The organism is Opitutia bacterium, from assembly GCA_016217545.1.
Lineage (GTDB): Bacteria > Verrucomicrobiota > Verrucomicrobiia > Opitutales > Opitutaceae > Didemnitutus.
The window spans coordinates 1-115343 of sequence record JACRHT010000004.1 but is presented as its reverse complement, the minus strand read 5'-3'; the positions used below and the strand labels follow the sequence as shown (position 1 = coordinate 115343).

The 115343-nt window shown below is 65.9% G+C and carries 93 protein-coding genes and 2 tRNA genes (1 of these 95 running past the window's edge); 61 read left to right on the top strand and 34 right to left on the bottom strand.

Going from position 1 to position 115343, the window contains the following annotated elements:
* Positions 1-1216 carry the 5' portion of a cysteine--tRNA ligase gene (locus HZA32_04255; protein MBI5423272.1) on the bottom strand. 200 nt of this gene lie to the left of the window's left edge, so the window shows 1216 of its 1416 coding nt (coding positions 1-1216); the start codon lies at positions 1214-1216; its stop codon lies off the left edge, out of view.
* A gap of 425 nt (positions 1217-1641) precedes the next feature.
* Here HZA32_04255 and hemB point away from each other — a divergent pair, with 425 nt between their 5' ends.
* Entirely contained in the window at positions 1642-2655 is a 1014-nt protein-coding gene (gene hemB, locus HZA32_04250; protein MBI5423271.1) for a porphobilinogen synthase, read from the top strand.
* Between the two features lie 140 nt (positions 2656-2795).
* On the opposite strand, the gene HZA32_04245 is transcribed toward hemB, so the two are convergent.
* The 6 genes from HZA32_04245 to HZA32_04220 all read right to left on the bottom strand — a co-directional run bounded on the left by HZA32_04245 (position 2796) and on the right by HZA32_04220 (position 8729).
* Positions 2796-3386, bottom strand: coding sequence for an ankyrin repeat domain-containing protein (locus HZA32_04245; protein ID MBI5423270.1), 591 nt, complete (start codon positions 3384-3386; stop codon positions 2796-2798).
* A gap of 110 nt (positions 3387-3496) precedes the next feature.
* Complete coding sequence (locus HZA32_04240) at positions 3497-4996, bottom strand: amino acid permease (GenBank protein MBI5423269.1); 1500 nt, start codon at positions 4994-4996, stop codon at positions 3497-3499.
* Between the two features lie 22 nt (positions 4997-5018).
* Entirely contained in the window at positions 5019-6482 is a 1464-nt protein-coding gene (locus HZA32_04235; GenBank protein MBI5423268.1) for an amino acid permease, read from the bottom strand.
* Between the two features lie 48 nt (positions 6483-6530).
* Complete coding sequence (locus HZA32_04230) at positions 6531-7070, bottom strand: DUF2062 domain-containing protein (GenBank protein ID MBI5423267.1); 540 nt, start codon at positions 7068-7070, stop codon at positions 6531-6533.
* A gap of 29 nt (positions 7071-7099) precedes the next feature.
* A complete protein-coding gene (locus tag HZA32_04225; protein ID MBI5423266.1) occupies positions 7100-7705 on the bottom strand; it encodes a polysaccharide export protein in 606 nt (201 codons plus the stop codon).
* Between the two features lie 166 nt (positions 7706-7871).
* Positions 7872-8729, bottom strand: a complete 858-nt coding sequence (locus tag HZA32_04220) for a hypothetical protein (GenBank protein ID MBI5423265.1) — start codon at positions 8727-8729, stop codon at positions 7872-7874.
* A gap of 163 nt (positions 8730-8892) precedes the next feature.
* Between HZA32_04220 and HZA32_04215 the strand changes: the two genes are divergently transcribed.
* Together HZA32_04215 and HZA32_04210 are read left to right on the top strand one after the other, a co-directional pair.
* Positions 8893-9954, top strand: a complete 1062-nt coding sequence (locus HZA32_04215) for a quinone-dependent dihydroorotate dehydrogenase (GenBank protein MBI5423264.1) — start codon at positions 8893-8895, stop codon at positions 9952-9954.
* Positions 9955-9960: 6 nt separating this feature from the next.
* A complete protein-coding gene (locus tag HZA32_04210; GenBank protein ID MBI5423263.1) occupies positions 9961-10785 on the top strand; it encodes a cobalamin biosynthesis protein CbiX in 825 nt (274 codons plus the stop codon).
* 107 nt (positions 10786-10892) lie between these two features.
* Here HZA32_04210 and cobA read toward each other — a convergent pair whose 3' ends face one another.
* Positions 10893-11690, bottom strand: coding sequence for a uroporphyrinogen-III C-methyltransferase (cobA, locus tag HZA32_04205; GenBank protein ID MBI5423262.1), 798 nt, complete (start codon positions 11688-11690; stop codon positions 10893-10895).
* Positions 11691-11749: 59 nt separating this feature from the next.
* Between cobA and HZA32_04200 the strand changes: the two genes are divergently transcribed.
* The 6 genes from HZA32_04200 to cysK all read left to right on the top strand — a co-directional run bounded on the left by HZA32_04200 (position 11750) and on the right by cysK (position 18140).
* The gene (locus HZA32_04200) at positions 11750-13498 is read left to right on the top strand and encodes an NADPH-dependent assimilatory sulfite reductase hemoprotein subunit (protein ID MBI5423261.1); all 1749 of its coding nucleotides are present in this window, start codon (positions 11750-11752) and stop codon (positions 13496-13498) included.
* A 77-nt stretch (positions 13499-13575) separates the two neighbouring features.
* Positions 13576-14262 carry a phosphoadenosine phosphosulfate reductase family protein gene (locus tag HZA32_04195; protein ID MBI5423260.1) on the top strand — a complete coding sequence of 229 codons (687 nt, stop codon included), beginning with the start codon at positions 13576-13578 and terminating at the stop codon, positions 14260-14262.
* Positions 14259-15215: a sulfate adenylyltransferase subunit CysD gene (gene cysD, locus HZA32_04190; GenBank protein ID MBI5423259.1), complete on the top strand. Its 957-nt coding sequence runs from the start codon at positions 14259-14261 to the stop codon at positions 15213-15215. Before HZA32_04195 ends, cysD begins: the two co-directional genes overlap by 4 nt.
* A gap of 36 nt (positions 15216-15251) precedes the next feature.
* Positions 15252-16613: a sulfate adenylyltransferase gene (locus tag HZA32_04185; GenBank protein MBI5423258.1), complete on the top strand. Its 1362-nt coding sequence runs from the start codon at positions 15252-15254 to the stop codon at positions 16611-16613.
* A 55-nt stretch (positions 16614-16668) separates the two neighbouring features.
* Positions 16669-17082, top strand: coding sequence for an Rrf2 family transcriptional regulator (locus HZA32_04180; protein MBI5423257.1), 414 nt, complete (start codon positions 16669-16671; stop codon positions 17080-17082).
* A gap of 107 nt (positions 17083-17189) precedes the next feature.
* Positions 17190-18140 carry a cysteine synthase A gene (gene cysK, locus HZA32_04175; GenBank protein MBI5423256.1) on the top strand — a complete coding sequence of 317 codons (951 nt, stop codon included), beginning with the start codon at positions 17190-17192 and terminating at the stop codon, positions 18138-18140.
* A 128-nt stretch (positions 18141-18268) separates the two neighbouring features.
* On the opposite strand, the gene HZA32_04170 is transcribed toward cysK, so the two are convergent.
* Together HZA32_04170 and HZA32_04165 are read right to left on the bottom strand one after the other, a co-directional pair.
* Positions 18269-19192, bottom strand: coding sequence for a serine acetyltransferase (locus HZA32_04170; protein ID MBI5423255.1), 924 nt, complete (start codon positions 19190-19192; stop codon positions 18269-18271).
* Between the two features lie 134 nt (positions 19193-19326).
* Positions 19327-19411: transfer RNA gene (locus HZA32_04165), tRNA-Leu, on the bottom strand.
* 185 nt (positions 19412-19596) lie between these two features.
* Here HZA32_04165 and HZA32_04160 point away from each other — a divergent pair.
* Positions 19597-21618 (top strand): hypothetical protein, encoded by a 2022-nt coding sequence (locus tag HZA32_04160; GenBank protein ID MBI5423254.1) that lies wholly within the window; start codon positions 19597-19599, stop codon positions 21616-21618.
* Between the two features lie 8 nt (positions 21619-21626).
* A complete protein-coding gene (locus HZA32_04155) occupies positions 21627-22115 on the top strand; it encodes a dephospho-CoA kinase (protein ID MBI5423253.1) in 489 nt (162 codons plus the stop codon).
* 155 nt (positions 22116-22270) lie between these two features.
* On the opposite strand, the gene tsaE is transcribed toward HZA32_04155, so the two are convergent.
* The 10 genes from tsaE to HZA32_04105 form a co-directional block, all read right to left on the bottom strand.
* On the bottom strand, positions 22271-22705 hold the full coding sequence (tsaE, locus tag HZA32_04150; protein ID MBI5423252.1) for a tRNA (adenosine(37)-N6)-threonylcarbamoyltransferase complex ATPase subunit type 1 TsaE: 435 nt from the start codon (positions 22703-22705) through the stop codon (positions 22271-22273).
* Positions 22689-23648 carry a thiamine-phosphate kinase gene (thiL, locus tag HZA32_04145; GenBank protein MBI5423251.1) on the bottom strand — a complete coding sequence of 320 codons (960 nt, stop codon included), beginning with the start codon at positions 23646-23648 and terminating at the stop codon, positions 22689-22691. Before thiL ends, tsaE begins: the two co-directional genes overlap by 17 nt.
* A complete protein-coding gene (locus HZA32_04140; GenBank protein ID MBI5423250.1) occupies positions 23645-24508 on the bottom strand; it encodes a CPBP family intramembrane metalloprotease in 864 nt (287 codons plus the stop codon). Before HZA32_04140 ends, thiL begins: the two co-directional genes overlap by 4 nt.
* A 57-nt stretch (positions 24509-24565) precedes the next feature.
* Positions 24566-25138 (bottom strand): DUF1669 domain-containing protein, encoded by a 573-nt coding sequence (locus HZA32_04135; protein MBI5423249.1) that lies wholly within the window; start codon positions 25136-25138, stop codon positions 24566-24568.
* Positions 25139-25444: 306 nt separating this feature from the next.
* Positions 25445-26734 carry a dihydroorotase gene (locus HZA32_04130; protein ID MBI5423248.1) on the bottom strand — a complete coding sequence of 430 codons (1290 nt, stop codon included), beginning with the start codon at positions 26732-26734 and terminating at the stop codon, positions 25445-25447.
* A 113-nt stretch (positions 26735-26847) separates the two neighbouring features.
* Positions 26848-27870, bottom strand: coding sequence for an aspartate carbamoyltransferase catalytic subunit (locus HZA32_04125; protein ID MBI5423247.1), 1023 nt, complete (start codon positions 27868-27870; stop codon positions 26848-26850).
* Positions 27812-28378, bottom strand: coding sequence for a bifunctional pyr operon transcriptional regulator/uracil phosphoribosyltransferase PyrR (pyrR, locus tag HZA32_04120; protein MBI5423246.1), 567 nt, complete (start codon positions 28376-28378; stop codon positions 27812-27814). The genes HZA32_04125 and pyrR overlap by 59 nt, the downstream gene beginning before the upstream one ends.
* 263 nt (positions 28379-28641) lie before the next feature.
* The gene (locus HZA32_04115) at positions 28642-29334 is read right to left on the bottom strand and encodes an SOS response-associated peptidase (GenBank protein MBI5423245.1); all 693 of its coding nucleotides are present in this window, start codon (positions 29332-29334) and stop codon (positions 28642-28644) included.
* A 48-nt stretch (positions 29335-29382) separates the two neighbouring features.
* Entirely contained in the window at positions 29383-32874 is a 3492-nt protein-coding gene (locus HZA32_04110; GenBank protein ID MBI5423244.1) for a DUF4450 domain-containing protein, read from the bottom strand.
* Between the two features lie 73 nt (positions 32875-32947).
* Positions 32948-33024: transfer RNA gene (locus HZA32_04105), tRNA-Val, on the bottom strand.
* A gap of 125 nt (positions 33025-33149) precedes the next feature.
* Between HZA32_04105 and HZA32_04100 the strand changes: the two genes are divergently transcribed.
* The 12 genes from HZA32_04100 (at position 33150) to HZA32_04045 (ending at position 49995) form a co-directional block, all read left to right on the top strand.
* The gene (locus HZA32_04100) at positions 33150-34814 is read left to right on the top strand and encodes a DNA repair protein RecN (GenBank protein ID MBI5423243.1); all 1665 of its coding nucleotides are present in this window, start codon (positions 33150-33152) and stop codon (positions 34812-34814) included.
* 245 nt (positions 34815-35059) lie between these two features.
* Positions 35060-36307: a PLP-dependent aminotransferase family protein gene (locus tag HZA32_04095; protein MBI5423242.1), complete on the top strand. Its 1248-nt coding sequence runs from the start codon at positions 35060-35062 to the stop codon at positions 36305-36307.
* A gap of 15 nt (positions 36308-36322) precedes the next feature.
* Positions 36323-37261, top strand: coding sequence for a ThuA domain-containing protein (locus tag HZA32_04090; GenBank protein MBI5423241.1), 939 nt, complete (start codon positions 36323-36325; stop codon positions 37259-37261).
* 302 nt (positions 37262-37563) lie between these two features.
* The gene (gene hypE / locus HZA32_04085; GenBank protein ID MBI5423240.1) at positions 37564-38637 is read left to right on the top strand and encodes a hydrogenase expression/formation protein HypE; all 1074 of its coding nucleotides are present in this window, start codon (positions 37564-37566) and stop codon (positions 38635-38637) included.
* Between the two features lie 397 nt (positions 38638-39034).
* The gene (locus HZA32_04080) at positions 39035-39580 is read left to right on the top strand and encodes a hypothetical protein (GenBank protein MBI5423239.1); all 546 of its coding nucleotides are present in this window, start codon (positions 39035-39037) and stop codon (positions 39578-39580) included.
* A 225-nt stretch (positions 39581-39805) separates the two neighbouring features.
* A complete protein-coding gene (locus HZA32_04075) occupies positions 39806-40330 on the top strand; it encodes a hypothetical protein (GenBank protein MBI5423238.1) in 525 nt (174 codons plus the stop codon).
* A 109-nt stretch (positions 40331-40439) separates the two neighbouring features.
* Positions 40440-42908, top strand: coding sequence for an N-6 DNA methylase (locus tag HZA32_04070; protein ID MBI5423237.1), 2469 nt, complete (start codon positions 40440-40442; stop codon positions 42906-42908).
* A complete protein-coding gene (locus HZA32_04065) occupies positions 42901-44130 on the top strand; it encodes a restriction endonuclease subunit S (GenBank protein ID MBI5423236.1) in 1230 nt (409 codons plus the stop codon). Before HZA32_04070 ends, HZA32_04065 begins: the two co-directional genes overlap by 8 nt.
* Positions 44131-44222: 92 nt before the next feature.
* Positions 44223-45692 (top strand): hypothetical protein, encoded by a 1470-nt coding sequence (locus HZA32_04060; protein ID MBI5423235.1) that lies wholly within the window; start codon positions 44223-44225, stop codon positions 45690-45692.
* 6 nt (positions 45693-45698) lie between these two features.
* Positions 45699-45881 (top strand): hypothetical protein, encoded by a 183-nt coding sequence (locus tag HZA32_04055; protein MBI5423234.1) that lies wholly within the window; start codon positions 45699-45701, stop codon positions 45879-45881.
* 158 nt (positions 45882-46039) lie between these two features.
* Positions 46040-49294, top strand: a complete 3255-nt coding sequence (locus HZA32_04050) for a type I restriction endonuclease subunit R (protein MBI5423233.1) — start codon at positions 46040-46042, stop codon at positions 49292-49294.
* Entirely contained in the window at positions 49291-49995 is a 705-nt protein-coding gene (locus HZA32_04045; protein MBI5423232.1) for a M48 family metallopeptidase, read from the top strand. Before HZA32_04050 ends, HZA32_04045 begins: the two co-directional genes overlap by 4 nt.
* Positions 49996-50028: 33 nt before the next feature.
* Here HZA32_04045 and hypD read toward each other — a convergent pair whose 3' ends face one another.
* The 5 genes from hypD to hypA all read right to left on the bottom strand — a co-directional run bounded on the left by hypD (position 50029) and on the right by hypA (position 55283).
* The gene (hypD, locus tag HZA32_04040) at positions 50029-51135 is read right to left on the bottom strand and encodes a hydrogenase formation protein HypD (GenBank protein MBI5423231.1); all 1107 of its coding nucleotides are present in this window, start codon (positions 51133-51135) and stop codon (positions 50029-50031) included.
* Positions 51132-51443: a HypC/HybG/HupF family hydrogenase formation chaperone gene (locus HZA32_04035; protein ID MBI5423230.1), complete on the bottom strand. Its 312-nt coding sequence runs from the start codon at positions 51441-51443 to the stop codon at positions 51132-51134. The genes hypD and HZA32_04035 overlap by 4 nt, the downstream gene beginning before the upstream one ends.
* A gap of 161 nt (positions 51444-51604) precedes the next feature.
* Positions 51605-53914: a carbamoyltransferase HypF gene (gene hypF, locus HZA32_04030; GenBank protein ID MBI5423229.1), complete on the bottom strand. Its 2310-nt coding sequence runs from the start codon at positions 53912-53914 to the stop codon at positions 51605-51607.
* Positions 53915-54115: 201 nt separating this feature from the next.
* Positions 54116-54919 carry a hydrogenase nickel incorporation protein HypB gene (hypB, locus tag HZA32_04025; GenBank protein ID MBI5423228.1) on the bottom strand — a complete coding sequence of 268 codons (804 nt, stop codon included), beginning with the start codon at positions 54917-54919 and terminating at the stop codon, positions 54116-54118.
* Positions 54909-55283 (bottom strand): hydrogenase maturation nickel metallochaperone HypA, encoded by a 375-nt coding sequence (gene hypA, locus HZA32_04020; GenBank protein ID MBI5423227.1) that lies wholly within the window; start codon positions 55281-55283, stop codon positions 54909-54911. The genes hypB and hypA overlap by 11 nt, the downstream gene beginning before the upstream one ends.
* Before the next feature lie 214 nt (positions 55284-55497).
* On the opposite strand from hypA, the gene HZA32_04015 reads away from it, so the two are divergent.
* The 13 genes from HZA32_04015 to HZA32_03955 all read left to right on the top strand — a co-directional run bounded on the left by HZA32_04015 (position 55498) and on the right by HZA32_03955 (position 72573).
* Positions 55498-56649, top strand: coding sequence for a hydrogenase small subunit (locus tag HZA32_04015; GenBank protein MBI5423226.1), 1152 nt, complete (start codon positions 55498-55500; stop codon positions 56647-56649).
* Positions 56650-56667: 18 nt separating this feature from the next.
* Complete coding sequence (locus HZA32_04010) at positions 56668-58386, top strand: nickel-dependent hydrogenase large subunit (protein ID MBI5423225.1); 1719 nt, start codon at positions 56668-56670, stop codon at positions 58384-58386.
* A 13-nt stretch (positions 58387-58399) separates the two neighbouring features.
* Entirely contained in the window at positions 58400-59128 is a 729-nt protein-coding gene (gene cybH / locus HZA32_04005) for a Ni/Fe-hydrogenase, b-type cytochrome subunit (GenBank protein ID MBI5423224.1), read from the top strand.
* Between the two features lie 6 nt (positions 59129-59134).
* Positions 59135-59674 carry a hydrogenase maturation protease gene (locus HZA32_04000; protein MBI5423223.1) on the top strand — a complete coding sequence of 180 codons (540 nt, stop codon included), beginning with the start codon at positions 59135-59137 and terminating at the stop codon, positions 59672-59674.
* 20 nt (positions 59675-59694) lie between these two features.
* Positions 59695-60411 (top strand): hypothetical protein, encoded by a 717-nt coding sequence (locus tag HZA32_03995; GenBank protein ID MBI5423222.1) that lies wholly within the window; start codon positions 59695-59697, stop codon positions 60409-60411.
* Between the two features lie 288 nt (positions 60412-60699).
* On the top strand, positions 60700-61473 hold the full coding sequence (locus HZA32_03990; GenBank protein MBI5423221.1) for a hypothetical protein: 774 nt from the start codon (positions 60700-60702) through the stop codon (positions 61471-61473).
* 25 nt (positions 61474-61498) lie between these two features.
* Positions 61499-63613, top strand: coding sequence for a hypothetical protein (locus tag HZA32_03985; GenBank protein ID MBI5423220.1), 2115 nt, complete (start codon positions 61499-61501; stop codon positions 63611-63613).
* 33 nt (positions 63614-63646) lie between these two features.
* On the top strand, positions 63647-63985 hold the full coding sequence (locus tag HZA32_03980; protein MBI5423219.1) for a c-type cytochrome: 339 nt from the start codon (positions 63647-63649) through the stop codon (positions 63983-63985).
* A gap of 94 nt (positions 63986-64079) precedes the next feature.
* On the top strand, positions 64080-65579 hold the full coding sequence (locus HZA32_03975; protein MBI5423218.1) for a NapC/NirT family cytochrome c: 1500 nt from the start codon (positions 64080-64082) through the stop codon (positions 65577-65579).
* Positions 65580-65899: 320 nt separating this feature from the next.
* Positions 65900-66235 (top strand): cytochrome c, encoded by a 336-nt coding sequence (locus HZA32_03970; protein MBI5423217.1) that lies wholly within the window; start codon positions 65900-65902, stop codon positions 66233-66235.
* A 236-nt stretch (positions 66236-66471) separates the two neighbouring features.
* Positions 66472-68700 carry a cytochrome c3 family protein gene (locus HZA32_03965; GenBank protein MBI5423216.1) on the top strand — a complete coding sequence of 743 codons (2229 nt, stop codon included), beginning with the start codon at positions 66472-66474 and terminating at the stop codon, positions 68698-68700.
* Positions 68701-69044: 344 nt separating this feature from the next.
* Positions 69045-71222 (top strand): cytochrome c3 family protein, encoded by a 2178-nt coding sequence (locus HZA32_03960; GenBank protein MBI5423215.1) that lies wholly within the window; start codon positions 69045-69047, stop codon positions 71220-71222.
* A gap of 25 nt (positions 71223-71247) precedes the next feature.
* Positions 71248-72573: a coproporphyrinogen III oxidase family protein gene (locus HZA32_03955; GenBank protein MBI5423214.1), complete on the top strand. Its 1326-nt coding sequence runs from the start codon at positions 71248-71250 to the stop codon at positions 72571-72573.
* Positions 72574-72855: 282 nt separating this feature from the next.
* Here HZA32_03955 and ccsA read toward each other — a convergent pair whose 3' ends face one another.
* Genes ccsA through HZA32_03940 form a run of 3 tightly spaced genes read right to left on the bottom strand, consistent with a single transcriptional unit; the run spans position 72856 to position 76602 of the window.
* The gene (ccsA, locus tag HZA32_03950) at positions 72856-74715 is read right to left on the bottom strand and encodes a cytochrome c biogenesis protein CcsA (protein MBI5423213.1); all 1860 of its coding nucleotides are present in this window, start codon (positions 74713-74715) and stop codon (positions 72856-72858) included.
* A gap of 16 nt (positions 74716-74731) precedes the next feature.
* The gene (locus HZA32_03945) at positions 74732-75907 is read right to left on the bottom strand and encodes a cytochrome c biogenesis protein ResB (protein ID MBI5423212.1); all 1176 of its coding nucleotides are present in this window, start codon (positions 75905-75907) and stop codon (positions 74732-74734) included.
* Between the two features lie 2 nt (positions 75908-75909).
* Positions 75910-76602 carry a hypothetical protein gene (locus HZA32_03940; GenBank protein ID MBI5423211.1) on the bottom strand — a complete coding sequence of 231 codons (693 nt, stop codon included), beginning with the start codon at positions 76600-76602 and terminating at the stop codon, positions 75910-75912.
* A 139-nt stretch (positions 76603-76741) separates the two neighbouring features.
* Here HZA32_03940 and pxpB point away from each other — a divergent pair, with 139 nt between their 5' ends.
* The 6 genes from pxpB to pcp are packed head-to-tail and all read left to right on the top strand — an operon-like array spanning position 76742 to position 81495.
* Positions 76742-77446, top strand: a complete 705-nt coding sequence (gene pxpB, locus HZA32_03935; protein MBI5423210.1) for a 5-oxoprolinase subunit PxpB — start codon at positions 76742-76744, stop codon at positions 77444-77446.
* Complete coding sequence (locus tag HZA32_03930) at positions 77443-78420, top strand: biotin-dependent carboxyltransferase family protein (GenBank protein MBI5423209.1); 978 nt, start codon at positions 77443-77445, stop codon at positions 78418-78420. The genes pxpB and HZA32_03930 overlap by 4 nt, the downstream gene beginning before the upstream one ends.
* A gap of 7 nt (positions 78421-78427) precedes the next feature.
* Entirely contained in the window at positions 78428-79171 is a 744-nt protein-coding gene (locus tag HZA32_03925) for a LamB/YcsF family protein (GenBank protein ID MBI5423208.1), read from the top strand.
* Entirely contained in the window at positions 79168-79875 is a 708-nt protein-coding gene (locus tag HZA32_03920; GenBank protein ID MBI5423207.1) for a DUF969 domain-containing protein, read from the top strand. Before HZA32_03925 ends, HZA32_03920 begins: the two co-directional genes overlap by 4 nt.
* On the top strand, positions 79872-80837 hold the full coding sequence (locus HZA32_03915) for a DUF979 domain-containing protein (protein ID MBI5423206.1): 966 nt from the start codon (positions 79872-79874) through the stop codon (positions 80835-80837). Before HZA32_03920 ends, HZA32_03915 begins: the two co-directional genes overlap by 4 nt.
* 19 nt (positions 80838-80856) lie before the next feature.
* Complete coding sequence (gene pcp, locus HZA32_03910) at positions 80857-81495, top strand: pyroglutamyl-peptidase I (GenBank protein MBI5423205.1); 639 nt, start codon at positions 80857-80859, stop codon at positions 81493-81495.
* A gap of 142 nt (positions 81496-81637) precedes the next feature.
* Here the strand turns inward: pcp and HZA32_03905 are convergent, their stop codons facing one another.
* Together HZA32_03905 and ychF are read right to left on the bottom strand one after the other, a co-directional pair.
* Positions 81638-83236, bottom strand: coding sequence for a SpoIIE family protein phosphatase (locus tag HZA32_03905; GenBank protein MBI5423204.1), 1599 nt, complete (start codon positions 83234-83236; stop codon positions 81638-81640).
* A 99-nt stretch (positions 83237-83335) separates the two neighbouring features.
* Positions 83336-84439 (bottom strand): redox-regulated ATPase YchF, encoded by a 1104-nt coding sequence (ychF, locus tag HZA32_03900; GenBank protein ID MBI5423203.1) that lies wholly within the window; start codon positions 84437-84439, stop codon positions 83336-83338.
* A gap of 129 nt (positions 84440-84568) precedes the next feature.
* On the opposite strand from ychF, the gene rpsP reads away from it, so the two are divergent.
* The 9 genes from rpsP (at position 84569) to HZA32_03855 (ending at position 98380) form a co-directional block, all read left to right on the top strand.
* Positions 84569-84826 (top strand): 30S ribosomal protein S16, encoded by a 258-nt coding sequence (gene rpsP, locus HZA32_03895; protein MBI5423202.1) that lies wholly within the window; start codon positions 84569-84571, stop codon positions 84824-84826.
* Between the two features lie 234 nt (positions 84827-85060).
* Complete coding sequence (gene trmD, locus HZA32_03890; GenBank protein MBI5423201.1) at positions 85061-85708, top strand: tRNA (guanosine(37)-N1)-methyltransferase TrmD; 648 nt, start codon at positions 85061-85063, stop codon at positions 85706-85708.
* Positions 85705-86076, top strand: coding sequence for a 50S ribosomal protein L19 (gene rplS / locus HZA32_03885; GenBank protein MBI5423200.1), 372 nt, complete (start codon positions 85705-85707; stop codon positions 86074-86076). Before trmD ends, rplS begins: the two co-directional genes overlap by 4 nt.
* Before the next feature lie 127 nt (positions 86077-86203).
* A complete protein-coding gene (gene tkt, locus HZA32_03880; protein MBI5423199.1) occupies positions 86204-88195 on the top strand; it encodes a transketolase in 1992 nt (663 codons plus the stop codon).
* Positions 88196-88390: 195 nt separating this feature from the next.
* Positions 88391-88963 carry a MarR family transcriptional regulator gene (locus HZA32_03875; GenBank protein ID MBI5423198.1) on the top strand — a complete coding sequence of 191 codons (573 nt, stop codon included), beginning with the start codon at positions 88391-88393 and terminating at the stop codon, positions 88961-88963.
* Between the two features lie 37 nt (positions 88964-89000).
* A complete protein-coding gene (locus HZA32_03870; protein MBI5423197.1) occupies positions 89001-90116 on the top strand; it encodes an efflux RND transporter periplasmic adaptor subunit in 1116 nt (371 codons plus the stop codon).
* Positions 90117-90180: 64 nt separating this feature from the next.
* On the top strand, positions 90181-93291 hold the full coding sequence (locus tag HZA32_03865) for an efflux RND transporter permease subunit (GenBank protein ID MBI5423196.1): 3111 nt from the start codon (positions 90181-90183) through the stop codon (positions 93289-93291).
* 14 nt (positions 93292-93305) lie between these two features.
* On the top strand, positions 93306-94670 hold the full coding sequence (locus HZA32_03860; protein MBI5423195.1) for a TolC family protein: 1365 nt from the start codon (positions 93306-93308) through the stop codon (positions 94668-94670).
* A gap of 155 nt (positions 94671-94825) precedes the next feature.
* Positions 94826-98380 (top strand): hypothetical protein, encoded by a 3555-nt coding sequence (locus HZA32_03855; GenBank protein MBI5423194.1) that lies wholly within the window; start codon positions 94826-94828, stop codon positions 98378-98380.
* Here HZA32_03855 and HZA32_03850 read toward each other — a convergent pair.
* Entirely contained in the window at positions 98377-98823 is a 447-nt protein-coding gene (locus HZA32_03850; GenBank protein ID MBI5423193.1) for a hypothetical protein, read from the bottom strand. The two genes, HZA32_03855 and HZA32_03850, sit on opposite strands and share 4 nt — an antisense overlap.
* 157 nt (positions 98824-98980) lie before the next feature.
* On the opposite strand from HZA32_03850, the gene HZA32_03845 reads away from it, so the two are divergent.
* The 7 genes from HZA32_03845 (at position 98981) to HZA32_03815 (ending at position 107116) form a co-directional block, all read left to right on the top strand.
* Entirely contained in the window at positions 98981-101086 is a 2106-nt protein-coding gene (locus HZA32_03845) for an elongation factor G (GenBank protein ID MBI5423192.1), read from the top strand.
* Between the two features lie 184 nt (positions 101087-101270).
* Complete coding sequence (locus HZA32_03840) at positions 101271-102113, top strand: ABC transporter permease (protein MBI5423191.1); 843 nt, start codon at positions 101271-101273, stop codon at positions 102111-102113.
* Entirely contained in the window at positions 102110-103132 is a 1023-nt protein-coding gene (locus tag HZA32_03835; GenBank protein ID MBI5423190.1) for a spermidine/putrescine ABC transporter substrate-binding protein, read from the top strand. The genes HZA32_03840 and HZA32_03835 overlap by 4 nt, the downstream gene beginning before the upstream one ends.
* Before the next feature lie 91 nt (positions 103133-103223).
* Entirely contained in the window at positions 103224-104027 is an 804-nt protein-coding gene (locus HZA32_03830) for an ABC transporter permease (GenBank protein MBI5423189.1), read from the top strand.
* Positions 104024-105112, top strand: a complete 1089-nt coding sequence (locus HZA32_03825) for an ABC transporter ATP-binding protein (protein ID MBI5423188.1) — start codon at positions 104024-104026, stop codon at positions 105110-105112. Before HZA32_03830 ends, HZA32_03825 begins: the two co-directional genes overlap by 4 nt.
* 189 nt (positions 105113-105301) lie before the next feature.
* Positions 105302-106306, top strand: coding sequence for an AAA family ATPase (locus HZA32_03820; GenBank protein ID MBI5423187.1), 1005 nt, complete (start codon positions 105302-105304; stop codon positions 106304-106306).
* A 165-nt stretch (positions 106307-106471) separates the two neighbouring features.
* Complete coding sequence (locus tag HZA32_03815) at positions 106472-107116, top strand: hypothetical protein (protein MBI5423186.1); 645 nt, start codon at positions 106472-106474, stop codon at positions 107114-107116.
* Here HZA32_03815 and HZA32_03810 read toward each other — a convergent pair.
* Positions 107113-107574, bottom strand: a complete 462-nt coding sequence (locus tag HZA32_03810; GenBank protein MBI5423185.1) for a hypothetical protein — start codon at positions 107572-107574, stop codon at positions 107113-107115. The two genes, HZA32_03815 and HZA32_03810, sit on opposite strands and share 4 nt — an antisense overlap.
* Before the next feature lie 150 nt (positions 107575-107724).
* On the opposite strand from HZA32_03810, the gene HZA32_03805 reads away from it, so the two are divergent.
* The 3 genes from HZA32_03805 (at position 107725) to HZA32_03795 (ending at position 113545) form a co-directional block, all read left to right on the top strand.
* Positions 107725-111201 (top strand): MFS transporter, encoded by a 3477-nt coding sequence (locus tag HZA32_03805; GenBank protein ID MBI5423184.1) that lies wholly within the window; start codon positions 107725-107727, stop codon positions 111199-111201.
* A gap of 72 nt (positions 111202-111273) precedes the next feature.
* Positions 111274-112710, top strand: a complete 1437-nt coding sequence (locus HZA32_03800; protein ID MBI5423183.1) for an FAD-binding protein — start codon at positions 111274-111276, stop codon at positions 112708-112710.
* Positions 112711-112915: 205 nt separating this feature from the next.
* Positions 112916-113545 (top strand): LysE family transporter, encoded by a 630-nt coding sequence (locus HZA32_03795; protein ID MBI5423182.1) that lies wholly within the window; start codon positions 112916-112918, stop codon positions 113543-113545.
* Between the two features lie 524 nt (positions 113546-114069).
* Here HZA32_03795 and HZA32_03790 read toward each other — a convergent pair.
* Together HZA32_03790 and HZA32_03785 are read right to left on the bottom strand one after the other, a co-directional pair.
* Positions 114070-114624: a hypothetical protein gene (locus HZA32_03790; GenBank protein ID MBI5423181.1), complete on the bottom strand. Its 555-nt coding sequence runs from the start codon at positions 114622-114624 to the stop codon at positions 114070-114072.
* Between the two features lie 54 nt (positions 114625-114678).
* The gene (locus HZA32_03785; protein ID MBI5423180.1) at positions 114679-115164 is read right to left on the bottom strand and encodes a hypothetical protein; all 486 of its coding nucleotides are present in this window, start codon (positions 115162-115164) and stop codon (positions 114679-114681) included.
* Positions 115165-115343: the final 179 nt, after the last annotated feature.

The following is a 115343-nucleotide window of genomic DNA, read 5'->3' as shown; positions in this document are numbered from 1 at the left end:
CTTCGAAGCCGAGCACGCCGAGGATCTGGTCGAGCGTGGCGACGTCGGCGTCGGTCGGGCCGCCGCCGATGCCGGTCATGATCTCGTGGCCGAGCTTGAAGAGCGCACCGAGGGCGCCGGGCGTGTTGAGGTCGTCGCGGAGGAGGTCGAGGACTTCGACGAGGCGGCTGGGCGCGCCGTTGCCGGCGACGCGATACTTCGGGTCGTGGAGGACGGTGCAGATGACGAGGAGCTTCTTCAGCGCGCTCTCGGCGGCGTGGAGCGACTCGAGGGTGAAGTTGAGTTGCTTGCGCGGGTGGCCGGCGAGCAGGGCGTAGCGGATGGCGAGCGGCGAGTGGCCGAGCGCGATGAGGTCGCGGACGGTGTAGTAGTTGCCCTTGGACTTCGACATCGTGGTGCCGTTCACGAGCAGGTGCTCGCTGTGATACCAGTGACGCGAGAAGTGCGTGCCGTTGCAGCACTCGCTCTGGGCGATCTCGTTTTCGTGGTGCGGGAAGAGCAGGTCGACGCCGCCGGTGTGGAGGTCGATCGTGTCGCCGAGGATGGATTTGCTCATGGCGCTGCACTCGATGTGCCAGCCGGGGCGGCCGGGGACGGCGCCGCGCGGGCCGGCCCAGGAGACGAGGCCGTCTTCCTCGGGCTTGTAGGCTTTCCAGAGGGCGAAGTCGGAGACGGAGTCCTTGTGGTCGGCGTCGGCGACGGTGTTGGTGGCTTTGAGTTCGCGCTCCTTGATGCGCGAGAGGCCGCCGTAGCCGGGGAAGGACTCGATCTTGAAATACACGGAGCCGTCGGCGGCGCGGTAGGCGTGGCCCTTCTCCATGAGCACTTCGATCATGTTCACCTGCTCCTTGATGTAGCCGGTGGCGGTGGGCTCGGCGTGGGGCGGGAGGAGGTTGAGCGCGGCGCAGTCTTCGTGGAAGAGTTTGGTCCAGTGCTTGGTGATGTCGCCGAGCGGGCGCTGCTCTTTCTTGGCCTGGGTGATCGTGCGGTCGTCGACGTCGGTGAGGTTGCGGACGTGTTTCACCTTGGCGGCGCCGAACTCGAGTTCGAGCAGGCGGCGGAGGACGTCGTTGACGGAGAAGGTGCGGAAATTGCCGATGTGCGCCGGCGCGTAGACCGTGGGGCCGCAGTTGTAGAAGCGGAAGACGCCGTCTTTTTCGCCGGGCGTGAGCTCGCGGAGGCTGCGGGTGAGGGAATCGTAGAGGCGGATGGGCATGGGGGGCGATTTCTAGCGCGGGTCCCGCCTACGCCAAGGCTACGGCGCGGCTCGTCCCCAGCGAAGCTGAGGCGAGGAGGGAATCGTAGAGGCGGATGGGCATGACGCGGAGGGGAAGTTGGAAACGGAAAACGGGCGGGTTGGCAAATGCGGACGTGCTGGCGCGCGAGGTGAGGGGAGAATTGAAGGAGGCGCGTTGCTTGGAGCGATATCGCGCGAGCTTCATTCCTGCAGGAGCTCGTTTGCCAGCGACCTTCCGGACGCTCAGAGGAAGCATGCGACGAGCGTTTTGGTCGCCTGCAAGCAGGCTCCTACATTGGCGGAATGCGCAACGCACAGGCTCCTACAGCGGCAAAATCCGCGGTGCGAAGGGCAAGATTTCCATAGCCGGAGGGCGGGGGAGCGGCTACCGTTTGCGTTCATCCATGCAAAACGAATCGAAGTTCGTGCTCACGCATCGTCCGCGCCGCCTGCGCCGTTTCGCCAGCCGCCGCGCGATGGTCGAGGAAACCGTGTTGCGTCCCGCTGACCTGATCGCGCCGCTGTTCGTGGTCGACGGCTCGCCCGCACCGGAGGAGATCGGATCCATGCCGGGCGTGTTTCGACTGAACATCGCCGACCTCGTGAAGGAGTGCGCGGAAATCCACGCGCTCGGCGTGCCGGCGGTGGCGCTGTTTCCCAAGCTCGATTCGAAGCTGAAGGACGAGAATGGCACCGAAGCGCTCAATCCGCAGACGCTCATCCTCCGCGCCGTGCGCGAGGTGAAGAAGGCCGTGCCGGAGCTTTCGATCATCACGGATGTCGCACTCGATCCTTACACGACGCACGGCCACGACGGCGTGCTTAATGCCGAGAAGGACAACGTCGATAACGATCGCACCGTCGCGATCCTCGCCAAGATGGCGGTGATGCAGGCGGAGGCGGGCGTGGATTTCGTGGCGCCGTCGGACATGATGGATGGTCGCGTGGGCGCGATCCGCCAGGCGCTCGAGGCCGCGGGTTACTCCGACACGGCGATCATGGCCTATTCGGTGAAATACAATTCGGCCTACTACGGGCCGTTCCGCGACGCCGTGGGCAGCGCGCAGGCCGCGGGCACGCGGTTGCTCAGCAAGGCGACTTACCAGATGAACCCGGCGAACCGGCGCGAAGCGATTCGCGAGATGCAGCTCGATGTGGCCGAGGGCGCAGATGTCGTGATGGTGAAGCCGGCCGGCGCCTACCTCGATGTGATTCGCGACGTGCGCAACGCCACCGAGACGCCGGTCGCGGCTTATCAGGTGTCGGGCGAATACGCGCAGATCCATGCGGCGGCGCGGCTCGGCTGGCTCGATCTCGTGCGCACGCGCAACGAGTCGCTGCTCGCGATCAAGCGCGCCGGGGCGGACATGATCCTGACGTATTTCGCGAAGGAGTTTGCCAAGGCCTACAAGGGTTGAGCGTCGAGCGCCGAGGGCTGAAAGACCTCGGCAATCCGCTCCATGAGCGCCGGCTTTCGTCCGGCGCTTTTTTGTGCCCGGGCTCGGGCTGCGCGGCACCCTCGGCGCTGGGGCGGCGGATGGCGCGCGCCAACGGCGCGTCAGCGCGTGGCGTCGGGCTTGAACTTGCGGCGGTATTCCTCGCGCGTGAGCAGTTCGTGGAGTTCGGTGTGTTCCTGGCGTTGCGCGTTGAAGATGGGCGTCACGCCGGTGTTGTTGCCGGCGTAGGGATTCGCGCCGTAGTCGAGCAGGAGCTTCGCGGCTTCGAGGCTGCCGGTCCAGCCGGCCCAATGCAGCGGGGTCTCCTGGATCTTGTCGGTGGCGTGGACGTCGGCGCCTTTCTCGAGGAGGAGTTTCACGATGCGGACGTTGTTGTATTCGACGCCCCAGTGAAGCGGCGTGATGCGGTCGTGATTGGCGACGTTCACCTCGGCGCCTTGTTCGACGAGGAAGCGCACGACGTTGTAGTAGCTGAGTTTGGCGACGAGGCTCAGCGCGGTGTCGCCGTTGGCGTTGCGGGCGTTGATCTCCGCGCCGTCCTGCACCGCGCGGCGGATTTCCTGCAGGTTGCCGTGAAGGGCGGCCTCGAGCAGGCGCGCGGTCGGCGTGGCGGAGGTCGCACCGGCGACGCTGGAGCAGATGACGGACGCGAGCGCGAGCCGGAGGCCGAGCCGGAAAAGCGGAGCGATCATGGCGGCGATTGCGCGGAAAAGCCCGCGCGGCCGCAATGCGCGGAGGCGGGAGTTTTCCTAGGTCCGCCGAAAAAATCCGAGACCGGGAAATGCGGCCGCGGCGCCCGCGCTCAGCGTCTGACGAGCAGGCTGTGCCGGCGGCTGTAGCCGAAATAGACCGCGAATCCGATGGCCATCCAGACGGTGAGATTCAGCCACGTGATGGCGGGCAGGGAGAACATCTGCACGACGCACGTGATCACGCCGAGGATGGGCACGAGCGGGACCAGCGGGGTCTTGAACGGACGCGGAAGATTCGGCTGCGTGCGGCGCAGCGCGAGCACGCCGGCGCAGACGAGCGCGAAGGCGAGCAGCGTGCCGATCGAGATGAGTTCGCCGAGGAGGTTGAGCGGGAAGAGCCCGGCGATGACGGCGCAGGAGATGCCGGTGATCCACGTGGTGACGTGCGGCGTGCCGTATTTCGGGTGGATCTTGGCGAAGTAGGACGGCAGCAGGCCGTCGCGCGCCATCGAGTAGAAGATGCGCGGCTGGCCGAGCAACGAAACGAGGATGACGGAAGTGAGGCCGGCGAGCGCGGCGATTTCGACGAGGTAGCGGAAGAGCGCCGGGGCCTGAGCCTGCTGGAGCGCGTAGATGATGGGCGCGCCGACGTTGAGCTTGGAGTAGTGGACCATGCCGGTGAGCACGAGCGACACGGCGATGAAGAGCACCGAGACGATGAGCAGCGTGCCGAGCAGGCCGATGGGCAGGTCGCGTTGCGGATTCTTCGTTTCCTGCGCGGCGGAGGAAACGCAGTCGAAGCCGACGTAGGCGAAGAAGATCGCGCCTGCGCCGCGGAAGATGCCGCTCCAGCCGAACTCGCCGAACGTGCCGGTGTTGTCCGGGATGAAGGGCGTCCAGTTGGCCTTGGGCACGGCCGGATGGCCGAAGAAATAGTAGGCGCCGTAGCCGACAAGCGCGAGGAGCACGCCGACTTTGATCACGACCATCAGGTTGTTGAAGCTGGCCGATTCCTTGATGCCGATGTAGAGCACGTAGGTCAGGACGAGCGAAATGAAGACGGCGGGAAGGTTGATCAGCGCACCGGTGGTCTTGAGCGTCTGCAGCTGGAGGACGGTGAAACCGAGATTGATCGGAATGGTGCGGTCGGGGTCGATGTCGAGCGGGGCGTTGGCGAAGGCGGCGGGCAATTGGGTGCCGAATTCGCGGACGATGTCGTTGACGGTGCCGGACCAGCTGACGGCGACGGCTGCGCCGGAGAAAAGGTATTCGAGGATGAGGCACCAGCCGACGATCCAGGCGAGAAATTCGCCGAGGCTGCCGTAGGTGTAGGTGTAGGCGCTGCCGGAGACGGGGATCATCGACGACAGCTCGGCGTAGCACAGGCCGGCGAAGAGGCACGCGATGCCGGCGACAACGTAGGACAGCGCGATCGATGGTCCGGCGTAGAGTGCGGCGGCGGGGCCGGCTTGCACGAAGATGCCGGCGCCGACCACGGAGCCGATGCCGAGCGAGATGAGGCTGATCGGGCCGAGCGTGCGCTTGTAGCCGTGCTCGGCGCCGGCCTCCTTTTGGAGATCGGCGATGGGTTTCGTGCGGAAGAGACTCATGGCGGCGGCGTGGCGCGGGCGGTTACTTGCCCGGGTTGTTCAGCTTCGAGTGGCGGCGGCTGTAGGTGAAGTAGATCACGATGCCGATGGCCATCCAGGCGATGAGCCGGATCCAAGTGTCGCGCGGAAGCGACGCCATCTGCCAGAAGCAGATGCCGGCGCCGAGAAGGGGCACGAGCGGCACGAGCGGGGTCTTGAAGGGACGGGGCAGGTCGGGTTGCTTGTAGCGGAGAACGATGATGGCGGCGCAGACGATGACGAAGGCGAAGAGCGTGCCGATGGAAACGAGTTCGCCGAGGAGGGAGAGCGGCAGGCAGCCACCGATGATGGCCGCGAGCACGCCGGTGATGACGGTGGTGACGTAGGGCGTCTTGAACTTCGGGTGGGCCTTGGCGAAGGTGGCCGGGAGCAGGCCGTCGTTGGCCATCGAGAAGAAGATGCGCGGCTGGCCCATGAGCATGACGAGGATGACCGAGCTGAGGCCGGCGATGGCGGCGATCTCGACGACGAAGCGCAGCCACGCCGGCGCGCCGGCCGCGATGAGGGCGTTGACGACCGGGGCGGCGTTGTTGAGGTCGGTGTATTTCTGCATGCCGGTGAGGACGAGGGAGACGGCGATGAAGATGAATGTGCAGACGATCAGCGAACCGATGATGCCGCGCGGCATATCGCGCTGGGGATTCTTGGCTTCCTGCGCGGAGGTCGAGACGGCGTCGAAGCCGATGTAGGCGAAGAAAATCACTCCCGCGCCGCGCATGATGCCGCTCCAGCCGAACTGGCCGTCCACGCCAGTGTTTTCCGGGATGAAAGGCGTCCAGTTGGCCTGGGCCTGGGCGAAGTGCGTGAAGATGAACCAGAGGCCGAAGCCGATGACACCGAGGAGCACGGTGACCTTGGTGATGACCATCACGTTGTTGAAGTTGGCGGACTCCTTGATGCCGACGTAGAGCAGCACGGTGAGGAAGGCGATGATGGCCATCGCGGGGAGATTCACGATGGCACCAGTGGAGACCCACTCGCCGTTGACGAAATTGAATGGGGCGTTGGCGAGATGGGCGGGAAATGTGATGCCGCAGAAGTCGTGCAAAAAGGTCACGAAGTGGCTCGACCAACCGACGGCGACGGTGGGCGCGGTGAAGAGATATTCGAGGATGAGATCCCAACCGATGATCCACGCGAAGAACTCGCCGAGCGTCGCGTAGCTGTAGGTGTAGGCGCTGCCGGCGATCGGCACCATGGCCGCGAATTCGGCGTAGCACAGGCCGGCGAAGAGGCAGCCGAGGCCGGAGATGACGAACGAGATCGCGATGGCGGGACCGGCGTATTGCGCGGCGGCCTGGCCGGTCAGCACGAAGATGCCTGCGCCGATGATGGCGCCGATGCCGAGGCTGACGAGGTTCGTGGCGGAGAGCGTCTTGTTGAGGCGCTGATCGCCGGCCGCCTCAGCCTGCAGCTGGGCGATGGACTTGGTTTTAAACAGGCTCATAGGGTAACGGGTGGGGGTGGGTCGAGAAAGGCGGAGGGGCGGAGCGGGTCAAGAGGAGGTTGGGTCGGGTTTCTTGCGTCGCGGGAGCTTCGGCAAATGGTCGGGCCAGAGCAGCATGAATGCCGCGTAGCCGATCAATCCCACGGCAGGCCCGAGAATGATCGAACCGAGGTAGAGCGTGAACACTGCGTCGCCCGACCACACCGCGCTCGGGTTGGCCATGAGGTGATCCCAGACTTCGAACGGCGGCTCGCCGCGCGCGACGCGGCCGACGAAATAGCAGGCGGAGAGCTGCACCGGCGCCGTGAGCGGCATGGAGATGAATTGGAGGCCGATGCAGAGGAGGAGATTGGCGCGGCCGAAAAATCCCGCGACGCCGGCGATGAGCGATTGCGCGGGGAGAAACGGGATCGTCGTGATGGGAAACCCAATCAGCCACGCCCGCGCCATGCTGCCGGGCGTCGGCATCCACAGCGCCTTGTCGAGGAGGCGGTCGCCGAGCTTCGAGTGGAGGAACGAGCCTTTGAGGCCTTTGCGGGAGAGCCGGCGGCGGTGCAGCCAGCGATGAGCCCAAAGAGGAAGCCGCATGAGTCGCGTGGTGGCTGAGGCGGTGGCGCTCAAAAAGCGGAGCGCGGGATTTGGATCGAGTCGCCGGGGAAGAGGAGGGGATCTTCGTCGGGCTGACGTTGCGCGAGCTTCACGTCGAACTCGTAGGCTTTCCGGTCGCGGGTGAGCGTGACCTTCGTTTCCTTGGCGTAGAGCGTGAAGCCGCCGGCGGATTGCACGGCCTTGGCGAGCGTGAGATCGGGTGACCACGGGATGCGGCCGGGGCGCTGCACCTCGCCGCCGATGTAGACGTAGCGTTCGGTGACGGTGACGGAGACGCTGATCGAGGTGTAGAACTTGCGGTCGAGGTAGGCCTGGCGGATCGCGTTGGAGAGTTCGCCGGTGTTCTGTCCGGCGGCCGGGATTACGCCGAGAAAGGGCAGGCTGATCGCGCCCTGCTCGTCGATCTGCACGGGGTTGTTGCTCGGATCGGGGATGCCGCTGAGCGTCACCGTGAGCGAATCACCGGAACGGAGCTGCGCTGCCGAGGATGAGGCCGCGACTTTGGGATTACGGGCGGCGGAGGCGGCGGCGCTGGACGGGTTGCTCTCGCAGCCGCTGAGTGCGGCGAGTGCGACAATCACGACGACGGACGACAGCGAGCGGGAAAGGCGCATGAAGTGCGTCGTTACTGCGCGAAGCTTTGCGCCGATGCAACACCGGAGCGGCCCGGTCGCGCGCTCGGGGAAAAGGCGCGTCTGCGGCGCTCGTGAGGGGCGTGGAAAACAAAACAGCCGACGCGGGTGGCGTCGGCTGGGAGATTGGTGGCGAGGGCTGGGAGGTTCAGCGGCGGCCGCGGCTCTTGCGCGAGGGCTTGTCGTCCTCTTCGTCGGCTTCCTCTTCGTCATCGTCGTCGAAGTCCTTTTCGGCGCCGTCGTCCTCGTCTTCGTCCTCCTCGTCGCCTTCGCCCTTTTCCTTCTTGGACTCGTCGTCGTCGCCTTCTTTGGCGTCTTCGTCGTCGTCCCACTTGAGCGAGGCGTCGTTCTTCATGCGCTCGTCCTCTTCCTCGTCGATGTCGGGGAGATCGGCGTCGTCCTCTTCCTCGTCGGCGGCGCGGCGCTTGGCGCGCTTGCCGACCGGGGCGGCTTCCTCGTCGTCATCGTCGCCGTAGCCGGCGGGCATGAAGTCGAGGATGGCGGTGAGCTCGGTGAAAAGGTGGACGGACTTGCCCTCGATGAAGTCGTTGTTCTGCGCTTCGCGGATCTGGTCCTCGACTTCGTCGACGGTGAGCTTCTCCTCGAAGTCGAAGAGGTCGTTCAGCAGCTTCACGCGCAGGCGGGTGAGGTGGTCGAGCAGGTCGGCGTAGGGGCCGTTTTCCTCGTCGATGATGTCCGGGAGGGCGAAGAGCTTCTCATCGGACTCCAGTAGCGACTCCTTCGTGCGGCGAAGGTTGACGCGGCCCTTGCCGAGATCCTTGGCGATGCGGAAGGCGATGAAGGCGCGCTCGAATACGTCGGGATCGAAACCGTATTCGCGCAGGGGCTCGATCGCCTCGATGAGGTGGTCGACCTGGCGCGGATCGATGATGCTCAGTGCGTCGACGTCCCAATGCACGGGATCGCTGACCTCGTCGACCCACCAGTTGTGGTCTTCGCCGAGCCGCACGTTGCACCATTCGAGTTGAGGGGTTCCTTTCGCCATAGAAGAAGTGAGAAACTTTGACCGGAAAAAGGCCGCGCGCATGCCCGTGTCAAATACCGAAACACCTTTTCTCCAAAAAACTTCGTGTCGCCTCAAACGCTTCATGGCGAAGACAGATGTGGCGCTTGAAACAAACCGGTCAGCTCCCCATGGTCCGCGCCAAATGGGACGGTTCTACGACGCCTTGGCGAAACCATACTTTTTCCGGCAAGATCCGGAGCATGCGCACGAGTCCGCAGTGAGGGCGCTCAAGCTGCTCGGCCGGGTCCGTCCGCTCTGCGCGCTCATGGAGCAATGGGCGCAGCTCGACGCGTCGGCGCACCGCCCGATCGAGGCGTTTGGCCTGAGATTTCCCAATGCCGTCGGCCTCGCCGCGGGCTTCGACAAGAACGCCGAGTGCTGGCCCGCCGCCGCCTCGCTTGGCTTCGGCCACGTCGAGATCGGCACCGTCACGTTGCACGCGCAGCCGGGCAGCCCGAAGCCGCGGCTGTTCCGTTTTCCGAGCGAGGAGGCGGTGATCAACCGCATGGGCTTCAACAACGAAGGCGCCGCCGCGCTCGCCGCCCGCCTCGCGAAACAGGCCGCGCCTGGCCGCCGCGTCATCCCGCTCGGCGTGAATCTCGGCAAGACGAAGGTCACGCCGCTCGACCAGGCGACCGAGGATTACCTCGGGAGCTTCCGCCTGCTCGCGGATCACGCCGATTACGTCGCCGTCAACGTCAGCAGCCCGAACACGCCCGGTTTGCGCGAACTGCAGGACGCCTCGTGGCTCAAGCCCCTGCTCGCCGCGCTCGTGGCGGAAAACCAGACGCGCGTCGCCGCGGGCAAGCCGCGCCGCCCGCTGCTCCTGAAAATCGCGCCCGATCTCTCGTTTCCGCAGATCGACGCTGCGCTCGGTGTCATCGCCGATCTCGGTCTCGACGGCATCATCGCGACGAACACGACGCTCGCGCGGCCCGGATTTTTCGCGACGGTCGACCAAGCGGGCGGACTCAGCGGCAAGCCGCTGCGGCGCCGCGCGACCGACGTCATCAACTACATCTCGCGCGCCACCGGCGGCCGGCTGCCGATCATCGGCGTCGGCGGCATCTACGATGAGGAAACCGCCGCGGAGAAGATGGATGCCGGCGCCACGTTGGTGCAGATCTACACGGGGATGATTTTCCGCGGACCGTTCCTCGCGCGCGAACTCGCGCACGCCCTCGGGCATCGGCACAAACGCTAGGCCGCGATGGCTGCGCCGGTCACGTTCCTGCTCGATAATGGCTCGCTCGAGCCGGCGGCGACGTTGCGACTGCGCGAACTCGCGGCAGCGCTCGCGGCGCGCGTGGGTGAGCCGGTGGAAGCGGTGTCGCTGCTGCATTCGTCGGGGGTGCCGGCGGAGCGGCTCGGAGGAACGCGGGCGGAAATTTTTGAGCCCGCCGTGTTGCGCCGCGCGGAAGCGGGGGCGCGCGAATTCCTGATCGTGCCGTTGTTCTTCGGTCTGAGTCGCGCGCTGACCGACTATTTGCCGGAACGCGTCCGAGTGTTGAGGGAGAAATTCCCGGACCTCGCCGCCCGCGTGGCGCCGGCGCTTTTTGCCGCGAACGATGGGCGGCTCGCGCGCATTCTGGCTGACAACGTTCGCTCCGTTACCGCCGCGCCGGCGCGCGTGGCGTTGGTCGATCACGGCAGTCCGGTGCGCGTCGTGACCGAGGTGCGCGAAGCGCTGGCCGCGCAACTCGCGGGCGAACTGGGCGGCGCGACGGAAGTGGTCGGCTGCTGCATGGAGCGGCGACCCGAGCCGGCTTACGATTTCAACGAGCCGATGCTCGAAAGGCTGCTCGCGCGCAGCGGTTGGAATTCAGGCGAGGTCGTGGTCGCGATGCAGTTTCTCCTGCCGGGCCGGCACGCGGGAGCGGAAGGCGACGTGGCGCAAATCTGCCGGCGGGCCGAAGCGGAGAACGCCGGCTTGCGGGCGCGGCTCACGCCGTTGGTGGCCGGGCATCCGTTGCTGGGCGAGATTTTGGCCGATCGCTGGCAGGCGGGACGGACGGCGGTTCCGCTCGCGCCGTAGTCGACGCGCCGAACGCCTGCGACGACAGTTCCGGCTCGATCGGGTCGTCGCGCAGCGGCAACGCGTCGAGCCAGTCGCGCCAGACCTGCATCCATGGGCGTGGTGGTTTACCGGGACGCATGCGCGGTCTCCTGGGCGCGGTTCGCGGCAGCTTGCGGGCGGTGCTGCGCGGCGGCTTCGCCGATGACGATGAGCGACGGAGTGTCCTCGAGTTCGGCGGCGAGTTGCGCGGCCGATCCAAGTTTGCCGGCGCGGATCGATTGCGACGGGCGCGAGGCGTGGCTCACGATGAGCAACGGCGTGTCGGTCGAGATGCCATGTGCGGTCAGGCGCTGGGCGATTTCGCCGAGGCGGCGCGTGCCCATGTAGACGCAGAGTGTCGCGCCGGGGTGGGCGAGGGCGGACCAATCGACGGAGCGGGAGCGCTTGCCCTCGCATTCGTGGCCGGTCGTGAGGATGGCGGTCGAGGCGACGCCGCGCTGGGTCAGGCTGATGCCCGCGGCTGCCGCGGAAGCGCAGGCCGCAGTGATTCCGGGGACGATCTCAAAATCGATCTGCGCGGAGCGCAGGGCGTCGATTTCCTCGCCAAGGCGCCCGAAGACGGTCGGGTCGCCGCCCTTCAGCCGGACGACGCGACGGCCGGCGCGGGCGTGGGCAACGAGCAGCCAGTTGATCTCTTCCTGTAAGGCGCTGTGGGTCCCGGCGCGCTTGCCGACGTAGATGAACTCGGTGCCCGGGCGGCAGTTTTCCAGCAGCTCGCGATTGGCGAGGTCGTCATGCAGCACCACTTCCGCCTGTTGAAGGGCGCGCAGGCCGCGCAAGGTGATCAGGTCGGCTGCGCCCGGTCCGGCACCGACAAAGGTGACTGAACCGGCGTGCGGCGTCTGAAACATGACTAGGGACATGACCTATGACTTGCTTATGTTTTGATTACCGTCAACCGTGAGTCTTCTTCACCCGTGTCATGTCCGACGCTCCCGCCATTGCACCCGCGCCCGCCCTCTCAAAAAACGAGCTGCTGAAGCAGCGCGATCCCACCTTGGCGGGCGATATCGCCGCCACTCTCGCCAACGACGAGGCCCTACGCTTCTCGGACGATGACGAGCAGTTCATCAAGTTCCACGGGTTCTACCAGCAGGACGACCGCGACAAGCGGAAGACGGGCAAGGAATACATTTTCATGGTCCGCAACCGCCTGCCCGGCGGCGTCGTGACACCGGAGCAGTATCTGGTGTTCGACGACCTCGCCACGCGTTACGGCAACAACACGCTGCGCATCACCTCGCGCCAGGCGTTCCAGTGGCACGGCGTGGTGAAGAAGGGCCTCGGTCCGCTGCTCAAGAGCATCAACGACGTGCTCTCCACGACGCTCGCGGCTTGCGGCGACGTCGCGCGCAACGTCATGGCGCCGTCCACGCCCTCGACGTCGGTGCTCACGGACGAAGTGCTCGCGGACGCGGCACTCGTCTCGCGCGAGTTGCTCCCGCGCGCGACCTCGTATCACCAGATTTGGGTCGACGGCAACGAGGTGAAACTCAGCCACGAAGCCGCGACACCGGCCGAGGACCCGCTCTACGGGCGCACTTATCTGCCGCGCAAATTCAAGACCGCGTTCGCCATCCCGCCGCTGAACGACGTCGATATTTTCACGAACTGCCTTGGTTTCGTCGCGATCGCCGATCCGGCAAATCCGGCGCGTGTGCTCGGCTACAATCTCCTCGCCGGCGGCGGCATGGGCATGTCGCACGGCAACAAGGAAACCTACCCGCGCGTCGCCGACGTGCTCGGCTACTTCCCGCGCGCACGCCTCGTCGACGTCGCGAAGGCCGTGCTCGTCGCCTACCGCGACCACGGCGACCGCACGAACCGCAAACACGCGCGCCTCAAATACGTGCTCGAGGAAAAAGGCGCCGCGTGGTTCCGCGAGCAAGTGGAGCAGCGCGCGGGCTTCCGGCTCGAGGAAGCTCGGCCGGTGCGTTTCACGAAGCAGGGCGATCTCTTCGGTTGGCATCGCCAGAACGACGGTCGTCTCTTCCTCGGCCTTTACGTCGAGGCCGGTCGCGTGAAGGACACGGCGGCACGCCAGCTGAAGACAGCGCTGCGCCGCGTCGTGGAAAAACACCGCGTCGAAGTGCGCCTCACGCCGTCACAGAATCTCCTGCTCGCGAACGTGTCCGAAGCCGCGCGCGACGACATCACCGCGTTGCTCGCCGCGCACGGCATCCCTGTGGAGAATCAGGCCGGCGCGGTGCGCCGTGCGTCGATGGCGTGCCCGTCGATGCCGACGTGCGGCCTCGGCCTCGCCGAGAGTGAGCGCGCGCTGCCGGGCATCTTGGACGACTTCGAGCGCGAACTCGCGGCGCTCGGTTTGTCCGAGGAGGAAATCATCATCCGCATGACCGGCTGCCCGAACGGTTGCGCGCGTCCTTACATGGCCGAGATCGGTTTCGTCGGCCGCGCGCCGAACAAATACAACGTCTACTTCGGCGGCGACGAAGGTTCGTTGCGTCTGAACCGCGAATTCCGCGCCAGCGTGAAACGCGAGGACCTCATGAAGGAAATCGGCCCCGTGCTCCGCCGCTGGCGCGACGAGCGTCGTCCGGGCGAGCGCTTCGGCGCCTTCGCCGATCGCGTCGTGTTTCCCGAGCAAGCGGCCGCCGCAGCGGCTGCAGCGGCTGCGCCCGCGCCGACATCTGCACCCTCTCAAACCTGACGTCCCTGTAGGAGCCTGCTTGCAGGCGACCGCACGGATCGCCTGCAAGCAGGCTCCTACAAGAAACACTCTTCTCGATGTCCTATTCTTCCTCCCAAATCGCGCAGTGGAACGCCGAGCTCCGTTCGCGCACGCCGCTCGAAATCGCGCGCTGGGCGATCCAGCACGGCGCGGGTCGCGCGATCGTTTCGACGAATTTTCGGCCGTATGAAGCGGCGATCCTGCACCTCGCGACGCAACTGCAGCCCGACATTCGCGTCCTGTGGGTTGACCACGGCTACAACCGCCCGGCGACTTACCGCCACGCGGAGGAATTGCGCGCGAGACTGAAGCTCAACCTTCATGCTTTCCTCCCGCGCGTCACCGTCGCGCACCGCGAGGCGTTGCACGGTCCGGTGCCCGATCCGGCCGACGAGGTGGCGATGAAGGCCTTCAGCGCGCAGATGAAACTCGAGCCGTTCCAACGCGGCATGCGCGAGCTCGCGCCGACGGTTTGGCTCACCGCGTTGCGCCGCGATCAGACGGCGAACCGCGCTGCGCTCGATCTCATCGCGTGGGACGAGAACTTCCAGACGCTCAAGGTCAGCCCGTTCTTTTATTGGAACGACGAGCAGCTCGAAGTCTACCTGCGCGAGCACGGTCTGCCGAATGAGTTCGACTATTACGATCCGGCGAAGGGCGACCAGAAGCGCGAGTGCGGATTGCACGCCGCGTGGGGCAAACGCGCGTTGGCGGAGGTCGGTGCGGAGGTCGCGAGCAAATGAGCGCGTCCGCTGCCGCCGCCGCTCGTGCCGGCTCCGCTGCCTCGGCTCGCCCGGCGAGCTACCACCTTGACCACCTCGACTGGCTCGAGACCGAGGCGATCCACGTCATGCGTGAAGTCGCGGGCGAGTTCGACCGGCCGGCGATTCTGTTTTCCGGCGGCAAGGACTCGATCTGCCTCCTGCGGCTCGCGGAAAAAGCGTTTCGTCCGTCGGAGCTGCCGATGCCGCTGCTCAACGTCGACACCGGGCACCATTTCCCGGAGCTGAACGATTTTCGCGACCGTCGCGCGAAGCAGCTCGAGGCGCGCCTCATCGTGCGCACCGTCGAAGACGCGATTGCCAAAGGCATCGCGACGCCCGCGAAGGGTGAGATTTCGCGCAATCGCCTCCAGATTCCCACGCTGCTCGCGGCAGTGGAGGAGTTCCGCTTCGACTGCTTGATCGGTGGCGCGCGACGCGACGAGGAGAAGGCCCGCGCGAAGGAGCGGTTCTTCAGCTACCGCGACCAGTTCGGCCAGTGGGACCCGAAGAACCAGCGGCCCGAACTCTGGAATCTCTACAACGCGCGCCTCAGCCCGGGCGAAAACATGCGCGTGTTTCCGCTCAGCAACTGGACCGAGCTCGACGTCTGGGAATACATCCGGCGCGAGCGGCTCGAGGTGCCGACTATCTATTTCAGCCACCGTCGTAGTTGTGTGCGTCGTGGCGGCCAATGGTTGCCGGTCACGGATTTGGTGCCTCCTCAGCCCGGAGAACGGGTCGAGGAACTCCGCGTCCGCGTCCGCACCATTGGCGATATTATTTCCACCGGCATGATCGAGTCGCCGGCCGACCACGTCGACGACATCATCGCCGAGGTTGCCGCCGCGCGCGTCACCGAGCGCGGCTCGCGCGCCGACGACCGCGCCTCCGAGGCCGCGATGGAAGACCGCAAGAAGGCGGGGTATTTCTAAACCGCGCCGAGGCGCGAACACGTCAGTTTCATTTCGATGGTTTCCGAAGCTTCTCTTTCCTCCTCCGCGTCCGCTGGTGTTGCCGATCGGCCCACGCCCGCGATCGACCTGCTCCGCTTCAACACCTGCGGCTCGGTCGACGACGGCAAGTCCACGCTCATCGGTCGTCTTCTCTACGACTCGAAGTCGCTGATGGACGACCAGGTCGAGGCGCTCGAGCGCTCCGCCGATCTCACGGGCGGCGGCCGCGTCAATCTCGCCAATCTCACCGACGGTCTCCGCGCGGAGCGTGAGCAAGGCATCACGATCGACGTCGCCTATCGCTACTTCGCCACGCCGCGCCGCCGCTTCATCGTCGCGGACACGCCGGGCCACGTTCAATACACGCGCAACATGGTCACCGGCGCGAGCACGGCGAATCTCTCGATCGTGCTGGTCGACGCGCGCGCCGGCGTGATCGAGCAGAGCCGACGCCATGCGGCGATCGCCGGACTCCTGCGCATTCCGCACCTCGTCGTGGCGGTGAACAAGATGGACCTCGTCGAGTGGAGCGAAGCGCGCTTCCACGAGATCCGCGCCGAGTTCGAGAAATTCCTGCCGCGCCTCGGCATCAAGGACGTGAAGTTCATTCCGCTGAGCGCGCTGAACGGCGACAACGTCGTCGCCCCGTCGCCGCACACGCCGTGGTATCCCGGCCCGACGTTGCTCGCCCACTTGGAGAGCGTGCACATCGGCAGCGATCACAACCTCGAGGAGTTCCGACTTCCCGTGCAGTGGGTCAACCGCCCGAATCGTCCCGGCGACGCGACGCTGCACGATTTCCGCGGCGTCAGCGGTCAGATCGTGGGCGGCATTGTTCGCGTCGGCGACAAAGTGCTCGTGCTGCCGGCGGGAGTGACGACGCGCGTGAAGCGCATTCACACGCTCGATGGTGATCTCGCCGAGGCGTTCGCGCCGCAGTCAGTCACGCTCGTGCTCGAACACGATGTGGACGTCTCGCGCGGCTCGATGATCGTGCGCACGGATGCGCTGCCCGGCGGCGGCACCGACTTGCGCGCGCAGCTTTGCTGGATGAACCCGCGTGCGTTGCAGCGTGGTCGCAAGCTGTTGCTCAAGCACACCACGGCGACGACGCCGGCGATCGTTACCGAGCTCACGCACCGCCTCGACCTCGAGACGCTCGAGTTGCGCGCGGGGCCGACGGAGTTCGCGCTGAACGACCTGGGCGAAGTGCGCCTGCGCACCGCGAAACCGATTTTCTACGACGGCTACGCGAGCAACCGGCTGACGGGTTCCTTCATTCTGATCGATCCCGATACGCACGCCACGCTCGGCGCGGGCATGTTGCACGCGCCGACCGAATCCGTGCGCGCGGAGTTCCTGGATTACACGATTTGAAGCCGGGAAATCGCCATTGCGCGTGCGGGGCGCGTGCGCCTACCGTGCAAAGGCAGTGAAGATTCCGGTCAAACTCGACTATACCTGTCGCATCCTGTGCGAACTCGCGCGTCACTACGATGGCGGCGAGCCCGTCCGCATCGACGACTTGTCGGAAGTCGAGGCGGTGCCGGCGAACTTTCTCGCGCAGATTCTCGGCGAGTTGAAGAACGCGAAGCTGGTCGTGAGCCGTCGTGGCGTGCAAGGCGGCTTCCTGCTCGCGCGCGCCCCGGACCAGATCACGCTGTTCGACATCGTGCAGGCCATCGAAGGCGACTTGATGGAGCTGAGCGGGAATTTCGACGGCAAATCCGGCCGGCGCATGAAGCAGATCTGGAACGAGATTCGCGGCGTCGCCGTTGAGCGCGCCCGCGCTCATACGCTGGACAAGATGGCTGCGAAGACCGAGGCCGAGATGTATTACATCTGACGTTCCTCGAACGTCGGAACGGGAGCGGGGGAGGGAGCAACGATAGCGTGCCTCGCGGCGCCAAATCGACGTTTGACGCGCGCGTGCGACTGAGTTGATTAAAGGTCATGTCCTCACTCGTCTTTAACGATATCGTCTCCACCGTCGGCAATACCCCGCTCATCAAGCTGAACCGCATCGCGGCGGGCCTCCCAGGCAACGTCTACGTGAAGGCGGAGTTCTTCAACCCGCTGGCGAGCGTCAAGGACCGCATCGGCCGCGCCATGATCGAGGCCGGCGAGCGCGACGGGAAGATCAAGCCGGGCACCGTCATCGTCGAGCCGACCTCAGGCAACACGGGTATCGCACTGGCGTTCGTCGCGGCGCAGCGCGGCTATAAGTTGATCCTCACGATGCCCGAGACGATGTCGGTCGAGCGTCGTGTGCTCCTGCGCATGCTCGGCGCCGAGATCGTGCTGACACCCGGCGCGGAGGGGATGAAAGGCGCGATTGCGCGCGCGAACGACATCCTCGCGCAGCAGGGCGACAAGGGCTTCATGCCGCAGCAATTCGAGAATCCGGCGAACCCGGAGGTTCACCGTCGCACGACGGCCGAGGAGATTTGGGCTGCGACCGGCGGCAAGATCGACGCGTTCGTCGCGGGTGTCGGCACCGGCGGGACCATCACCGGCGTGGGCGAAGTGATTAAAGCGCGCACCAAGTTGCACGTCGTCGCCGTCGAGCCGGTCACAAGCCCGGTGCTTTCCGGCGGACAGCCGGGCAAGCACAAGATTCAGGGACTCGCCGCGGGTTTCGTGCCGAAGGTGCTGAACCGTTCGATCCTCGATGAAGTCATCACCGTCGCCGACGACGACGCGTTCGCGACGTCGCGCGAGGCGGCGTTGAAGGAAGGCATTCTCGGCGGCATCTCGACCGGTGCAAACATCTGGGCGGCGCTCCAGCTGGCGAAGCGACCGGAGTTCGCGGGGAAGACCATCGTCACGGTCGCTCCGAGCTTCGGCGAACGCTACATCTCCACCGCGCTGGCCGAGAAGGCGCGGCAGGAAGTCACGAGCTGAGCGAGCGCGGTTTTCGCTGCGGCGGCGGTCGGTAGGGGCCGTTGCCCTCAACGGCCCTTCGATCTCGGTCGCGCGGTGCGAGGGCGGTTGAGGGCAACCGCCCCTACCGGTTCACATCTCGGCGGCCGTCAAATCGACCAGTCGAAATCCTCAATGCCGCCGAGGACTGCTTCCTTCGCGCGGCGCTGGCGGACGACGAGGTTGGTATCCTGATAGTAGGCGATGCTGTTCGCGGGAATCGATTCGAGCAGCCAGACGTTCGCGCCGACGACGGAGTGCGCGCCGATGCGCGTCGTGCCGCCGAGGATCGTGGCGTGCGCGTAGATGGTGACGTGGTCGTCGATCTGCGGGTGGCGTTTCACGCCCTTGATCGGCTGGCCGTTGGCGTCGACCTCGAAGGATTTCGCGCCGAGCGTGACGCCTTGGTAGATTTTGACGTGGTTGCCGATGACGGCCGTCTCGCCGATGACGACGCCGGTGCCGTGGTCGATGAAGAAGTGAGTGCCGATCGTCGCGCCGGGGTGGATGTCGACGCCCGTGCGCTCGTGGGCGAACTCCGTGATCATGCGTGGGAGCAGCGGCACGCCTTCCTCATAGAGGACGTGGGCGATGCGCTGCAGCGACACGACGAGCACCGAAGGGTAGGCGAGGATGATTTCCTCGAAACTGCGCGCGGCGGGGTCGCCGGTGTAGGCGGCGTTCACGTCGGTCTGGATGACGCGGCGAATCGAAGGCAGCCGAGCCAGCGTGGTGGCGGTCGCGCGTTCGGCGCTCGCCGCGGGGTCGGCGTGTCCGGCGAAGCGGAGGGCTTTTTCGATTTCCGCGCGGAGGTTGCGGGCGATCTCGGCGAGTTGCTGCGTGAGCCAGCTCTCCACCTCCGCTTGTTTGAGCGAACTGGCCTCGAAGTAGCCCGGGAAAAGCACGTGCATGAAGTCCCGGGCGAGCCGCGCGACGGAGTCCTGCGAGGGCAGGTTGGGGCCGTCGAGGTGGTTGATACCGCCGTCGCGGACGTAGGACTCGAGCAGGGCTTGGGCGAGGGCGTTCGGCGGCATGGAGCGGTTCGGCGGTTCCACGATTCGAGAAAAACGTGCGGGGTCAAATTCCCGCCGCGTCAGTTCCCGAGTGAAAATTGGTTCGTCTGGACCGCTGCTGCGACTGGCGCGGCGTCTTGCGCACTCCCGCGGAGTGGTGCTCAGGGGGGGACTCGAACCCCCACGCCTTACGGCACACGCACCTCAAACGTGTGTGTCTACCAATTCCACCACCTGAGCGATTTCCAGTGAAGGAAGGGCGAATTAGGTAAATCGCCGAAGCCTTGTAAAGCACTGAAATGCGCTTGCGTTGAACTTTCTGCACCCGGACACTCCGGTCTCCGCGTGGCACGACTGTAGCTCGCGGAACACCAAGCAAGTAAACCGACTCCCACCGGGTAACCACACCCGTTTCAACGCCCTTCATGGACGACCAAAAGCCCGCCCCCGAGAGCACCGACGATGGTCTGAACAAGATCGATCTGTCGCAGCTGCAGAGCTTCACCTTCGGCACCCAATGGACCGAAATCAAATCCGTCGGCCCCGGCGGTCGTCGCGAACGCGACGACCGTGGAGGCGATCGCCGTGACCGGCGTGACGATGGCGGCCGCGGGCCAGGTGGCGCTCCGCGCGACCGCCGCGGCTTCCGCAAGCCCGCCGGCGCTCCTCCGAGCGAAGGTGGCGCAGCCGCACCGGCAGCGCCGGAAGGCGAGCGCCGTTTCGACGCCCCGCGAGGCGATCGTCCGCCGCGTGGCGACGGCTTCCGCGGTGGCCCGCGCCGCGATTTCCGCGGTGGTCCGGGCGGCGGCGAGCGTCGCGACTTCCGTGGCGGTGAGCGCCGGGACTTCGGTGGCGAACGTGGCGCGCCGATGGAGCGCGGTCCGTATATCAGCCCCTATTTCACGAGCACGTGCTATCCCGAGGACACCGGCTTTGCCGCGATGGTTAAAGCCGTCCGCGCCTCGTGCCGCACGTTCCAGCTCTTCGAAATCACGAAGGCCGTCCTCGAGAAGAACGATCGCTTCGTCGTCGTCGTTCAGCGCAAGGCCCCGGAAAAAACCGCGGAAGGCGAAGCCGCCTCCGCCAAGCCCGGCCCGCTGTTCATGACGATCCCGGATCATTTGCCGTTCGATACCGAGGAAGCCGCGATCCAGCATGTGCTGAAGAACCACCTCGCGAATTTCTTCGACACCGCCGAAGTCGAGATCGAGGCCCCCAAGGGCAATTTCCCGATCATCAACAAGTGCGGCATCACGGGCGAGCTCCTCGGGCCGCCGAACTACCACAAGTATCAGCAGATTCTCCAGCAGCACCACGCCACGCGGCTCGGTCGCATGCCCTTCGAGCGATTCCGCGACAGCATCATCTCCTCGCGCGAACCGGAAGTCGTCCAGCAATGGATGGACAAGATGAAGAAGACCACGCGCTACACGTGGAATCCGAAGGTCGCCAAGCCCGCTGCCGCGACCGCCGCTGCCGCACCCGCTGAAGGTGCCGCGCCCGCCGAGGCCGTCGCTCCCGCGACGACCGAATCCGCGCCCGTTGCCGAAGCCACACCGGCTCCCGCTCCCGAAGCCGCGCCCGCCGGCCCGAGCTTCGACAGCATCGAGGAGGCGCGCGCCTACCTGCTCACGAACGCGAAGGAGAAGGTCGTGCGCGCCGTCGAGAACGTCCGCTTCCACGGCAAGCTCATCGAGAAGCTCCCGCCCGGCGAAATCAAACGCGCCGTCGAGGGCCACGTGGAGCGCCAGCGCCGCTTCCCGCTCGACACCGCCAACGCGCTCCGCGGCCGCCTGCGCCGCGAGGGCTTCACCATCTTCAAGAAGGGTTCGCGCGGCGTCTCCTACGTGTGCGCCGTGAAGCGCCGCTTCCGTGTGCCCGGCCAGGTGTTCTCCGAGACGATCGGCGCACTGATCGACTTCATCGAAAAGAACCCGATGATGCACGTGAAGGATCTGCCGCAGAAATTCCTCGGCATCGATGTCGCTGCCGCGACGCCCGTCGCTCCGGCTCCCGCCGAAGGCGCAGCGCCCGCGCCGGCTCCGGCCATCGTGTTGCCGCCCGAGCAGGCGGACAAGCTGCGCAAGATGAACCACGATCTGCGCTGGCTCGTCATGGAAGGCTACGTCACGGAGTTCTCCGACGGAAAACTCTTCGCTCCGCCGCCCATGACGCCGCAAACCGGCAAGAAGGCCGACGAGCACGGCGAGGAACACGACCCGGTCGACTTCCCCGAGGCGCCCGCTCCCGAAGCGGCGCCCGCTGCGGAAGCGCCGGCCGCCACGCCGAGCGAAGCCGCTCCCGCGGTCGAAGCTCCCCCGGCCGAAGTTCCGGCCGCCGAAGCTCCGGCGCCTGCGGCTGAACCGGTTCCGGCCGCTGAAGCGGCTCCGGCGCCCGACGCCCCCGCGGAAGAGCAGCCGAAGGCCGAGCCGCCTGCCGGCTCCTGAGTGGGTTCATGCGCCGCGTCGCAATAATCGGCAACGCAGGCTCCGGCAAATCCACGCTCGCGCGGCATATCGCCGCCGAGTGTGGCGCGTCCGTGCTCGATCTCGACACGATCGCGTGGGAGCCCGGCAAACCCGCCGCACCGCGCGCTTCCGACGCGGCCGCGCGCGACGTGCGAGCTTTCTGCGCCGCGAACACCTCATGGGTGATCGAGGGCTGCTACGGCGACTTGGTCGAGGCGGCGCTCGATGGGACCGCGGAACTCATTTTCCTGAACCTCAGTGAAGCGGACTGCGTGAGCCAATGCCGCGGTCGTGCGTGGGAGCCGCACAAGTGGAAGAGCAAGGAAGCACAGGACGCGCACCTCGACTGTCTGCTCGATTGGGTGCGCGCCTACTACACGCGTGACGGCGTGATGTCGCTGCGCGGGCACCGGGCGATTTTTGATCGTTACGCGGGACCGAAGCGTGAAATCACGCGGCCCGAGTTCGCCAGGTAGGCCGCCGAATGTCGGCCGCGAGCCTCGATGGGAGGACTCGCCGGGAGGCGGGCCGTCGTGCGATCGTGGCACGCGCAGCGAATTTCCAATGACAACCGCGGCGCGCCGGGAGACGCGCCCTCCGAACAAACCGTGCGCTCCGTAGTCGAGCCACCTCACGCCAGCCGCACGTGGTGCTTGTCGCCCTCGACGATGGAGAGCGTGAGCTGCAGCGCGTTCGCGGGCATCCAGTCGGCGATTTTCTCCGGCCACTCGATCGCCAGCACCCATGGGCTGAGCAGAAATTCGTCGAGCAGCAGTTCCTCCACCTGCGCAGCGCGCTCGAGGCGGTAGGCATCCATGTGCACGAGCGTGCGGCCGGCGCCGCGATAAACGGAATAGATCGCAAAGGTCGGACTCGTCACGTGCTCGTGCACGCCGAGGCCTTCGGCGAGGCCTTGGACGAATGTCGTTTTGCCCACGCCCATGTCGCCGTGCAGCGCCAGCGTGGTGTCGGGTGGCAACGTCGCGGCGAACTCCGCAGCGAGCCGCCGCGTCGCGTCAGCCGAAGGTGTCGTGACACCGGCGCGCAATCTAGCGGAGATGCTCATAGCCGCTGTAGTCGAGCAGGCGCACGGCGCCGGCGGGCATGTTCTCCTTCTTGGCGAACACGCCGATCTGTGTGAGACGGACGCGAGGGAAACGTTTCTTCCACGCCGTCTCGAATTTCTTTTGGTCGGCGCGGTAGCAGACCACGATCAGGAGTTCGTAGTCCTCGCCGTCGCCGAGCGCGTGGAAAAGCGGCGTCTGCTTCGTCTGGGCGGCGCATTTTCGCGCTGCGGCGCTGATCGGGACGGACGGTTCGCAGACCGCCGGGGCGAGCCCTACGGGCGTGAGCGAATCGAGGTCCTTCGCCAAGCCGTCGCTCACATCCATCATGGCACAGACCTCGGAGCGACGCGCGAGCCAAGCACCCTCGGCCAGTCGCGGGGTGAACTTGTAGTGATGCCCCAGTAGCGAGCCGCCGAGCGTGCCGGTGACGTAGATGCGGTCGCCGGGCAGGGCGCCGCTGCGCGTGACGACGCGCTGGCCCGCGGCTTCGCCGTGCAGCGTCAGGAACGCCCCGAAAAATCCCGTCGGCCCCTGCGTGATGTCGCCGCCGACGATCTTCACCCTGAACTGTCGCGCCGTGGCCGCGATCCCGAGATAGAATTCGCGCAGCCACGCGACGCTGGTGTCGGCGGCGAGCGCGAGTGACAGCACGGCCGCGACCGGCCGGCCGCCCATCGCGGCGATGTCGCTGAGGTTGCGCTTGAGCAGCTTGGCGCCCACCGCGCGCGCTGGCACGGCGTCGTCGAAATGCTGGCCGTAGATCACCGGATCGGTGGTGATGAGCATTTGCTTGCCCGTCGACGGCACGACCGCGCAATCGTCGCCGATGCCGAACGGTGCCTTCGGCGAGGCGTCGCCCAGCCATTTGCGCAACTCGACGATCAGGCGTTGTTCGCCGAGGGCGACGACGGATTCGGCGCGGAGCGGCGTGAAGAGTCTCATGTGTCGAGCCCCGAGAGGACGACGAGCAGGGTGTTCAGATTGAACAGGCCATGCGCGATCATCGACACGCGAAGGTCGCCGGTCCGCTCGTAGGCGAGCGCGAGGGCGGCGCCGAGCACGGCGAGCGGGACGAACCCGGCCCAGTTGCCGTGCAGCGCGCCGAAGAGCACGCCGCTGACGAGCAGCGCGGGCGCGCGCCCGAAACGCTGGCGGCAAAAACGGAAAATCGCGCCGCGGAAGAGCAGCTCCTCATTGATCGGAGCGAGCACGCAGGCGACGAACAGCATCCCGGCCAGCAGCGGCTTCGAGTGCACGCTACTGAAGACCGCGAGCAGGTCCTGCGGATCGTCGGGCAAGCCGACCGCGCGGAGCACGATGTTCCATGCCGCGCTCGTCAGCGCGAGGGCCGGCAGAGCGATGACCACGGTCGAAAGCGCGTGAACGATCAGCTTGGAAAAACGTTCGTGGCGCGATTCGAGCACGGGCGGAGGCGGCGCGCCGTAGTTCGTATGGAGCAGCTTGCGGACGAGCCAGAACAGGGGCCAGGCGAGCAAGGCGACGCCGTGAAAGCCGACGCCGTAGACAACGATCTCGAGTCCGCCGCGCTGCGACGAAGCTTTGATCGTTTCGGCGAAGAAGCGGTGGGCCATCTGCTGGCCGAGCGCGCCAAAAAAGAAGATCGTGAGCACGAGCAGCGTGACCTCGAAGCCCGTGAGTTCCCAGTGTGCGAGGCGGCTGCGATCGAAGAGACGCGCCCGGTATTCCGGCACCCCAAGCGCGCGGGCGAGCAGCCACGCGCCGCCCAGGAGCAGGCCGATCTCAAAGGCGGCGACGACGAGCTGGTGCGGAGCGAGGGACATGAACCGCCAGACTGAAACGGTTTCCCGCGCGGTGGAAAGCACCGAGTCGGACGTGACTCAGCGCGTCTTGGTTTTGCCCTTCGTCTCGGTGGCGCCCGACTTCTTCTCGGCGGGAGCCTTCGGCTCGGGGCTCTGCCAGACGCGGGTGAATTCCGCGGTGCATTCGGCGGCGATCTTCGCGTCGCGCAGGACGATCAGGTTCTCCCAATTGTTCGCCTTGGCGTTGTTGGTCCAGTTGTAGCTGCCGAGCATCACGGTGAGTCCGTCGCAGATCGCCATCTTCTCGTGCATGATCCCGCGGCCCTTGCCGTAGCGGTAGACGACTCGCTTCGGGCCGAGTGCCTCGACCAGCTCGTCGCTCAGGGAATTCTTCTCCTCGCCCTGCGACCGGTCGAAAGCGATGCGCACATCGACGCCGCGTTTGGTGGCCGCGACGAGCGCGTCGGCGATCTCCTGGTCGGTGAACGAATACATGAGCAGGTGGATGCTCTTCTTCGCGCTGTTGATCTCGCGGACGATGATGCTGGCGACCGGATCCGAGCGGGAGAAATAAATCTGCGGGTCGACGGCATGGACCGTGACGAGCACGAGACAGAGCAGAACACTCGCAAGGAGCGCGCGGATTTTCATGGGCCGAAAGGTGACGGCGCGGAGCAGAAACAAACTTCGCCGCACTGTCGAAACAACAGTGGGGCCGCCCTCGGTCGACTAGTCGGCTGCCGTCGCGCCCGGCCGTCGCGCCTCCGGTCTCGCGTAACCTATTAGGTTACGCCGGTCGCTCGCGGCAGAGTGAAAATCGCAGCGAGGTGGAGCGAGCGTGTAACCTACTAGGTGACAATTTCGCAGGGGGAAACGAAGGGAGACCGAGCGGCTAGGCGCGGGTTCGTCACCAAACCGGTGGCGACGGAGGTTGCAGCGATTCGCGCCGCGAGCCGGTCAGGCGACGATCGCGCCGTCCGCGAAGACGACTTTGCCACCGACGATCGTGGTTTTCACGCGGCCGGTGAGCTTCTTGCCGTGCCACGGCGAGTTGCGGCTCTTCGACTGGCCCTTCGTGGCGTCGTAGGTCCACGCCTCGGTCGGATCGAAGAGGCAGACGTCGGCGTTGGCGCCTTCGGCGAGCGTGCCGGCGGGGAGTTTCAGGACGTTGGCGGCGCGGCGGGTCATCAGGTCGATGACGTAAGGGAGCTTGAAACGGGCTTCGCCGACGAGGATGTCGAGGGTGACGGCGAGCGCGGTCTCGAGGCCGATGATGCCGTTGGGCGCGTAGTCGAACTCGCGGTCCTTCTCGTCGGGCGAGTGCGGCGCGTGGTCGGTGCCGATGCAGTCGAGCGTGCCGTCCTTGAGGCCGGCGATGATGGCCTGGCGGTCCGCCTCGGTGCGGAGCGGCGGGTTCATCTTGAAATGAGTGTCGTAGGTCGCGAGCGCCTCGTCGGTGAGGGCGATGTGGTGCGGCGTGGCCTCGGCGGTGACGCGCACGCCGTCTTTCTTCGCGCGGCGGAGCAACTCGACGGAGTAGGCCGAGCTGATGTGCTGCATGTGGATGTGCGCGCCGGTGTAGTGGGAGAGGATGATGTTGCGGGCGACGATGATGTCCTCGGCGGCGTGCGGCCAGCCCTTGAGGCCGAGGCGCGTGGAGACGGTGCCCTCGTTCATCACGGCTTTCTCAGTGAGCGAGTCGTCCTGGCAGTGATCGAGCACGCAGAGGTCGAACATCTTGGCGTATTCGACGGCGCGGCGCATGAGCTCGTTCGACTGGACGCAAAGGCCGTCGTCGGTGAGTGCGACGGCGCCGTTGGCCTTGAGGGTGCCGTGCGGCGCGAGCTGCTTGCCCTGCATGCCGGTGGTGATGCACGCGGTCGGATAGACGCGGACGGCGGCCTTCGCGGCGGCGCCGTTGACGAGTTGCAGCGTGCCGGCGTTGTCGATCACGGGCGAGGTGTTCGGCATGCAGACGACGGTCGTGAAGCCGCCGGCGGCCGCGGCGCGCGAGCCGGTGAGGATGTTTTCCTTGTGCGTCTGGCCGGGCTCGCGGAAATGGACGTGGATGTCGACGAGGCCGGGCGCGACGACGAGGCCCTTGGCGTCGATGACGCGCGCCTGTTTCTTCTGCGCGCCGGAGAGGGACGCGACGATCTTGCCGTCGATCGCGAAGACGTCGCCGACAGCATCGCGCTTGGAGGCGGGATCGATGACGCGGCCGTTTTTGATCCAGAGGAGAGACATGGAAGAAGGGGGAAGTATCAAGTGGCCAAGTAACAAGGGCTGGCCGTGGAGCGTGCGGTGATGGGCGTGGTGTGGACTCGGGTTCTTGTTACTTGGACCTTGTTGCTTGTTACTTATTCGACCGGCGCGACGTGCTCGGGTTGGCCGCCGGCGCAGAGGTAGAGGACGGCCATGCGGACGGCGATGCCGTTGGTGACTTGCTGGAGAATCACGCTGCGGTCGGAGTCGGCGAGGGCGCTGTCGATCTCGACGCCGCGGTTGATCGGGCCGGGATGCATGATGATCGCGTCGGGCTTGATCCAGGCGGCGCGCGCTTGGTTGAGGCCGAACATGCTGGTGTATTCGCCGAGCGACGGGAAAAGACCGGACGCCTGCCGCTCGTGCTGGATGCGGAGGAGCATGACGACGTCGGCGTCGGCGAGGGCTTCGCGGAGATTGTGCGAGACCGTGGCGCCGAGCGGCTCGAACCAGTGCGGGACGAGGGTGGACGGGCCGACGATGGTGACGTTCGCGCCGAGCTTGGTGAGCGCGTGGATGTCGGACCGCGCGACGCGGCTGAAGAGGATGTCGCCGAGGATGACGACCTTCTTGCCCTTCACGGTGCCGAGGTGCTGGCGCATCGTGAAGACGTCGAGCATCGCCTGCGTCGGGTGCTCGTGCGCGCCGTCGCCGGCGTTGACGACCGGAATGCCGAGGCGCTCGCTGAGGTAGCGCGGCGAGCCGCTGGCCGAGTGGCGGAGCACGATCATGTCGGCGTGCAGCGCCTGGATGTTGAGCGCGGTGTCCTTGAGGGTCTCGCCCTTGGTGGTGCTCGATTTGTCGGCGTCGAAGGAGACGACTTCGGCGCTGAGGAGCTTGGCCGCCATCTCGAAGGAGAGGCGCGTGCGCGTGCTCGGTTCGAGGAAGAGGTTGACGATGGTCTTGCCGCGGAGGGCAGGGACCTTTTTCACGCGGCGGTCGAGGATGCGGCGGAACGCGCCGGCGGTGGCGAGCACCTGCTCGATCTCAGCGACGCTGAGGTCTTCGACGGTGAGGAAGTGTTTTCGCGTCCAGGGCACGGCGGGGAGATTTGCGGATTTAGAGTTTCGACTTGGGAATGGCGGGCGCGGCGTCGGGCGTCCGGACGATGACTGCATCCTTGCCCGGCTCGCGTGCGTCCAGTTGCACGACGACCTTCTCGCCTTCGGCGGCGTCGACGGTGAGCGCGCAGTAGTTGGCGGCCATCGGCAGGCGGCGGCCGCCGCGGTCGACGAGGACGGCGAGCTCGACCGTTTCCGGGCGACCGTGGTCGAAGAGCTCGTCGAGCGCGGCTTTCACGGTGCGGCCGGAGTAGAGCACGTCGTCGACGAGGACGACCGTGGCGCCGTTGACGTCGTGCGGGATGATGGTCGGGGAAAATTCCTTCGGGATCGGGTGGCGGCCGATGTCGTCGCGGTGGAAGGAGATGTCGATCGTGCCGCGGCCGCAGGTGACGCCGTGGCGTTTCAGGGCGAGGGCGAGGCGGTCGGCGAGGACGATGCCGCCGTTGGCGATGCCGAGCAGGAGGAGGCGGGCGGTGTCGCGGTGGCGCGACGCGATGGACGACGCGAGGCTTTCGATGGCTTCCCGGATGCGTTTGGCGTCGTGCAGATTTCGTGTGCCCACGAGACCGTGGTTTTGCAGTCCGCGCGTGGAGGCGTCGAGCTGAGAATGGAACTATTTCTGCGTCAGCAGCGACGCTCGCCCGGAAAATAAGGCGGGCCGCCCCTCGCGAGGCGGCCCGCGGCATGATTGCGGTTTTGCCGGCGCGTAGCTTGCCGACAAATCCTTTGTCCGGTCAGCCGACCAAGGCTTGCTTGGACGCGGCCAGTCTAGCCCGGCGCGCGGCCGATCGGAATACGCAGCGCTGCGTAGGCGGCGCGTGGGGCTCAGTCGAACAGCCCGCGCTCGGGCGGCGGCGGCGTGAACGGCTCGATGCACGCCGGGCTTTCGAAGCGCGCGCTGTTCATCTGCGGGCTGACGCGGTGCGAGCGCATTTCCGCGGCGGGGAAGGGCACGCACAGTTCCTCAAGGCGGCCGGGCGGCAGCGGCTCGTCGCCGAGCCAGGCGTCGGCGCGGTCATCCGGGAGAATCACCGGCATGCGGTCGTGGATCGGAGCGAGCAGCGCGTTCGGTGCGGTCGTGACAATGACGAAGGCCGGCGGCGCGATCGGAGTCTCCGGCCGCCAGAGGCCGGCGAAGAAGAACGGTTCGCCTTCGCGCACTTGAAAATAGTGCGGGAGGCGCGTCTTGCCCTGCTTCTCCCATTCGTAGAAGCCGTCCGCCGGCACGAGGCAACGGCGGTGCTGCGCGGCGTCCTTGAAGGCCCCGCGCGCCAGCAGCGTCTCGCTGCGGGCGTTCGCGAGCAGGAGCGGCTTCGCTTTCGGCTCGCGCGGTGGGAGCAGCGTGCCGAAGGCGAGCGGATCGAGTGCGACGGCGCCGCGGCGCTTCGTGACGGCGGGCATGCGCGTGCTCAGCGTGACGTTGTGGATCGCGCGCAGCCCGGCCGGCACCTTCAGGCCGAATTTCTCCAGCGCGCGCTTCAGCGCTTCTAGGTTGTGGAGCGAATAGCGCGTGCACATCGGCGGTCACGAAAAGCGAATTCGCCGCGGTGCCAAGCCGAGAGGGACTCACGGCCGCTCGAGCGTCGCGCTCATCAGGCCGATGACGACGTCGTTGGCGAGCGCGCGGACGGTGAGGGATTGCAGTTCCTTCGCCGGGTCGAGCGCGAGGTCGAGAACCGTCGCCGCGCCGCCGGGAACGGTGCGGCCCATGCCTTTGAAGGCCGCGGCGTCGAGGACCCGGACGAGGCCGGTCTGCAAGTCGACGCGCAGCGGCAGGTCGCCGGGGCGCGCGAAGGCGAAGTCGTCGATGAAGTAGTCCTGATCGATCGGCCACCACGTCGTGGGATTCTCGAGCGCGAGGCGCGTGACGGAGCCGTCGCGATACGTGATGACAATCTCGCCGTTATCGAGGCGGCTCTGCATCGCCCAGGTCGAGCCCGCCGTGAGCAGATAGATTTTCCGGGCGCGGCCGGCGAGCGGCACGGTGAGTTCGCGGGGAAAGTTTTCCCATTGCGAGACGAACGCGATGTTCGGCGCGTCCACGGCGGCGGGCGTGGCGAGCGGCACGCCGTTCGGGAGTTTCAGCGTGCCGTCGGTCGCGGCGCGGCGCAGGCCGGTGTCGTCGATGGCGAAGGTGGCGTTCGGGTGCGTCCACGTGCCGTAGCCGTTGCGCGCGAGCGCGAGCGAGGTGAAGGGCGAGCGCGGCGCGAGGTAGTCGTGGCGGAAAAGCTCCGCGACGCGGTCGTTGAACAGCGGCGCGAGCGCGACGGGCTCGCATTTTTCCGGGGTGACGGCGGCGCGCCAGTCGGTGGTGAAGACGAGCGGCGCGGCCGGGGCGGCGTCGCGGACGCGCAGTTCGATCGGTTGCCACCAGCGCAGCGGGCCCTGCTCGACGCGGGCGAACAGCGTGCGCGCGCCGGGCAGGCCGGCGACTTGGCCGCGGAGGGTGGAGCCAACGATCTTGGGTTGCGCGAGCACGCGCTGCGGGTCGGCCAGCTCGGCGATGCGCGCGCCGACATCGATGCTCACCTCGTCACCGACGGCGGCGATGCGCTCGGCGGTGGAGGCGGCCGGGAGTTCGCCGCGCCACTCGATCGACACCTCTTGCTCGGCGGCGGGCGCCGCGACGATTTCGAGGCAGGGACGCCCGACGGATTCCGGCAACGCGGTCCACGCGGCGGGTTGGCCGTTGACGGTCACGCGGGCCTCGCTGCCGCGCGCGGGGACGCGCAGGCGAACGGAAACCGGAATCGCGAAGCGTGGCGTGAACCGGTAGCGCTCGACGGCGCCGACGTGGGCGAACGCGAAATCGAAATCCGGATGGCGCAACGTGGCGTGGTCCCACTCGACGGGGAAGCCGGGCCGCAGAACGACCTCGCGGCGCAGTAGGTCGGGTGCGACGCCGAAGAGCCCCTCGACGAGCGCGCGTGACGCGATGCCGATGGCGTCGCCGAAATCGCGTTGCGATTCGCGGCGGTAGACGTCGAGCGCGGTGGCCATGCCGACGTTGCCGGGGCAGAGGCCGAGGAACATGCTGTCGAGCACGGCGCCCTTGAAGAGCGCGTTGGCGGCGTCGGGTTGGCCGGCTTGCCAGAGCGCGAGCGCGGTGTGGGTGGTTTCGGCGAAGACGACGTTGTTGAGCGACCACGTGTAGGGCATCCAGTTCGTCGTCGCGATCGTGCTCGCGCCGGGCGGCACGCCCGGGCCGTCGAGGGAAAATTGCGGCAGCGCGGTGTCGACGTAGCGCGCGAGTTGCCAGGCTTGGAGCGAGGTCGTGGCTTGCGAGTCGAGCGTGTGGTAGACGGTCCACGCGGCGGCGCTCGGGTGGGCGCGCTGCAGGCCGAGCAGGTCACGCGACTCGGCGAACCAGCCTTCGCGCGGGAGCCAGAGGTGCTGGTTCAAGCCGCGTTCGATGGCGGCGGCTTCGGTTTCGTAGGGCGTGGCGTCCAATCCGAGGAGACGCGCGACGCGCGCGGCTTCGCGATGGTGAAACAGGTTGGCGGCGGTCGCGTGGGTCGCGCCGCCGCCGGAGTAGGCGAGGTCGTCGCTCGCCCAGATCGCGGCGTAGGCTTCGTAGAGCGGCGATTTTTCCGGACCGAATTCGCGGCGGAAGAGGCGGCGTTCCCACGCGAGCGAACGTTCGATCACGGGCCAGATTTTCCGGGCGTAGGCGAGGTCGCCGGTCCAGCGCAGGTGACGGAAGATCGTGTCCAGCGCCACGAGGTTCATGTCGTAGTGCGAGTTCGTGAGATCGCCGTTCGAGTGCAGCGCGGTCTCGTTGCGAGCGAGGTTGGCGGCGGACTCGGGCGCGGGCAGTGCGGCGGGGAGCGGTGACGTGTTTTGCTGCGCGGCGTAGCCGTCGAAATGCGCACGCGTGCGCTCGTGCCAGCCGAGGGCGTCGCCGGCGTAGGCGACGCGCCAGCCGAGCAGGCGCACGCGCCACGCGACGGCGCCGTGGAGGAACGCGTTCTGGCGGTCGTCCCACACGGCGTCGGCGGCGAGGTTCAGGGCGGGCACGGCGGCGTTAAGGAAGGCGTCGGGCGTGTCGACCGACACGCGTGCGGCCGCGGCGCGCAGAGCGGACTCCTCGCGCGCGAACAGCGCGGGCAGATCGTCGCGGGTCCACGCCGCCGCGCGCATGGCGCCGGGCGGCAGCGGGCGCTCGGTGGCGACCTCGCGGTAGGTATTGAGGACTTCGGACGCGGCTTGGTCGGCGCGGAAATTTTGCAGGGCGAGAAAGATGGATCGACCGGCGGCGAGAGGGACGCGCGCGACCGCGACGGGTTTTTCCGGAAGCGAACCGGCGGGGGCGGGCGTGCGCAGCAGCGCGAGATCGGGATCGAAAGTGGCGTCGGCGACGTGGACGCGCGTGCCGGTCGGGAGGAGCGCGGCGACCTGGCCCTTGGCGGCGCGGACGATGAAGGCGTTTTCGCCGAGCGTGACGCTGTTGCCGCGGCAGGCGTCGGCTTGGAAGGCGAAGTAGTCGCGCACGGGCTTGGCTTCGGTGCCGAGGTCGCCGTCGCGGCGGCCGCGTTCACCCGTGATGCCGCCGAAGACGGCGACGAGTTCCACGGTGGCGTTGCCGCGCAGCTCCGCGCGCAACAGGAGGCCCTCGGCGGAGCGCGGGGCGAGCGCGGTGAGTTCGAGGGCGCTCTCGCCGAGGACGGCGTCGCGGATCTCGTAGACCATCGTGCCGGCGCGGTAGCGCGCGGTGATTTGCGCGGCGTCGCTCAGCCATTTGGCCGACGAGCCGGTGAGCAGGGCGAGGCGGAGAACGCCGCCGCGGCCGGGCAGGTAGAGCGAGAATTCGGGCCGGTCGCCCGCGTCGACGCGGAACGCGCTGGCGCCGCCGTAGAGCGGGCGGTTGAAGCGCTCGGCGCTGTTCACGATCACGAAAGCGCCGCCCTCGGGCCGGTAGCGGAGCGGGCGCGCGATCTGGCCGGCGAGATTGGGGCGCAGCTCGGCACCGGCGCGCTCGGCGGGCACGGTTTGGGCCAGGGCGGCGGACGCGACGAACAGGACAGCCGCCAGGGCGGCGGCAGCGGGGCGGGTGACCATCGGGCTCCAGCTAGTCGGCAGCGCGCGATTTCAGCCAACAAAAAAGCCCGCAAGTTGCGGGCGTCGGCGGAGATGGTGGACTCTACTGGACTCGAACCAGTGACCCCTTCCATGTCAAGGAAGTGCTCTAACCAACTGAGCTAAGAGTCCGACGGAAGGCGAGGAGTGAACGATTCGGGCGGGGTCGTGCAAGGATTATTTGGAAAGTTTCCCCGGACGGTGCGGCGCGGGCTTTTCGCGTGCATTCAAGAAGCTGACCGCTAAACACCTGCCGCATGCTGCAATCGCTCCGCATCCGCAACCTCGCGCTGCTCGAAGAAGTCGAGCTGGAGTTCGAGAGCGGCTTCACGGCGGTGACCGGCGAAACCGGCGCGGGCAAGAGCATCCTGCTCGGCGCGCTGTCGTTGCTGGCCGGCGCGCGCGTCGACAAGACGATCATCCGCCAAGGCGCCGCGGCGTGCGAGGTGGAGGCGGCGCTGTTCTTCGCGGACACGCGCAAACTCGACGCCGCGCTGGAAGCGCTCGACTTGCCGCCGTGCGACGACGGCGTGCTGATCCTCAAGCGCAGCGTGCCGCGCGAGAAGGCGCCGAAGATCTCCGTCAACGGCTCGCTCGCGACGCTCAGCGCGTTGCAGGAGCTGGGCGAGCACTGGATCGACTTCCACGGGCCGGGCGAGCCGCGCCGCTTGCTCAAAGACGGCTGCCAGCGCGAGCTGCTCGATCTGTTTGCGAAGAACGACGACGCGCGCGCGAAATACGCCGCCGCCTACGCCGCGTGGCGCGGGCTGGTCGACGAGCGCGACCGCCTGCTCGCGGCGGAAAAGCTGTCGCCGGACCAAATCGAGTTCCTGCGCGCGCAGCTGAAGAAATTCGACGCGTTGGAGCTGACCGACGAGGCGATCGCGGCGCTGGAGCGCGATTTCAACCGGCAGCAGAGCGCGCAGGAAATCGCGCAACTCGCGGCGGGATTGAGCACGGGTTTGAGCGGCGACGACGGCGTGCTCGGTCGCGTCGCGGCGCTGTTGCGCGAGGCGCGGCAACTCGAGGCACTCGACCCGGCGAGCAAGGCGCTGGCAGACCGGCTGCAGTCGGCTTCGGTCGAATTCGGCGATCTCGATGCGGAGTTTTCGTCGCTGGCAACGTCGTTGAATTTCGACGCGGAGCAGGCGGAGATGCTCGCGGAAAAGATGAACGCGTGGCTCGACCTGAAGCGCAAACACGGCGCGAAGCTCGAAGCGGTCATCGCGGCGCGCGAGGAGATGCGCCGCCGGCTCGAACTGCAGAGCGACGTCGAGGGCTCGCTCGCGAAACTCGAAAAGCAGATCGGCGAAGCGCTGAAAACCGCGAAGAAGTCGGCCGCGGAGCTGCGCGCCACGCGAGAGAAGGCCGGCAGCCAGCTCGAGCGCGCGGCGGCGAAGGTGATCGTCCAACTCGGTTTCAAAAAGGCGGATTTCCGGGTGCGGTTCGCGGCGTTGCCGGAGCTCACGGCGCACGGCGACACGGGCGTGGAGTTTTTGTTTTCCCCCAACGTCGGCGAGGCGCCGCTGCCGCTCAGCCGCATCGCGTCGAGCGGCGAGCTCGCGCGCGTGATGCTGGCATTGAAGACGGTGCTCGCGGCGATCGACGACGTGCCGTTGCTGGTGTTTGACGAGGTCGATGCCAACGTCGGCGGCGAGATCGGCCGCATCGTGGGCGAGAAGATGGCCGACATCGCCGAGAAGCATCAGGTGCTGTGCGTCACGCACCTGCCGCAGGTCGCGGCGCAGGCGGCGAATCATCTCGTGGTTACGAAGGACCAGAGCGGCGACCGGGCGTCGGTGGCCATCGAGCCGATCCACGCGAATCGCAAGCAGCGCATCGGCGAACTCGCGCGCATGCTCGGCGACCGCAACGCGAAGAGCGCGCAGGCTCACGCCGAGGAGCTGCTGGGGAAGCGGTAGCCTGGGGTAGGGCGCGACCGCTGGGCGCGCCGGGAACGTGATGCGCGCACGCGGCGGGCCCAGCAGTCCCGCCCTACCGCTCGGTGCGAGCCACGGAGTCGCGCTGTCGCGGGTAGCGCAGGTGACCCCGGGGCGTTTGGCCGATCGGAGATCGGCTCGCTCCGCGCTCGCCGCCACAGGCCTGAGGCATGGGCGCTTTGGGCGCGGCGCCAGTAGCTGTTTTTCTCCCCCGCTTAGCCCGGGGCATGACAGAAAATCCGGACGCCTCCCGGCTCGCTTTTGCGCAACGGGCCACTTCTTATGACGCCGTGTCAGCGTCCATCCATGCCTTCGCGCGTCGTCTCGCGACGATGCGGCCCTCCACGATCCGCGAAATCCTGAAAGTCACGGCGCAGCCCGACGTGATTTCGTTCGCCGGCGGTCTGCCGGCGCCGGAGCTTTTCCCGGTCGCCGAAGTCCGCGCCGCCGCCGATGCGGTGCTCGTGAAGGAAGGCAGCCAGGCCCTGCAATACGGCCCGAGCGAGGGCTACATGCCGCTGCGCGAGTGGATCGCGACCGAGATGGCGGCACGCGGCATCTCGGCGAAGCGCGAGGACGTCCTCGTCACCAACGGCTCGCAGCAGGTGCTCGATCTCGCCGGCAAGCTCTTCCTCGATCCGGGCGACGTCGTGCTGACGGAGAATCCGACCTACCTCGCGGCGATCCAGGCGTTTCAGACCTTCGAGGCGAAATTCGTCGGCGTGCCCACGGACGAGTTCGGTTTGATTCCCGAAGCGGTGCCGGAGCTGATCAAGCAGCACCGCCCGAAGTTCCTCTACACGATTCCGAGTTTCCAGAATCCGACCGGCCTCACGCTCATTGCCGAACGGCGCAAGAAGCTCGCCGAGATCGCCGCGCGCGAGGGCCTGTGGATCGTCGAGGACGATCCCTACGGCAAGCTGCGCTACAGCGGCGTGGACGTCGCCCCGATCAAACACTGGGACACGGCCGACCGCGTGATCTACGTCAGCACGTTCTCGAAGACGATCGCGCCGGGCTTCCGCCTCGGCTGGGTCGTGGCGCCGAGCGAGATTTTCAACCGCATGCTGATCCTCAAGCAGGCGTCCGACCTGCACACGTCGAGCTTCGACCAGCGCGTGGCGTTCGGCTATCTCACCAGCGGCAAGCAGCCCGAGCACCTCGCGCGCATCCGCGCGGCCTACGGCGAGCGCTTCGGCATCCTCGACGCGGCACTGCGCGAGCAATTGCCCTCCGGCTACTCGTGGACGAAACCCGAGGGCGGCATGTTCCTTTGGGTGACGGGACCGGCTGAACTCGACGCGTTGAAGCTCCTCGAGCGCGCCATCGAGCAGAAGGTCGCATTCGTGCCCGGCCGCGACTTCTTCCCCGGCGACGGCGGCAAGAACCACCTCCGGCTGAACTTCTCGAACTCCACGCCCGAGCGTCTGCGCGAAGGCGTGCGGCGGCTGGCCGGGCTGTGTCGCTCCGCCTGACGCGGGGCTTCCCTGATGTCACTCGGCCCGCTCTGTGCACGTCTCGGCGTCGTGCTGCTCCTCATGACAGGACTCGTCTCTGGCGCGGAAAACCCCGCGCGACCTTTGCGGGTGTTGTTCTTCTCGAAGTCGGCGAACTTCGAGCACTCGGTCGTCAAACGCGTCGACGGCCAGTCGAGCTGGGCGGAGAAAATCCTCGAGGAACTCGGGCGGAAGCGCGGTTACGAGTTCACGTTCGCGAAGGACGGCACGCTGATCACGCCGGAATTCCTGGCGCAGTTCGACGTGCTGTTTTTCTACACATGCGGCTTCTTCACGAGTGGCGTGCCGAACGTCGACGGTCAGCCGCCGATGACGGAGGAAGGGCTGCAAGCGGTCTACGCGGCGGTCGCGGCGGGCAAGGGCTTCGTCGGTTGCCACAGCGCGGCGGATTGCCTGCACACCGGCGAGCAGCCGCAGGTGAAATTCCAATTTGAGCCAGGCCGCTGGGTGACGCACGGCGCGCAGTCGCATCCGTGGGTGCGCTTCCTCGGCGGCGAGTTCATCCGGCACGGCAAGCAGCAGGAGGCGGCCATTCGCTTGGTCGCGCCGGATTTTCCTGGGATCGAGAAACTCCCGACCGCGACGCGTTTCGCGGAGGAATGGTATTCGCTGAAGGATTTCGCGCCCGACCTGCACGTCGTGCAGGTGCAGGAGACGGCCGGCATGGAGGGACTCGAATACCAGCGCGCGCCCTATCCGTGCACGTGGGCGAAGCGGCACGGGCAGGGCAGGGTGTTCTACACGTCGCTCGGACACCGCGAGGACGTGTGGGCTTCGGAGTATTTTCAAACGACGATTGCCGCCGGACTCGATTGGGCGGGCGGACGCACCGAGGCGGAACTGACGCCGAACCTCGCCCGCGTCGCGCCGGGCTCCGGCGAATTGCCGCCGCTGCCGCCGGACGCGAAGTGAACGTCGCGCAGGCTTCCCGCCCGCTTCGGCGTGCGCGTATCGCGGACGCCGCGTCCGAAAGTGTGAATTGACCACGGATGGCACGGATGGAAACGGATTGGTCGGATCTGTCTCTCGTGTCGGACGCGCGAAGGTGGAGCGGATGGACCTCAATCCGCGCCGAACGCGTTGGGGTCAACGCGTTCCACCTCGGTTGGCCCGCTCGCTTCGTTCGCCGGCGCTCAAAAGATGCGCATTGCCCGCCACGGCCTGCGCACGAAAGAAACTCGGGTTTCGGCCGCCTCTTTTCTACTCTGCGCGCCATGAGTTCCGCCGGTCCCACGTCCTCCGGTTTCACGACCTGTCCCGTGCCGTTGTCGCATAAGACCGAGATCACGGTCGGCCACGGCGGCGGCGGCAGGCTCACGCAGGACCTCATCGATTCGGTGTTCCGGCCGGCGTTCGCGAATCCCGCGCTCGAGGCGCAGCACGACGGCGCGCTGTTGAAATTCCCCGGCGGCGGACGGATGGCGTTCACGACCGACTCGCACGTGGTCAGCCCGTTGTTTTTCCCCGGCGGCGACATCGGCAAGATCGCCGTCAACGGCACCGTGAACGACCTCTGCATGTGCGGCGCGCTGCCGCTGTGGCTCAGCGCGGGCTTCATCCTCGAGGAGGGATTTCCCGTCGAGACGTTGAAGAAAGTCGTGGCCTCGATGAAGGAAGCGGCGGAACGCGCGAACGTCGCCATCGTCACCGGCGACACGAAGGTCGTCGAGCGCGGCAAAGGCGACGGCCTCTACGTGACGACCGCGGGTGTGGGCGTGATCGAGACGCCGCTCACCGTCGCGCCCACGAGCGTGCGCCCCGGCGACGCCATCGTGCTCAGCGGCGACATCGGCCGGCACGGCATGGCGATCATGGCCACGCGCGCCAACCTCAGTTTCGAGAGCGAGATCACGAGCGATTGCGCGCCGCTCGTCGCGCCGGTGCAGGCGTTGCTCGCGGCGGGTTTGGAAATCCACTGCCTGCGCGACCTCACGCGCGGCGGCCTCGCGACTTCGCTGGTGGAAATCGCCGAGCAGGCGAAACTCGCGCTCGCGATCGACGCGGCGAAGGTGCCCGTGAGCGAGATGGTGCAGGGCGCGTGCGAGATCCTCGGCCTCGACCCGCTCTACGTGGCCAACGAGGGCCGCTTCGTCTGCATCTTGCCCGAAGCGCAGGCCGTGCAGGCCGTCGAGATCATCAACCGCACCGCGAGCGACAATGCCGGCGCCGCGACGATCATCGGCAAAGTGAAGCCCGGCCCGGCCGGCCAGGTCACGCAACGCAGCGTCATCGGCGCCGAGCGCATCGTCGACCGCCTGAGCGGCGAGCAGTTGCCGCGGATCTGTTGAGTAGCGCCGGCTTTCCGCCGGCTTGGTTTGAAGGCCAGCGCAGTTTGGCCACAAGAAGCACGAGAAGGATGCTGGGGCGTCCCGTGGACGTGTCGGGTGCCCCGAGGCGCGGGACGATGATGCTGCGCCGTGCGGCGGATGGAGCGGGTCGTGTGGAGATCGGGACTCCACGGTCGTCGTTGGCGCGTAGTCGGAACGCAAGCGCAGAGCCCCTTCGAGTGAACATGGTGATTCCCGAGGTGGAGCGCGTTGACCCCAACGCGCTGTTCGATTCTCGCTCGCGAAGAAGCGCGTTGAGGTCAACGCGCTCCACCCAGGAAACCGGTTCCGTCACGCCTTCGCGCCACGTCGCACATGGCGGTTGCGTCGGAAAAGAATCCTGACTTGCTCGCGCGCCATGTCCACGCCGCGCCCCACGCCTCCGACCCCTCCAGCTCCGTCACCCGTTCCCGCTGTGCCGACCGCGGCCGACGCGGCGCTCAACGCCGCCATCGCCCAAGCGAGTCAATCCGTGTCCCAAGCCATGGAGCAGGCCAACGCCGCCCTGCTCGCGGCCAACCAAGCGGTCGCGGCCGCCAGCCAGGCCACCGCTTCCGCCACTCCCGTCTCCTCGCCAACCGATGCGGCCGACGCGGCCGTCCGCGCGGCGACGTCCAGCCGGCCGCCTCCCGCCGCCGCTGCGTCCAGCGTTCCGCCGGTCGCGGCTGCGCCCGTTCCGCCTGAGCCGCAACCGCCGGTGGTCCGGCCGCCCGACATCCGCCCGCCGGTGATCCACCCACCCATCATCCACCCGCCCATCATCCATCCGCCGAACATTCGCGTGCCGGTGCCGACACCGCCGGTGATTCGTCCGCCTTCCATCACGCCGCCGCGGATCGTTCCTCCGCGACCTTCGCAGCCGCCGAGCCCGCCGAGCGCATTCGAAGACTCGCCCAATCCCTGAACGGCATCCGACCTTCGGGCGGCCCCCATGGAGACTCGCGAGATTGACGCACATGGGTGGAACGCGTTGACCTCAACGCGTTCTGTAATTCTTGCCGCGCGACGAAAGCCCGGCCGCCTTGAGGTCTACCGAGCCGCAGGCGATATCGGACATGCGCTCCGCATCGGCACGTCACTCTGTTGAACGATGATCGATGGCGCAGTCTCCTCACCACGCTTTCCATCCATGAATTTCTCCGACGCTCAACTCGACATGCGCCGCGGCTACTGCAACGGCGCGCCCGGTCTGCTGGTTTCCGGCGCGGTGTGGCTGATCGCCAGCACCGTCGCGACGCTCGTCTCGCCGCGCCACGCGATGTGGACGCTGTTGATTGGCGGCATGATGATTCATCCGCTCGCGATGGCCGTGGCGAAACTGCTCGGCCGCACCGGCGCGCACACGGCGGGCAATCCGCTCGGCACGCAAGCGCTGGAGGGCACGGTGTGGTTCATCGCGGGCATCGCGATCGCGTTCGTGCTCGGGTTGCAGAGCCTCGCGCTGTTTTTCCCGGCGATGCTGATGCTGATCGGCGGACGCTACCTGACGTTCCAGACGCTCTACGGCTTGAAACTCTATTGGGCGTGCGGTGCGGTGCTGCTCGCGCTCGGCTTCGGCGCGGCGATGCTGCGCCTGCCTCCCGCCATCGCCGCCGCCGGCGGCGGCTTCGTCGAAATCGCCTTCGGCCTGATCGTGCTGCGGAGCGAGCGCTGACGATTTTCTCCCGACCGCGCGCGCCGCTCGGTCGGAGCGCGGAGCGGCGGCACTGCGCCGGCGCCTTCGCCCTTGCCGCTGGCCGGTCGAGTGCCGTTTCCTCCTCCCGATGTCCGCCAAGCTGACCCTCGCCCAGCTCTCCAGCCTCCTCTTGCGCGCCTGCGACGATCTTCGCGGCAACATGGATGCCTCGGAATACAAGGAATACATCTTCGGCATGCTGTTCCTGAAGCGCCTGAGCGATCAGTTCGACCAGCAGCGCGAGGCACTCGAGCGCGACCTCACCGCCCGCGGCCTCAAGCCCGCTCTCGTCGCCGCCCAGCTCGCCAACCGCGACAACTACGACTTCTTCGTCCCGCCCGAGGCCCACTGGTCCGCGATCCGCCACCTCAAGACCAACGTCGGCACCGGCCTCAACAAGGCTCTCGAAGCCATCGAGGACGCCAATCACGAGGCCCTCCAGGACGTCCTCAAACACATCAATTTCAACCGCAAGATCGGCCAGCGCACCCTCGACGACGACGTCCTCGCCAACTTCGTCCAGAACTTTGAAAAAATCCCCCTCCGCGACGAGAACTTCGAGTTCCCCGACCTCCTCGGCGCCGCCTACGAATACCTCATCAAGTTCTTCGCCGACTCCGCCGGCAAGAAGGCCGGCGAGTTCTACACGCCCGCCGATGTCGTCCGCATCTGCGTCGAGATCGTCGACCCGCAGCCGGGCATGAGCGTCTACGATCCCACCTGCGGCTCCGGCGGCATGCTCATCCAGACGCGCGACCACGTGCGCGAGTGCGGCGGCGATCCGCGCGACCTCGCCCTCGCCGGCCAGGAGTCGATCGGCACCACGTGGTCGATCTGCAAGATGAACATGCTCCTTCACGGCATCCCGCACGCCGACATCCGCCAGGAGGACACCCTGCGCCGCCCGCAGCACAAGGAGGACGGCGACCTGAAGCGCTTCCACCGCGTCCTCGCCAACCCGCCGTTCAGCCAGAACTACGTCAAAAAGGACATCGACGCCCCGGGCCGCTTCCACGTCTGGATGCCCGAGAAGGGCAAGAAGGCCGACCTCATGTTCGTCCAGCACATGCTCGCCGTGCTGCGCGCCGACGGAAAACTCGCCACGATCATGCCACACGGCGTCCTCTTCCGCGGCGGCGAGGAGCGCGAGGCCCGCCGCTATTTCATCGAGCAGGGCTGGCTCGAGGCCGTCATCGGTCTGCCCGCCGGCCTCTTCTACGGCACCAGCATCCCCGCCTGCATCCTCGTGATGAACAGAAAGGACGCCGCCGCGCGCCGCCACGTCCTCTTCCTCAACGCCGACCGCGAATACCGCGAGGGCAAGGCCCAGAATTTCCTGCGCCCCGAGGACCTCGCCAAGATCGTCCACGTCTACCGCGAGGGCCGCACCGTCCCCGGCTACGCGCGCCTCGTGCCCGTCGCCGAGATCGCCGCCGAGGACTACAACTGCAACATCCGCCGCTACGTCGACAACGCCCCGCCGCCCGAGCCGCACGATGTCCGCGCCCACCTCCACGGCGGCGTGCCCCTCGCCGAGATCGAGTCGCTCGCCCGCTTCTGGCGAAACTACCCCGGCCTCCGCGCGCGCCTCTTCGTGCCGCGCCCCGGCGCCGCCGCCTACGCCGACTTCGCCCCCGCCGTCACCGACCGCCGCGCGCTCGCCGCGCTCGTCTCCGCCGCCGCCAGCCTCGCCGCCGCCCACGCCGCCTTCCTCGCCAAACTCGAGGCGTGGTGGCAGAAACACCTCCCGCACGTCGAAGCCCTCGCGCCCGTCGGCGCGAAAAAGGGCAACGCCTACGAACTCCGCCGCCTCCTCCTCGCCTCCATCGCCGGCGCCTTCGGCCCGACCTCGCTCCTCACCGAGCACCAGATCCGCGGCGCGCTCGCCCGCTACTTCGAGTTCTTCAAACCCGACTTCAAATCCATCGCCTTCAGCGGCTGGGGCCCCGAGCTCATCCCCGACGCCGACATCCTCCAGAGCCAGTTCCCGGAGCTCCTCGCCGAACTCGAGCGCAAGCGCACGCGCCTCGCCGAGCTCGCCGCCCTCTTCGCCGCCGCCGACGAGGAAGACTACGAGGACGCCGACGACACCGGCATCCTCCCCGGCGACGAGGTGAAGCGCCTCAAGGCCGAGCTCAAGGAGTGCCGCGCCGCCGCCCGCCTCGCGAAAAAGGAAGGCCCGCCCGCCGCCGTCGCCGCGCACACCGCCGCCGCCGAGGCGATCGAGCAAAAACTCGCCCGCCACCGCGCGCTCGAAGACGAGGAGCGCACGCTGCAAGCCGAGCTGCGCGCCACCGAGAAGAAGCAGGAGGAGCTCGTCGCCGCCGCGCGCCAGAAGATCGACCGCACCGAGGCCCGCCGCGTGATCCTCGCGCGCTTCCACCGCGAGCTGCGCCGGATTTACGAGGAGTATCTGCGCGCCGACCAGCGCGCCTGCCTCGCCGCGCTGGAAAACCTCCACGCCAAATACGCCGTCACCGCCACGACGCTCGAAGCGCAACGCGCCGCCGCCACGGTCAAGCTGCACGGCTTTTTGCAGGAGCTAGGGTATGAGTGAGTGGACAGAAACAACGCTAGGGCGCGTTTCCGAGATAGTGATGGGGCAATCACCTCCCGGCACTACTTATAACGAAGACGGGGTTGGTCTGCCGTTGATCAACGGGCCTGTTGAGTTTGGTAAGCGGTTTCCGACTGCGGTTCAGTGGACAACCGCTCCTACGAAAACATGCAACCCAGACGACGTCTTGATATGCGTGCGCGGCAGCACGACCGGACGAATCAACATTTCAAACGACACCTTTTGCATCGGACGAGGAATCGCGGCGATCAGGGGACGAAGCGGCCTCGCAACCACGCCCTTTCTCGAATTTGTCCTGCGTGAACTCGCTGCTGAAATACTGGAAGAAGCGCGGGGCAGTGGCTCTACGTTTCCGAGCATTACCGGGCAGCGTTTGGCGGGAGCAAAAGTTCAAATTCCCAATTTGTCTCACCAGCGCCGGATCGCGGAGATTTTGGGGACGGTGGATGAGGCGATCGAGGCGACGGAGGCGTTGATCGCGAAGCAGCAGCAGGTGAAGGCGGGACTGATGCACGACCTGTTCACGCGTGGCCTGACGCCCACCGGCCAGCTCCGCCCACCCCGCGCCGAAGCCCCCGCCCTCTACCACGAAACCCCACTCGGCTGGCTGCCGCGGGAGTGGACGGTAAAGTGCTGCCACCAAGTTTGCTCATCGATTATCGACTGTAAGAATCGAACTCCGCCGATCACTGAAGAAGGCCACCCGGTAATCCGAACCCCGAATGTTAGACATGGACGCTTTGTCCGCACAAATCTTGTCTACACAGACGCTCTCTCGTATCAGATTTGGACCGCACGAGGAAAACCACAGGTCGGCGATATCGTAATAACACGAGAGGCACCAGTTGGCGAAGTGTGCATGATACCGCCGGAAATTGACGCAGCCTGCTTAGGGCAGCGCATGATGCTCTACCGACCCAATCCTGATCACCTCGATGCTTATTTTCTTCTGCATGTGCTTCAGTCCGTCGGAATCCAAAAGCGTCTCGATGTGATCTCCGGTGGTTCGACAGTCGGACACGTCAAGGTGGGCGACATCAGAGACCTTCAAATTCCCTACCCGACTCCGGCCGAGCAATTATCGATCGCATCAATCTTGGCGCCGCTCGAATCCACCCTCGCCGCCGAAACCGCCCGCCTCGCGAAGCTGCGGGAGCAGAAGCAGGGCCTGATGCAGGCGCTGCTGACGCCGCCGGGCTAGGGGACCGGGAGAGGGAAAACCTGAGTTGCCAGAGGGCCGCCGAGCTGTCTTGTTCCACCGCCAATGGGCCAAGCTTCTACGCGCACTCCCCCATGATTTCCAACGCCACGGGCGTTTTTGTCTTCCTCACATTTGATGCGATCGACGGTTGGGAGTCCCTCCGGCAACTCGTCAGCCCGGAACTGGATCGCCGGGGTCTCAAACGGTTGCGGCCGTTGTTGGAGCCGGTGTGTCGCAGCGTGGTGATCGAGCGCTACTACATCGACAAGGACTACCGCGACACGTTCTCGCACTTCCACTCGAAGCGTTTCAACACGCCGTCGGCGCGGTGCGTGCGGCTGCATTTCTTTGCGGCGCCGATGAGCGAGGCGGAGATCGTCGCGGCCTTGCCGGCGGTGCAGGAGCACTATCTCGGGTATGCGGTCATCCGGCCCACGAAACCGAATTGCCTCGGGCGCACGCTGCTCTCGCATCAGGTGCGGCTCGAAAAGTCGGCGCACCTGAGCATCTGCGAGGAGCAGGTGCAGATCATGGGCACGCGGCTGCGCGTCGAGGGATTTCCCTTCATCAGTCAGGGCTCGGATGCGACCGTGTGCGCCCAGTCGGCGCTGTGGATGCTGCTGCGCTACTACAGCAACCGCTACTCGTGGTATTCGGAAATCCTGCCGTTCCAGATCACGAATCTCGCGAACCAGCATGCGGCGGGCAATCGAGTGTATCCCTCGGCCGGGCTTTACTCGTGGCAGTTGGCGGAGGCGTTGCGGTTGCAGCGATTCTCGCCGGTGATTTACAGCCGGAAACAATATCCGGCCCAGTTCTACCACCTGCTCTACACCTACATCGAGTCGGGGTTGCCGCTGCTGGTCACGGTGCCGGGACACGTCGTGGTGTGCAACGGGCACGCTTCGGACTATGCGAGGCGGGCGCGTGGGAAGAAGGACAAGTTCGAGTATTCTTCCTTCTTCAATCAGTCGCTCGTTGTGAGCGACGACAACGACTTCCCTTATCAGATGCTGCGCGAGCCAGGGCCCACCGCACCGCACGATTCGAAGTATCGCTGGAAACAGATTGACGAATTCATCGTGCCCCTGCCCGAGAAAGTGTTCCTGACCGCCGATCAGGCAGGTCGGGTGATCGAGATCCTGCTCCGGCACGCCAAAACCGGCATCAGGACGCATTCGCCGCTACTGGCCGGAAAAAGGCTGATGTTGCGGCTCTTTTTAGCCAACTCACGGTCCTTCAAGAGGCGATTGGAAGAGCGGGGCATGGGACACCCGATGGTGGCCCAAGCCTACCGCAACCTGCCCATGCCGCACTTTATATGGGTCTGCGAACTGGCTGATTTCGATGAATATGCGAAAAGCAAGCGCGTGCTGGGCGAGGTCTTGTGGGATGCGACACGCAACGCGCATGAACCCGACGGGTGGATCGCACTGCACTATCCGGAGAAGCTCATGGTCGATCTCGGATCGCCCTTTAACCAGCCCCAAGCCATCAAGGAGTTCCCCCTAGTCGGCGCAATTTCGTATTCCCTTTTCCGCTCAAACCTTCATTCACTCTGACGTTTTATGCCTCCCGCCATTGAGCTCGTTCCCAACCAAGCGACCCTGGCCAAGCCGCTTTTCCCCACCGAGGAAGCCTACAACGAGTTCCGCGAGTCCTTCATGGAAGAAGCGATTCCGGAGCTCGATCGCTTGCTCGAAGCCAGACGCAAAAGCGAGCAAGAGGCTCGTCAGCGCCTGTTGAAGTAATTCGCGAAACCCCGGTCTCGACCGGGGTTTTCGTTTTCTGCCCGCGGGCTGCGCCAGTCTTGCCGCGCCGGGCCCGCTGTTGCTCAATGGGGCTGCCTGACCGCGGATGACGGCGGTCGTCTTCCGTTTCCGCGTCCGCCACATTCCGACCTCCGCCGATGTCCGAATACCTCCACGTCGAAAAACCCTTCCTCGACCAGCTCGCCGCGCTGGGCTGGACGGTGATCGACCAAGGGCACGGCGCCATCCCGAGCGATCCCGCCGCGAGCCTGCGCACGAGTTTCCGCGAGGTGCATCTGCCGGAGGTTTTCCGCGCCGCGGTGCGCGCGTTGAATCTCACCGCCGACGGTCGCCCGTGGCTCACCGACCGCCAGCTCGACGACCTGCGCGACCAGTGGCTGCGCCAGCCCGCGCGCTCGCTGCTCGAGATCAACGAGGCCGTGCAAGCGCTGCTCTTCAAGGCCCAGGTCGACCTCAACGAACTCACCGGCGAGGCACATCCCGTCGTGCAGCTGATCGACTTCGCGCGATCGGAGCGAAACGTCTTCCACGCGATCAACCAGTTCCGCCTCGATACGCCCGGCGGCGTGAAGCGCAGCATCATCCCCGACGTCGTGCTCTTCGTGAATGGCATCCCGCTCGTCGTCGTCGAAGCGAAGATCAGCGACGCCAACACCGCGAATCCGCTCCACGCCGCCGGCGAACAGCTCCTCCGCTACCGTGACGGCCGTGCCGAGACGCGTGCCGCCGGCTTGCGCGAGGGTGAGCCGCGGTTGTTCTACTCGAATGCGCTGCTCATCCGCACCTGCGGCGAGCAGGCCGAACCCGGCACGATCTCGTCGGAGCACGAGCATTTCCACGCGTGGAAGGACATCTGGCCCGAGAGCCGCCGCGCCTACGCGCCGCCGCTCGGCATCGAGCGCGCACAGGAGAAATTGATCCAGGGCCTGCTCGCGCCCGCCACGCTGCTCGACGTGCTTCGCACCTGCACGGTGTTCACGGACACCGACGCCGGGCGCCGCGTAAAGGTCGTGTGCCGTTACCAGCAATACCGCGCCGCGCGCCGCATCGTGCAGCGGCTGCGCGAGGGCCGCACGCCCGAGGAGCGCTCCGGCGTCGTCTGGCACACGCAGGGCTCGGGCAAATCGCTCACGATGGTCTTCGTCGCGCGCATGCTCCGCGCCGCCGCCGACCTCGCGGATTTCAAGATCGTGCTGGTCAACGACCGCCTCGACCTCGAGGAGCAGCTCGCCGCCACCGCGAAACTCATCGGCGGCCGGGTCAACGTCATCGCGAGCACCGCCGACCTCCGCGCACAGCTCTCCACCGACGCCTCGGACCTCAACATGGTCATGGTCCACAAGTTCATGGAGCGCGAGGAGTCGCTGCCGCTCGTCGTCGCCGAAGCGCTCGCCACCTACGGCGCGCCGCCGTCGGCGGAGACGTTCGGCGTCGTCAATCCCTCCGCGCGCATCCTGCTGATGATCGACGAGGCGCACCGCACGCAGGGCTCGGACCTCGGCGACAATCTCTTCGAGGCGTTTCCGCAGGCGACGCGCATCGCCTTTACCGGCACGCCGCTGATCACGGAGAAACACGGCGCGCGGCGCACCGTGAAGCGCTTCGGCGACTACATCGACACCTACAAGCTCATGGACGCCGTGCACGACGGCGCCACGCTCCAGATCCTCTACGAAGGCCGCACAGCCGACGCCGCGCTACGCGACAAGGCCGGCTTCGAGCGGAAATTCGAGGACCTGTTCGCCGAGCGCACGCCCGAGGAGATCGCCGCGATCAAAAAGAAATACGGCGCCACCGGCGACCTCCTCGAAGCCGAGCAGCGCATCGGCGCCATCGCCCGCGACCTCGTGGCGCACTACGTCGACAATATCCTGCCCGACGGCTTCAAGGCGCAGGTCGTCTGTCACTCGAAACTCGCGGCGCTCCGCTACCAGCAGGCGATCCGCACCGCGCTCGCCGAGCGCATCGCGCGCGAACACGCGCAGGAGAAACCCGACGCCGTGCTCGTCCGCCGGCTCGAGTTTTTGAAAGTCGCCGTCGTCGTCTCCGCCGATCCGACCAACGAGGCCGCCGCGCTCACCGCGGTCCGCCAGGAGGCGCGACGCTGGAACGCCGTGGAGAATTTCTGCCGGCCGTTCGACCTCGACGATCCCGACCGCGCGCTCACCGGTATCGCGTTCCTCGTCGTGTGCGACATGCTGCTCACCGGCTTCGACGCGCCGATCGAGCAGGTCATGTATATCGACAAGCGGCTCGAGGAGCACAATCTCCTCCAGGCCATCGCCCGCGTGAACCGCACCGCGCGCCGCAAGTCCCGCGGCTTCGTCGTCGACTACATCGGCCTCGCGAACCACCTCGGCGCCGCGCTCTCGATCTACGCCGCCGAGGACGCGGCGGACCTGCGCGAGGGCCTGAAGGATCTCGCGACCGAGCTGCCGATCCTCGAGGAGCGTTTCGAGCGCTTGCTCCAGCATTTCCGCGCCGCGGGCGTGCCGGAGATCGACGCTTTCGTGCACGGCCGCTGCGGCGGTCCCGCCTCGGAAGTCGCCGTCGTGCACGCCGCGGTATCCGCGATGCAGGACCTGCGGCGCCGCGCCGACTTCGAGGTCTACCTCAAGAAATTCCTCCAGAGCCTCAACCTCATCCTCCCCGACGCCCGCGGTCACGCCTACCGCGGCCCCGCCCGGCGATTCGGTTATCTCCTGCGCATGGTGAAGGAGCGCTACAAGGACGAGTCGCTCGACCTGGGCGATGCCGGCGCGAAGGTGAAAGCGCTCATCAACGAGCACTTGATCGAGCTCGGCATCGACCCGCGCATCCCGCCCGTCGAACTGCTCTCACCCGATTTCCTCGCCCGCGTGCAACAGCACGCCGGCGGCAACGCCGAGGCCAAGGCCAGCGAGATGGAGCACGCGATCCGCAAGCACTGCACCGTCCACTTCGACGAGGACCCCGCCTTCTACCAGCGCCTGAGCGACAAACTCGAACGCCTGCTCCAGCAGCAGAAGAATAATTGGGAAGCCATCGTCGCCGGCTGCGAGCAGCTCCGTCGCGAAGCCGAGGCCGGACGCACCACCGCTCGCGCCGGCCTGAGCCGCGAAGCGACGGCTTTCTACGACTTCGTCGTGCAACTCGCCTATGCCGAGGGCATCGCACCCGCCGCGCACGAGCCCGCGCTCACCGCGCTGCTGCGCCGCATCGTCGAGATTTTCCAGGAGCGGATCGACATCGTCGATTTCTGGAAAAAACCGATCGAGGTGAAAAAACTCCGCGGGGCGATCGCCACCGAGATACTGCTCGCCGAGCTGCCGGAGCTGGCGGTGCTGCACGAGCGCCTCGCCGTCGAGATCGTGAATCTCGCCGAGAAACGCCATCAGGAGCTGACGCGATGATCCGTCCCGCCGATCCCGCGTTCACCTACGAAATCGTGCGCAGCCGGCGCCGCACCGCCGACATCGTGATCGAGCGCGACGGCCGGCTGCTCGTGCGCGCCCCGCAAGACGCGAACGACGCGCGCATCGCCGCCCTCGTTGCGGCGAAGCGCCCGTGGATCTATCGCAATCTCGCCGAGTGGCGCGACCTCAACGCCACGCGCGTCCTGCGCGAGTTTCGCAACGGCGAAGGTTTCCTTTATCTCGGCCGCTCCTACCGCCTGCTGCTCGTGGCCGATCAGGAGGAGCCGTTGCGCCTGCGCGCCGGCCGTTTCTGCCTGCGGCGCGATCTCGCCGAGCGCGGCGCCGTGGCCGCGGCGCGAGCGGCGTTTCGAAACTACTACATTGCTCGCGGTCGCGCCTGGCTCACGGAACGCGTGGCGTATTTCGCCCCGAAGGTCGCCGCGCCGGTGCGCCGCCTCGCCGTGCGCGAACTCGGCCATCGCTGGGCGTCCTACTCGCCGACGGGGAACGTGGCGTTTCATTGGAAGTGCATGATGGCTCCGCCGCAGGTCATCGACTACATCGTCGTTCACGAGCTCTGCCACCATCATCACCTCGACCACACCGCCGCGTTTTGGAACGAGGTCGACAAGGTGATGCCCGCCTACGCCGAGCGCAAAGACTGGCTGCGGCGCCACGGCGCTACCTTCGATTTGTGAATCCAGAAAAACTGGGCCGGCCGGAGAGCGGCGCTACGGGGTGGCCGGCTCCAGGGCGCGGCTGCGGTAGCGGTAGTAGGCGGCGCAGGCGCCTTCGCTGCTGACCATGGGGGCGCCGAGCGGGGACTCGGGCGTGCAGCGCGTGCCGAAGGCGGGGCAGTCGTGCGGCTTCTTCACGCCGCGCATGATCTCGCCGCTGATGCATTCGGTGCAGCCGTTGGCGTTCGAGGTCGTGAGCGGGAAGCGTTTTGCGGCGTCGTAGGCGGCGTATTTCTCCCGGACGGCGAGGCCGCTTTGCGGGATCACGCCGATGCCGCGCCAGTCGCGGTCGGCGATTTCAAAGACGGTTTCGACGATCGTGCGGGCGTGGGTGTTGCCTTCGGTGCGGACGGCGCGGGAGTAGGCGTTTTCCACTTCGGTGCGGCCGCACTCGAGCTGTTTCACGCAGAGCAAAATGCCTTCGAGGATGTCCACCGGTTCGAAGCCGGTGATGATGATCGGGGCGCGGTAGTCGCGGGCGATGGGGCCGTATTCCTCGGTGCCCATGATCGTGCAGACGTGGCCGGCGGCGAGGAAGCCTTGCACGCGGTTGTCGGGCGCGCCGAGGATGGCGCGCATCGCGGGCGGCACGAGGACGTGCGAGGTGAGGATGGAGAAATTCTTCACGCCGTCGCGTTCGGCGAGGAGCACGGACATGGCGTTGGCGGGCGCGGTCGTTTCGAAGCCGACGGCGAAGAACACGACTTGCTTCGCGGGGTTGGCCTTGGCGATGCCGACGGCGTCAAGGGGCGAGTAGACGATGCGGACGTCGCCGCCGCGGGCCTTGGCGGTGAGCAGGTCGATGCCGTTGCCGGGCACGCGGAGCATGTCGCCGAACGAGCAGAGGATCGCGCCGTGCTGGAGCGTGAGTTCGACAGCTTGGTCGATGAGGTCGGCGCTGGTGACGCAGACGGGGCAGCCGGGGCCGTGGACGAGCGTGATGTTTTTCGGGAGGAGATCGTCGAGGCCGAACTTCACGATGGCGTGCGTCTGGCCGCCGCAGATTTCCATGATCGTCCACGGGCGCGTGGCGGCGCGCGTGATGGCGTCGGCGAGTTTCCGGACGAGCGCGGCGTCGCGGTATTCGTCGACGTATTTCATGCCCCGCCTCCGCTCTGCGAGCTACGGCGCGGTTCGTCCTGAAGCTTCGCTTCAGGCGAAGCAGGGAGTTCAATGCCGTCGAGTTCGCCCATTTGTTTGAGGTATTCGAAGGTCTGCGCGGCCTCCTCGGGGTCGACGGTGCTGATGGCGACGCCGACGTGGACGAGCACGTAGTCGCCGAGCTTGGCGTCGGGCGTGCAGGTGAGGCTGACGAGTTTGATCACGCCGGAGAAACTGACTTTCGCGGAGCGGAGGAGCGGATCGTCGCCGAGAATTTCGACGACTTTACCGGGGACGGCGAGGCACATGGAGGGAAGGGAGTAGCGAGTAGCGGGTAGTGAGTAGCGAGTAGGGGCGGAGGAAGTTGAGGGCTGAGAGCTGATCGCTGCGCGTCATTCGCGGCGGGTTTGGTCGGCGAGGACGACGACCAAGAGGAAGACGAGCACGGCGGGCAGAAGGAGGACGGCAGTCATGTGGGGAGGTCGACGGAGGTGAGGCCCCAGAGCGCCGCGAGCGCCTGGCCGGCGGCGATGGAGTTGTCGTTGGGTGAGAGGCGGCGGTGCGTGAGGACTTTGAAGCCCGCGTTGCCGAGCGCTTCGGTGGCGAGGTCGTGCAGGAGCGCGTTTTGGAAACAACCGCCGGTGAGCGCGACGGTGCCGACGCCGGCCTCGGTGGCGACGGCGACCATGGCGCGGGCGAGACCGCGATGGAAATCGGCAGCGAGTTCGTCCGGACCGCGCGGGTCGCGGAGCAATTGAGAGATCGCGGGAGCCCAGTCGACGTCGAGATACGCACCGGGCGACGCGGCGCGCACGACGTCGAAGGGCAGCACGGTGCGCGTGCCGGCGGCGCGGGTGGCGGCGGCCTCGAGGCGGAGGGGGGCTTGGCCTTCGAAGCTGTTGCGCAGGCAAAGGCCGAGCAGCGCGCTGACGCCGTCGAAGAGGCGGCCGGCGCTGGAGCAGAGCGGGGAGTTCAAGCCGCGGGCGAGCATCTGCTGGAGCGTCGAGTGCTCGATCGGCGAGAAGCGGAAGCGGGCGCAGAGCGGGCCGAGCAAATCCATCTCGTGGCCGAGGCCGAGGGCGACGCGGCGGGCGTCCTTCACGGCGGCGTCGCCGCCGAGGAGGCGGAACGGACGGAGGCGGGCGAAGCGCGTGGCGCGGTTCTTTTCGAGGAGGATGAACTCTCCGCCCCAGACGGTGCCGTCTTCGCCGTAGCCAGTGCCGTCCCACGAAATGCCGAGGACGCCGTCGGCCGGTTGCTCGTGTTCGAGGAGGCACGCGAGGACGTGGGCGAGGTGGTGTTGCACGGCGAGCTGCGGCAGGCCGGTGCGGCCGGCGAAGTGGGTGGAGGCGTAGTCGGGGTGCTTGTCGTGGACGACGACGAGCGGGCGGGCCTCGTAGAGTTCGCTGAGCGTGGCGATGGTGCGCTCGAAGACGGCTTGCGTGGCGGCGTTGCCGAGGTCGCCGATGTGAGGGCTGAGAACCACCTGATCGCCTGCCGCGACGGAGACGGTGTTCTTCATCTGCGCGCCGACGCAGAGCGTCGTCTCGTGGAGTGCACCGGGGAGGCGCAGCGGTGCGGGGGCGTAGCCGCGCGCGCGGCGGAGCAAGATGGTCTGGCTGGTGCGCGAGAGGCGGATGACGGAGTCGTCGACCGGGCGCGCGATCACGCGGTCGTGGGAGAGGTGCAGATCGGCGATGCCGGCGAGACGTTCGCGCGCCTCGGTGTTGTCGGTGCAGAGCGGTTCCTCGGAGAGATTCGCGCTGGTGGCGACGAGCGGGCCTTGGAACGCGCGCAGCAGCAGAGCGTGCAAGGGCGTGTAGGGCAGCAGGGCGCCGATCCAGGGATTCGACGGAGCGACGCTGTAGGCGAGGCGGCTGTTTTCGAGCCGGCGGATGAGCACGATCGGGGCCTCGGGGGAAGTGAGGAGCTTTTCCGCGACCGGGGGCACGTCGGCGTAGTCGCGCAGCGTGGCGAGGTCGGGGAACATGACGGCGAGCGGCTTTTCCTCGCGATGCTTGCGGTTGCGCAGCTCGGCGACGGAGACCTCGTTGGCGGCGTCGCACATCAGGTGGAAGCCGCCGAGGCCTTTCACGGCGAGAATCCTGCCGTCACGCAGCGCGGCCACCGCGGCGTTCAAGACATCGTGAGAGTCGGCGACGATTTGTCCGGCGGAGTCGGTGAGGGAAAGTTGCGGGCCGCATGCGGGGCAGGCGTTGGGTTCGGCGTGGAAGCGGCGGTCGAGCGGGTCGTGGTATTCGCGGGCGCAGGCGGGACACATCCGAAACGCGCGCATGGTGGTGCGCGGGCGGTCGTAGGGGAGCTGCTCGATGAGCGAGTAGCGCGGGCCGCATTGGGTGCAGTTGATGAACGGGTAGAGGTGGCGGCGATCGGTGGGATCGAGCAGCTCGCGTTCGCAGTCGGCGCACAGCGCGAGATCGGGTGGTGTGGTGGCGGTGGGTGCGGTGCCGCGGCTGGCGTCGCTCTCGGAAATGGTGAAGTGCGAGCCGACGGGCTGCTCGTCCGCAGCCGGGTCGGAGCGCTCGACCGCGACGACGCGGGCGGCGGGCGGGGCTTCGTGGTGAAGCGCGTCGACGAGCGCGGCGATTTGCGTGGCGTCGCCGTGCACGCGGAGGAGGACGCCTTCGGCGTCGTTGCGCACCCAGCCGCGGAGACCGAGGCGAACCGCGGTGCGATGAACGAACGGCCGGAAGCCCACGCCCTGCACGGTGCCGCGGACGCGGAGCAGCGTATCGAGGAGCGTGGGCGTGGTGGGCATGGGGGAGGAGGAAGAAAGCTGAGAGCTGAGAGTCTAGAGCTGAGAGCTGAGAGCCTAGAGTTGAGAGCGGAAGGCGGAGGACTGTAGGCTGGATCGTTCTCGTTCTCTTACTCGTTCTCGTTCTCTCGGGGTTTGAGCCGGGGCGGGCGTTTTTGTTTTGGAGAACGAGAAGGAGAATGAGAACGAGAACGATTCGGGCGGTCAGGATTTCGGGAGGCGCGCGCGCAGGTAGTCATACCATTGTGCGAGGCCTTCGCCGGTGCGGGAGGAGACTTCGATGATCTGCGCCTGAGGAGCGATCTTGCGGATGTTGTCGAGGGCGAGCTGGCGGTTGAAGCCGAGGGCGTCGGCGACGTCCACTTTGGTGAGGAGGACGACATGGGCGGACTTGAAGATGGGCGGATACTTCAGCGGCTTCTCCTCGCCCTCGGTGGTGGAGAGGAGGACGACGCGGACTTGTTCGCCGAGATCGAAGGAGGCGGGGCAGACGAGGTTGCCGACGTTTTCGATGAAGAGGACTTTCGCGCCGGTGAGGTCGAGGGCTTCGACGCCGCGGGCGATCATGCCGGCGTCGAGATGGCAGACGGTGCCGGTGGTGATTTGCGCGACGGAGGCGTGCGGGCGATTGAGGCGGCGGCCGTCGTTGTCGGTCTCGAGATCGCCGACGAGGACGGCGCAACGGACTTCGCGGCCGAACTCGTCGAGCGTGCGTTCGAGGAGCGTGGTTTTGCCGGCGCCGGGCGAGGAGACGAGGTTGAGCGCGAGGAGGCCGCGGCCGAGGAAGTAGCCGCGGTTCCGCTCGGCGAGGATGTCGTTTTTCTCCAGCAGCGGAATGCTGAGGTCGAGCGAGCGGACTTGGACCTCGCCCTTGGGGCTGGCTTGGAGAGCGGCGCTGATCTCCGCGGAGAGCGGCGCGGAGAGCGAGCGGGTGGGGGAGACGGCGCCGCCGTTGAGGGCGTTGATGCGGATGCCGTCGTCGGCGAGGATGGGATTTTCAGCGGACATGGTCGGAAGGGGATGTGTCGGTGGCGAATTCGAGGCGGGTGAGTTCGAGCTCCTTGCCCGAGCGGACGTCGCCGGAGAACGCGCCGCAGTGCGGGCATTGGAAGATGAAGCCGCTCTCGATGGTGAAGTCCGTGGCGCAGTCTTTACAGTGGGCGCGCGCCGGGATGGATTCGATCTCGAACTCGGCACCCTCGGCGATGGAGCCGGGCGTGCACGCCTCGAAGCCGAAGCGCAGCGCGTCGACGTCCACGCCGGAAATCGCGCCGATGCGCATCACGACGCGGGTGACCCGGGTCGCCTGATGAGTGCGCGCCTCGCGGCGAATCACCTCGAGCGCGGACTCGATGATGCCGACTTCGTGCATGGGGAAATGCATTGCACCCGGCGGGCGCGCGCGTCGAGCGGAGAGCGAATTTTCGCCAACGACTGCGCACCCTTTGCCAAGCGGTGCATATGCGCGATCCGCGCGCTCCGCTACTCTGGGGACGCAGTCAGGACACACGACTCCTTATTGTTTCTTGTTACTCAACCCTAACGCGACGTTCCCGCCCCACGCACGAGCGCGCCGCTTCGCAACCATGGAAATCGAATCGGCAACGAAACCCCAAAAGAAGGACGAAACGATCTACGAACACATGTTGGCGCGCGGCGTAAGCCGACGTGACTTCCTGCAGTTCTGCGCCTGGATGGGCGCCTGTATCGGGCTGGAGCAAACCGGCGTGGCGCAAATGACCAAGGCGCTCGAGACGAAGAAGCGCATTCCCGTTGTCTGGCTGCATTTCCAGGAATGCACGTGCTGCAGCGAGTCCTTCATCCGCAGCTCGCACCCGATCGTCGCCGACATCCTGCTCGACAAGGTTTCGCTCGACTACTCCGAGACGCTGATGGCCGCCTCCGGTCACCAAGCGGAGAAATCCCTCCAGGACACGATCAAGAATTACAAGGGTGAGTATCTCCTCTGCATCGAAGGCTCCGTGCCGACGGCGGAGGACGGCGTGTATTGCTGCATCGGCGGCCGCACCGCGCTGCAGATCGCCGAGGAAGTGGCGAAGGACGCGAAGGCCGTCGTCGCGTGGGGCAACTGCGCCTGCTCCGGTTGCGTGCAGGCCGCGAAGCCGAACCCGACTTCCGCCAAGCCGATCCACAAGATCATCGGCGGCAAACCCATCGTGAACGTCCAAGGCTGCCCGCCGATCGCGGAAGTCATGGCCGGCGTGCTGGTGCACCTGCTCACGTTCGACCGCATCCCGCAGCTCGACAATCTCGGCCGCCCGAAGGCGTTCTACTCGCGCCGCGTGCACGACACGTGCTATCGCCGCCCGAACTACGACGCCGGTCTCTTCGTCGAGAGCTTCGACGACGAGAACGCGCGCAAGGGCTACTGCCTCTACAAGGTCGGTTGCCGCGGGCCGTCGACCTACAACTCCTGCGGCACGATTCGCTGGAACGGCGGCATCAGCTTCCCCATCCAGTCGGGTCACCCGTGCATCGGTTGCTCCGAGGCGAATTTCTGGGACAACGGACCTTTCTACCAACGCGTGCCGGCGTTCCCAGGCTTCGGCATCGAGCAGACGGCCGACAAGCTCGGCATTGCCGCGTTGGCGGCTTCGGCGGGCGGCGCGGCCGTCCACGCCGTGATGACCAACATCCGCAAGCGCCACGAAATCGGCGAACACGCCGGCGAGAACGCCGAGCAGGCCGAGAAGGACAACCCGGAGTCCAAATCCTAACCCCGGAGGAGCCACACCATGAGCGAAAGAATTGTTGTTGATCCTGTCACTCGCATCGAAGGCCACCTCCGCATCGAGGCGGAGGTGAAAGACGGCAAGATCGTCGATGCCTGGAGCGCCGGCACGATGGTGCGCGGCTTGGAGATCATCCTCCGCGGTCGCGACCCGCGCGACGCCTGGGCGTTCTGCGAGCGCGTTTGCGGCGTGTGCACGACGGTGCACGCGCTCGCTTCGGTGCGTTCCGTCGAGGACGCGCTCGGCATCCACGTCCCCGCGAACGCAGAACTGATCCGAAACATCATGTTCTGCACGCAATACATGCATGACCACGTGGTGCATTTCTATCACTTGCATGCGTTGGATTGGGTCGACGTCATCAGCGCGCTGAAGGCTGACCCGGTCGCCACCTCCGCGCTGGCGCAGAAGCTGTCGAAGTATCCGAAGAGCTCGCCGAATTACTATGTCGAGCTGCAGAAGCGGCTCACGAAATTCGTCGAGAGCGGCCAGCTCGGCATCTTTGCCAACGGTTACTGGGGCCATCCGGCGTTCAAGCTTCCGCCCGAGGCGAACTTGATGGCGGTCGGCCATTACCTCGAAGCGCTCGAGTGGCAAAAGGAGATCGTGAAGATCCACACGATCTTCGGCGGCAAGAATCCGCATCCGAATTATCTCGTGGGCGGCGTGCCGTGCTCGATCAACATCGACGAGGCCAACGCGATCAACGCCGAGCGTCTCGCCTTCGTCGGCCAGACGCTGCAGCGCGCGAAAGAATTCGTCGAACAGGTCTACATCCCGGACGTGCTCGCGGTCGCGCCGTTCTATCTCGACTGGGCGGGCATCGGCGGCGGTCTCGAAAACTATCTCGTTTACGGCGATCTGCCGACGAACGGCTTCGCAGACGTGAAGAGCTTCAAGTTCCCGCGCGGCGCGATCCTCGGCCGCAACCTGAACGAAGTTCACCCCGTCGACCCGAAGAACGATCAGGACGAGATCAAGGAGTTCATCGACCACTCGTGGTATGAATATTCGAAGGGCGGCGGCCTCCACCCGTGGGACGGCGAGACGAACCTGAAGTATTCCGGCCCGAAGCCGCCCTACGAGCACCTCGACGTCGACAAAAAATACTCCTGGCTGAAGACGCCGCGCTGGAAGGGCCACGCGATGGAGGTCGGTCCGCTCTCGCGCATGCTCGTCGGCTACGCCGCGGGCAACGACGACATCAAGGGCGCGGTCACCGACGCGCTCGGCGCGCTCAAGGCGCCTCCGTCCGTGCTGTTCTCGACGCTCGGCCGCACCGCGGCCCGCGCGATCGAGTCGCAGCTCGCGGCGAAGTGGGGCCTCGAGTTCTTCAACACGCTTCTCGCGAACATCAAGGCGGGCGAGACCCGCACCTTTACCCGCGAGAAATGGGAGCCGAGCACCTGGCCGAAGATGGCGAAGGGCGTCGGCTGCACCGAGGCGCCGCGCGGCGCGCTCGCGCACTGGATTGTCATCGGCGACCAGAAGATCGCGAACTACCAGCTGGTGGTTCCGAGCACCTGGAACGCCTCGCCGCGCGACGGCAAGGGCCAGCGCTCCGCTTACGAGGCTTCGCTGATCGGCACGCCCGTGCACGACCCGCACCAGCCGCTCGAAATCATCCGCACCATTCACTCGTTCGACCCGTGCCTCGCCTGCGCTGTCCATCTCTACGAGGACAAGAAGGAAATCGCGCGTCACGAGTTGCTGGTGAAGTAACCCGGAGGCTCCCATGCCCTCACACGACTATCAACGCGTCTACGTGTGGCAGCAGCCGGTGCGTTGGTTCCATTGGATCAACGCGCTGTGCATCGTCACGCTGTGCACGACCGGTTACTTCATCGCGCATCCGCCGGCGTTCATGAATTCGGGCGAAGCGGTGGAGAACTTCTGGTTCGGGAAGCTGCGCCTCGTGCACTTCGTGACCGCCTACGTGTTCTTCGGGAACTTCATGTTCCGGCTCTACTGGTCGCTCGTCGGCAACAAATACGCGAGCTGGCGGAATTTCTTCCCGCTCTCGAAGGCGCAGATGACGCAGGTCGTGGACGTCATGACCGTCGACGTCCTCCAGTCGCGCTACAAGCCGATGCGCAACCTCGGCCACAACTCCGTCGCCTACTTCACCTACACCGGCACGGGACTCCTCACGTTGTTCCAGGTCGCGTCGGGCTTCGCGCTCTACGCGCCGATGAGCGACCACTGGTTTCCGCAGCTGTTCGCGTGGGTCGTGCCGCTGTTTGGCAGCGAGCAGAACCTGCGCGTGTTCCACTACGCGGTGACGTGGCTGTTCGGCGTGTTCGTGTTCATTCACGTCTATCTCGTGATGTATCACGACTACGTGGAAGGCCACGGCGTGCTGACGTCCATCATCGGCGGCTGGAAGTTCATGGAGAAGGGCAAGGTTCAGGCGGAGCACGCCAGTGGCATCTCCGGTCTGCCGACCAAACCATCGAAACCGTAACCAGCCATGATCGGCCTCGATGAGCTTTCTGCCGTGCCGGCGTCCCGTGAACTCGGGGCGCCGCAACCCGCCGCGCAGGTGCTCCTGCTCGGCGTGGGCAACTGGCTCATGGGGGACGAGGGCGTCGGGATCCACGTCGTGCGCGAACTCGAAACGCAGCCGCCGCTGTTCGGCGTGCGCACGCTCGATGGCGGCACGGGAGGCGTGAACCTGCTGCTCGAGCTCGAAGGCATGCGCGACGTGGTCATGGTCGACGCGACGCGCGACGGGCAACCGGCCGGCGCCATCACTTTCCTTCAACCGCGCCAGGTGGGCGACCTGCCGCGCGGGCTCGGGGCGCACGACTTTGGGTTGAAGGACCTTTTTGCGGCCGCGGCTCTCCTGGGGCAATTGCCCACGATTCATCTCTACACCATTTCGGTCGAAGAGCTGAAACCCATGTGCACGGATTTGTCGCCGGCAGTGGCGGCGGCGGTGCCGGAAGTCGTGCACGCGATGCACGCGCTGGCTGCGCGACTGGCGGCCGAAGGGCAGGGGAGCCGATGAACGCAGAATTTCACGCGCACGTGCTCAGTCAGCCGGAACTGTCGGTGCTGATGCTCAGCACGGCCGGGGTCGCGGTGCTGCATACCTTGTCCGGACCGGACCACTATCTGCCGTTCATCGTGATGGGGCGCGCGCGGAAATGGTCGGTCTCGCGCACGATTTTCTGGACGACGTTGTGCGGACTCGGCCACGTTGGCAGCTCGGTTCTGCTGGCCGTCGCCGGCGTGATTTTCGGCTACGGGCTGGAGCGCGTGCAGTTCATCGAGGAGATCCGCGGCAATCTGGCGGCTTGGACCATGATCGCATTCGGCGCGGTCTATGGTGCGTGGGGACTGAAGAAGGCCTTCCGCGCGCAGACGCACGCGCATGCGCACACCCACGGCGGCCCGGCGCACGCGCACGCGCATTCACACGGGGGCGCGCACGCGCATCCGCACGGCGAGACAGAGGGCTTCAAGCTGACGCCGTGGATTTTGTTCACGATTTTTGTCTTCGGCCCGTGTGAGCCGATGATTCCGCTCGTCATGTATCCGGCTACCCAAGGGAGCTGGAGCGATGTGTGGGTGGTCGTGGGCGTGTTCAGCGCGCTGACGATCGGCTCGATGCTCGCGGTGGTGTTGCTCGCGCGCCAAGGCGTGCGCCTCATCGCGGCGCCGCGGTTCGAGCGTTACTCCCATGCCGTCGCCGGCGGCGCGATCTGCGCGGCCGGCTGCGCGATTCAGTTTCTCGGATTGTGATTCCTCTCCGCATCAGTTGTCTACTGCGTGCCGCGGCTTGTGATACCGCGGAAAATCCTGAACCGGGTGCCAACCGAGCCGCTACAGAAAAGACCATGTGCTGTGCCAACTGCGTGCTCGCGTCGTGTCATCGGAGGGACTCGACACACAACCCCTGCATACACGTGCGCAAGGCCTGCGGAGTCATAAGCGGAGCTATCTGACACACTCGTCACGCTGCCGGAATAATTTTTGCGAATAGAACATCAACGGGAGACCCAAACCAAACCTAACCACCCTGCTTCAGCCATGAGCACTCACCCGCGCTGGACAAAAAGCACACTGATCTTCGGAGGAGCCGCCATTTGGGGACTTCTTCTTGTATCGTGCGTCGTCTCTGACCGCACGATCGTCGCGCCGCCGCAAATTGCGGGCGCTACCTACGTTGGCTCTGCGAAATGCTCGCAATGCCACGAGGACACCACCCATGAATTCAGCGACGCGACGCACGCGAAGCTGATCGCCGACGGCAAGAACGGCCAGGAAGTGGGCTGCGAAAGCTGCCACGGCCCGGCTTCGCTGCACGTCAAGGCCGGCGGCGGTGTGGGCACGATCGTCAATCCGACGGCCGAGACCTGCTACCAATGCCACCTCGACAAGCGCGCCGAGTTCTCGCTGCCGAATTCGCACCCGGTCGCCTCCGGCAAGATGAGCTGCTCCGACTGCCACAACCCGCACTCCGGCGACGCGGTCGCTGAGGGCGGCACCAACCTGGCCGCGATGAACGAGTCCTGCCTCAAGTGCCACACCTCGCAGGGTGGCCCGTATGTGTTCGAACACGAAGCGTCCCGCGAGGGCTGCACCGTGTGCCACAACCCGCACGGCTCCGTGAACGACAAGATGCTGAAAGCCCGCAACGCGAACGTCTGCTTGCAGTGCCACTTCCAGCAGAACACCTCGTCCGGTCAGATCATGATCGGTGGCCGTGACCACGGCTCCTTCCTCTCCCGCGGCACCTGCTGGTCCGCTGGCTGCCACGAAGCCGTCCACGGCTCGCACGTCAGCTCCTCCCTCCGCTTCTAACCCAAAAATTTTCTAGGACATTGCGATGAAAACACCTGTTTTTCTCCACTCAGTCCGCCGCCCCCTGGTCGCCTGCGCGACCTTGCTCGGGCTGGCCAGCATTCTCGGTGCGGCTGAAAAAGAGCCCGCACTCGAAAATTACATCACGCTCGGTTCCGGTTACTCGCTGCAAGAAGGCAACCGCGCCGCGTTCCAACGCGCCACCCAGATGCGCAAGGACGGCTTCTTCGGCATCGAGGATCTGCGCTATGCGCAGCAGATCAACGACAGCACCGCGCTCCTCATCCGCGCCCAGGCGATGGCGGGTCAGGGCGACTACCTGCTCGACATCTCCGTCACGAAGGACGAAGTCGGTTTCGTGAAGGCCGGGCTCAAGCAGTTCCGCACCTACTACAACGGCATGGGCGGTGTCTGGCCCTCCACCGGTCAGAGCTTCGCCATTGTCAACGAGGCGATGCACATCGACCGCAGCAACCTGTGGTTCGAAGCGGGTCTGAACCGTCCGGATCAGCCGTCGTTCCGTATCCGCTACGAATACATCACCCGCAAGGGCGAGAAGAACTCGACCTCTTGGTCTGACTCGGGCTTCCCGATCAGTGCCGCGAGCACCCGCTACATCATCCCGGGATTCTGGGAAATCGATGAGAAGCGCCACGTGGTCCAAGGTGAAGTCGCCAAAAAAGGCGAGAAGACCGCCTGGAACCTGGGTCTCCGTGCCGACAAGGGTGAATACGACAACGCGCGGAAAAACCGCCGCCGCGTCGGCGAGCCCACCGCGGAACGCTACGTGACGAATCGCGAAGGTCAGGACTTCGATTTGTTCCAAGTCCGCGGCTCCTACGCCGTCGACATCACCGAGCAGATTAAGCTCACCACGGCCGTCTCCCGCACCAAGATCGACACGACCCTCAGTGGCAGCCGCGTCGTCGGCGCCGGCTACGATGCCGCCTACAGCGAGAACTATCCTGGCAAGCAGGCGCGCGACGAAGGCTTCTACTCGCTCCCGGGGCACGACCTCGGCACTGCGGAGATGACCCAGACGATCGCGAACATCGCCCTGATGTATCGCCCGCTGGAGCACCTTACCATTGTGCCGGCTCTCCGCTTCGAAAAGACGGATTGGAACAGCGAAGCTGATCTGGTCGAGACGAACTTCAACCCCGTCACGGTCACGATCAAGGAAGACCTCCTGAACGAGAGCGACAAGTCGTGGAAGACCTATAACTACGGCGTCGAGCTGCGCTACACCGGCGTGCAAAACGTGACCTTCAACGTCCGGGCGGATGCCTCCACTTCCGATGGCACGCTCCAGGAAACGGAGATTGCGGAACCGGGCACGCCGTCCCAATCGATCGCCATCGACCGCGACAGCGAGCTGACGCGCGACACCCAGAAGATCGCCTTCACGACCAACTGGTATGCCCGCCCGGGCGTCACCGTCGCCGCGCAGTATTACTACAAGGCCCGCCAGAACGACTACCGCGCCGTGCGTGACACGACCCCGAATACCATCACCTCGAGCGACCGTTATCCGGCCTACATCACGAACCAGGACTTCGAGACGAACGACTTCAATCTTCGCCTCACCTGGCGTCTGGCTCCGAATTTCCGGAGCACGACGCGCTATGACTACATGAACACGAAGATCAACTCGCAGGAAGTCGGCCTGCCGTTCGGCGAAAGCGCGAATGTCGACCAGAGCATCTTCTCGGAGTCGATCACGTGGAATGCGACTGCCCGCTGGTATGTCCAAGGCAACGTCAGCTTCACCAAGGAGGAGATGACGACGCCTGCGGTGTTCGCCACTGGCACGGCCGCCGGTCTCGTGACGAAGAGTAACAACGACTACGTCAGCTACAACCTCAGCAGCGGCTACGTCCTCGACGACCGCAGCGACGTGTTCGTCGACTACACCAGCTATGAAGTGACGGATAACTTCATCAACAACTCCTCCGTCAGCACGCCCTACGGCACCCTCGTCAAGACCGACGTCGTCGGCCTCACCTACAAGCGCCAGCTCGATCGTCGCACGTCGATCCAGTTCCGCTACTCGTATGTGAACAGCGAGGACCCGGCCTATAACGGCAAGGCTGACTACGAAGCCAACGTCTTCGAGGCGAAACTCCAATATCGCTTCTAAAAGGCGACGTCCTCAGACTTCATCGCATTCCCTATGAAAACCACGATCAAGATCGCTCTCGCCGGCCTCGCGCTGGCATTCGTCGGCGGCGTCTCGTATGCCGCTCCCGCCTCCGAGAACTGGGAAAACTCCTGCGCTTCCTGCCATGGCGCAGACGGCAAAGCCCAGACCAAGCAAGGCAAGAAACTGAAGATCCGTGACTACACGGACGCTGCAGTCCAGGCCGAGCTCAAGGACGAGGAAATGGTCAAAGCCATCCTCGACGGCGTGAAGGGCGACAACGGCAAGGAGCGCATGAAGGGATTCAAGGACGAGCTGTCCGAACAGGACGCGAAGGACCTCGTCGCCTTCATCCGCAAAATGAAGGCCTGATCTCGCTCTGATACGGCAATCTCGAGAGCCGGCGGCCGATTAACCCGACCGCCGGCTCTTTTCTTCTCCTCTCGTTCGCGACCCACCCACGATCATGTCCTCCGAGACCTCCTCCACCTCCTCGGCGCCGCTCAAGCCGCGCTCGAACTACAACAACTGGATCAGCGCCATTGGCGCGGTCATCGCCGTCGGCTCGCTCTTCTCGTTTGCGCTGCTGACCTGGATGGATCTCACGGGCTCCAACAAGAACCCGTATCTCGGCATCTTCACTTACCTCGTCGCCCCCGGCTTCCTCATCGCCGGCCTCGCGATGATCTTTTTCGGCGCCTGGGCCCAGCGCCGCTGGCTCGAGAAGCACGGCGAAACGATGCCCGACAAGTGGCGCCTCAACTTCTCCGACCCCGTCGCCCGCCGCCGCTTGATCATGTTCGGCGTGGCCGGCGTCGGTTTCCTGCTGCTCTCCGCCTTCGGCAGCTACCAGACCTTCCACTACGCGGAATCCAATCAATTCTGCGGCCAGGTCTGCCACCAGGCGATGAACCCCGAGTTTCAGACCTACCAGCGCGGCGCGCACGCGCGCGTCGACTGCGTGCAGTGTCACGTCGGCTCCGGCGCCGCCGCCTTCGTCAAAGCCAAGCTCAACGGCACCCGCCAACTCTACGGCTACATCCTCGACAACTACAGCCGCCCGATCGACACGCCCGTGCACAATCTCCGCCCCGCGCGCGAGACCTGCGAAAAATGCCACTGGCCGGAAAAATTCCACGGCAATGTCGACATGTCCTTCGATCACTACCTGTCGGACAAGAAGAACACCGCCGTCTCGATCCGCATGCTCATGCACGTGAACTCCGGTCGCGTCGGCAGCCCGCTCGCCGGCATTCACTGGCACGTCTCGCCCGACAGCACCGTCGAATACTACGCGGCCGACGCCGACCGCCAGGACATCGTTTGGATGCGCGTCACGAACAAGAAGGACGGCAGCGCCCGCATCTACCGCAACGAGGAGTTCAAGGGCGAGCCGCCGGCCGGCGCCGTTCGCGAAATGGACTGCATCGACTGCCACAACCGCCCGGCGCACGTCTTCCCGACCGCCAACGAAGCCGTCGAGCGCGCCATGGCCCTCGGCGAGATCCCGACCAAGTTCCCCAACGTCAAACGCGTCGCCGTCCAAGCCATGCTCCAGAAGGACATCAAGACCGACGCCGAGGCGCCGACGAAGATTGCCGACTTCCTCCGCAATAAATTCAAGGACGACGCCGATCTGCCTGCGCTCATTGCCGGTGTGCAAAAGACCTTTGCCGCGACGGTCTTCGTCGATCGCAAGGCCGACTGGCGCGTCTACCCGAACAACATCGGCCACAAAGACTGGCCCGGCTGCTTCCGCTGCCACGACGACAAACACAAGACCGCCACCGGCGAGTCCGTGAAAGCCAGCGACTGCACGTCCTGCCACTCCATCATCGCGCAGGGCAAGGTCGCGGAGATGTCGACCATTTCGCCCACCGGTTTCGAGTTCAAGCACCCCGGCGGCGAATACGACGAAGAGCTCAAGTGCGCCGATTGCCACAACGGCGGCATCCAGGGCAAGTGATCGTCTCCTTTCCCCATCAATGACCCTTTGCGCTTAGTTACCCTCGGTTCATAGGTCAGTGACGCCGGCGCGGATCGCAAGGTCCGCGCCGGTTGTTTTTCGCCATGCCGTCGGAAAATTTGGTTCGAGCCGCGCCGCACAATCCATGCTCGCGCCTCGGCAACCTCTGCGGAGGCGCGAGCGCGTTTCCGTGGCATAGTGTGCGCACTGGGAGCCACGCATCTCGGTGCAGAAAACCATTCGCTGCACGACGATGACAACCGCGCCGGCCCAACCCGCCGGAAGTCCGCGGCCCTCGCCATGCGGTCCCCGAAAATCCCATGAAGACTATCTCCAAACTCGCTCTGGCTGGCGTCGTGCTGGCGTTCACCGCGGGTGCGTCGTTTGCTGCGACCACCGCCGAAAATTGGGAAAACTCCTGCGCGTCGTGCCACGGCATGGACGGCAAGGCCCAGACCAAGCAGGGCAAGAAACTCAAGGTCCGCGACTACACCGACCCGAAGGTGCAGGCCGAGATGAAGGACGATACCATGCTCGTCGCCATCCTCGACGGCGTGAAGGAAAACGGCAAAGAGCGCATGAAGGGCTACAAGGGCGAGCTCTCGGAGCAGGAGTGCAAGGACCTCGTGACGTTCATTCGCCAGCTGAAACCCTGACGCATTTCACCGCCGGGCCACCCCTTTGCCCGACGGTCTGATCGAATTCTTAGTTACCCTCGGTTCATAGGTCAGTGACGCCGGCGCGGATCGCAAGGTCCGCGCCGGTTGTCGTTTGCGAGCCGCGCGTCGCTCCGCGCTGACACAATCATTTCCCAACGCGCGCCCAGCCGCAGCCAAGCACTGCGCAGCTCCTCGCGGTGCAAAGGCGCAGACTGTCATGCGAGGACAAATGCATGAATGAGGGAAATGCAGTTTTTCGTCCGGCGCGACAGGCGCTGGCGGGTTTCGCAATCGTCGCGAGCGCGTTGTGCGCCTTCGGCCAGGCCGCTCCGACGGAGAAACCGCCGCCGGCGGTGAAGAACTCCGAATGTCTCGAGTGCCACGAAGCCGAGTTCAAATCGCGCAAAGCCGGCCAGCCGAAAGAGTGGGTGGGCGTGCGCCCCGAGGAATATGCCAAGTCCATCCACGGCAAACTCGCCTGCGTCGAGTGCCACTCGACGATCAAGGAAGCCGAGCACGAGCCGCGCGTGCCGAAGGTCGATTGCCGGAGCTGCCACGACAAGGTAGCGAAGACCCACGCCTTTCACCCGCGCCTTGCGCTCGAGAACCCGCCGCTCGACAAGGACACTTCCTGCGTCGGCTGCCACGGCACGCATGAGAGCGTCGCCGTGAAACACGGCGACTTCGCCTACACGCCCGAGAAGCAGGCAAAATCCTGCGGCGCATGCCATGAGGCCGCGACGAAGGACTACCTCGCCTCCGCCCACGCCCTCCGCGGCAAGCAGGGCGAGCGCGCCGTGCCGGAGTGCCTGTCGTGCCACCGCGAGCCCATCGCCGCGAAGAAGGGCGAGCCGATGACCGTCGAGCTCAAGCTCGCTCAGACGAAACTCTGCGAATCCTGTCACGTCGAGAAACCGGAGCTCGCCGGCAAGCCCGCCATGGGCGCGAAGTTTGTTTCCTCGTTCGAACAATCCGTGCACGGCGCGGCCCTGCACGAGGGCAAAAAGGAGGCGGCGAGCTGCGTCGACTGCCACGGCGCCCACCAGATGAACCGCGCCGCGGTCGCTGGCGCCAAGGTCAGCCACGCCCGCGTGTCGGACACCTGCGCGAAGTGCCATGAGAAGCAGACCACGGAATACAAGAGCAGCGCCCACGCGATCGCCCTCGCCAAGGGCAATGTCGACTCCGCCACCTGCACCAGCTGCCACGGCGAGCACGACATCAAGCTGCACAACGATCCGAATTCGCCGGTCAACAAGTCCAACCTCGCGCAGAAGGTCTGCGCCGATTGCCACTCCTCGGTTCGCCTGACCAAGAAATACGGCCTGTCGAACGATGCCTTCCGCACGTTCTCCGACAGCTACCACGGACTCGCCGTGCGCGGTGGCGCGGTCGAAGTGGTCAACTGCGCGAGTTGCCACGGTGCGCACGCGATCAAATCGCAGAAGGATCCGTCGTCCTCGATCCATCGCGACAATCTCGCCCGCACCTGCGGTGAGTGTCACCCCGGCGCCAACACGCGCTTCGCGCTCGGCCAGGTCCACGCCAACGAGCAGGACAAGGCGCAGGCGCCCATCCTTTACTGGATCGCGAACATCTACGTGATCCTGATCGTCGCCGTGATCGGCGGCATGACGATCCACAACGGTCTCGATTTCTACCGGAAGACCCGCCGCAAGCTCGACATGCAGAAGGGTCTCATCGAGGAGCCGCACGTCGCGCACCGGCTCTACTTGCGCATGACGACCAACGAGCGCATCCAGCACGCCGTGCTCGGGATCAGCTTCACCGGCCTCGTCGTCACCGGCTTCATGCTGCGCTACCCGGAGGCGTGGTGGGTTGTCGGCATCCGCAACCTCAGCGGCAAGGCCTTCGAGCTGCGCAGCCTCGGCCACCGCGTGTCGGGCATCGTGATTCTCGCCGTTTCGCTCTGGCACATCCTCTACCTGGCCTTCACGCCGCACGGCCGACAGCTGTTCCTCGACATCCTGCCGCGCTGGCGCGACGTCACCGATCCGTGGAAGGTGCTCAAGTTCAACCTCGGCCTTTCGAAGGAGAAACCGCAGTTCCCGCGCTTCTGCTACATCGAGAAGGCCGAGTATTGGGCCATGGTCTGGGGCATGATCGTGATGACGCTCACCGGCTTCATCCTCTGGTTCGACAACACCTCGATGGGCCTGATGGGCAAGCTGGGCTTCGACATCTCGCGCAGCATCCACTTCTACGAGGCCGTCCTCGCGACGCTCGCGATCATCGTCTGGCACTTCTACTTCGTCATCTTCAATCCCGACGTCTACCCGATGAACCTCGCGTGGCTCACCGGCCGCATGTCCGAGCGCGAGATGATGGACGAGCACCCGCTCCAGCTCGAGGAGATGAAAGCCGCCGAGGACAAGGCCGCGGGTCAGACGCCTCCCGCGACTCCGCCGGACTCGTCCCCCAAGCCGCCCGACTCTCACTAGCGAACCCCATCGCTTGTTTCGCCGGCGGGCCGCACTTCGGTGCGGCCCGCTTTGTTTTCGGGTTGTCGGACCGGGTGGGCGCCGGCGTCCCCGACGGCGCCGGAGGATGCTCGTTGCGCGTGCCGCGTTCGCATCGCCGCCGAACGCTCCGCGCGGCGCGCTGATGGGGCTTTGACACACTTGAGCAACGAATGCGCGTCCGGCGTGCGGTTTAAGCTCCGCTGATGCGCGGCCGCAGGCGGGCGTTCGTTTCGCGCCGCTTATTCATTCCCCAATTTACGCCCCAGCGCGGCCAAAGCGTGCGCAGCCTGCGCGACGCAATTTTTGCATACTGCGGCCGCGCCATGAAAACCGTGTTTCGCTCCCTATGTCGCCCGCTTTGTGCGGCGGCTTTTGCGCTGGTTCTACCCCTGACCGTTCGCGCTGTCGACAAGCCCGAGCCCGCCAAGACCGCTGCCGCCGAGGAGCCGGCCAAGCCCGCCGTCGTCCCGAACAGCGAGTGCATGGATTGCCACGAGGCCGAGTTCAAGGCGCGCAAGAAGGGCCAGCCGAAGGAGTGGGTCGGCGTGAAGCCCGAGGTCTTCGCGAAGTCCGTCCACAGCAAACTCAATTGCGTCGATTGCCACGCCGACATCAAGGAGGCGCCGCACGATTCCAAGGTCGCGCCCGCGCAATGCGCCTCGTGCCACGACAAGGCCACTTCGCAATTCGCGACGAGCATCCACGGCATGAGCCACAAGATGGGCGCGTCCGACGCCGCCTCGTGCACCAGCTGCCACGGCACGCACGACATCGTGCCGGTGAAGCAGATCGATTCCCCCGTTTTCAAACTCAACCTCACCAAGACGTGCGGCAAGTGCCACGACGACCCGAAGCTCGCGAAGGAATATCGCATGGGCCAGAAGGACGCGGCGCTGCACTACAACGACAGCATCCACGGCCAGGCACTGATGCTGAAGGGCCTCATCGTTGCGCCGTCCTGCAACGACTGCCACGGCGTCCACGACATCAAGCGCTCGATCGACAAGGACTCGCACACCAGCCACGCCAACATCGCGAAGTCCTGCGGCAACTGCCACGTCGGCATCGAGGACACTTACAACGCCAGCGTGCACGGCCAGCTCCTCGCCAAGGGCGACAAGAAGGGCCCGGTCTGCACCGACTGCCACAGCGCGCACGACATCGAGAAGCCCAAGACCGCGCACTTCAAGGAGCAGAGCGACCAGAGCTGCGGCAAGTGTCACGAAGACCGGCTCGAGCATTACCGCGACACCTATCACGGCAAAGCGATGGCCCTCGGCCGCCCGAACGTCGCCTCCGACGTCGCCGCCTGCTACGACTGCCACGGTCACCACGACGTGTTCCCCGTGAGCGACGCGCGCTCGCGCCTCTCGAAGGAGAAAATCGTCGGCACCTGCCAGCAGTGCCACAAGGGCGCGACCGAGAAGTTCACGCAGTTCCAGGCACACGCCAACCCGATGGACGGAAAGAACTATCCGATCCTGAACAAGGTGTTCCTCTTCATGACGTGCCTGCTGATCGGCACCTTCGCCTTCTTCGGCCTGCACACGGTCCTCTGGCTCGTGCGCTCGGTGTATCTCTACCTCACCGACTCGAAGACCTTCCGCGAAGCCGTCCTCAAGCAGCACACCGATGACGTGCTCTACACGCGCTTTACGCCGTTCGAGCGTTTCCTGCACATGCTCGTGGTCACGAGCTTCCTCCTGCTGGTCATCACCGGCATGCCGCTGAAGTTCTACTACACCAGCTGGGCAAAGATGATCTTCAACCTCATGGGCGGCGCCGAAGTCGCGCGCACGCTGCACCACTTCGGTGCGATCATGACGTTCGGCTACTTCGTGCTGCACCTTTCGGAGCTCGCGCACTCGTTCTGGAAGAACCGCGGCGCGATCCGCAATCCGGAGTCGGGCAAGATCGAGTTTATGCGCATCTTCCGCGCGCTGTTCGGTCCCGACTCGATGGCGCCGTCGATCCAGGATTGGCACGACTTCGTGGCGCACAACAAGTGGTTCTTCGGCAAGGGCCCGCGCCCGCAGTTCGACCGCTGGACGTATTGGGAGCGCTTCGACTACCTCGCGGTGTTCTGGGGCGTCGCGATGATCGGCGTGTCCGGCCTCATCCTCTGGTTCCCGAAGTTCTTCACCCAGTTCCTGCCGGGCTGGACGATCAACATCGCCCACGTCATCCACTCCGACGAGGCGCTGCTCGCCGCCGGCTTCATCTTCACGTTCCACTTCTTCAACACGCACTTCCGCATCGAGAAATTCCCGATGGATACCGTCATCTTCTCGGGCCGCATCTCGCAGACGGAAATGCTCCACGAGCGCAAACGCTGGTATGACCGCCTCGTGAAGAGCGGTAAACTCGAGGACTACAAGGTCAAGGACGAGTGGCAGGGCCGCAAGAAGGTCGCGACCGCCGCGGGCTTCCTGTTCTTCGGCACCGGCCTCGTGCTCCTCGTGCTCATCGTCTACGCCATGGTCTCGCGGTTGCTCCACTGATCGCGGACCCGAACTCACCCACGCCATGTTCGCCACCGGTCTCGTCGACTCCGCCCTCATCCGCCTGTTTCGCTTCCGCACCCGCGGTTTCCTGAAAATGCAGGAAACCGACGGGCGCGTCCCGCCCGTGCCGAAGGAGGGCGGCTGCTACCTCTACGTGCACGTGCCATTCTGCGAAGTGCTGTGCCCGTTCTGCTCGTTTCACCGCGTGCAGCACTGCCACGAGCTCGCGACGCGCTACTTCGCCGCGCTGCGCACCGAGATCCGCCGCTACCACGAGGCCGGCTTCAAGTTCTCCGGCGTCTACTTCGGCGGCGGCACGCCCACCGTCGAGGCCGACGAACTCCTCACCACCATCGCGCTCGTCAAGGAGCTCTTCGGCGTGAAGGAAGTTTCCGTCGAAACCAACCCGAAGGACCTGCAGGAGCCGTTGCTCTCCAAACTCCGCGCCGGCGGCGTCACGCGTCTCTCGGTCGGCGTCCAGAGCTTCGACGATCAGTTGCTGCAGGAGATGGACCGCTACGCCAAATACGGCAACGGCGCCGAGACCGCCGAGCGCATCCGCAACGCCGCCGCGATGTTCCCGACGTTCAACGTCGACCTCATCTTCAACCAGCCACACCAAAGCGTCGCCTCACTCGAGCGCGATCTCGACATCTTCCTCTCGCTCGGCGCCAACCAGGTCTCGTGCTACCCGCTGATGACCTCGCCCACGACGCTCCGCCGCATGCAGGGCGCGATGGGCCAGCCTGACCGCCGTCGGCTGCGGAAACTTTTCCACACCATTCTCGGCAAACTCCGCCCGGCCGGCTTCGCGGCGTCGTCAGCGTGGTGCTTCACGCGCCAAGGGCAGGGGACAGACGAATACATCGTCGCGTCGGAAAACTACGTTGGCGTGGGCAGCGGTGCGTTCAGTTACCTCGATGGCACGCTCTACGCCACGACCTTCTCGCTCAACGCCTACGAGCAACGCATCCGTGACGGACTCACGGGCATCGTCACGCGCCACCAGCTGAGCGAAGGCGACACGATGCGCTACGCGCTTCTCACGCGCATGTTCGGCCTCGGCCTCGATCGCGAGTGGGCGCGCCAGCGGCACGGCCGGAAGTTCTTCTGGCGGCTCTGGGGCGAGCTGCGGACGCTCGAGATCCTCGGCGCCGCCAACCGCACCAAGCGCGGCTGGGAGCTCACGCCCGATGGCATGTATTGGCTGATGCTGATGATGTCCGAGTTTTTCGAATCGGTGAACAGCTACCGCGACGCCATGCGCGCACACGTGCGCACAGAACTCGAAGGACACGGCAAGCGCGCCATCCAGCCCAGCGGCCAGCGCGCGCTGGCGTGCGGTTGACGAGCCACGCGGAACGAAACCGATTCGCTTGACCTCGCGCGCCGCGACGCCGGCTCAGTGAGGGAGAGCGAACCTGTAGGAGCCTGCTTGCAGGCGACCGAAAACGTTCGCGGACGGAGGCGGCGGCGATCGTCGTTGGGTCGCCTGCAAGCAGGCTCCTACAAAGATTGCGCGCCGAGCGGGCGCCGAGGGAGGAACAAAACAGGGCGGGACCACTCGGTCCCGCCCGTTTTTGCGAATGGAGCCGGGTGGGAGGACCCGCCCCAAAGCCAGAAGGGGAAATCAGGTTACGGCTGCCTCCGACGAGGAACTCTTCCACTTGTCCTGCGGGATCGCCGCGATCGCGATGATGAGCAGCTGCGAGATGACGAAGCCGATCAGCCAGTAGAACGCCGCTTCCATGAAGCCGTAGCTGTGCAGGCCGACGCCGAGCATGTTCGTGCCGAACCAGCTCCAACTCGTGACGATGTTGCCGAAGACCGCCATGGCCATCATGCCGCGCGCCTTCACCATGCCGCCCCAACGGGCGTGGAGGATGATGGCGTTCCAGATGACGATGATGAGCGCGCCGTTTTCCTTCGGGTCCCAGCCCCAGAAGCGGCCCCACGATTGGTCGGCCCAGATGCCGCCGAGGACGGTGCCGATCAGGCTGAACAGCGTGGCGAAGCACACGATGCCGTAGACCATGCGGTAGAGCGCGTCGGCCGTGGCCTTGTCGAGAGACTTGGTGAACACGCCGCGGACGACGTAAACGATCGCCAGGAATCCGGCGAGGAAGGTGGCCGAGTAGCCGATCGTGATTACCACGACATGCGTCGCCAACCAGAAGTTCGAGTCGAGGACGGCGCGCATCATCTCAAGCGTGTCGCCGCCGATCGAGAGGTGGTGCGCGATCAACAGCGTGGCGAAGCCGATCATGCCGCCGGCCACGGCACCGACCGCGTTCTTGTAGACGCGTTCGAGGATCACGCACAGGAAAACCGCGCCCCAGCCGACGCCGAGCGCGGAGGAGTAGAGGTTCGTGACGGGGGGGCGCGACTCGAGCCACATGCGGGTGAGGATGCCGGCGGTCGTGGCGACGAAGGCGAGGGCGAGCAGCCAGAACGCGGATTTCTGCAGCGTGTCGGGCCACTTGAGCCACGAAAACACGGCGAGCAGGAACGCGATCACGTAGAGCGTCATGCTGCTGTAGAACGGCGCCGCGGAGTTGAAGCGCGACTCGACGTCGCTCTTCTTCATCGCGTCGGGGTAGCGCTTCGCGAGTTGGTCGTGGAGTTCGTCGACGACTTGGTTGAAGGTCTTCACGTCGCCCGCCCGCCACGCGTGACCGAGCAGCGCGTAGGCCAGCACGGTCTTGTTCACGCGGCCGACGCCGAAGGAGTCGATCAGCGCGCCGCCGGCGGTGCGCCAGTTGTGGGCGTTGGTGTCGCCGGCGTCGGGCGGCACGGTGCGGAGATTGCCGACGGATTCGATGTAGGAGAAACGGTCGGCCATCTGGCGCATGACCGTGACGGCTTCCTCGCTGTGCGGCTGGTTGGCCTGCTTGGCGCGGACGGCTTCGATGCCGGCGGGCAAGGCTTTGTCGAAGGCGACGAGCTCGGCGAGGAAGTCGGGCGCGTCCGGCACCTGCACGCTGGCCTTGAGCTGCATGTAGGTGATGACGCGCTGCTGCACCGACATGACCTGTTTCTGGAACGGCGTGCGCAGCGGCTCTTCGACGCTGTCGACCATGCGGGCCTGGCGCTCGAGTTCGGGGAGTTGCGGGCGGAGCTGCTCGTAGGAGAAGCGCTTTTTGCCGTCGCCGTCCTCGAGGTTGAGTTTCAGCAGGTCGACGACCTCGTGGTTCTCGATGAGGAAGATCTTGTAGGTGTCGGCCTTCGCGGGATTGAAGAGCACGTCGGCGAGCCAGGCGTCGGGCGTGATGGATTTCCCGTCGGGAGTCGCGATGTATTGGCTGCCGCGGATGGAGAGGATCGAGGTGCGCGCGACGGTGTCGAGCGGCTTGATGCGGCCGCCGACGAGGACGGGCACGCGGCCGAAGTCGGTGAGATTGTAGCCGGCCTTGTCCGTGGGCTCGCGGAGGGTCGACGCGAGGTAGAGCGCGCCGAGGGCGAGGACGATGAGCGGGAGGAAGCGTTTCATGGCGTGGGAGGCGTGGTTAGGCGCGAGCCGCGGCGGCGTTGGCGGCGGAGCGCTTGCGGATGAAACCGGCGAGGGTGATGCCGAACTGGATGCAGAGGCCGAGGCCCATCATCACGCAGGCGATATAGGGCAGGAGCCAGCTCGGGTTGCGCACGACTTGGAGAACGGTCGTCGTGTCGTTGTTGTCGAAGCCCGCCTGATAGAAGGTGTAGCCGCCGTGGCGCAGCGGGTTGTTCATGAAGATCAGCGCTTCGCGGTCTTCCTTGCCGTCGTCGCTCTTGAGGCGGACGCGGCTGGAGAAGTTCTTCGGGATCTCGGTGCCAGGATATTTGTCGTGGCTGAATTTGAGCAGCGTGAGCGCGAAGGGCTTGTAGGTGCGCGTCTGGCGGAAGGCGATTTCCCAGGTCTTGCCGGCGTATTGGAAGGTCTGCGCCTGCTGGAGCATCTGCGAGGCGAGCCAGATGCCCTGGCTGCCTTCCGGGGCGACGATCTCGATGTAGGCACTGGGGATGTTTCGCTCGTTGGGCTTGTAGGTGATCTTTTCCGGAACGATGACGACGCTGGTGCCGAAGCCCTGGTTGGCGACGGGGCGAGGGCCGGCGAACGGGCCGACGCGCTGGAGATTGGAGTTCGGGTAATATTCCTTCACGTCGACGCGGAAGGGCAGGTCCTTGTGCTGGATCGATTTCTTGTCCGCGACGGCCGCCTCGGGAATGGCGACGACGAGATCGGTCTTCGGGTCGCTGTGGTCGATGAGGACGAGTTCGTTATCGGAGAAGCTCTCCGAGTAGTGCTTCGTCTCGCCGGTATCGAGGCGGAGGAAACTCTCCTTCGACATGAGGCCGGTGAAGAGCTCGCCGAGGAGCAGGAGAATCAGGCCGGCGTGCGCGAGCTGGATGCCGGATTTTTTCCAAGTGAATGAAAACCGGTAGACGTGCGCGGCGACGAGGTTGATCAGCAGGAGGCCGCCGATGAAGTAGCCGCCGGGGAAGACCGGGATCGAGACGTTCGAGTCCGGGATCTGCCAGAGGACGGCGAAGCTGCGGAAGTATTTCGCCTGCACGGCCCAGATGCCGAGGTTGACCTGATCCAGCGTCGCGACGAACACGAGGATCATCGAGAGGATCAGCAGCCAGACGGTGAGCTGGAGCGAGACGAAGAAATCGCGGAACGAGCGGAGCGTGGCGTTCATGTTCAGCGGACCTTGATGGTGGTGAGGAAAGTGCGGAATGCCTCGCGCTGGCTGGCCACGAGCGCGTCAGGTCCGGTGAGTTTGAAGAACCACGTCTCCTTCTGGTAGGGGACGATGGCGCCCAGCAGGCGCATCGGCGGGTTGCCGGAGGTGCCGACCATCTCGACGAACTCGATGTGCAGGCCGTTCACGTCGAGGTGCTCGATGGATTTCTCGACTTCGGCATCGGCGAGCGGCGCGAGGCCGATCTGGCCGCGCCAGCGGTTCACGTTGGCGTGCAAGCCGCCGGTGTCGCCCGGGAACGCCGTTATGGAGAGATCGCCGACTGCGCCGCCCTCGCCGGGGACGGTGTAGCTGCCCTTGCGGATCGAGCCGGGCGCGCGTTCCTGCCAAGCAGCGGGGGCGGTCCAGACGAGGGCGTTGTTTTTGGTCACCGCTCCGGCCGGCAAACCGGCGGCCGCCATGCCGCCGTCAGCGGCCGGCGCGCTAGCCGTGGCTGCGGCACCGCCGATGGGCGGGTGGCCGTCGGGCAGTTCACCCTGCGCTGTCGCGCCGGGCATGGTCTTCTTCGGGCGCTCGACCGGCGGAGCGGAGTCGCGCGGAGCGCGGTAGGAAACGACTTCCTTGTCGCGGCAACCGGCGAGAAGGAGTGCGGCAGCAACCAGCGTTTGCGTGGAGAAACGGCGGAATGACATCGTGGAGGAGTAGCACCGTAAACGCGGATTGGCGCAACACCAAGCCCGCTCGAACGGAGACGCGGATTAGTAATTGGCAAAATCTGCACAAAACAGATTTTTACTGCGCGAGTTCGGCCAAAAAGATTAGAAATTTCTCATGCGAATCACCCCGGTGGGCGATGGCGCCCTGCGCATTGAGTTGGGAGAGCGAATCGACGAGGCGACGCAGCAGCGTGTGCAGGCGGCATGCGCGGCGCTCGACGCGGCGGCGATTCCCGGCTGCACGGAACTTGTGCCGGCCTACACGACCGTGACGGCCCACTACGACGCGCTCGCCGCGGTCGCCGCCGGTGCGCCGCCGGACGATGTTGCGGGCTGGCTCGGCGCGCGCGCGGAGCTGGCGCTCGGCAAACTCTCCGCGAAGTCGGCGCGCAAGGCCGTGAGTGTCGAAATCCCGGTCTGTTACGGTGGCGAGTTCGGGCCCGATCTCGCGCGCGTCGCGGCTCAGGCGAAGCTGCCGGTCGAGGAGGTGATCAAGCGTCACGCGTCTGCAAGCTACACGGTCGCGCTCGTGGGATTTTCTCCCGGCTTCCCGTATCTCAGCGGTCTCCCGCCGCAACTGTCCACGCCGCGGCTCGCGCAGCCGCGCGCGCAAGTTCCGGCCGGGTCGGTCGGCATCGCGGGCGCGCAGACGGGCGTCTACCCGCTCGCGACGCCCGGCGGTTGGAATATCATCGGGCGCACGCCGCTACGACTTTTTCGGCCCGAGCAAAATCCGCCCGTGCTGCTGCAGCCCGGCGATCGCGTGAAGTTCCGCACCGTCACTCGCGAGGAATTCGCGCGGCAGGAGGGGGCACGATGATCTCCGTCGTCAAACCCGGCCTGCTCACCACGGTGCAAGACCTGGGGCGCTTCGGCTACCAGAAGTTCGGCGTGGTCGTCGGCGGCGCATTGGATCGCTTCGCGGCGCGCGTGGTGAATTCCATCGTGGGCAACCACGACAACGCGGCGCTGCTCGAGTTCGCGCAGCTCGGACCGGAGCTGCGTTTCGAGACCGACACACTGATCGCGTGGACGGGCGCGGATTTCGGCGCGCAGATCGGCGGCGAGCCGTTGCCGTCGGATCGCGCGGTGCGCGTGCGCGCGGGCGAGACGATTTCGTTTGGCGCGGCGCGCGCGGGCGTTCGCGGCTGGCTCGCGGTCGCCGGCGGCATTGACGTGCCGCTCGTGCTCGGTTCGCGGACGACTTATCGGCGCGGCGGCTTCGGCGGTTTCGAAGGCCGGCCGTTGCGCGCGGGCGACGTGCTGCGGTGCGGCGACGCCTCTGAGTGGACGCGCAATTATCTGAGCAAGGCGCCGCGGTTCTCGGCGTGGGCGGTTCGGCCGCCTACGCTCGGCAAGCCGCCGTCGGCTGGCGCGGTGCGTGCGCTGCGCGGACCGGAATGGGACTGGTTCGCCGCGGAGGCGCAGCGAACATTTTTTGCGAGCGAGTGGACGGCGACGAAGGACGCGGATCGCATGGGCGTGCGCCTTGCCGGGCCGGCGCTGCCGCAGCGCGAGACGCGCGAGATGGTCTCCGAGGGCGTCGTGGATGGCGCCGTGCAGGTGCCGGCGGGCGGCGCGCCGATCGTGCTGTTGCCGAGCCGGCAAACGGTCGGCGGTTATCCGCGCATCGCGGTCGTCGCGTCGGTGGACATGGGCCGGATGGCTCAAATTGCGCCGGGCAAAGCGGTCCGTTTTCAGGAAATCAGTCTCGCGGAAGCGCACAGCCTTTACTTGGCGCGGGAACGCGACCTGAATCGCGTCCGCACCGGCCTGACCCGGCTCGCGCTTTGAATCCCGCATGCGCATCGATCTGAACTGCGACCTCGGCGAAGGGGCCGGCCACGACGCCGAGCTGATGCCGCTGGTCACGTCCGCCAACATCGCGTGCGGCGCGCATGCGGGCGACGAGGTGACAATGCGCGCGACGGTCGAGCTGGCATTGCGGCACGGCGTGGCGATCGGCGCGCATCCGGGCTTCGCGGATCGGGAGCATTTCGGACGGCGTGAGTTGGCGGTTACGCCGGAGGAAGTTTTTCAGCTGGTTCTCGCGCAGATCCGCGCGTTGCAGCGCGTCGCGGCGGGTGCGGGCGCGCGAGTCGGGCACGTGAAGCTCCACGGCGCACTCTACAATCTCGCGGCGCGCGACGCGGCGATCGCGGAGGCGGCGGCGTATGCGGTGCGCGATGCGGGGCCGGAACTGGTTTGGTTCGCCCTCGCGGGCAGCGCTCACGTGGCCGCCGGGCGCGAGTGCGGGCTGACAGTGGCGAGCGAGGTGTTCGCTGATCGGACCTACCAAGCGGACGGCTCGCTCACGCCGCGGTCGCGGGCGGACGCGTTGATCGCGGACGAAAATGTCGCGGTCGCGCAGGTGTTGCGGATGGTCCGCGCAGGCAAGGTGCGCGCGACGAGCGGTGCGGACGTGGCGATCGCGGCGGACACGGTTTGCCTGCACGGCGACGGGGCGCACGCGGTGGCGTTTGCGCGGCGTTTGCGCGCGGAGCTGGCGGCGGCGGGCGTGGAGGTGGGGGCGTTTTCGGCATGATCAAACTCATCGGCATCCTCGTCGTGGCGGTCGGCTTTGCGCTGCGGTTCAATACGCTGCTGGTCGTGATGGCGGCGGGGATCGTCACGGGGCTCGTGGCCGGGATGTCGTTTCACGAGATCATGGAGCAGTTCGGAAAGTTTTTCGTGGAGAACCGCTACATGACGCTGCCGGTCGTGTTGATCGTGCCGGTGGTCGGGTTGCTCGAGCGCTACGGATTGCAGGAGCGGGCGGAGACGCTGATCCGGCGCGCGAAGGCGGCGACGGCGGGGCGCGTGATCCTGCTCTACACGGCGGTGCGGCAGGTCTCGATCGCGCTCGGGGTGAACATCGGCGGCCATCCGCAGATGGTGCGGCCGCTCGTCGCTCCCATGGCCGAAGGCGCGGCCCACGCGCAACACGGCGAGTTGCCGGAGAAGACGAAGGAGGCGATTCGTGCGCACGCGTCGGCGGGTGAGAACATTGGAAACTTTTTCGGCGAGGATGTCTTCATCGCGGTCGGAGCGATCCTGCTGATGAAGGGGTTTTTCGACGGGCTGAAGATCGAGGTCAGCGTGTGGGCGATGGCGTTGTGGGGCATCCCGACGGCGTTCGTGGCGTTCGCGGCGATGTGGTGGCGCACGCGCGTGCTCGACCGGCGCGTCGCGCGCGAAGTGTCGGAGCAGCGGGCGGCGAATCCCGAGACGAAGGAGGCGCGGCCATGAGCAGCGTGTTTTCGGTCGAGCTGTTCTACGTGATTTCCGGCGTCGTGTTTGCGGCGGTCGGCTGGCGCGCGCTGCGAAATCCCCAGCAGCCGCGTCGGTGGGGTTCGGTGATTTTCTGGGCGTTGCTGGCGGTGGTCTATCTGTTCGGCAAATCCCTGCCGCCGGCCGCAGTCGGCTACGGTGTGCTCGTGATGGTGGTGCTGGCGGCGTTGCGACAAGTGGAGAAACCGCAGAGCGAGGGCGCCCCGCGCGAGGAGCGGGCGGCGTCGGCCGAGCGACTTGGCAACAAATTGTTCGTGCCGACGCTGTTGATTCCGGCGACGGCGGTGGTCGGTGCGCTGGTGCTGGCGAAGATCCATTTCGGCGAGGTGTGGTTGCTCGACAAGAAACAGGCCACGCTCGCGGCGCTCGGCGTGGGCGGGTTGATCGCGCTGGCGGCGGGCTTGCGCATCACGGGCGCGAAGGCGACGGTGCCGATGGGCGAGGGGAGCCGGCTGCTCCAGTCGATCGGCTGGGCGCTGGTGTTGCCGCAGATGCTGGCGGCGCTCGGTGGAATTTTTGCCAAGGCGGGCGTGGGGCAAGTGGTGTCGGAGCTCGTGGCGGGCGCGTTGCCGACGCAGTATCCGTTCGTGGCGGTGGCGGCGTATTGCGTGGGGATGGCGCTGTTCACGATGTGCATGGGGAACGCCTTCGCGGCGTTTCCGGTCATCACGCTGGGCATCGGGTTGCCGCTGATCGTGCAACAGCATCACGGCAACGTCGCGATCATGGCGGGCGTCGGGATGCTGTCCGGCTATTGCGGGACGCTGATGACGCCGATGGCGGCGAACTTCAACATCGTGCCCGCCATGCTGCTCGAGTTGCGAGACAAGAATGCCGTCATCCGCGCGCAGGTGCCGCTGGCGCTCACGATCCTCGCGGCGAATGTTGTCATCATGTATTTCACCGTCTATCGCTTCTGACGCCCCCGCATCTACCCCGATGAGAAACATCCTGCTGACTGGTTTCGAGCCGTTCGATGGACAAGCGATCAATCCCTCCGAGGAAATCGCGCGCGAGATCAACGAGGCGAAGATCGCGCGTCACCGCATCGTCGGCGCGCTGCTGCCGTGCGTGTTTGGTTCCGCGATCAAGGAGCTGAAGCACCAGATCAAGCTGCACGATCCGGACATCGTCATCTGTCTCGGCCAGGCCGGCGGTCGCGCCGAGATCACGCCGGAGCGCGTGGCGATCAACATCGACGACGCGCGCATCCCCGACAACGCGGGCCAGCAGCCGATCGACAAGCCGATCGTGAAGGACGGCCCGGCGGCGTATTTCTCGACGCTGCCGATCAAGGCCATCGTGCAGGAGCTGCGGAAGCATAACATCCCGGCGGCGGTCTCGCAGACGGCGGGGACGTTCGTCTGCAATCATGTTTTCTACGGGTTAATGCACGAGCTTTCGGCGCATCGCGCCGACGTGCGCGGCGGGTTCATTCACGTGCCGTTCGTGCCGGAGCAGGCGACGGACAAACCGAGTTTGCCGTTCGAAAAAATGACGGAGGCGGTGCGGCTGGCGATCGCGACGAGCGTGGACTACCGCCGCGACATCAAGAGCGCGGGCGGGCAGGTGAGCTGACGTCCGAGGACAGAGGGCTGGCTTGCGGAGACCGGGCCTCGTTCCGGGGGATGGGTCTTTGTGGGAGCGAGCTTGCTCGCGACCAATCGTGCGCCTAGTCGCGAGCAAGCTCGCTCCCACAAGCGAACGTCTGGCTAGCGAACTATGGTTTTTCCGTTACTTCCAACGCGACGATGCACACGTCGTCGGCCAGTGCGCCGGTGCCGCCGGTGTAGTCGCGGACCGTGCGCAGGAGCTGGGTGCAGATGCTGTCGAATTTCGCGGACGCGCATTGGCCGAGGAGGAAGCAGAGACGGTCCTCGCCAAAGAATGAGCCGCTCGAGTTGGTCGCTTCGATCAGGCCGTCGGTGAACGCAAAAAGCCGGTCGCCGGGTCCGAAGGCGATGCTGCCGGAGGTGTAGGAGAATTGGGAAATGAGGCCGGCGGCCGGCTCGGGATCGGCGAGCGCGAGGCGCTCGATGTCGTTGCTGTGACGAATGACGATGGGCGGCGGATGGCCGGCGTTGGCGTAGTGCAGCGTGTTGGTCTCGAGATCGACGAGGGCGAAGAAAGCGGAGGCGAACATCGCCTGACCGGATTGCTCGGCGATGGGGCAGAGCGCGGCGTTGAGTTCGCTCATGACGTGCGCCGGGTCGGCGGCGCGCGGACCCATTTCCTGGAAAACGCCACGGATCATGGCCGTGAGGAGACCGGCGCGCACGCCGTGGCCCATGACGTCGCAGATGAGCAGGCCGCAGCGGGTGTCGGAGAGTTGGAGGAGGTCGAAGAAATCGCCGCCGAGCGTGGTGGCCGGAACGTAGCAGTGGGCGAAGCGCAGCGCGCTCGACTCGGGCGCGGCTCCGCGGGGGAAGACAGGATAGGGGCGCAAGAGGAGCACTTCCTGGAGCTGACGAGCCATGAGCACGTCGGCCTCCATTTCCTCGGTGCGGTGGGCGAGTTCCTGTTCGGCGAGTTTGCGTTTCGTGATGTCGTGGCTGATGCCGACGAGGCCGGCGATTTGGCCGCGGAGGTCGCGCAGCGGGACCTTGGTGGTGAGGGACCAGCGGAGCGTGCCGTCGTCGAGCGCGGCGGATTTCTCGTTGCTGAGGATCGGCTCGCCGGTGGCCATGACGTCGCGATCGTCGGCCATGGCGATTTCGGCGCGTTCGCCGGGGAGGATCTCGCGGAGCGTATGGCCGAGGACCTGTTCCTGGGACTTGGCGCCGAGGCTGGCGAGGTGGGCGCGGTTGTTGAGCAGGTAACGCGAGTCGAGATCCTTGACGTAGATGCGCGCGGGGAGGTGATCGATGATCGTGCGGAGGAGGTTGCGTTCCTCGGTGAGCTTTTCCTCGGCGAGCTTCGTGGCGGTGATGTCGCGCGTCATGCCGAAGGTGCCGATGATGCGGCCCGAGGCGTCGCGCCACGGGAGCTTGGTGGTCGAGACCCACGAGGTGGAGCCGTCGCGGAGAGTGATGTGCTCAACCTTGCCGATCACGGGTTGGCCGGTGCGGATGATTTCCAGTTCGTCGGCGCGCGCCTTGTCCGCGTGGGCACGAGAGAAGTAGTCGTAGTCCGATTTCCCGATGCAGGCGTCGGGAGTGGGCTCGCCGAGGAGGCGGGCTTGGGCGACATTGTTGCGAACGAAGCGGCTCTCGAGGTCTTTGAAGTAGATGCGGTCCGGCGTCGCATCCATGAGCATGCGAACGATCGACGAATCGAGTGATTCGGCGTTCGCGAGAGCGGAGGTGACGGCGTCGCTCATGGAGCGCACACGTTGGCCGGCGCGGACGCGTGGCGCAACAGGAGAGAGTGAAGAGTGCGTCACTCTCTCGTGAGCGACGCGCGCGCGGTCGCGACGGACTCAGGTGTTGAACCGGAAGAGCGCGACGTCGCCGTCCTGGAAGACGTATTCCTTGCCCTCGAGGCGGTATTTGCCGGCGTCGCGGGCGGCGGCGGTCGAGCCGAGGCGGACGAGGTCTTCGTAGCTGACGACTTCGGCCTTGATGAAGCCCTTTTCGAAATCGGTATGGATGACGCCGGCGGCCTGCGGAGCTTTCCAGCCCTTCACGATCGTCCAGCAACGGACTTCCTTCTCGCCCGCGGTGAAGTAGGTCATCAGGCCGAGGAGGTCGTAGGTGCCTTTAATTAGGGAGGACACGCCTGAGTCGTCGACGCCGAGATCCTTGAGGAAGGCCTTGGCTTCTTCCGGCGGCAGGTCGATGAGTTCGGCTTCGATCTTGGCGCTGATCGGCACGTAGGCGGCGTCGTGGTGCGTGCGGACGTATTCGGCGACTTTTTGGACGAACTTGTTCTGCTCGGCGGTGGCGAGGTCGGACTCGGCGACGTTGCAGGCGAAGAGGACGGGCTTGGCGGTGAGAAGCTGGAAGAGCTTCATCATCGCGACTTCCTCGGGCGTGGCCTCGAGGACGTTGGCGGTCTTGCCGGCGTTGAGGTGCGGCTCGAGTTTCTGGAGCAGCGCCATTTCGGCGATGGCTTCCTTGTCGCCGGACTTGGCTTTCTTTTGGGTTTTGTCGATGCGCTTGGTGACGGCGTCGAGGTCGGCGAGCACGAGCTCAGTGGTGATGACCTCGATGTCGCGAACCGGATCGACGCCGCCCATGGTGTGGACAACATCGCTGTCTTCGAAGCAGCGGACGACCTGCACGATCGCGTCGACTTCGCGGATGTTGGCGAGGAATTGGTTGCCGAGGCCCTCGCCCTTCGAGGCGCCGGCGACGAGGCCGGCGATGTCGACGAACTCGATCGCGGCGGGCACGACGACGTTGGTCTTGGCGATGGCCTTGAGGACGTAGGCGCGCTCGTCGGGCACGATCACGACGCCGACGTTCGGGTCGATGGTGCAGAATGGATAGTTGGCGGCCTCGGCCTTGCGGGAGCGGGTGAGGGCGTTGAAGAGAGTGGACTTGCCCACGTTGGGCAGACCGACGATGCCGGCTTTAAGCATAAAATTGGGTCGTTAAGGGGTCGAAATCAGCTTCACCAATGGGGGCTTGACAAGGCCAAACCGTTTTCGACTCTTTGGACCTTTTCCAAATCAACCACCGCTGTCCGCACAGCATCCCAGCACTACCAAATGGCACTCACGATCCGTCTTTCCCGTTTCGGCACCAAGAACGAGCCGCATTACCGCGTGGCCGTCGCCGAAGCCCGTTCGCGCCGCGATGGCGACGCCGTCGAATACCTCGGCAGCTACAACCCGAACGCCAAGGGCAACCCGCTGACGATCAAGCTCGACCGCTTCGACTACTGGGTTTCCAAGGGCGCCAAGCCGTCCGACACCGTGCGCTCCCTCGTGAAGCGCTCGAAGAAGGCCGCGGCCGCCACGGCCTGAGCTAACTGAAACGCGAAGACCGCGGAGGATGCGAAGTCCGACGCGACCGAATCGAAACCTCGGAGTAATCCGGGGTTTTTGTTTTCCCGAATCAGAAATCACGAATGAACACCAATGGACACGAATGGCACCGCGGCGATGACGAGTTCTCCCAGATTAGTGTTCATTAGTGTCCATTAGTGGTTCAAAAAGCTCGTTTCCGTGCGCATCGACGTCCTCACGCTTTTCCCCGCCATGCTCGACGGCTTCCTGTCCGAGAGCATGCTCGGCCGCGCGCGCGAGGCGAAGCTCCTCGAAATCAACGTCCGCAACACGCGCGATTGGGCGACCGACAAGCACAAGACCACCGACGACCGCCCGTTCGGCGGCGGGGCCGGGATGGTGATGAAGTGCGAGCCGATCTTCGCCGCGATCGAGGAGCTGCAAACGCCCGGTTGCCGTCGGATCTACCTGACGCCCGATGGCGCCCCTTTCACCTCCGCCCGCGCCGAGCAGCTCGCGAAGGAGCAACACCTTATCTTCCTCAGTGGGCACTACGAAGGCGTCGACCAGCGCATCCGCGACACGATCATCGATGAGGAGATCAGCATCGGCGATTACGTGCTCACGAACGGCACCCTCGCCGCCGCGGTGGTGATCGATTCGCTGGCTCGTTTTATCCCCGGCGTGCTCGGCGAAGAAAAGTCATTGACCAGCGAAAGTTTCACTCGCAACTTGCTCGACTTTCCCAATTACACGCGTCCCGCCGTTTACCGCGGCATGTCCGTGCCGGAAGTGCTCCTCGAGGGGCATCACGGCAAAATCGAGAAGTGGCGGCACGCGCAGCAGTTGGAAAAAACCGCCAAGGTCCGACCCGATTTACTAAAGAAACAGCAGCCATGAATCCCATCGTCCAAGAACTCTCCGCCGCCCAGGTGAAGCACGCTAAGGCCCCTTTCAAGGTCGGCGACGGCGTCCGCGTCCACACGAAGGTGCGCGAAGGTGACAAAGAGCGCGTCCAGATTTTCGCCGGTGTCGTGATCGCCCACAAGGGCACCGGCATCAACGAGACCTTCACGGTCCGCCGCATCAGCTACGGCGAGGGCGTCGAGCGCGTGTTCCCGGTCAACTCGCCCAACGTCGAGAAGATCGAAGTCGAGCGCGACTCCGAGCCGGGCAAGGCCCGCCTCTACTATCTCCGCGACCGCACCGGCAAGGCCGCCATGGCCGTCAAGGAGAAGCGCGTCGAAGAGACCGCGGCGAAGGCCTGATCTCTCCTCCAGTTCCACTTTTCGAAAGCGAGCCGTCTATGGCTCGCTTTCTTCTTTTAGCGCGAAAAAGGACTTTGCACGCCCTTCGCGCGGCGTGTTCGCTGGACGCTCACCCCTTTTCCTTTTCATGAAGCTGAACACCGAAATCCTCGCCCAAGCCAGCGCGCAGGCCCGCGGCCTCGCCATCGATGCCGTTCACAAGTGCTCTTCCGGCCACCTCGGTCTCCCGCTCGGCGCCGCCGAGATCGGCGCCGTCCTCTACGGTCACGCCCTCGTGCACAACCCCGACGAGCCCCGCTGGCTCAATCGCGACCGCTTCATCCTCTCCGCCGGTCACGGTTCAATGTTCCTCTACTCGTGGCTTCACCTCAGCGGCTACGACCTGTCGCTCGACGACGTGAAGAGCTTCCGCGTCCTCCACAGCAAGACGCCCGGCCACCCCGAGTTCCACGAGACGCCCGGCGTCGAGTGCACCACCGGCCCGCTCGGCCAAGGCATCGGCAACGCCGTCGGCTTCGCCCTTTCCGGCAAGATGGCCGAAGCGCGCTTCAACACCGCCGAGCACGCGATCTTCGATCATCACGTCATCTGCCTTGCCGGCGACGGCTGCATGCAGGAAGGCGTCGCGATGGAAGCCGCCGCCTTCGCCGGCCATCAGGGACTCGATAACCTCGTCCTCATCTACGACGCCAACGACGTCACGCTCGACGCCATGGCCGAGAAGACCCAGAGCGAAAACACCGCCGCCCGCTTCAAGGCGATCGGTTGGGACGTCCAGACGCTCGCCGACGGCCACGATCTCGCCGCCATCCTCAAGGCCGTCAACAAGGCCAAGAAGACGAAGACCGGCCGCCCGCAGCTGATCATCGCGAAGACTGTCATCGGCAAAGGCATTCCCGAGGTTCAGGGCACCGCGAAAGGTCACGGCGAGGGTGGGGCGAAGTTCGCCGACGCCGCCCGCAAGGGCCTCGGCCTCCCCGAGGAGCATTTCTACGTCAGCCCCGCCGTGCGCGAGTATTTCGCCGCCCACAAGTCGCGCCTGAAGCGCGCCTACAACAAGTGGAAGAAGACCTACGCCGCGTGGGCCGCCGCCAATCCCGAGAAGGCCGCGCTCCTCGAGTCGCGCGATGCGAAGATCAGCGCCGCGCACCTCATCGAGAAAGTCATCCCGCATTTTCCGGCCGACGCGAAGCTCGCCACGCGCGCCGCGGGCAAGGACGTGCTCCAGCCCGTTGCCGCCGCGCTCCCGCTGCTCATCTCCGGCTCGGCCGACCTGCACGGCTCGACGCTCAACTACATCGCCGCCGACAAGGACTTCGACCGCACCAACCGCGCCGCCCGCAATCTCCGCTACGGCATCCGCGAGCATGGCATGGCCGCGATCAACAACGGCGTGACCTACGACGGCATCTTCCGCACCTCGTGCGCGACGTTCCTCGTGTTCGCCGACTACTCGCGTCCGTCGATGCGGCTCGCCGCGCTCTCGAAGCTCCCCGTTGTCTATATCTACACGCACGACTCCATCGGCGTTGGCGAAGACGGTCCCACGCACCAGCCAGTCGAAACGGTCTCCGGCCTGCGCGTGATTCCGAATCTCGACGTCATCCGCCCCGCCGATCCCGAGGAAACCGCCGGCGCCTTCGCCGCCGCGCTCGAGCGCGCCGACGGTCCGACGCTCCTCGCGCTTACGCGCCAGGCGGTGCCGATGCTCAACGACATTTCCGTCAGCGAGCGCCGTGCGGGCGTGTTGAAGGGCGGCTACGTCGCCGTCCAGGAAACCGCGCCGCTCACGCACATTCTGCTCTCGTGCGGCAGCGAATTGCAGTGGGCGATTGCGGCGGCGAAGCAGCTCGGTGCGGGCACGCGCGTCGTGTCGATGCCGTCCTTCGCGCGTTTCGACGCGCAGTCGCAGGAATACCGTGACGCCATCCTCCCGCCGTCGTGCCGCAAGCGCGTCGCGATCGAGGCCGGCGTCACCGCTCTCTGGTCCAAATATGTCGGCCTCGACGGCAAGGTCGTGGGCATCGATCGCTTCGGCCTCAGCGCGCCGGGCAACATTGCGATGAAGGAACTCGGCATCACGACCGAGGCGGTTGTCGCCGCCGCGCAGTCGCTCTGAGCGTCGGCGCGCCGCAACCGGCTTTCGCCCCGAGCCCGCACTTAGGTGCGGGCTTTTTCTTGGGGTGGTTGCTGCCGTTTGCCAGAGCGTCTGAGGAGGTTTTCCCCTATGACTTAGCCGTTCGCCTAGAGTTCACAAAACTCCACTTGCGAAAATCGTTAGGAAGCTAATCGTCAGCCCCCTTATCTTTCTGCCATGCCTCATCTGATGCTCAAGGACCTGCCGCGCTACGAATGCCTCCTCGAGGCGGCGCGTGAATTTCCTGAGCTCGTGCCGAGCGCCGCGGAGGCTTACCTGCACCTCCTCCGCACCGCGGACGATGTCTTTGCGCTTTCCGAGAGCCGGCTCGCCGCGCACGGCATTTCCCAAGGCCGGTTCGGCGTGTTGATGCTCCTGTGGCGCAGCTCCGAGCCGCGCACCGGCGATGTGCCGATCACCCAGCCGCCCTGTGGTCCGCGCACGCCGGCGGAGCTGGCCGACGCCGCCGGCGTCACCCGCGCCACGATGACCGGCCTGATCGACACGCTCGAACGCGACGGCTACGTCGTGCGCGAGCCCGATCCAAGTGATCGCCGCATGCTGTTCGTTCGGCTGACGCGGAAGGCCGAGAATTTCCTGACCAAGTTTCTCCCCATCCATTTTCGCGGGGCCAGCGAGGTGATGGGCGCCCTCACCGAGTCCGAACGCAAGACCCTCGTTCGTCTATTGGGGAAGATCCAGCAACAGGTCTCGCCCCGGTCGGATGTCCCGGCCCAGAAAACCGCCTGAACCCCCTTTCACCCAACCGTCCCACGCTCGTCCTCCCATGATCAAGAAGTTCGTCATCGCTCTCTCCGGCTTCGCGGCAGTCGTCGCGCTGCTCGTCGTCGTCAAGGCGGCCCAGATTAAGGAAATGTCCTCCCAGGACCATTCGCAGCCCCCTTCGTCCGTCGCCACCGTCGAGGCCCAGGCGGTCGAGTGGCATCCGTCACTCAGCGCCATCGCCACGCTGGCCCCCGTTGAAGGCGTGACGATCAGCGCCGACGCCGACGGCACCATCGTGCGCATCGCCGCTGAGAGCGGCACCGCGGTCAAGTCCGGCGACCTGCTTGTCGAACTCGATACCACCGTGGAGGTCGCCCAGTTGAAATCCGCCGAAGCCCGCGCCAGCCTCGCGCAGGTCAATCTCGCGCGCGCCAAGGAACTCTGGGGCCAGCAGGCCACCTCCAAGTCCGAATACGACGCCGCCGAAGCCTCCGCGCGCTCCGCGCAGGCCGACGTCGCCGCGCTCGAAGCGCAGATCGCCAAGAAGCACGTGCGCGCGCCGTTCGACGGCCGCGTCGGCATCCGCCTCGTCAATCTCGGACAATTCGTCGCGCGCGGCCGCGCGCTCCTGCCGCTGCAGAAGCTCGACCCGATCTACGCCAACTTCAACGTCCCGCAGCGTGAGATCCCCAATATCGCGCTCGGCCAGACCGTGCAGGTGAAGATCGACGCCTTTGCCCGTCCCTTCGACGGCAAGATCACCGCCATCAATTCCGAGGTCGACGCCGCCACGCGCAACATTGCCGTGCAGGCCACGCTCGCCAACCCCGACGAGAAGCTCCGCGCCGGCATGTTCGCGCGCATCGAAGTTCAGCTGCCCGAGTCCAACCAACTCGTCGTCGTCCCCGCCACCGCGATCTCCTACGCCTCCTACGGCAATTCCGTGTTCGTCGTCGAGAAATTGAAGGGCAAGGACGGCAAGGAATTCGTCGGTGTTCGCCAGCAGTTCGTGCAGCTCGGCGTGACTCGCGGCGACCTCGTCGCCGTCTCCGGCGTCAAGCCGGGGGACGTCGTCGTCTCCGCCGGCGTGTTCAAGCTCCGCAACGGCATGCCCGTGCAGGTCAACAACGCCGTCCAGCCCTCGAACAGCGCGAGCCCGAAGCCGGAAAACACCTGAGCAGACCCGCGCCTGCTCGCCGCGCCGCCGCCGCGCGGCTCCCACGCAACCTCTCCTCCTTCACATGCTCTCGAAAAGTTTCACCGACCTGTTCGTCCGCAAGCCCGTCATCGCGCTCGTGGTCAACATCGTCATCCTCGTCCTCGGCGTGGTGGCCTACTTCCAGCTGAACACCCGCCAATACCCGCGCAGCGACAGCGCGGTCGTCAATGTCACCACGGTCTACTTCGGTGCCAGCGCCGACACCGTGCGTGGCTACATCACCACGCAGCTCGAGCGCGTCATCGCGCAGGTCGACGGCATCAATTACATGGAGTCGCAGTCCGCCGCCGGCCTCAGCACCATCAAGGTCTACCTGCGCCTCAACTACGACACCAACGCCGCACTCGCGCAGATCAGCGCCAAGATCGACCAGGTGCGCAACGAACTCCCGCCCGAGTCCGAATCGCCCACGATCAGCGTCGAGACCGCCGACAACCAGTTCGCGTCGATGTATCTGAGCTTCTACTCCGACACCCTCGATCAGAACCAGATCACCGACTACCTCAGCCGCATGGTGCAGCCGCGCCTCTCCGCGGTGAAGGGCGTGCAAAAAGCCGACATCCTCGGCGGCCGCGTCTTCGCCATGCGCATCTGGCTCAAGCCCGACGAGCTCGCCGCGCGCAACCTCAGCCCCGCGCAGGTCCGCACCGCGCTCGCGGCGAACAACGCGCTCGCGGCCGTCGGCTCCACCAAGGGCTCGATGCTCTCCGTCTCCCTCGTCGCGAACACCGATCTGAAGAACGTCGAGGAATTCAAGAAACTCGTCGTCGCCGAACAGAACGGCTCCATCGTCCGCCTCGCCGACGTCGCCGACGTCGTTCTCGGCGCCGAGAGCTACGACTCCGAAGTCCGCTTCGGCGGCCAGACCGCCACCTTCATGGGCGTCTGGATTCTCCCCACCGAGAGCACGGTTGAAGTCATCAAGCGCGTCCGCGAGGCCATGCCCGAAATCGAGCGCGCCCTGCCCGCCGGCCTCAAGGCTTCGATCGCTTACGACTCCACGAAATACATCGACGACGCGCTGAGCGAGATCCTCAAGACGCTCTCCGAGACGCTCGCGATCGTTGCCATCGTGATCTTCCTCTTCATGGGCTCGTTCCGCTCGGTGCTCATCCCGCTCGTCGCGATGCCGCTCTCGCTGATCGGAGCGCTGTTCCTGATGATGGCGCTGGGCTTCACGATCAACCTGCTCACGCTCCTCGCGATCGTGCTCGCGGTCGGTATCGTCGTCGACGACGCCATCGTCGTCGTCGAGAACATCGAGCGCCACATCCGCGACGGCAAAACGCCCATCGACGCCGCCATCCTCGGCGCACGCGAACTCGTCGGCCCCGTCATCTCGATGACGATTACGCTGGCCGCCGTTTACGCCCCGATCGGTTTCCAAGGCGGCCTGACTGGCGCGCTCTTCCGCGAATTCGCCTTCACGCTCGCCGGCGCGGTCATGGTGTCGGGTTTCGTCGCCCTCACGCTGTCGCCGATGCTCAGCGCCTACCTCCTCCAAGGCCATGACGCCGAGGAGAAAGGCCTCACCGGCACGATCAACCATCTCTTCGACCGCCTGCGCAACCGCTACGACAAGCTCGTCGGAGCCAGCCTCGGCTGGGTTCCCGTCACGCTCACTGTCGCGGTGCTGCTGACCGCGCTGCTCCCGGTATTCTTCATGTTCGCGCAGCGCGAGCTCGCTCCGAAGGAGGACCAAGGCGTCGTGTTCAGCATCCTGCTCCCGTCGCCCACGGCCACGCTCGACCACAACTCCATCTTCGCGAAAGAGGTCCAGAAGATGTTCGAGAGCGTGCCCGAGTATTCGCAGTCCTTCCAGATCACCGGCGCGAACTTCGGCTTCGCTGGCATCATCCTGAAGCCGTGGTCTGAGCGCCAGCGCAGCTCGCTGGCGATCGAGCAGGCGTTGCAGGCTCCCGCGGCCGCCATTCCCGGCATGAACGTCGTCATCACGACGCCCGAACCGTTGCCCTCCGGCGGCTCGCTGCCCATCGAGTTCGTCATCCGCTCCACTGCGGACCACAAGGAGATGCTCGAATACGCCAACCAACTCCTCCTTTACGCGAACACCGAGGCCAACGATCCCAATGCCGCGCCGACGTTCTACTTCGCCGATTCCGACCTGAAGTTCGACCTGCCGCAGGTCGAGGTCGTGATCGACAAGGACAAGGTCGCCTCCATGGGCCTGACGCTGTCCGACGTCGCCCGCGACCTCGGCTCCATGCTCGGCGGCGGCTACGTCAACCGCTTCGTCAACGACGGCCGCAGCTACCGCGTCATCCCGCAAGTCGAGCGCGGCGAGCGCCTCAACGCCGAGCAGCTGCTCGACTACCATGTGCGCGGTCCGGGCGGTCAGCTCATTCCGCTGTCCACCATCGCCACGCTCGAGCACACGGTGCAGCCGCGCGCGCTCAATCGCTTCCAGCAGCTCAACTCCGTGAAGATCTCCGGTGTCGGCCCGAGCCCGGATGCCGCGCTCAAGAAGCTCGAAGCCAAGGCCGCGGAGATCCTGCCGCCGGGTTATTCGATCGATTACGCCGGCCAGTCCCGCCAGCTCCGCACCGAAGGCGAAGCGCTGTGGAAGGCCGCCGTGCTCGCGCTCGTGCTCATCTTCCTCGTGCTCGCGGCGCAGTTTAACAGCTTCCGCGATCCGTTCATCATCCTGCTCGGCTCCGTGCCGCTGGCGTTCTTCGGCGCGATGCTCCCGATCTTCCTCTGGAAGACCTCGCTGAACATCTATTCGCAGATCGGCCTCATCACGCTCGTCGGCCTGATCGCCAAGAACGGCATCCTGATCGTCGAGTTCGCGAACACGCTGCAGGAGGAGGGCATCGCCAAGGCCGAAGCCATCCGCCGCGCCGCCGCGACCCGCCTGCGCCCCGTGCTCATGACGTCGGCCGCGACGGTGTTTGGTCACTTGATGCTCATCTTCGTCAAGGGCCCCGGCGCCGCCTCGCGTAATTCCATCGGCTGGGTGCTCGTCGTCGGCATGGCCGTCGGCACGGTGTTCACGCTGTTTGTCGTGCCCGCCTTCTATATGCTCATCGCCAAAGACCAAGCCAAAGCCCGCGCCCGTGACGCCGCTCCGGTTGTCACACCCGAGGCTGGCGTTGCCGTCCCCGCCAAGTAACCTTCCTCCCTCCCATGAAACTGGTTTCGTCCTCCCTCGCTGCCCTCGCCGTGCTGGCGCTCGCGCAACCGCTCCGCGCGGAAATGCCCGCGACGCCCTTCAAGCCCGACGGCAAAGCCGACCCGTCCTACATGGTCCCGGACGAGCTGACGCTGAATTACGCGCTGTCATTCGCGCTCGATAACAACTTCGCCATCCGCCAGGCGAAGGAGCGCATCCGCCAGCAGGAGGGCATCGTCGTCGAGGTCCGCGCCCAGCAGATCCCGAACGTCACGAGCTCCGCCGGCTATTCCGGCTACGCGCAGCAAATCTCCTCGACCGGCGACGACCGCTCCTGGTCCGTCAACATCACCGCCCGCCAGATCGTCTACGCCGGCGGCGGTGTGCAGGCGACCGTGAAGGCCCAGCGCCTCGCGCTCGAGGCCGCCACGCTCGCGCTCCAGTCCGTGATCGACGCGGCGATGCTCGATGTGCGCACGAAGTTCTACAACGTCCTCGTCACCCGCGAGCGGATCAAGGTTCAGGAACAGAACGTCGAACTCCTCCGCCGTCAGCTGCAGGATGTAAAGAATCGTTTCGAGGCCGGCACCGTCTCGAACTTCGAAGTCCTTCGCGCCGAGGTCGCCGTTGCCAACGCCCAACCGCCTCTCATCACCACGCGCAACGCCTACCGTCTCGCCATCGACGACCTGCGTCAGTCCCTCGGCTTCGTTACGTCGGATGGCGCCAACGTCGCCAAGATCCCCGAGTTCGTCGGCAAGCTCGAGTTCTCGCCGGTCAGCTACGAACTCACCTCCGCCCTCGCCACCGCCCGCGAACGCCGCCCCGACCTCCTGCGCCTGAAAAAACTCGAGGAAGTCGCCGAGCAGGGCGTTGTCGCGCGTCGCGCCAACTACTACCCGGACGTCTCGCTCTACGCCGCCTACGACTGGCGCAAGCGCCCGGGCTATTCCGACTTCGCCGCCTCGCGCGATGGCGTGACCGTGGGCGTGCAGTCGACGTGGGATATCTTCGACGGCCGCGCCACCCGCGGTCGCGTCGTGCAGGCCGAGTCCGCCCTCGAGCAGGCCCGCCTTTCTCTCAACGAGGCCGAACTCTCCGTCTCCGTCGACGTCCGCCGCGCGCTCTCCTCCTTGCAGGAGGCCACCGAGCTGGCCGAAGCGTCCAAGAAAGTCGTCGAACAAGCCGAGGAGGCCGTCCGCCTCGCCGACGCGCGTTACGCCGCCGGCACTGCGACGCAGCTCGACGTGCTCACCGCGCGCAACGACCTGACGACCGCGCGCCTCAACCAGCTCCAAGCGTTCTACAGCTTCAACGTCGCCTCGGCCAACGTCCGTCGCGCGATGGGCCTGCCCGACGAACTGGTCGCCGGCCGCTGAGTGTTTTCGTAGCGCAGGCTTCCAGCCTGCCTTGTTCGCAGCACGCTAAAAGTCTGCGCCACTTGCCGAGCCGCGCGGTCCGTCCGTCGCGGCTCTTTTTTCGTCAAAATCTTTCGCAACCTCCTGCCACTTAGTTTGTCGTAACGACTGGCTCCATGAAGCTGGTTCGCCCGCTACTCGTCACATTCGCTATTCTCCTCGCTCTGGTGGTTCTCGCCATCGGTGTCGCGCTCGTGCCTGCCGTGCAGCAGTGGGCTGTGCGGCGCGCGCTCGCAGGGCATCCGGAGCTGAAGCTCGACTTTGCGTCGCTCTCCGCCGGCCCGTCCAGTGCGCGGCTGACGGGGGTGCGCTTCGAGCAGCAAGGCATCGTCGTCACGGTCGAGCGCGCTGAAGCGGAGTTCTCCGCCTGGCAGTTCCTCATGCGCAAACACGTGCAGGTGGACCGCCTCGTCGCGACTGGCATCGCGATCGACGCCACGAAGCTGTCGCCCTCCCGCACTCAGCAAGCCGCGGGCGCGCCGGCCGCTGCGCCCGGCGCCATCGGGCGCGTCCAACTTCCTTACACGCTTCAAATCGGCGACGTGCAGGTCGCCGGCCGCGCGACTCTCGCCGGCGGACCGGGCCGCGCGCCGCTGACGGTGGATTTTCAACTCAATGGCGGCGGCATCGCGCCCGCGCAGGAAGGCTCGCTGCTGCTCAAGGCCAAGATCGTCGACGCCACGCCCGCTGCAACCGTCACCGCTCTGCGCGTCGACGGGCGTCTCACGGTGCGCGAGACCGTCGATCGCGCCTTCGACCGCGCCAGCCTCACGCTCGCGCTCGACGCCGAGGGCCCGCAGTTTTCCGAAGGTCACCAACTCAAGCTCGCCGCCGGGATGGAGTCCGACGGCGGCAAGGAGAACCTGACGCTCGCGCTCGACACCCAGCAGGCGGGCAAGTCCGCCAACGTGGTCAGAATCGCCGCGGCGATCCCCGCCGGGACCTTGGAAGCGACGGGCACTTGGGAGTTGCACGCGACTACGGCCCAAGTGGAACCGTTCTTCCTCGGGCGTCCGCTGCCCAAATTCGAAGCGAACGGCTCCGGCCGTTTCGCCTTCAATGCGGCGACGCGCGCCGCGACCCTCCAAGGCGAACTTGCCGGCAACGCCGCTGCCCTCGAAACGCTGGATCCCACGCTTCGCGCGATCGGGGCCGTGAATCTCCAGACGGAATTCGATCTTGCGATGGAGCGCGATTCCGCCCGCCTGAACCGACTTCAGCTCCGCGTGACCGGCGACCAGCCGGTGTTGGCCGTGGAGACGACGCGCCCCATCGCCGTGAATTTCGGCCAGCGTGCGCCGCAGATCGCCGCGCCGGGCTCCGGGCCGCTCGCGAAACTTTCCGTGCAGCAGCTGCCGCTCGCCTGGGTGCGCCCCTTTGTTACCGGCATCGATGTTTCCGGCGGATCCATTCGCGGCGAGTGGACGCTGGAAGGGCAGGGGGGCGAAATGCAGCTGCGTCCGACCATGCCCCTGCAGATCGATTCCCTGACCATCGTGCAGGCGGGTCGCCGCCTGATCGATCGCGCCGCGATTTCCGTGCAGACTTCCGCCTCGGTCGCGCCGACGCGGGTGACCGCCGCGATGCGCGAGCTTTCCGTGCGCACGCCGGCTGGCGATTCCATCACGGGCGAAGCCGAAGTCGAAATGCCCGCCCCAGCGACCAGCGCTCTCACCGTCCGCGGCAAGTTTGCGGCCGATCTCCCGCGGTTGCTCGAGACCTTCGTTCCGGTCGGGCACGTGAAGCTGCAGGGCGACGTCGACGCGACGCTGAGTCCGCAACAGGTCGACCTCCGCAGCTTTCACGCCGCGCTCGCCGATGGCGCCGATCGCTCCCTCCTCTCCGCGGCGTCGGTGCAAGCGACCACGATCGACCTCAAGACGCTGCAATTGCGCACGGCGGGCCCCGGCGCCGTCGAGGTGGCGCGGTTGAAGATCGGCGCCATGGACTTCGCCGCGTTGCCGTTCGTGCAAGCCGTGCTTCCGTTGCGCGGACAGTTGTTGGCGAGCGAGTTCAAGGTCACCGCCAGCGCCGGCCGCGTCGCGGTTCTCACGGTCGCGCCGGTGCAATTGCGCGATCTCACCGTGCTGGGCGAGACCAAGCAGCCGCACCTCGATCGCATCTCCGTCGTGACTTCGCCCTCCGCGGAATTCGCGGGCATGGGCGATTGGAAAGTCGCGACCGGCGAAACGACTTTCTCCAACCGCGACAAGACCGTCTGGCTCACGACCGCCGCCGAAGTGAAGGCGACCGAGCAGGAAGGCATTCGCTCGACGCTCACCTTCAACACCGATCTGGCCACGCTGGCCACGCAGCCCGCTTTCGCGGCGGCCCAAGTGTTGGCGACCGGCCGGGCGAGCGGCGAAATCCGCGGCGCAGTCGTCGGCAAAACCATCCAGCTCGAGGGCCGGACGACACTGAACAATCTCGTCCTCCGCGACGGGAATCAGCCGCTCCCAGTCGCGAACCTCAACTTCCGCGCCGCACGCGCACCGGACGGCCGCTTGTCGCTCGAGGCGCCCGTCTTGCTGGATCGCATGGGACAGCGTTCGGATATCTCGCTCACCGTCGACGCCGTGCGCCGGCCGGACGGCATGCTGTTCGATGCGAAAATCGCCGGCGAACATCTCGAGCTGGCGGACCTCGTTGCGCTGGCCGCTCTGGCCGGTGCGCCGGTTCAGGCTGCCGCTGCGCCTGAAGCGCGGCCATCGACTCAGGTCGCGGCGCGCCCTATCGAGCCGGATGCGCGTCCGTTCTGGCGCGGTGTGCGGGGTGAACTCACTCTCGACGTGAAGTCCATCACTCGCGGCAAGGATTGGGCGATGACCGGCCTCAGTGGCTTTGTCGTGATCGACGGACAGCGCGCCGCGGTGCAGCAGCTCCAGGGCATCATCAACGAAAAGAGCCGCCTCGGCGCGCGCGCCGACTTGCGCTTCAACGGTGGCGCGGTGCCGTATCGCCTGACGGGCAATTTCTCGCTCACGAATTTCGACGCGGGCGCGGCGCTGAAGGCGTTCGACCCGAGCAAGCCGCCGACGCTGGAGGGCATCGTGACGGTCGCCGGCGGTTTCAGTGGCGATGGCGCGAATCTCGATCAGACCATCGAGCGCACGCGTGGACAGTTCCAGCTCACGAGCCGCCAGGGCATTTTCCGCGGCCTGAAGCGCACCAGCGAAAAGGTCTCCGTCGCCACCAAGGCCGTCGACGCCGTCGCGGCGCTCGGCTCGCTCTTCGGCGGCGACAAGGTCAAAGGCGTCGCGGAAAAGGTCGCCGGCCAGTCCTACCAGGTCGACCAGCTCGCGCAGTCGCTCGGTGAGATCCAGTTCGACCAGCTCTCGATTCGCGCCACCCGCGATGACGCGCTGAACCTGCGCCTCGACGAACTCGCGCTGCTTTCCCCGGAAGTCCGCCTCATCGGCAAAGGCAGCATCACGCACGTCGCCGGCAAGCCGCTCCTCGACCAGCCGCTCACGGTGAGTTACTCGCTCGCCGCTCGCGGCAAGGTCGAGCAGCTGCTCGGCAAGATGCGGGTGCTCGACGGCACGAAGGACGATCTCGGCTATTCGAAGATGAAGGACATCGGCACGATCGGCGGCACGCTGAGCAAACCCGACCCCAGCCAGTTCTTCATCAAGCTCGCGCAGTCGAAGCTGTCGGACTTCCTCAATTAAGCCTGCGGTGCTGCGACAAAAAGGCTGACTAGCATCTCTCCGAAAAGGAGGAAGACGACGATTGCCGAGAGCGGAACGTATTCCCACTTGAAGGATGATTTCCGCTTCAGCGAGTAGTCGCTGATCGTGTTCTCCGTGGCCTCCTTGGTGTCGATTCGCGCAAGCAGCAACATCAACGCCGCCGCGAGCGCACCATAGATCGCGCCGTTGACCAGCCCGACCACCACGCTGCTGGTGACGAAAAACCCAAGGCCGCCTTTGATCGCGCCGTAGATTGCCGCGGCGAGGTAGCGGTTCATTTTCTTTTTGCCGGCGCCGAAAATCAGAAAGACGAGGGCGAAATTGAGGAGCATGGATGAATCGGACGAACAGGATTGATGCTCTTGCTTTTCCGGAGAGCGTTCGGTGGCCCGCGAACTTTCAACGCCCCAAGCGGCGGTCATTCAATCCCGAACTGCCCGGTAAATCCGCGCGCACGTCCCGCCAAATTGTGCGGCGGGTTGCCGCTTTACCCGGCGAACATTCCGGGTAGGCTGCAAGTCCCCAAACCCAACGGCGCGACCCGCCCGGGTCGGCCTCAAAAAAAGGAGACCCAACTCTATGAATGGCACTCGTCCTGGAGACATCAGGAACTTCGCCATCGTGGGGCATGCTACAGCCGGCAAGACGACTCTTGCCGAAGCCATGCTGCTCTGCGGCGGTGCGATTCAACGGCTCGGCAGCGTGGCTGCAGGCACCACGGTGTCCGACTACCACGTGGGCGAACAACAGCGGCACATCTCGATTCACGGCACGCCGCTCAACTGCGAATGGCAGGGGCGGCGTTTCAATTTCATCGACACGCCCGGATACCTCGACTTCGCCGGCGAGGCGATCCACGCGCTGCACGTTTCCGACTTCGCGCTGCTCGTCGTCAATGCCGGCACCGGCGTCGGCGTCGGCGCGGACCTCATGTGGGACTACGCCGGCCAGTTCGGCATCCCGCGCATCATCGTCGTCAACGGTTTCGACAAGGAGAAATACGACTTCGACACCATCCTCAGCGAAATCCGCGAGCACTTCGGCCAGGCGGTGTTCCCGATGCAGGTGCCGATGGACCCGGGCCCGGGCTTCCACCAAGTGCTGGATGTCCTGCGCGACGAGGTCGTCAGCTACGCCACCGACAAGTCCGGCAAATACACCGAAGTGCCCGCGACCGGCGACTGGAAGCAGAAGGTCGACACCCTGCACAAGGAGCTGATCGAGCACATCGCCGAGAGCGACGACACGCTCCTCGAGAAATTCTTCAACGACGGCGGCCTCTCCGAGGAGGTGCTGCGCACCGGCATCCATCCCGCGATCCAGAAGCAGACCTTCATTCCGCTGCTCGTCACGTCCGCCGAGACCAATGTCGGCGTCGCGCGCCTGATGGACTTCATCGCGAAATACGGCTCCTCGCCCGACGACCGGCAAACCGTCGGCGCGGTCGCGACCAACACCGGTTCGCCCTGCCTCGTGCGCCTCGATGGCACCGAGCCCGTCGCCTACGTCTTCAAGACCCTCACCGATCCGCAGAGCGGCGATCTCTCGATCTTCCGCGTCTATTCCGGCACGATCTCGCACGGCCAGGACCTGCACAACAGCGAGCGCCGCATCGGCGAGCGCATCGGCCAGCTCTACCGACTCAACGGCAAGAACCGCACGCCGGTCGACGCGTTGCACGCCGGCGACATCGGCGCCGCCGTCAAACTCAAGGACACGCACACCGGCAACACGCTGTGCGACCTCCGTCACGCCGTCGCGCTGCCGAAGGTGACTTATCCGACACCCTACACGCAGGCCGCGCTGAAACTCAACTCGCCGGGCGACGAAGAGAAACTCGCCGCCGGACTGGCCGCGTTGCACGAGGAAGATCGCGCCTTCGAGTATCACACCGATCCCGAGCTGCACCAGTTCATCATCTCGGCGCAGGGCGAGCTGCACCTCGAAGTGCTCTTCGAGCGCCTGAAGCGCCGCTACAAGGTCGACGTGTCGCTCGAGCCGCCGAAGATCCGCTACCGCGAGACCATCCGCGGCAAAGGCGAGGCGCGCTATCGGCACAAGAAGCAGACCGGCGGCGCCGGCCAGTTCGCCGAGGTGTGGCTCCGCATCGAGCCGGGCGAGCGCGACAGCGGCATCAAGTTCGAGGAGTCGCTCGTCGGCCAGGATGTCGATCGCGTCTTCGTTCCCTCCGTCGAAAAAGGCCTGAAGACCGCCGCGGGCGAGGGCGTCCACGCGGGCTATCGCGTGACCGACGTGAAGATCGACTTCTACGGCGGCAAGATGCACCCCGTGGACTCGAAGGATATCGCATTCCAGATCGCGGGCTACTTCGCGTTCCGCGAGGCATTCGCGCAGGCGCGTCCGGTGTTGCTCGAGCCGATCCATGAGTTGGAGATCAAGGTGCCCGAGGAGTTTGTCGGCCGCGTGGTCGGCGATCTTTCCGGCCGCCGCGGTCGCATCCTCGGCATGGACGTCGCCGGCCGGCTGCAGATCGTGAAGGCCACCGTTCCCGCCGCGCAGCTCTACCACTACGGCACCGTGCTGCGCTCGCTCACCGGCGGTCGCGGCATGCACGCCGAGAAGTTCAGCCACTACGAGGAGATGCCGCCGGATCAGGAGAAGAAGCACGTCGAGGAATACCAGAAGGCCCGCGCCGCCGGTAATTCCGCTCACGCGCACCACTGATCGCCCGCGGTTGCTGAAACACCCCTGACCGAGGGCCGTCGCACGCGCGATGGCCCTCTTTGTTTTGCGATGGGGCAGGGCGCGGCGGCCGGCTGCGCGCTTCGTCGAAGCCTTCGCTGCCGCCGCGCGCCCGCAACTCGCCTGTTGCATCGCGGCCGAACAGCGCACCACACTGCGGACCGAAATGGCGGCAGCGAAGCCAACCCGTTCTTCTTTCACCGGCCTGCGGGCGATGGAGTGGTTCCTGCGCGGATGGACCGCGCTGGTGTTCGCGTTTCTCTACGTGCCGATCCTCGTGCTCGTCGCCTATTCGTTCAACGATTCGCGGCTGAACGTCGTGTGGACCGGCTTCACGTTTCGCTGGTTCGTCCAACTGTTCGACAACGCGCCGCTCATGCGCGCGGCCTACAACAGCCTCGTCATCGCGGCGGCGACGACCGTGTTTTCCGTCGTGCTCGGCACGCTCGGCGCGTGGCTGCTGCATCGCTACCGCTACCACGGCGCACGGGCCGTGCAGACGCTTTTCACCATCCCGATGGTCGTGCCGGAAGTGCTGATGGGCATCAGCCTGCTCATCCTTTTCGCGGCCGTGGATCTCTCGCTCGGTTTCACGACGGTCATCATCGCGCACGTCACTTTCTGTTTCCCGTTCGTGCTCGTGGCGGTGCAGGCGCGCCTCCACGACCTCGACCCGGCGCTCGAGGAGGCCGCGCTCGATCTCGGCGCGACGCCGTTGCAGGCGTTCTGGCTCGTGATCCTGCCGAGCCTGCGTCCCGCCATCATCGCGGGTGCGTTGATGGCCTTCACGCTCTCGCTCGACGAGCTGATCGTGACCTTCTTCACCACGAGCGCTTCGTCCGCGACGTTGCCCGTTCGCGTCTTCGGCATGGCCAAGGTCGGCCTCAATCCGATGCTGAACGCGCTCTCGGCACTGTTCGTGCTCGTCACGATTACGGTCGTGGTATTCTCCCATTATCTGCGCCGCCTGGGCCGCGGCTCTTCGGCCCCTTCCTCCCAACCCTCATGAAATTGATCCGCAGCGCACTCGTCCTCGGCGCGGCTTCTGCCGCCGCGCTCTTCGCCTCCGCCAAGGAGGAGATCAACCTCTTCGGCTGGTCCGAATACGTCCCGCAGGAAGTCATCGACGGCTTCACGAAGGAGACCGGCATCGCCGTGAACTTCGAGACCTACGCCTCGAACGAGGAAATGCTCGCCAAGCTCGTCGCCGGCGGCGCCGCCTACGATCTCATCCAGCCGTCCGACTACACCGCCGAGGTGCTCATTCGCCAGAAACTCCTCGCGCCGATCGACGCCGACCTCGTGCCCAACCGGAAGAACATCGCGGCGGACTTCATCGGCCGCGCGCACGATCCGAAGAACCAGTTCACCGTGCCCTACATGGCCGGCACCGTCGGCATCGTCGTCAACACCGAGGTCGTGAAAGACGACATCAAAGGATACAAGGACGTCTTCCAACCCAAGTTCAAGGACCGCATCGTCGTCCTCAACGACACGCGCGAGATCGTCAGCTGGGCCCTCAACACGCTCGGCCTGCCCGTCAACCAGATCGACGCCGCCGCGCTCGAGAAGGCCCGCCCCGTCGTCGCCGAATGGGTGAAGCTGATCAAACTCTACGACTCCGACAGCCCGAAGACCGCGCTGCTCAACGGCGACGTCGACCTCGGCGTGGTCTGGAGCGGTGAGGCCGCCATTCTCTGGAAGGAGAACAAGAAGTTCAAATACGTGCTCCCGTCCGAGGGCGCGCACCAATGGCTCGACGTTCTCGCGATCCCCGCCACCGCGCCGCACAAGGCCGCCGCGCACAAATTCATCAACTACATCCTCCGCCCCGAAGTCTCGAAGCTCATCTCCGAGAAATTCCCCTATACGAACCCGAACGCGGGTGCCCGCAAGCTGCTCAGCGCCGACGAACTCGCGAACTACGCCAGCTACCCGAACGGTGCGCTGAGGCTCGAGTCCTTCCGCGACATCGGCAAGGCCGCCGGCGAGATCGATCGCCTCGTGACCGACCTGAAGAGCCGATAACGCTCCGTCCTTGGCCTTCCTGCCCGCCGCAACTTCCACCCCGTCGAGCCAGCGCCGTCCCGGCTGGCTCGCGTGGCTGTTGCTCTCGCCGATGCTCGTGTGGCTGGCGGCCTTCGTGGTGGTGCCCACCGCGATCCTCATCGTCTATAGCTTCTGCGAGCGCGACGAACTCGGGCGCATCGTGTTCTCGTTCACTTGGGAAAACTACCACCGCGTCGCCGAGCCGGTGTATATGCGCGTGTTCGTGCGTTCGATCGGCTACGCGGCGCTCACGACCGCGATTTGCGCGGTGGTCGGCTTTCCCGTGGCGTGGACGATTGCGCGCGCGCGTGAGGCTTGGCGGCAGCGGCTGATTCTCCTCGTGATGATCCCGTTCTGGACGAGCTTCCTCGTGCGCACCTACGCGTGGATCACCATCCTCAAGCAGGAAGGCCTGCTCAACGGCCTGCTGCGCCTCCTGCCGCTCGGGCTCGGACCGCTCGATTTGCTCTACACGCCGACCGCCGTCGTCATCGGCCTCGTCTACGCCTACCTGCCTTTCATGATCCTGCCGATCTACACCAGCGCCGAAAAACTGCCCGGCGATCTCATCGAGGCCGCGCACGATCTCGGCGCCGGTCCCCTGCGCGTGTTTTCCAAGGTCATCATCCCGCTCACCGCACCGGGCATCGCGGCGGGCACGCTGCTCGTGTTCGTGCCGGCGATCGGCATGTTCGCCATCACCGACCTCATGGGCGGCGCCAAGACCCCGCTCATCGGCAACGTCATCCAGAACCAGTTCACGCAGGCGCGCGACTGGCCCTTCGGCGCGGCGCTCGGCGTCGTGTTCCTGCTGCTCTTTGCGCTCGCCTACTGGCTGCTCCAACGTGACCGCTCGACGGAGGCCGCCTCATGAGCGCCAGCGTCGAACTGCGGGGCGTGACCAAGAGCTTCGGCACCGTGACGGTCGTCAATCAGGTCGATCTGCGGGTCGAGTCCGGCGAATTTCTCACGCTGCTCGGACCATCGGGCTGCGGCAAGACGACCATGCTGCGCATGATCGCGGGCTTCGAGACGCCGGATGACGGCGCCGTGCTCATCGACGGCGTGGATGTCACGACGCTGCCGCCCTATCGCCGGCCGGTGAACCAGGTTTTCCAAAGCTACGCGCTCTTCCCGCACCTCACCGTGGCGGAGAACATCGCCTTCGGCCTCCGCATGGAGCGCAAGCCCGCCGATGAGATCGCGCGCCGCGTGGCCGAAGCCATCGACCTCGTCGACCTCGATGGGCTCGGCGATCGCAAGCCGCACCAGCTCTCCGGCGGCCAGCGCCAGCGCGTCGCGCTCGCGCGTGCCATCGCGCCGCAGCCCAAGGTGCTGCTCCTCGACGAGCCGCTCTCCGCCCTCGACGCCAAGCTCCGCCGCGCGATGCAGCTCGAGTTGAAACGCCTGCAGCGCCAGCTCGGCATGACCTTCATCTTCGTCACACACGACCAGGAGGAAGCGCTCACGCTCAGCGACCGCGTCGTCGTCGTGAAAGGCGGACGCATCGAACAGATCGGTCCGGTCGTGGACGTCTATCATCATCCCGCTTCGGCCTTCGTCGCGGACTTCCTCGGGCAATCCAACCTGCTCGAGGCCACGATCACCGGCCGCGACCTTCTCGGCGCCGTGACCTCGGCGCGTCTGGCGTGCGGGCTCGAACTGCAACTCGCCGCTCCGGGCGTGCCCGCGAGCGCCAAGAAGCTGCTCGTCTCCATCCGCCCGGAGAAAGTCGCCGTGTCGAAGTCGCGCCCCGACGCCGCCAACGCGTTCGCGGCGTTGGTCGACGAGGAAGTTTTCCAAGGCCCGACCGATTACCTCGAACTCCACCTCGACGGCGGCCTCGAGCTGAACGCGCTCCTCGCCAACGAAAGCGCGCTCAACGAATCCATCTGCCGCGGCGAACGCGTCTGGGTCGCCCTGCACGCGAGCGACCTCGTCGTCGTGCACGCCGAGTAGGGCAGGGCTCCGCCCCGCTCAACGCCGGTGACTGAAGATTCACCGGCGTCTTCCGTAGGCGGCGAGCTCGCTCGCGCCTCTCCCAAAACCGTGCCCGCCCGCGAACCGCGCGCGGGCCAGCTCGCAGTCCGCCGCCGAGCCTTCGCACTCCGAACTGGCGAAAGCCGATCGCCCGGCTACGCTCCAAGCGTGATCGCCTCGGTCCACTTCAAGAACTTCAAGGCGCTGCGCTCGGCGACGGTCAGCTTGGAGCCCTTCAATCTCGTCATCGGCCCCAACGGCTCCGGCAAGACGAGCCTCATCCAGGCGCTCCTCCGCCTCCGCACGCTCGCCGCGCTGCCCGCCTCGCGCACGCGCGAGCTCAAACACGCGCAGGCTGGAGGACCGGAGATCGAGTTCCGTTTCCTTCCGCCATTCGACGGTCTGCGTGTCATCTCCGCTTGCGCCCCGGACGAGCTCGTCTGCGACACGCTGGTGGTGCAGCATCCGCCGGGCGATCCGGGCGAGCAGCTGTGGGAAAAGCTTCGCGCGCGCCTGCTCACGATGCGCGGGTTCCTGCTCGACCATTACGCGATGGCCGTGCCCGCCAAACGCGACGAGGGCCGCGAACTCGCCTCCAACGCCGGCAACCTCGCCGCCGTGCTCGCCGACTGGCGCCAGCACACGCCCGAGACGCTCGAGCGACTCGAAACGGAATTCCGGCGCATCGTGCCCGAGTTCAAAGGACTCGAGTTCCGCCACCCCGATGCGGCCAGCGTCGAGTTGCTCGCGCGCGTGAACGGCGACGCCGTGCCCGCCGACTCGCTCTCCCAAGGCACGCTTTACCTGCTCGCGATCCTGACGCTGGCGTTCGCCCCCGAGCCGCCGGCGGTCGTCTGCCTCGAGGAAGCCGACCGCGGCGTGCACCCGCGTATGCTGCGCGAGATTCGCGATGCCCTCTATCGGTTGAGTTACCCGCACGACTTCGGCGAGACGCGCGCGCCGGTGCAGGTGATCACCACGACGCATTCGCCCTACCTGCTCGACCTTTTCAAGGATCATCCGGACGAGGTGGTGCTCGCCAACAAGCACGGCCGCTCCGCGACTTTCGAGCGGCTCTCGGCGCGCGATGACCTGCGCGAGTTGCTCAGCGAGTCGAACCTTGGCGATCTCTGGTATAGCGGCATCCTCGGCGGCACGCCGGACGAAGCGTGAGGAATTTGCCCACGAAACACACGAAATGACACGAAAGCACTTGCTCGGAGAAAATTCGTCTCGCGTGCGCCCTGTCGCAGTCTCGTTTCAGCTTCGCAGACGTAACGCGACGTCCTGCCCAAGGTTTTCGTGTGATTCGTGTGTTTCGTGGGCTCATCTCTGTCCATGAGACTCGCGATCCTCAGCGAATCGCCGGGCGACGAGGCCGCGTTGAAGGTGCTCGTGGGTTACGTGCTCGCGGAACCCTTCTCGCTGGTCACGCCGTCGCTGCGCGCGCGCGGCTGGCCGTCGGTCGAGCAGGTGCTGCCGCCGATCCTTCGACATCTCCATTTCAACACCGATGCGCTTGGGCTCGTCGTGGTGTGCGACTCCGACGACTCGCCGGTGCACACGCCGGAGCATGAGACTCCGGGCTATCATCATCCGCTCTGCCGCATCTGCCGTCTGCGCGCAGTCTTTCGGCGCACGATGAAAAACCTCCCGCCCGCGCACGGCCGCCGCTCGCCGTTGCGCGCGATCGGCGTCGCCGTGCCCGCCATCGAGGCGTGGCTGCTGTGCGGTCGCGACGACGGTGTGACCGAAGCGGCGTGGATCAAAGGCCAGCAGAACGGCGCGCCGACGTTCACGCGCCGCGATCTGAAGGCCCGCGTCTACGGCACGACGCGCCCGTCGCTGCCGTGGGAAATCAAGCGCGCCGTCGAGGAGGTTTCCCGCCACCGCGGCGACGTCCGCCGGCTCGAGAACGATTTTCCCCACGGCTTCGGCGCGCTCGCGCGGGATTTGCGCGGTTGGAAAGAGCGGCGAGCCTAAGCGTTGGACGGGGACGGCGTCTTACGCTTCGCGTCGAGGCGGCAGACGAACATTCCCACGATCGAGAACACGACCCAAGCCACCGCCACGTGCCACCACGGCGCGAGTGGTGCTGCCCCTTCGAACGGCAACTGCCCGTTCGCACAAACGACCGCCAGTGCCTCTGCCCCGCCTTCCAGCACCCGCGCCATCGGGCGCATGTCGGGGTGGCGGACGAAACCGTGGACAAACGAGCCGGCGACGAGCGCGAAAACACCTGCGGCCGGCACCGCCAGCCACGCCGCCACGGGTTCCCGCCGCCAAGCCGCGGAGCACGCGGCCGCCAAGGCCCCGAGTGAAAGCGCCAAAAGCACCGCGAAAAGCGGCGAGGCAAAGAACGACGCTAAGAACCCGGCGGGCAGCGCCATGCCAAACCACTCGAGATCCGTTGTTCGATGCGCAGCGGGACGATCGATCATGCTCGGCGAGCTCGATCGGGGGCTGCCGTGGCGCAAGCGCTGGTCGGAGGAGGAATGCGCCCTTCTGGCAGCCCTCCCATGGTTGACCATTCCGGCGAGCTCAGGCTTGCCGGGGACGCGCGCAACCGCTCAGCTCTCGGCGTCCCCAGCATGAAATCACCCCGCGTTTCGCTTGCCGTCCTGATGGGCGCGCAGGCTCAGGTCACCTTCAACGATTGTGCGGCGAAGATGATGCTGATCTCGCTTTCGCAACAGCTCGCGCGCACCGCCGGCTGGGATGCGAAACTGACCACGGCGCTGATCAGCGGTTTGTTGGTGGCGCCGTATGTTCTGTTCGGACCGGTGTGCGGGTGGTTGTCGGATCGTTTTTCGAAGCGCGACGTCTTCAACGCGGCCTTGGTCCTGCAGGTCGGTGTCGTCGTCCTGTTGATCGCGTCGTGCTGGGCGCACTCGCTCGCGGCGGCGCTGGGCTGCTTCTTCCTGCTTTCCGTGCAGACCGCGATCCTCGCCCCGGCGAAGCGCGGCATCATCCTCGAATACGCGGGACCGGAGAAACTCTCTCGCTGGGTCGGGCTCACCGAGATGGCCAACGTCACCGCCATCCTCGTCGGCCTCTGGGCCGGCGGCCAGCTGTTCAGTCACTGGCTGGTGGCGACGGGCGCCGCTTGGACGGCCGCGCTGAACGTGTCGATCCTGCTCGGCGTGCTCTCGGTCGTCGCGTGGGCCGCGTTCCAACTCGCGGCACCGACCCCGGCCCAGTCGCAGGAACCCTACGCGCCGTCGCTCTGGTTCCGCCACTTCCGGGATGTTGCCGAGGTCTGGCGCGAGAAGCCGCTGTGGCGTTCGACGCTGGGCATCTGCTTCTTCTACGGCGTCGGCGGCTACGTCGCGCTGCTCGTGCCGCAGGTGGCGCTCGAACATCAGGCCGGCGGTCCGCAAACCGGCGCGGTGCAGGGCCTCATGATGCTGATGGTCGGCGTCGGCACGATGACCGGCAATCTGCTCGCGGGCCTGTTCTCGCGGCGCGGCATCGAGATGGGCTTGGCGCCGATCGGTGGCTTGCTGCTCGCGGGATGCCTCGCGGCGTTGAGCATTTCGCAACCGCCCGCGTCCTTCGCCTTGAGCGGGCGCGAATTCTGGCTGAGTCCCTACATCACGCTGCTCATCGGTGCCGGCTACGCGTCCGGCCTGTTTCTCGTCCCGCTCTACGCGTTCATCCAAAAGAGCGCGGGCGACCATCGCCGCGGCCGGGTGCTGGCGGGCGTGAGCCTCTTGGATAGCACGGCTGGTTTGCTGGCTTCGGGCGTTTATTGGCTGCTCGCGACGGACGGCATGCTGCGGCTCTCGGCGCGCACGCAGTTCCTCGTGCTCGCGGTGCTGACGGCGCTGATGACGATCTATGCGCTGTATCACCTGCCGCACCAGACGGTGTGCACGGTGATGCGATTCTTCGGCCCGTTCTTCTATCGCGTGAAAGCGCGGGGGCGCGAGAACCTGCCCTCGAGCGGCGCGCTGATCGTCTGCAACCACCTGAGCTACGTCGACGCCGTCGTGCTGCAGATCGCCTCGCCGCGGCCGATCCGCTTCGTGGCGTTCGCGGGCCTCGCGAAGAGCCGCGTCGTGCGCTACCTGTTCCGCGCGGCCGGGGTCATTCCGGTGGCGCCGGACAAGCCGATGAAGGGCATCCGCCTGGCGGTCGATGCGATCAAGGACGGCGAACTCGTGTGCGTTTTCCCCGAGGGCGCGATCTCGCGCACCGGCCAGCTCATGCAGCTGAAGCGCGGCTTCGAGACCATCGCGCGCCAGGCGCACGCGCCGGTCGTGCCGGCGGTGATCGATGGGCTGTGGGGCTCGGTGTATTCCTTCGCGGGCAACAAATACCTCTGGAAGTCGCCCCGCCTGAAACCGACGCACGTGTGCGTGATTTTCGGTGAAAGCATCGGGCCGGACCAAATTTCGGTCGGCACGGCGCGCCGCGCGCTGCTCGATCTGGGCGAACAGGCCTTCCAGGAGCGTCCGTCGCTCAAGCGCCACCTCGCGCGCGAGTGCGTGCGCGCGCTCGCGAAGCGCCCGAACCACGTCGAGGTGGTCGACCGCACGGCCGAGCGCCGGCCGGTCAAGGCCGCGCAATTGCTCGCGGTCGCCGCCGCGCTCTCGCGCCACATCCGGAAGCACGTCCCCGAAAAGCGCGTCGGCATCGTGTTGCCGCCGGGCGCGGGCGCGCACATCGCGAATCTCGCCGTTGCCTGCGCGGGCAAGACGCCCGTGAACCTGAACTTCACCGTCGGTCGCGCCGCCGTCGAGGCCGCGATGCGCATCGGCGAAATTAAAACGGTCATCAGCGCCGACGCGATGCGGGCGAAGATCCCGAATTTCCCGTTCCCCGAGGACACGTGGGATTTCAAGAAGACGATCGAGGCGATGGGCGGCAAGAAGGCGATCCTGCCCTGGCTCATCGCCGCCTACGTGCTGCCCAACCAGTGGATCGCCGACCTGCTCGGGCTGCCGCGCTACGGCGACAACGAGGAGGCCGGCCTGTTGTTCACCAGCGGCAGCGCGGGTGAGCCGAAGGGCGTCGTGCTCACGCACCGCAACATCCTCTCGAACTGCGCGCAGATTTCCTCGCTCTCGATTTTGCCCAACACGGCGACGCTGATCGGCTGCCTGCCGGTGTTCCACTCCTTCGGTTTCACCGTCACGGTGTGGTATCCGATCCTGCGCGGTTGCCGAGTCGTCACCCTCCCGAGCCCGCTCGAAACGCGCAAAATCGTCGAGGCGATCCGCGACGAAAAGGCGACGGTGTTGGTCGGTGCGCCGACGTTCGTGCGGCCGCTGCTCAAGAAGGCGACGAAGGAGGAACTCGCGTCGCTCGACCTCGTTGTCACGGGCGCCGAGAAGCTCCCGATGGATCTCTACGAGGCGTTCCTCCAGCAGTTCAATATCGAGGTCCTCCAGGGTTACGGGCTCACCGAGACCACGCCGGTCGCGAGCGTGAACCAGCACCACCCGCCGGTGACGACATCGACTGCCGAACACCAGAACGGCAAGCGCACCGGCTCCGTCGGACGTCTGCTGCCGGGCATGACGGCGCGCATCGTCGATCCGGATACGGGCGTCGAGTTGCCGATGGAGTCGACCGGCATGCTTTGGCTGAAAGGCCCGAATGTTTTCCCGGGTTACCTGAAGGATCCGGAAAAAACCGCCGGCGCGATCCGACCCGGGCAGTGGTTCGTCACCGGCGACCTCGGGCGCATGGACGACGACGGCTTCGTCTACATCGAGGGCCGACTCTCGCGCTTCTCCAAGATCGGCGGCGAAATGGTGCCGCACGGCACAGTCGAGGCCCGCATCGCGGAGCTTTTCGGCTGGGACCAGAACGAGGGCCCGACGGCGGTCGTCACGGGCATCCCCGACGCCACGAAGGGCGAAGCGCTCGTGTTGCTGACCACGATGGAGGTCTCCGCCGAGGACGTGCGGGCGAAGCTCCTCGAAGCTGGCCTGCCCAACCTCTGGGTGCCGCGCATCATCCGTCGCGTGGACAAAATCCCGATGCTCGGCACCGGCAAGACCGACCTCAAAGGCTGCCGCACGCTCGCCATCGAGCTGGCGAAGGGCGAGGCGGGCTGACCGGCACAGCGCCCCACGTGACGGTGCGAGCGCTTGCGCGGCGGCCGGCGCACGCGTATCCCTTCGCCTCCCATGAAGGAGAACTACGCCGCTGCCACCCGTGAGTTGAAACGCCGCCTCGGCGCGCGCGTCGATGTGTCGGAGAAGGGGCGCTTCGCCGCGTCGTTCGACAGCAGCAAGGTCTCCTTCATGCCGGCCGCCGTGATCAAACCTCGCGCCGAACGCGAGGTGGGCGTCGTCCTCGAACTCGCCAACAAACATCGCGTGCCGGTGACGGTGCGCGGACGCGGCACGACGCTCATGGGCTCCGCGGCGCCGGTGCGTGGCGGCTGGGTCGTGGACATGCTCGCGTTGAAGAAGGTCACCGTCGACGCCGACGCCGGACTCGCCACCGCGCAAGCGGGTGCGACGACGCAGGCGATCCAGGAAGCGGCGGCGAAGCTCGGCTGGTTCTTCCCGCTCGATCCGTCGTCGAAGGCTTATTGCACGATCGGCGGCAACATCGCCTGCAACGCCGGCGGCATGCACGGCGGCAAATACGGCGTGACGCGCGATTTCGTCGTGGCGCTGCGCGGCTTCCTGCCGACGGGCGAGTTCGTGGAGTGGGGCACGGCAACGAAGAAATTTTCCGCGGGCTTCAACCTGCGCGATCTCTGGATCGGCAGCGAAGGCATGCTCGGCATCGTGACCGGCGCCGTGCTGAAGCTCCTTCCGCAGCCCGCTGCGCGCTGGACGCTGCTCACGTCGTTCGCCGACGAGGTGAGCGCGCTGAAATCCGCGAAGGCGCTCTTCCGCCAACGCGTGATGCCCGCGATCTGCGAGTTTCTCGACCGCGAGAGCGTCGTGTGCGCCGAGCGCGCGATGAAGACCACCATCTTTCCCGGTCAGGCCGGCCGCCCGGTGATCCTGCTAGAGTTTGCCGGCGGTGCCGCCGAGATCGAGGACGTGAAGGCCACCGTGCTCGCGTGGGCGCAGGAACACGCGCTCGGTTTCCGCGAGGCGAAGAGCCGCGAGGAGGCCGAGGAACTGTGGGCCGTGCGTCGCAAATGCTCGGGCGCGATGTTCGAGCTGGGCGACTCGAAGCTGAACGAGGACATCGTCGTGCCGATGCGCAGTTACGAGAAGTTCGCGCGCTTCCTCGCGCAGCTGAAGCGCCGCTCGCGGCTGGCGATCCCGACGTTTGGCCACCTCGCCGACGGCAACCTGCACGTGAACATCATGTATCACCGCGCCGACGCCGCCGAGGCGAAGCGCGCGGAGGACGCCGTGCAGACGCTGATGGAAACGGTCGTCGCGCTCGGCGGCGCGATCTCCGGTGAACACGGCATCGGCCTCGCGAAAACGCCGTTCCTCCGCATCCAGCACTCGCCCGCGCAGGTGAAGGCGATGCAGGCCGTGAAGCACGCGCTCGACCCGCGCGGCATCTGCAATCCGGGGAAAATGTTCGAGCCGGTGCGCATCTGGAAGTTCCAGAAACTCGCCGTCTCCTTCCCGTGGGACCACAAGTGAGTGCGGCGAGCGAGGGAAACCTGAAGGTGGGCGCCGCCGTCCCTGGCGGCGCCAAACTCGCGGCATGCGTGCGGCTCCGTGACGGCGGTCGCCGAATCACCAGTCTTGTCATCGCGAGGCCGGCGCAGCTGGGCGTGGCGATCCAGCGGAATCGCTTCGTCGCGCGCTTCGCGCCCTCCTCGCACTGACAGTTGGGAAGTCGCTCATGAATTACTGGCCTGAATTTCTCACGATCGTCGTTGCGCACGCGCTCGCGGTCGCGAGTCCGGGACCGGACTTCGCGCTGGTGCTGCGCCAGAGCCTCGCGCACGGGCGCCGCGTCGCCGTGTGGGCGAGCATCGGCATCGGGTGCGGCATCGGTTTCCACGTCGGCTACTGCTCACTTGGGCTCGGCCTGCTGCTCCGTGATTCGCCCACGGCGTTGAACATCGCGAAATATCTCGGCGCGGCCTATCTCGCGTGGGTCGGCGTGCAGGCGCTGCGGGCCCAGCCGCGCAACGGCGACCTCGATCTGGCCGAAGGCGACGTCGCGCCGACGAACGGCGCGGCGTGGATGCAGGGCTTCATCGTCAACGTGCTCAACCCGAAGGCCGCGCTCTTCTTCATCGCGCTCTACGCCCTGCGCGTGAGCCCGAGCACGCCTTCGCTGCTCAAGTTCGGCTACGGTGCCTGGCTGATGCTCGCGACGATGGCGTGGTTCTGCCTCGTGTCGGTGCTGTTCACGCAGACGGAAGTCCGCCGCCGCTTCCTCCGCCACGGCCACTGGATCGATCGCGCGCTCGGCGTGGTGTTTCTGGCCTTCGCTGCGGCGCTGGTGCTGGCGAAACTGAGCTAAACGGCGGTTCATCATTCCGCGTCCGATCGTTTGAGGTCAGACACGACGGGGCGCAGCCCCTGAGTTGTCTGTGCCGGCTGGATCGGCTCTTTTGCGGTTTCATAGAAGCGACCATCGGTCTCCGAATTTCCACTCTCCTCGGTCCCAGACTGCTTCTATGAACGGTCCGCCGTGAATGCTGAAGCCTGGTGCCGACAGAAATACGGTAACGTGCGTAGCGTCCTTGAACCGCAGGCTTTCGATCTTCTCGCCCGACTCGAGTAGCCGCGAGACCCACGGACTGTGCGTGCCCGTCTCCATGATGATCATCGCACCCGGATAACGCGCGGCGTAGGCGCTGAGGCACTCGCGGGTGTTGGGCAAAACTTACTCGGCGATGATCTCACCCAAGGCACTGAGGACGCACACTTGATGCCGGCGGTCCCCGAGATCCAATCCAATCGTCAGTTCGTTTGTGTTCATAAGGCGGAGAGTAGAACCGCACCGCTCATTGAGCGACGCGGACCTCTCACGCCTTCTCATTCCTACTGGTTGGGATCTTCCTTCGCTATCGAAAACAGAATGGCCGTGAACTCATCGAGCCGCGCTTTCTGCTGGACGCGCATCAGAGCGTTGAACGCCCCGGTGACGACCGCCCAGACCGCGGCGGCAACGGCACCTGCAACGAGCGTCGCGACTCCTTCCGTATGCCCAGATTGCAGGAAAAAGGCACCGATGGATGCCAGCACAACAATCGCGGCTAAACCGTAGCTTATGCAGAACCAAGCGGTGAGAAGCGGCTCATGCCAGAGCCGCACATGAAGCGAACAACCGCTTTGCTTCGGCAGGACGCGGACCACGCAGCGAATGCCTGAGCGGCCGAAGAAGGAAGACTTCCGCGAAAGCATAATCTTGCCGCCTTTCTTTTCTGCGACGACTGGCAAATCAGTGAAGTCCGTAATGAAGCCTCGTGTGCGAAACTCCGCGAAGCGTGCGCGCACATCCGCCTCGTCGCGATCCGCGACAAACCTGAGTTCCTTACTTGCGGCGATCCAATCGAGGAGATCCATCGTTTTTGCCCAACGTTTGAGGTCAGCCACGCAGGGGAGCGTCAGCTCCGCGGAGTTGGCTGTGAGGACTGGTTGGGCTCTTCTTCACTTTCTTTCTAGCGCCTCGCGAATCAGAGGAACTTCAGTCTGCAATGCATCGTCCGCTTTGATCTTGGAGATGTCGCTGAAATCCTGCTTCTCGTCGACGATCACACGGGGACGGGTGCGAGTGCAAATATCCGTCTCAAGTTCCTGCGCGTGCCGGCGAGCATAGACCAAATACTCGTCTCCAATTCGGAAGGGGTAGCCGCAAGCAGGGCCGGCAGAGCTCGTGACCACCATCTTCTGCTCTTCTTTTGCTTCGACGCCTTTCAAGCCTACGGTAACGCGAAACTCGCATTCAATGACCTCGCGATAGCCGTCGACGTCGTCGAACTTGCGATAAGCAATCGATAGCTTCGTAACTCTCCCGACGAATATCGCATCGGCCTTTGCGGTCGCATCTAAAATTGCTGGCCTGTCGCCACAGCGACACGCGAAAGCCGAAACACCCATCGCGACAAACAGCAGAGCGGCGGCGATCTTTTTCATGTTTTGCCCAACGTCAAAGATGAGCCACGACGGCAGCCGGCGCGCCTCGTGCGTCAGCACGAGGCGTGACGGATGTCGGCGTTGGCTCTGGCGTCTTCCATGAGAAGGCGTGTCGAGGGGTAAGTTTAAAATGGTTCACCATTTTGCTGTCTTTGGTTCGGTGCCGTGGGCCCTCGGCG

What these genes read in the sequence shown, in the direction of transcription:
- ychF (MBI5423203.1), bottom strand. Translation starts at nt 84,439, where the DNA reads ATGCTTAAAGCCGGCATCGTCGGTCTGCCCAACGTGGGCAAGTCCACT.
- HZA32_03945 (MBI5423212.1), bottom strand. Translation starts at nt 75,907, where the DNA reads ATGAACGCCACGCTCCGCTCGTTCCGCGATTTCTTCGTCTCGCTCCAG.
- HZA32_04000 (MBI5423223.1), top strand. Translation starts at nt 59,135, where the DNA reads ATGATCGGCCTCGATGAGCTTTCTGCCGTGCCGGCGTCCCGTGAACTC.
- hypE (MBI5423240.1), top strand. Translation starts at nt 37,564, where the DNA reads ATGAGTTCCGCCGGTCCCACGTCCTCCGGTTTCACGACCTGTCCCGTG.
- rpsP (MBI5423202.1), top strand. Translation starts at nt 84,569, where the DNA reads ATGGCACTCACGATCCGTCTTTCCCGTTTCGGCACCAAGAACGAGCCG.
- HZA32_04140 (MBI5423250.1), bottom strand. Translation starts at nt 24,508, where the DNA reads ATGTCCCTCGCTCCGCACCAGCTCGTCGTCGCCGCCTTTGAGATCGGC.
- hypD (MBI5423231.1), bottom strand. Translation starts at nt 51,135, where the DNA reads ATGAAATACGTCGACGAATACCGCGACGCCGCGCTCGTCCGGAAACTC.
- hemB (MBI5423271.1), top strand. Translation starts at nt 1,642, where the DNA reads ATGCAAAACGAATCGAAGTTCGTGCTCACGCATCGTCCGCGCCGCCTG.
- HZA32_03785 (MBI5423180.1), bottom strand. Translation starts at nt 115,164, where the DNA reads ATGAAAAAGATCGCCGCCGCTCTGCTGTTTGTCGCGATGGGTGTTTCG.
- HZA32_03805 (MBI5423184.1), top strand. Translation starts at nt 107,725, where the DNA reads ATGAAATCACCCCGCGTTTCGCTTGCCGTCCTGATGGGCGCGCAGGCT.
- HZA32_04060 (MBI5423235.1), top strand. Translation starts at nt 44,223, where the DNA reads ATGATTTCCAACGCCACGGGCGTTTTTGTCTTCCTCACATTTGATGCG.
- HZA32_04100 (MBI5423243.1), top strand. Translation starts at nt 33,150, where the DNA reads ATGCTGCAATCGCTCCGCATCCGCAACCTCGCGCTGCTCGAAGAAGTC.
- HZA32_04235 (MBI5423268.1), bottom strand. Translation starts at nt 6,482, where the DNA reads ATGAGCCTGTTTAAAACCAAGTCCATCGCCCAGCTGCAGGCTGAGGCG.
- hypA (MBI5423227.1), bottom strand. Translation starts at nt 55,283, where the DNA reads ATGCACGAAGTCGGCATCATCGAGTCCGCGCTCGAGGTGATTCGCCGC.
- HZA32_03810 (MBI5423185.1), bottom strand. Translation starts at nt 107,574, where the DNA reads ATGATCGATCGTCCCGCTGCGCATCGAACAACGGATCTCGAGTGGTTT.
- HZA32_04230 (MBI5423267.1), bottom strand. Translation starts at nt 7,070, where the DNA reads ATGCGGCTTCCTCTTTGGGCTCATCGCTGGCTGCACCGCCGCCGGCTC.
- HZA32_03915 (MBI5423206.1), top strand. Translation starts at nt 79,872, where the DNA reads ATGAGCAGCGTGTTTTCGGTCGAGCTGTTCTACGTGATTTCCGGCGTC.
- HZA32_03855 (MBI5423194.1), top strand. Translation starts at nt 94,826, where the DNA reads ATGAAGCTGGTTCGCCCGCTACTCGTCACATTCGCTATTCTCCTCGCT.
- HZA32_03850 (MBI5423193.1), bottom strand. Translation starts at nt 98,823, where the DNA reads ATGACCGCCGCTTGGGGCGTTGAAAGTTCGCGGGCCACCGAACGCTCT.
- HZA32_03840 (MBI5423191.1), top strand. Translation starts at nt 101,271, where the DNA reads ATGGCGGCAGCGAAGCCAACCCGTTCTTCTTTCACCGGCCTGCGGGCG.
- HZA32_03795 (MBI5423182.1), top strand. Translation starts at nt 112,916, where the DNA reads ATGAATTACTGGCCTGAATTTCTCACGATCGTCGTTGCGCACGCGCTC.
- HZA32_03825 (MBI5423188.1), top strand. Translation starts at nt 104,024, where the DNA reads ATGAGCGCCAGCGTCGAACTGCGGGGCGTGACCAAGAGCTTCGGCACC.
- HZA32_03860 (MBI5423195.1), top strand. Translation starts at nt 93,306, where the DNA reads ATGAAACTGGTTTCGTCCTCCCTCGCTGCCCTCGCCGTGCTGGCGCTC.
- pcp (MBI5423205.1), top strand. Translation starts at nt 80,857, where the DNA reads ATGAGAAACATCCTGCTGACTGGTTTCGAGCCGTTCGATGGACAAGCG.
- HZA32_04050 (MBI5423233.1), top strand. Translation starts at nt 46,040, where the DNA reads ATGTCCGAATACCTCCACGTCGAAAAACCCTTCCTCGACCAGCTCGCC.
- ccsA (MBI5423213.1), bottom strand. Translation starts at nt 74,715, where the DNA reads ATGAAACGCTTCCTCCCGCTCATCGTCCTCGCCCTCGGCGCGCTCTAC.
- HZA32_03955 (MBI5423214.1), top strand. Translation starts at nt 71,248, where the DNA reads ATGTTCGCCACCGGTCTCGTCGACTCCGCCCTCATCCGCCTGTTTCGC.
- HZA32_04035 (MBI5423230.1), bottom strand. Translation starts at nt 51,443, where the DNA reads ATGTGCCTCGCCGTCCCCGGTAAAGTCGTCGAAATTCTCGGCGACGAT.
- HZA32_04170 (MBI5423255.1), bottom strand. Translation starts at nt 19,192, where the DNA reads ATGCCGCCGAACGCCCTCGCCCAAGCCCTGCTCGAGTCCTACGTCCGC.
- HZA32_03960 (MBI5423215.1), top strand. Translation starts at nt 69,045, where the DNA reads ATGAAAACCGTGTTTCGCTCCCTATGTCGCCCGCTTTGTGCGGCGGCT.
- HZA32_04090 (MBI5423241.1), top strand. Translation starts at nt 36,323, where the DNA reads ATGTCACTCGGCCCGCTCTGTGCACGTCTCGGCGTCGTGCTGCTCCTC.
- cysK (MBI5423256.1), top strand. Translation starts at nt 17,190, where the DNA reads ATGTCCTCACTCGTCTTTAACGATATCGTCTCCACCGTCGGCAATACC.
- HZA32_04110 (MBI5423244.1), bottom strand. Translation starts at nt 32,874, where the DNA reads ATGGTCACCCGCCCCGCTGCCGCCGCCCTGGCGGCTGTCCTGTTCGTC.
- HZA32_04010 (MBI5423225.1), top strand. Translation starts at nt 56,668, where the DNA reads ATGAGCGAAAGAATTGTTGTTGATCCTGTCACTCGCATCGAAGGCCAC.
- HZA32_03930 (MBI5423209.1), top strand. Translation starts at nt 77,443, where the DNA reads ATGATCTCCGTCGTCAAACCCGGCCTGCTCACCACGGTGCAAGACCTG.
- HZA32_04160 (MBI5423254.1), top strand. Translation starts at nt 19,597, where the DNA reads ATGGACGACCAAAAGCCCGCCCCCGAGAGCACCGACGATGGTCTGAAC.
- HZA32_04195 (MBI5423260.1), top strand. Translation starts at nt 13,576, where the DNA reads ATGTCCTATTCTTCCTCCCAAATCGCGCAGTGGAACGCCGAGCTCCGT.
- HZA32_04070 (MBI5423237.1), top strand. Translation starts at nt 40,440, where the DNA reads ATGTCCGCCAAGCTGACCCTCGCCCAGCTCTCCAGCCTCCTCTTGCGC.
- rplS (MBI5423200.1), top strand. Translation starts at nt 85,705, where the DNA reads ATGAATCCCATCGTCCAAGAACTCTCCGCCGCCCAGGTGAAGCACGCT.
- HZA32_03920 (MBI5423207.1), top strand. Translation starts at nt 79,168, where the DNA reads ATGATCAAACTCATCGGCATCCTCGTCGTGGCGGTCGGCTTTGCGCTG.
- HZA32_03975 (MBI5423218.1), top strand. Translation starts at nt 64,080, where the DNA reads ATGTCCTCCGAGACCTCCTCCACCTCCTCGGCGCCGCTCAAGCCGCGC.
- HZA32_03970 (MBI5423217.1), top strand. Translation starts at nt 65,900, where the DNA reads ATGAAGACTATCTCCAAACTCGCTCTGGCTGGCGTCGTGCTGGCGTTC.
- tkt (MBI5423199.1), top strand. Translation starts at nt 86,204, where the DNA reads ATGAAGCTGAACACCGAAATCCTCGCCCAAGCCAGCGCGCAGGCCCGC.
- HZA32_04075 (MBI5423238.1), top strand. Translation starts at nt 39,806, where the DNA reads ATGAATTTCTCCGACGCTCAACTCGACATGCGCCGCGGCTACTGCAAC.
- cobA (MBI5423262.1), bottom strand. Translation starts at nt 11,690, where the DNA reads ATGTCCCTAGTCATGTTTCAGACGCCGCACGCCGGTTCAGTCACCTTT.
- HZA32_03815 (MBI5423186.1), top strand. Translation starts at nt 106,472, where the DNA reads ATGAGACTCGCGATCCTCAGCGAATCGCCGGGCGACGAGGCCGCGTTG.
- HZA32_04055 (MBI5423234.1), top strand. Translation starts at nt 45,699, where the DNA reads ATGCCTCCCGCCATTGAGCTCGTTCCCAACCAAGCGACCCTGGCCAAG.
- tsaE (MBI5423252.1), bottom strand. Translation starts at nt 22,705, where the DNA reads ATGAGCATCTCCGCTAGATTGCGCGCCGGTGTCACGACACCTTCGGCT.
- HZA32_03925 (MBI5423208.1), top strand. Translation starts at nt 78,428, where the DNA reads ATGCGCATCGATCTGAACTGCGACCTCGGCGAAGGGGCCGGCCACGAC.
- HZA32_03865 (MBI5423196.1), top strand. Translation starts at nt 90,181, where the DNA reads ATGCTCTCGAAAAGTTTCACCGACCTGTTCGTCCGCAAGCCCGTCATC.
- HZA32_04155 (MBI5423253.1), top strand. Translation starts at nt 21,627, where the DNA reads ATGCGCCGCGTCGCAATAATCGGCAACGCAGGCTCCGGCAAATCCACG.
- HZA32_03800 (MBI5423183.1), top strand. Translation starts at nt 111,274, where the DNA reads ATGAAGGAGAACTACGCCGCTGCCACCCGTGAGTTGAAACGCCGCCTC.
- HZA32_04015 (MBI5423226.1), top strand. Translation starts at nt 55,498, where the DNA reads ATGGAAATCGAATCGGCAACGAAACCCCAAAAGAAGGACGAAACGATC.
- thiL (MBI5423251.1), bottom strand. Translation starts at nt 23,648, where the DNA reads ATGAGACTCTTCACGCCGCTCCGCGCCGAATCCGTCGTCGCCCTCGGC.
- HZA32_04115 (MBI5423245.1), bottom strand. Translation starts at nt 29,334, where the DNA reads ATGTGCACGCGCTATTCGCTCCACAACCTAGAAGCGCTGAAGCGCGCG.
- HZA32_03845 (MBI5423192.1), top strand. Translation starts at nt 98,981, where the DNA reads ATGAATGGCACTCGTCCTGGAGACATCAGGAACTTCGCCATCGTGGGG.
- HZA32_03965 (MBI5423216.1), top strand. Translation starts at nt 66,472, where the DNA reads ATGAATGAGGGAAATGCAGTTTTTCGTCCGGCGCGACAGGCGCTGGCG.
- pxpB (MBI5423210.1), top strand. Translation starts at nt 76,742, where the DNA reads ATGCGAATCACCCCGGTGGGCGATGGCGCCCTGCGCATTGAGTTGGGA.
- HZA32_03870 (MBI5423197.1), top strand. Translation starts at nt 89,001, where the DNA reads ATGATCAAGAAGTTCGTCATCGCTCTCTCCGGCTTCGCGGCAGTCGTC.
- HZA32_04245 (MBI5423270.1), bottom strand. Translation starts at nt 3,386, where the DNA reads ATGATCGCTCCGCTTTTCCGGCTCGGCCTCCGGCTCGCGCTCGCGTCC.
- hypF (MBI5423229.1), bottom strand. Translation starts at nt 53,914, where the DNA reads ATGCCCACCACGCCCACGCTCCTCGATACGCTGCTCCGCGTCCGCGGC.
- HZA32_04045 (MBI5423232.1), top strand. Translation starts at nt 49,291, where the DNA reads ATGATCCGTCCCGCCGATCCCGCGTTCACCTACGAAATCGTGCGCAGC.
- HZA32_04080 (MBI5423239.1), top strand. Translation starts at nt 39,035, where the DNA reads ATGTCCACGCCGCGCCCCACGCCTCCGACCCCTCCAGCTCCGTCACCC.
- HZA32_04220 (MBI5423265.1), bottom strand. Translation starts at nt 8,729, where the DNA reads ATGGCGAAAGGAACCCCTCAACTCGAATGGTGCAACGTGCGGCTCGGC.
- HZA32_04065 (MBI5423236.1), top strand. Translation starts at nt 42,901, where the DNA reads ATGAGTGAGTGGACAGAAACAACGCTAGGGCGCGTTTCCGAGATAGTG.
- HZA32_04240 (MBI5423269.1), bottom strand. Translation starts at nt 4,996, where the DNA reads ATGAGTCTCTTCCGCACGAAACCCATCGCCGATCTCCAAAAGGAGGCC.
- HZA32_04200 (MBI5423261.1), top strand. Translation starts at nt 11,750, where the DNA reads ATGTCCGACGCTCCCGCCATTGCACCCGCGCCCGCCCTCTCAAAAAAC.
- trmD (MBI5423201.1), top strand. Translation starts at nt 85,061, where the DNA reads ATGCTCGACGGCTTCCTGTCCGAGAGCATGCTCGGCCGCGCGCGCGAG.
- HZA32_03830 (MBI5423189.1), top strand. Translation starts at nt 103,224, where the DNA reads ATGCTCGTGTGGCTGGCGGCCTTCGTGGTGGTGCCCACCGCGATCCTC.
- cybH (MBI5423224.1), top strand. Translation starts at nt 58,400, where the DNA reads ATGCCCTCACACGACTATCAACGCGTCTACGTGTGGCAGCAGCCGGTG.
- HZA32_04215 (MBI5423264.1), top strand. Translation starts at nt 8,893, where the DNA reads ATGGGACGGTTCTACGACGCCTTGGCGAAACCATACTTTTTCCGGCAA.
- HZA32_03980 (MBI5423219.1), top strand. Translation starts at nt 63,647, where the DNA reads ATGAAAACCACGATCAAGATCGCTCTCGCCGGCCTCGCGCTGGCATTC.
- HZA32_03990 (MBI5423221.1), top strand. Translation starts at nt 60,700, where the DNA reads ATGAGCACTCACCCGCGCTGGACAAAAAGCACACTGATCTTCGGAGGA.
- HZA32_04210 (MBI5423263.1), top strand. Translation starts at nt 9,961, where the DNA reads ATGGCTGCGCCGGTCACGTTCCTGCTCGATAATGGCTCGCTCGAGCCG.
- HZA32_03835 (MBI5423190.1), top strand. Translation starts at nt 102,110, where the DNA reads ATGAAATTGATCCGCAGCGCACTCGTCCTCGGCGCGGCTTCTGCCGCC.
- HZA32_04135 (MBI5423249.1), bottom strand. Translation starts at nt 25,138, where the DNA reads ATGAAAATCCGCGCGCTCCTTGCGAGTGTTCTGCTCTGTCTCGTGCTC.
- HZA32_04095 (MBI5423242.1), top strand. Translation starts at nt 35,060, where the DNA reads ATGACAGAAAATCCGGACGCCTCCCGGCTCGCTTTTGCGCAACGGGCC.
- HZA32_03985 (MBI5423220.1), top strand. Translation starts at nt 61,499, where the DNA reads ATGAAAACACCTGTTTTTCTCCACTCAGTCCGCCGCCCCCTGGTCGCC.
- HZA32_04130 (MBI5423248.1), bottom strand. Translation starts at nt 26,734, where the DNA reads ATGTCTCTCCTCTGGATCAAAAACGGCCGCGTCATCGATCCCGCCTCC.
- HZA32_04125 (MBI5423247.1), bottom strand. Translation starts at nt 27,870, where the DNA reads ATGCAGTCATCGTCCGGACGCCCGACGCCGCGCCCGCCATTCCCAAGT.
- HZA32_03875 (MBI5423198.1), top strand. Translation starts at nt 88,391, where the DNA reads ATGCCTCATCTGATGCTCAAGGACCTGCCGCGCTACGAATGCCTCCTC.
- HZA32_04185 (MBI5423258.1), top strand. Translation starts at nt 15,252, where the DNA reads ATGGTTTCCGAAGCTTCTCTTTCCTCCTCCGCGTCCGCTGGTGTTGCC.
- HZA32_03940 (MBI5423211.1), bottom strand. Translation starts at nt 76,602, where the DNA reads ATGTCATTCCGCCGTTTCTCCACGCAAACGCTGGTTGCTGCCGCACTC.
- cysD (MBI5423259.1), top strand. Translation starts at nt 14,259, where the DNA reads ATGAGCGCGTCCGCTGCCGCCGCCGCTCGTGCCGGCTCCGCTGCCTCG.
- HZA32_04225 (MBI5423266.1), bottom strand. Translation starts at nt 7,705, where the DNA reads ATGCGCCTTTCCCGCTCGCTGTCGTCCGTCGTCGTGATTGTCGCACTC.
- hypB (MBI5423228.1), bottom strand. Translation starts at nt 54,919, where the DNA reads ATGTCCGCTGAAAATCCCATCCTCGCCGACGACGGCATCCGCATCAAC.
- HZA32_03905 (MBI5423204.1), bottom strand. Translation starts at nt 83,236, where the DNA reads ATGAGCGACGCCGTCACCTCCGCTCTCGCGAACGCCGAATCACTCGAT.